This is a genomic window from Listeria aquatica FSL S10-1188, assembly GCF_000525795.1.
GTDB classification, from domain to species: domain Bacteria; phylum Bacillota; class Bacilli; order Lactobacillales; family Listeriaceae; genus Listeria; species Listeria aquatica.
In genome coordinates this window covers 1-115,343 of record NZ_AOCG01000003.1, presented here as the reverse complement: position 1 = coordinate 115,343, position 115,343 = coordinate 1, and the positions used below count along the sequence as shown (strand labels likewise).

The following is a 115,343-nucleotide window of genomic DNA, read 5'->3' as shown; positions in this document are numbered from 1 at the left end:
ATTTGTAAGTCATTTACACTTCGTTCTGCATCCCAAACTTGCTTGGCATGACGCATAATGGCATTAAAAAGATGATTGGGAATAAAAGCTTCCACAGTTCAACACCTCCATAACTTATTTTAAAGGAAGAAAAGTACAGTTGTACAGTACTGAAAACAATTCATAAGAGTTTTAAAGAAAGACCTGCTGAATTCAACAGGTCTTTTGATAGATAATATTCCTAATCGTATTTTCCGATAAAAAATAGTTTTCAGCTAGCTCTTTCATAGTAGTTCCTTCTTCGAAAGCTAGTTTAATGGCTTCATTTCGTTTTTTTAGTTTCGATCTGATTCCCGAATTTGCACCCCAAGCACGTTTTTTTTCTAGCGGGGATGTAAAGAGTTGTCCCAGAAGCATATTTTTGAATTTCCTCAATAAGAGACTCAGGAAGCACATCTTCAACAGATTGATATTTCATTTGGCTCGCTCCTTTATTATTTAATCAAATAATAAATCGGCAAAACCATTTTACTTGGCGATTTTAGACATTAACCATTCCAAACAAAGTATCGCCGCTAAAAAAGGCTTTGCCTGGAACGTTTTAGTAAGAGCTGTCATAAAGCTCGTCACCTCCCGTTTGATAAAGTTAATATAAGCCTTTTTTTTAAAATTTGTAAAGTAAATTTTAAAAAATTAGAAATGCGGAGTCGAAATCTACGCAAAGGATTGCTATAATAGAAAGGAGGAGAGGTGAGCGTTTTGAATTTCGGCGAAAAATTAATAAATTTGCGTAAGAAAAATCGGTTAACTCAAAAAGAATTAGCGAAAAAAATTGGCGTAACGCCGTCCACAATTAGCAAGTATGAAAATGGGACACATAAACCACCTATTTTCATGTTGGCTCTTTTAGCTGAAACGCTCGGCACGACAACAGATTTTTTACTTGATGACGTGGCTGCACTGCGGGAAAAAAACTCAGTTAATGCCTTTCCGCTTATCGGCAATCCAGAGCTTGAAAAGTGGTATCTCGAATTGCCATATTCCTTTTCAGAAAAAGATTTAAAATTAATAAAAGAAATTTCAGATGTGATTTTAAAACAAAGCAAATGAGTTTTCCTAGTATCTTAGGAAAACTCATTTTTCTATTTTTCAGAGTGATCGGTTGGTTGGGTATTATTTGGTAGTGCAGACCTGTATCCAAAGAAACTTTCTGCTACATAGTTGGAAGGCGGAAAAAACATAGAGTTTTGAGGAATTTGATTTTCGATCTTTCGCATTTTTTGAGAAAATTTCATGTGTAACATAGAAGTGCGAGCAATTTGATTATTAAAGGAAGAAATCGAAATATCTAAAACGATCGTTTCTAAATTAGCAAAGCGAATGAAAGTTTGGTTATTATCGGCAGCGTGGTAATCTTTAATATGTTGTGGGAATATCCAGACGCAGTGGGGGTTTTGCGGTGAAGTAGTTGGAAAAGCATACGTAAACGAAATGGGGTCAATAATGATAGGTGGCTTGTGAGTAATTCCTATCAGGTGCTTTGTCCCTTCTTTGCGTCCGTCATAATTGGCACCAAAATATTTGCAACTAGTTTTAATTAATTCAAAGGGGGTAAACTTTGATATAGAGTGAGAACCAAGTTCCATTACCTCTGAGTAAAGCGACCCACCTGCTTTATAGGGCAAAATAATCATCGTATGAGGATTCACCTCGTAAATTTGCTGATCTTGCATTTTCTTCATTTCAAGCATCTCCTTCTAAGATTGTCTTTAATATTTATGAAAAGAAGTTTGGAATAAGAAACTTCTAGCCATCTGTTTATGTCAGCTAGTTATTTGTTGGCTATTATAGCATACAAGTTTTCTTGCGTCAGTAGAATTTAGAAAAGTTGAATTTTTGAAGCTTTTGATGATTTTTGAAGCCGATTTAAGCATTTTTCAAGCGAACTTGGCCATGAAAATCCCGAAAAGGAGTGATTAGTCGTGGAAATGCGTGATTTTTCAAATTCATTAATGAATCAAGTCGGTCTATTAAAGGGCGAGAAAGAACTGACAAACGTTTTTATTGAATGCTACATGACAATGCTCCTAGAAAAACGGAAAGAAGAACAGCTAAGACTTGAAATAGATCAGGCGCTTGATGACGGAGATGCAGAACGTTTTGGAGAGCTTACTAATAAATTGCTAAAATTAAAGAAGGAAATGCTGGAATTTAAATGAGTTTTGTGAAAAACTAAGATAGTGTAGGCTATCTTAGTTTTTTTGCGTCATGAAAATTCAATTTTAGTAACTTTACGGAAGTCAGGAAATCCGTTACAATAAGAAATAAAAACATATGTTCGGTGGTGATGAGATGACGCTTCAATTTATACTCGGCAAAGCAGGGTCGGGAAAGACAACCAAGCTTATTCAAGAAATGAAAAAAAAATGGAGAACAACATCCGAATGAGCAACAGATTTTAATTGTGCCTGATCAAATGACGTACCAAATGGAACGCTTTCTTTTTAACGAAACAAAAGCTAAAGGTTTTATGAACATCCAAGTTTATAGTTTTAATCGAGTTGCTTGGCGAGTTTTATCTGAAACAGGCGGCCTTGGGAGAACTTTTCTAACAAGAACAGGCACAGAGATGCTGCTCCGCGAAGTTGTGAAAGAAGAAGCAGACAAGTTGCATGTCTTCCATAAATCGGCTAAAAAACACGGTTTTTATAAAGAATTGACGGAACTGTTCAAGGAATTTAAACAATATGAAGTTGAACAAGAGGCTTTTAAAACGGAAATTGAAAATCCAACAACGAAAGAAAAAATGTTGGATGTTTCTTTGCTGTTCGAAAAATATCAAGAAAAGCTATACGGGAAATTTTTAGAAAGCGAAGATTATCTCAAGCTCTTAATTGATAAAATGCCTTATAGCTCGTATATTCAAAATGCTTCTATCTACTTAGATGGTTTTGATAGCTTTTCAAAACAAGAACTTTCAGTGGTTGAGGCACTACTTAAACAGGCTAATCATGTGAAAATCGCCTTATCACTAGATCAGGCTTCACTAAGTGGGGGAGATAACTTATTTAGTATGTTTGATTTTAATTCGGAATCCTACCATACTGTTTCTCAAATTGCCGAAGTGGCAGGCATTGGCATCGAACCGGCCATTTTCCTGACTGGCTTTAAGCGTTCTGCTAAGGAAGGATTGCTTCGTTTAGAAAAAGCGTGGAGTGGAAATACGTTTGAGACATTTGAAGGGTCTCCAGATGGTGTAAACTTACATCAAGCTAATAATCGCCGTTCTGAGATTGAAGGCGTGGCTCGTGAAGTGGCTAAACTCGTTCGAACAAACGGATATCGCTATTCTGACATGGCTATTTTAATTCGCAATATGGCGGATTATGAAGAAATTGTGCATTCTGTAATGACGCGAGATGCTATTCCTTATTTTTGGGATAAAAAACGTGGCATGGCAAGGCATCCTCTTATCGAATTTATTCGATCAAGTTTGGAAGCTATTTCGCAAAATTGGCAATACGAACCGCTTTTTCAAGCTGTGCGAACGGAAATGCTTTTTCCGCCCGAAGAAAATCAAGAAGCTCTTCGTTTCAAAGTGGATCAATTTGAGAATTATCTCTTAGAAAACGGAATCTACAATAGGCAGCGTTTTCTTGCCAGTGAAAAATGGCACTATCGTAAAATACGTGGGTTAGCCACAAACATTGGCGTTCAAACGGATGCAGAGCTCAAGATGGAAGAGCGTATCAATGAAGTTCGGAATTTGATTACAGAACCATTACTGTTTTTAGAAGAACAAGTAGCGCCTAAAGCAACAGGAAAGTCGTTTGCAGCAGGTCTGTTTGCTTATTTGGAGTATGTACAGGCAGCTGAACGGATGGAGCTTTGGCGTGCACGAGCTGAAAGAGAAGGGTTTATTGAACTTGCACGTGAACATGGCCAAGCTTGGAAGGCGGTCATTTCTCTTTTGGATGAGTTTGTAGAAGTGCTCGGCGAAGAAGAACTAACACGTGAGGATTTCTTAGAAGTGATTCAAACAGGACTAGAAGCTTTGGAATTTTCGCTCCTTCCTCCTGCGCTTGATCAGTTGATAGTGACAGATATGGAACACGCGCGTTTACTGGAAGCAAAAGTTGTATTTGCTGTGGGTCTGAATGATGGTGTTTTACCGCGTCGAGTAAGTGACAAAGGGATTTTATCAGAAGAAGATCGAGCGATTTTGCAAGAACAGGGAATTTCGCTTAAGCCATCGAATCATCGTGCGCTGCTCCATGAGGAATTTATTGCGTACCGCGTCTTTACTTCTGCAAAAGATGCGCTTTATTTAAGCTATCCGGCAGCGGATGAAGAAGGAAAGTTGCTTGCTCCTTCGAACTATATTCGCAAAATAAAGGCGATTTTTAGTGAGCTTACGGAGGAAGTCTATTTAACGGATCCAAGTCTGCTTTCAGAAGAAGAACAAAAAACGTATGTTGAAACGCGAGAAGAAACGCTTGGACTTCTTACATCGGTTCTTGGTATGTATAAACGTGGATATCCGATTATGCCGCTCTGGTGGCAAGTGTATAATTATTTTGTCACTCAAAATGATAAGGGAGCAAGGCGGATTTTAAGCAGTTTAACCTATCAAAACAATACCGGCGTTCTTGCAGAAGAAACCGCTTCTGGGTTATTCGGCAAAGAAATTCATGCTAGTGTTTCACGGATGGAAAAATTTTTCAGTTGTGAGTTCCAACATTTTGCTCGTTACGGCTTGAGACTCGAAGAACGGGCGACTTATCAACTGGAAGCAGTAGATATGGGAGAAATTTTTCACGGTGCGATGGAATGGATTTCAGCTGAACTTAAAAGGCGCGGGACTGAGTGGGGCAATTTAACTGAAGAAGAATGCCTCGCGCTTTCTGAACAAGCAATGGATTATTTAGCGCCAAAATTACAACATGAAATCCTCTTAAGCTCAAAGCGAATGGCTTATATTAAATATAAACTTTTCCATATCATTGCTCGTGCGGCAGTGGTTTTGAACGAACAAGCGAAAGTGAGTGCTTTTCGGCCAGTTGGTTTAGAGGTGGATTTTGGCAGGAGCAGTCAAATCCCAGCGATGAAAATTCCACTTAAAGGTGGACACGAGCTGCTGCTACAAGGTCGAATCGACCGTGTAGATGAAGCGGAAAAAGAGGGACGGAGTTTTCTTCGCATTATCGACTATAAATCAAGCGCACATGACCTAAAGCTACCGGAGATTTATTACGGGATTGCACTACAAATGCTCACGTATTTAGATGTGGTGGTAAGTAATGCGGCTGAATTTATCGGAAAACAAGCGGAACCTGCAGGCGTTCTCTATTTCCATATGCACAATAAGTTGATTTCAGCTGATACGCCGCTTGATGAGGCTGAACTCTTAAAAGAAGTGAAGAAAAGCTACAAGATGAAGGGGCTTGTCTTACGAGACCCCGTCACGATTACGCTCATGGACGAAGAATTAGAAAACGGTGGTTCTTCGCTTATTATTCCAGCAGAAATTAAGAAAGATGGCTCTTTAAGCGCCCGTTCAAAAACGGCAAGTAAAGCAGAATTTGATGAAATGCGTCATTTTGTTCGTCACAAATATCAAGAAGCTGGGAATAAAATTTTAGATGGTGAAGTGGCGATTAATCCTTATAATATGCAAGACCGGACACCTTGCCAGTTTTGTCCTTTCCAATCAGTTTGCCAGTTTGACCCAGGCGCGGAAAGCGAAAAATATCGCTATTTGAAAAATGAAGATTCTAAGACGATTCTAGAAAAAATGAAAGAAGAGGGAGGTGAAACGGATGAGACCAATTCCTGAAAAACCAGAAAACGCAACTTGGACGGATGAGCAGTGGCAAGCTATCCATGCAGGTGGAGAAAATATTTTAGTTGCAGCGGCAGCAGGGTCTGGGAAAACGGCTGTACTTGTTAACCGAATTATTAGCCGCTTACTTGATGAGACAACTCCTTGTAATGTGGATGAGCTTTTAGTAGTTACCTTTACAAATGCAGCGGCGGCTGAAATGAAGCATCGGATTGGGCAAGCTCTTGAGGCGGAACTTGAGAAGAATCCGGATTCACTTCATTTGAAAAAACAAATTGCACTGCTTAACACGGCCACTATTTCTACGTTGCATGCTTTTTGTTTAGATTTGATTCGAAAATACTATTATCGTACAGAAGTCGATCCTGATTTTCGCTTGATGGATCAAGTGGAAAGCATGCTTTTGCGAGATGAAGTTTTGGATGCGTTTTTAGAGCGTGAGTTTGCCGAAGAAGGGAACGAAGCATTTTTCCATTTAGCAGACACGGTAACAGATGATCGTTCGGATCAAAATTTAGCTGATCTCATTTCGAAACTCTATGATTTCTCAGCAGCAAATCCTGATCCAGCTAAGTGGTTAGATGAGATGGTTTCGTTTTATCAGGAAACAGAAGGCAAGCAAATTAGCGATTTGCCTTACTATCCAGTGATTATTGAGACGATTCAAGCGGAAATTGAAAAAGCCAAAGATCAACTAGAACTTGCTAAGCATCTCAGTGAAGCCCCAGGAGGTCCAGCAGGCTATTTAGAAACATTTCAAGATGATCTTAGACAAGTGGAAGGCTTACAAGAGATAATGCAACAGGCGACGTTTGATGAGTTAGGAGAAGCCTTTCAAGCGGTCTCTTTTAAACGAATCGCAACGCTTAAAAATAAAGAGGAACTGGATCAAGCGTTAATTGAGCGAGCCAAAAAAGCTCGAGATACAGCTAAAAAGGCCGTTCAAGGCATTGCTGAAAGCTTGTTTAAGCGTAAAGAAAAAGAATATTTGAAAGATCTTGCTAGCATGCAGGGCGATGTGAAAACACTTGCTAAACTTGTAAAACGATTTTCGACTGAATTCTTTATAGCGAAGGAGCAAAAAGGCGTACTGGATTTCAGTGATCTGGAACACTTGGCTTTGGACATTTTACAGGAACAAGATGGGTCAAAATCCATCGTCGCACGCGAACTTACGAAGCGATTCCAAGAAGTGCTAGTCGATGAATATCAAGATACAAACCTTGTCCAAGAAATGATTATTTCGTTAGTGACGATTCCAGATGAGGCTTCTGGCGATTTATTCATGGTTGGTGATGTTAAACAGTCCATTTACCGTTTCAGGCTGGCGGAACCAACGTTGTTTATGGAGAAATATCGACGCTATTCGAAATCAGGCGCAAATGGAGGCATGAAGATCGACTTATCGAAAAATTTTCGCAGTCGAGCAGAGGTTTTAGAGGCCACTAATTTTATTTTTAGACAGATTATGGATCGAAACGTCGGGGGAAATTGATTATGATGCGGATGCTGAGCTTTATCTTGGAGCAAACTATGAAGCAGCTGATGGCATGGAAACAGAACTCTTAATTGTGGATCGTGATCAGGAAGAGAAAAGTGAGCAAGTCAGTGCAGCTGATGAAATGAAAAAAGATCAATTAGAAGCACGCGCCATTGCTTGCCGTGTTGAAGAACTCGTTCAATCGCGTTTTCAAATATTTGATAAAAGTTCAAGACAATTTCGTCCGGTTGAATATCGGGATATCGTCATTTTATCGCGTTCGATGACAAGTGCAACCGATATGGAAGAAGCTATGCGGGAACGGGATATTCCTTTTTATGTAAGCAGTCAAACCGGATATTTTGAAGCGATCGAAGTGGCTATCATGATTTCACTGCTTAAGCTTGTCGATAACCCGTACCAAGATATTCCGCTTGCATCTGTTTTGCGCTCGCCTATTTTTGGACTTACAGAAGAAGAACTTGCTCAAATTCGTTTGCAGAAAAAACAAGGCTACTTCTTTGCGGGGTTACAAGAATATGTGCAAGAAAATGGAGATGCCCTATCAGAAAAACTGAGCGAGTTTTTGACGATGCTGAAAAAATGGCGCGACTTGTCAATTCGTGAAAGCTTGACCGCGCTTATCAGCCAAATTTATGAAGATACACAGTTTTATGAATTCGTAGGTGGGCTGTCGGGTGGCAAAACGCGACAAGCTAATTTGCGGGCCCTTTACGAACGAGCTGGGCAGTATGAAAAAACAGCTTTTCGTGGACTTTTCCGCTTTATCCGTTTCATTGAGCGGCTAGAGCTTCGCGGTGAAGATCTAGGAACAGCCAAAACACTTGGCGAAAAAGAAGATGTTGTTCGGATGATGACAATTCACGCTAGTAAAGGTTTGGAATTTCCAGTTGTCATTTTGACAGGACTGAATCGCAAATTTAATCGCCGCGATATTACTGCAAAAACGTTGCTGGATAAAGATTTTGGCTTTGCGGCGAGCTATACGAACACTGAAAAGCGAATTACTTATCCAACAATTATGCAGCGTGCTGTGAAGGCAAAAAAGACTCGTGAGATGTTGGCAGAAGAAATGCGAGTTCTCTATGTGGCTTTAACACGTGCGGAAGAAAAACTCATTTTAGTAGGGACTGTTCCGAAGTGGGAAGAGACATTGGCGCACTTTCTTGCAGTGAAAGATACAGAGGAAACGCTTCTTCCTGCAAGTACGCGTTTGAGTGCTTCGACATATCTCGACTGGGTTGGATGCGCGTTTGTACGACATCCTGATTTTTTACGGCAAACTGTTTCAAGCGGCTCAGAGACCGTTTCGTCTCTTCCGACCGCTATGAAACTCAAGGTGGCTGTTTTGACGCAAGAAATGGTGATGCCTGCTACAGAAAAAGCAGAGTCCGATAATTTTATGAAGGAAGTGCAGGGCTTTCAAGCGGTTCCGATTGGGAAAGATACAGCAGAAATTGCAAAGATTCTCAAGTTTGTTTACCCGCATGAAACAGAAACTGGGATTTATTCGAAGCAATCGGTAACGGAGCTGAAACGGCAATTTCAAATTCAAGATAGCTTCAGCGATGACCGGTTTGTTCAAACTTTGAAGGGAGCGTCTCTTGAACGTCCTAAATTTTTGCAAGCAGAAAAAAAGCTGACGAGTACAGAAATCGGGACAGCGATGCACACTGTAATGCAAGCTATTCCACTTGATGCACCGCCGACAAAGGAAAGTTTAATACAGCTCTTAGCGAAGATGGTTGATGAAGAGAAACTGACGGAAATCGAGAAACAAGCGATTCAAGTTGAACAAATTCAGGCGTTTTTTGATACGAAACTAGGACAAGCTTTATTTGATCCCACCAGCCAAATTAAACGAGAAGTCCCATTTGTTTATCAAATTCCAGCTCGTGAAATTAATCCAGGAGCAAAAACTGATAGCCCAGTTCTTGTTCAAGGGGTTGTGGATTTGATTCTCGTTTATGCTGACCATGTGATACTCGTGGATTATAAAACAGACCGAATTCGTGAGAAGTATTCAAGCCGGGAAAGTGCCATGATGGAGATGAAAAAACGCTATGAGGTACAACTAAAATTGTACCGGCAGGCGTTAGAGTCGATTCTTGAGAAGCCTGTTACGGGAGCATATCTATATTTCTTTGATAGCCAGGATCTACTTGAACTTTGAGTTCCATTTCGCTACGTGATATGATAATGCTATTGAAGTTAAAGTGATAGAAAGAGGGACAAATTTATGTGGGAATATCTTCATTTGATTTCTTGGGTTGCCATCATTATTTTGACGATTGCTGCTTGGATCTGCTATCCAAAATCCGAGAAGAGTTTTACAATTTTTGCGATGATTGACCGAGTATTTTATATCGTGCTGATTTTGAGTGGAATCATGATGATTCAGTATAGCTTGGAAACAAGCTGGCTTGTTTCCATCTTCAAGATTTTGATGGGTGTTATAACAATTGGGGTAATCGAAATGCTACTTAGTTTTCGAAAGAAAAAACGACCAACTGGACTTTTCTTAGTCTTGTTTGTGGTCGCTGTGATTATCACAATTTCGCTTGGCTTTTATTTATCAGGCGGATCACCGCTATTTTAAAAACTGTTGGAGCTCTATAACGCTCCAACAGTTTTTTTTATAATAAGTTTTCTTCTAGATAAATAGCAATTCCATCTTCTTCATTGGATTTTGTCACGGTATTGGCTGCGTTTTTGGCCGCGTCTACAGCATTTCCCATTGCGACCCCAACACCGGCATAGTCTAGCATTTCAAGATCGTTTGCTTCATCGCCAAAAGCAATCACATTTTTAGTTTCAAAACCGAGTGTTTTAGCGGCTTTATCAACGCCGATCGCCTTATGGACACCGTGCTTTACTACTTCTACTGCTGGCCAGCTAGCTCCCCATGTGTGATAGGAAATAACATGCGATAAAGCATCGTCCAGATGGCGGCTGATTGTGTTTAGCTGTTCAGTTTGTCCAAAGAAAAGCACGGATGTAGGGTTCGCCGTAATTTGGGTTCTTAAATTACCAATGAAAACCTCGCCGGTTCCTGTTTTAAAATTTTCGGGTACGCTGTCGTCGCCACGAGCTAGAAAAACGCTATCTTCCACTTCTGCGGCTATGTTTGAAAGTGGGAATTGTTTTGTATAATCAAGCAGTTCGTGGACTATAGCAAGGTCGATAGCTTGGTGATAGCTTCCTGTATACGAAGCATCAAGTGGATGATGCAAAATAGCTCCGTTGAAATTAACAATGGGTGATTTTAAGTCTAATTCGCGATAATACTGGCTACTTAGACGAAACGGTCGTCCGGTTGCAATCATCACCTCGTGCCCTTTTTCACGTGCTCTGGTTAAAGCGCTTTTAGTACGCGCTGAAATGGTCTGATCTTCTTTTAAAGTTGTTCCATCAAGGTCCAATACAATTAATTTTTTATCCATCATTGACTCCTTTATTTATGAATTCATTTATTAGCGACGCTTTGTTTCTTCGTGCTAAAATGGAGGTATCTCTATGATAGACTGTAAAAGGTGCTTTGTAAATGGGCGAGGTTTTACAGTGAATTCGCAAAAATGTATAGAAATGAGGCTGTAAGAGTGATTCAAGTAACGAATGAGCAAGTCAAAAATATTCCACTACTTCATGTTGTGAGGCACGATTTACAAGGAGAAAAATTGCCGACGGTCTTTTTTTATCACGGATTTCAATCAGAAAAGGAACTTTATCTCCATTACGGATATTTTTTAGCGGAACGAGGATTCCGAGTCTTTTTGCCAGAAGCAAAATTTCACGGCGAGCGCAAGGGAACTATTACGTCTTCCGAACAAGCGATGTATTTTTGGGATACGGTTACAGCAAATATTGAAGAATTTAATGATTTGCGTCAAGAACTAGTAGCTAAAAGCTTAGTTGATGAAGAACGAATTGGCGTTGCTGGCGTTTCGATGGGAGCTATTACAACGCTTGGGATTTTAGCTCGTTTTGATGCTGTGAAAGTTGCCGTTAGTTTGATGGGAAGTGCTTATTACGAAGCGTTTGCAAGGGAGCTCGTTTCAGCAGCTGAAGCAGAGGGAATGACATTTCCTTATGACGTCGAAGCGCGAATTGCCGAACTTGAGCCTTATGATTTAAGCAAGCATTTGGAACGTTTGGGAAATCGGCCACTGCTTCTCTGGCATGGCAAAAAGGATGATGTTGTGCCCTTTAAATATAGTGAAAAACTAGTTGATACGCTTACTTTAGAAAATCGTGCGGAGAATGTGGAGTTCGTCACTGACGAACACGCTAAACATAAGGTGTCGATTGATGGTATCGATCGGACCACCGCGTTTTTCCAAAAGAATTTATAAGTGATGAAAATCACTGGAAGTTGTGTTACAATGTCTCTACAAACAGCCAAAAGGAGGTTCGCTCTTCATGGATGAGGAACTTAAAGAAAATATTATGGGTGCACTGGAGCAAGTAATTGACCCAGAACTTGGAATAGATATTGTGAATATCGGTCTTGTTTATGATGTTGATTTGGATGAGGACGGACTGTGTACGGTTACGATGACTCTTACAACAATGGGATGTCCACTTGCCGGTATTTTAACAGATCAAGTTCATGCGGCACTCGCTGATATTCCAGAAGTGAAAGATACACATGTCGATATCGTTTGGAATCCGCCTTGGACAAAGGAACGAATGTCACGTTATGCGAAGATCGCACTTGGAATTCGTTAAATAAATCTAAAGCGGCATGTCTCTCTTGCAGGAGACATGCCGCTTTTGCTTGTGGAAAATCAGCCTTAAGAAGGATTCTATCGAGACGTTGCTTAGCTATAATAAAAATAGATAGAAAAGGGAGGTTAGCAAAAATGGAAGAACGTCTTTATGAATTAGAGGATAAAGTGCAAGACTTAGAGTTAGAGGTTCTTGATTTAAAACAGCAAGTTTATGATCTCAAACATCAACCAAAACGTACAGGTTCTTTTTTAGGCGGACAGTTTTGGGTACTGATTCCAGTTGTTGCGATTTTAAGTTGGATGTTCATCGAAATCTTTGATTGATGACCTTTTATTGTGGACAAGTCTTTTTACTGGATTTTTATTAGACAATTAGGTAGAATGTTCTGGTGTACGATTATTCTTTTATTTTCGAAGTGTTTTTTGGATTGTCACAAAAAATCCACAAATTAGACACTTGATTTTTTTAAGAAGAATAGTACAATGAATATATAGAGTTTTATCCCGATGAAAGTTAAAAATTTTTTTTTGATTTTCATGGGGATAAGACCCTATCATGGTTATAGTGGCTTTCGGTGTATCCATCTTCCAATAGATTAACATTTTGTTAATCATCTGTTTTAACACCGAACCATTATTTGTTTTCATTCATCTCATTTGCCATGTAGTCTCTGTCTATGCCTCATCCCGTTATGCATAGACACTCGAGCATGATGGCGACGCTGGACATTTTGTCCAGCGTATTTTTTTTTGTTGTAAACAGATGATTTTTGTTCAGGATTGGCTCCTGTTATACTAAAACTAGGAGAAGGGGGCTGATAGAATGACTTTAACGGGTAAAAAAATTATTGCTCTTATAAGCGATGACTTCGAAGATCTAGAATTATGGTATCCGGTTTTGCGACTTAGAGAAGCGGGTGCAACAGTAGATCTTGTAGGGGAAGAAAAAGGACGTGTATTCCACGGAAAATACGGGGTACCTGCGACATCAGATTTTGCTTTTCAAGATATTAAAAAAGAAGAATACGATGCGATCATTGTTCCGGGCGGCTGGTCTCCAGATAAACTACGTCGTTTCGATGAAGTTTTAGATTTTGTTCGCTATTTTGATGAACAGAAAAAACCAATCGGACAAATTTGTCATGCGGGCTGGGTTCTTGCATCTGCGGGTATTTTAAAGGGTGTCAATGTAACGAGCACGCCAGGCATTAAAGATGATTTAACTAATGCGGGAGCAATTTGGCATGATAAGCCGGTTGTAACAGATGGACATATTGTTTCGAGTCGGCGTCCGCCGGATTTACCGGATTATTTAAAAGCTTTCATTGCTGCTTTTGATTAAAAAAGAAAAAGCCATTCTACTTTCATTCCGATTAGGATGAAAATAGAATGGCTTTATTTGTTTAGAGATAGTAGCTAACAATGAATCCAATAAAGTTGGGAACAGCCGCCAAGAAAAGCATGATGCTCCAGCGAAGCTGTTTGCTGCGTGCTTCACGGTTACTACGTCCGCCAAGTGAGACGAAGGCAGAACAAGCAATTGAAATAAAGATTAGCAGCATAGCTACAAAGGAGAACATCGTAGCGAGCGTATAATTGGGAAGTAAGAAGCTTGCAAGGAAAGTAAGCACAGCTATACCGATTCCTGCAAGAAATGATTTTAAGTACAAAGCGATGACATCCTTTTCTAGAGATTACTTTCTTTATAGCAAATGTGCCCAGCTTTGTCCAGCTAAAAGCGCCTGCAACTTTTACAGGCGCTTCAGGGTTAATGGGGCAAGAAAGCCACAAGAATAAAGAATAAAATAGCGATCAAAATGAGGAACCAGTTCAGTTCACGCCATTTACCAGTGAAGACTTTAAGAACTGGGTACGAGATAAAGCCGAAAGCAAGGCCAATCGCGATACTTGACGTAAGTGGCATCGCAAGGATGACAAGGAAAGCTGGGAAAGCTTCATCTAATGTGTCCCAGTCAATTTCTTTTACAGCGCCAATCATCATGCTTCCAACAATGATAAGTGCTGGGGCAGTAATAGCGGAAATACCAGAAACAGCGCCAACAAGCGGTGCAAAAAAAGCGGAGACAACAAACAAAATGGAAACTGTAAGTGTCGTAAGTCCTGTACGCCCACCAGTAGCTACACCAGCTGAGGATTCAACGTATGCACTTGTTGGTGTTGTACCAAAAACTGAACCGACAGTTGTTGCGATCGCATCCCCTAACAATGCTTGTTTGGCATTAGGTAGCGATTCGCCTTTCATCAAGCCTGCTTTTTTAGCAACCCCGATCATTGTTCCTGTGGTATCAAAAATTGTGATTAACAGGAACGAGAGAATGACGGCGTACAAACTATGTGAGATGACATCTGAAAAGGCATGAATCGGATTAGTGAAAACAAATTCTGGCATTGGTGGTAATTTGACAAAGCCATCTGTAAATTTAAGTTCGCCTGTGAAGAAAGAAATAATTCCTGTAGCGATCATTCCGATAAATAAAGCGCCTTTGACATTCAATGCAAGAAATATCAGTGTGATTAAAAGTCCTACTATAGCGAGTAATGCTTCAGGCGAATGTAGGTTGCCTAGTCCAACTAAGTTGGAATCGTTTTTGACGATGATTCCTGTCATACGAAAACCTAAAAATGCGATAAAAAGACCAATTCCGGCTGTAATCCCAGCTTTTAAATTGTGTGGAATCGCCGTAATGATTTTTTCGCGAAAAGGTGTTAGCGATAAGATAAGAAAAATGATACCAGCCACAAAAACTGCAGCAAAAGCAACAGAATAATCCATTTTTTGGGTGGTGACGACTGTCACGAAGTAAGCATTCATACCAAGACCTGGTGCGATGGCAATTGGATAGTTGGCAAAAAGGGCCATCCATAGCGTACCTACAACGGCAGAGATGATAGTTGCCATGAAGACAGTATTAAATGGAACACCTGCGGCAGAAAGGATAGCAGGGTTTACAACAATAATGTAAACCATCGTTAAGAACGTAGTAAAGCCTGAAACAATTTCTGTTTTCACATCCGTTCCGTTTTCTTTTAATCGAAACATAAGACTTGGACACTCCCTTTAATATCATTTACGAACAATTAATGATTACTATATTATAATATTCGTTTTTTGAGGAAATTGCAACCCTGATTTTTGGGTTTTTATAATGAAAGAAAAGTAATTAGGTCTATGTTATAATAAAAATGATTTCACCTGAAAAGGAGGAAGTGCGATTTGAAGGCAATTATTTTTGATTTTGACGGAACGATGATTGACACGGAGAATTTATGGCATGACGCGACAATGAAATATGTGAAAGAAACATATGGAATTGAAGTTCCAGCTGCGATATATGAGCAGATCATTGGAACGACAGAAGAGCCACTGCATCATTATTTAACGGAAGCTACAAATGGTCAGTTTGATGTGGAAGCTTTTACGTCACATGTTTCGGAGGAGCTTTCAAATGGGATTCTGCAGTTAGAGCTTCGACCAGGTTTTGAGCGAGTTTTTGATTATGCGGTTTCAGATGGCTTTAAGATTGGCCTTGCCACGAGTTCTGGGCGAGAATGGGTAGAACCAATTTTGAAGAAATTTCATTTGTTTTCACATTTTACAACCATCCAAACAGCTGATGATGTGAAACAAATAAAGCCAGACCCAGCGCTTTACCTTCAAGCAGCGGCAAAATTAGGCAGTAAACATATTTATGCCGTAGAAGATTCACTAAATGGCGTCATCGCAGCGCAAAAAGCTGGATTGAAAGTCTTGGCTGTTCCAAATGCCGCGACGGCGAACATCCAATTTCCAGAAGGAGTACCAGTTTTTCCAGATTTTGATTCCATTCCTTTGGAAGAAGTTTTTGCCAATTAAATAAAAATTTCGCTCTAAAAATTAAACACTAATTTTTAGAGCTTTTTTTATACCTTTGGATGAGAAATACGCAAAAAAAAAAATCTAATTTTATGTGCTTTTAAATGGTGTTATAAAGCCATTTTCAACTAAAGGAAGGTATTGCTTTATTGAATGAGGGCATGTATAATTCAAAACAATTGTGAGAGCTTAATCTAGATAATACATAACAATAATACCATCAGGAGGAGATGAAGCAACATGAAAAAAAATTAGATTATTAGTTATGCTAGGTCTTTTATTATTAGTTATTAGTGGCTCGATAACTGCTTTTGCTAAAGGAAATACAGCAGATACAAGATGGCATAATGAGTACAGATTTTGGAGTCCTTATGACCATTCTCCAGCAAGAATGAAGTTTAACACCAGTGCCTATTACAATAAAGTCACAGGGAGTAGTTTGAATACCTATGCTAAATTTTGGGCTGCACTTGGCGATGGGAAAGACGTATCAGATGGACATGTTTATAAACAACGATTGGGAAATCACTACATTTATACAATAAGGCGCTTGAATGGAATAACTATTATCCAATAAAAGTAAGAGTTGAATCTGCGAGATTTGAATCTTTTGCTATGTGGGGGGTATGGAGTCCAGATTCAAGACGATGATAAGCTACTAAGCACTCATCATTTGTTTTAATAATGTCCATTTAACACACCAAGAAACGAGGAAAACAATATCGATGACCCATTTTTTAAAGCTGAGATTACAGACAAATCAGCGACTGTTCGCCCTTTTGATAGGTTTAGCAATTGTTAGTGCTCACCTTTTAAAAGTTTACGGATTGTCTGTTAAAAAACATGTCACTTTTACTCCATATACTGCCTGGCTTTCAATGGACTTTTCAGGTACAAGCGCTTTTAATGCTCCTTTTTTATCTACTTTTGCCGATTATCGCTTCGCTTTCTGCCTCGACTATTTTTTTAGAAGATAAAAGAAACCATTTGATTTGCTATGTATTACTGACTTCCTCGCGAAAAAAATACTTTTCGATGCTGTTCTTGAAAACTTTTTTAACGGGTGCAGTTGTTGTTGCACTCCCACTGATTATAGATTTGATTGGTTGTTTTTTATTACTTCCAAACTTAAAACCAGATCCGCTTATCAATGTGAACCTTGGAATTTATGAAGGAAGTGGTGATTTATTTCCCCATTTATTTTATGCACATCCTCTTGTATATGCTCTTTTCAATATTGCCATTAGCTTTGTATTTGCAGGACTATTTGTGACTTTTGCGCTTGCAGCTTCCTTTTATATAAAAAATAAAATGGTGATTTTACTGCTTCCTTTTTGCTTACAACTTTTAAGTATTGCGGCGAACTCATTTGTCATGAAAAATATGGCTCTATCTCCTTTTGGCTTTTTGCCAGAAGCGATCACAACGTATGATAAAAGCTTTTTAGCGATCGTTCTTTATGGGGGAATCCTTTTTTTGGTCACACTATTTCTATACGTTCGTGGAGTTAAAAATAATGAAGCATTTTGAGAGCTTGAAATTTGCAAGAATCCGCTTGTCTCGTTTTTACGGAATTTATTTGGTTTTTGGTGGTCTCACCACTCTTTATTTCATTTTCACCTTTTTGCAGGCAGAGTCGAGTGCTGCTCTTATGGATGTGCAAGTTTTAATAGCCTTAAATCCTTTAGCCAGCATCCTGTTTGTTTTTATTCCTTGTTTACTCATCTTTCTAGCCATTTTGCCTGATGTGAGTGTTCTAGAAATGGCTATTTACAGGAAAAGGCAACTTTATTTAACTTTTCATTTTATCAAATTTGTCATAGCATTCGTAGTCATTTTACTACCGTGCATTTTGCAATATACATTTTATCTATATATACTTCTCCATTTACAAGGGCTTGATTTACTGGTAGTGGGCGGTTCATATGCTTTAATTTGGCTTGAAGCCTTTTTTACTGTTAGCACTTCTTTATTTATTTTTCCTTATCCTAATTAAAAACAAGGGAATGGCCTTGATACTCACTTATTCAATACTCGTTTGTGATGCTCTTTTTATATCAGGAAAACTTGGTTCAAGCTTTTTTTTGGAAAATAACATTTGCGAAAATCACGAATTTTGATCTCACCATTCAATTAACGGAACAACTTGAAATCATTGGGAAAGTGTGTCTGCTTCTTGCTTGTATTTTGGTGATTTTTTATAAGAAAGATGTGAAAAAATGATTTTCAAACTTTATAAGCAAGAAATAAGTGTTTATTTTTTACGGGAGAGATGGAAAATTGTATGCTCATTCATTTTGTTGCTTATGCTTATGTTTCTGCAGGCTACTGGCGCAGGTGAGAATGAAAATCTACTGGACAAATGGTTAAGCGGTCCTTCAAAAGTAGATTTAGATAATAACTTTTATCAATTTCCCATCCTCTGGTTTTGCTTTTTATTTTATCCAGTTTTTCCATCTTTATAATTATCTTGGTCGAGAAGAACAGCAAGATAAAGCCGTGTTTATTGCAAACGGGATGAATCGCCGAATAATCATCATCAGTAGGTTACTTACTGTTATGAGTTTTGCAGGGATATATTGGCTTGTATTTGTTAGTTTAAATGTCGTGTTTTCACTTTTTTAAAACTAGGCAGTATAGCTTAAATCAATTGGAAGAACTTGCTTTCTTGTTGCTTGCGCTCTTACTATGTAATGTTTTAGGAGTCGTTTTCCAGCTTGTTTTTAACACTATTTCAGCGCTTTTACTCACATGTATCATTCTGATTTTGTCCACAAGATTTTATCTGTTTTACTCTATTGTTAATGCTACGTTCAGTAGTCGATGGATAGATTATACGGAACTAACACGTATTAAAATGCTGTTTATGGCACTCTTTGTATTTTTATTACTTACTTATCTTGCTATTTTTATCTACAGGCAAAAAGACATCTTGAGAAAGTAGGAAAACATGGATTATATTAAGTTGTTTAATGTGACAAAAAAAAATAAGAGGACAAACGGTACTAGAAGGGATCACATTAACCTTGCAAAAAGGAGCGATATACGGATTAAGAGGGACAAATGGTTCGGGGAAAACAATGCTTTTACGGGCCATTCTAGGATTGATTCGGTTAAGCGATGGGAAAGTAGAAGTTTGCGGTGAGCCAATTTTGGCTGAAAAACGCTTTCCTGTTTCTACAGGACTATTGCTAGAAAACCCTTCACTTGTTTTTGAATTCAACGCCTATAAAAATCTTCAATTGATTGCGGCACTAAAAGAGGAACAGATAACGGATAAGGAGCTTAGCGCACTGCTAATAAAAGTCGGGCTTGACCCGAAAGATAAAAGGCGTGTGAAGCGGTTTTCACTTGGGATGAAGCAAAAAGTGGGACTTGCTCAAGCTTTGATAGGAAATCCAGAATTACTTATTCTAGACGAGCCTTCAAATGGATTAGATGAAGAGAGTGTTGAAAATCTAAAACACTTATTACTAGAAGCAAGGGGAGGTGGGGCGACATTAATTTTAACAAGTCATGATCGGTTCTTTTTGGAGGATATTTGTGATGAAGTGATTGAAATAAAAAATGGAAAACTGGTAAACAAACAAGACGAGGTATAAAAATGAGCAAAATCAAATTATTGGTAGCGATACCTGTAGTTCTAGTGCTAGGAGTTTTACTTATTTTGGGATATCAACATGCAAACCAACCATTTCGTGATTTTACGATGAGTGAGAAGAAGCTTGTGAAAGATAGGTGGGTAGAAACGGCTGATTACAAGCTAAAAGTGGTTGGTGTGAAAGAGGAGAAGCAAAAGAAAGCTGGAGAACTGGCTTGGTCGAATCTGATTGTTTCTGTTTTGATCGAAAACAAAAAGCATCAAAATATAAGAAGTCAATTGCTGGGAGAAATTTTTCTTTCGTCAGAAAAAGCAAGTTCGGGGCAAGCTCTAGATATTTTGAATGAAGATGGGCATTCTGCGGTTTTTAAACTTGGAAAAGCGATCCCTTGCCAAATTATTTTTGAGACGCCATTACGAGATGTTACGGATCTTACGAAGGTATGGATGACAGTGATGCAAAACAAGGAACATCAATATACAAAATATGTTTATCATTTTTAAAGAGGCTTAGACAAAATGAAAACATGAGGCCAACTAGCTAAAAGGAAAAGAACAGAAATCGTTCAATGAAGCCATTTGTGAAAATGGTATGTTTGACGATTCTGTTCTTTTTTGTTTTATGTCCCAAACACTTTTTGTTAATTGAATGTCAAGCGTTCCATGCGGTCAAACGCTTCTTTTAAGACGTTAAGATCCTGGGTGGCGGCGAGGCGAACATAATTGTCACCGCTATCTCCAAAAGCGCGTCCAGGGATTATGAGGACTTGTGTTTCTTGCAAAAGATATTCGCTAAAAGCAACTGAATCCATCCCAGTTCGGCTGATGTTTAAAAAAGCATAAATCGAACCTTTTACTGGATGAAGCGACAGATAAGGAATTTTCGCTACGCGTTTTTGGACGTATTCGAGTCGCTCTTTAAAAGTATTAGCTACTTTCGGAATAAGCGTTTCTGCGTGATTAAGGGCGTAAATTGCGGCCCGCTGTGAAGGCGTTGGCGCAGAATAGGTGATGCCTTCATTAAGAAGCTTAGCGGCTTCATTGATATAGGACGGGGAAATCATGTATCCGAGTCGCCATCCAGTCATCGCGAAATTTTTAGACATGCTGCCGAAAGTAATCGTGTGTTCCGGCGCAAGGGAAGCCATCGGTATGAAGTCTTCATAGAAACAAAAGCCATCATAAACTTCATCGGAAAGAATGTAGAAATTGTGCTTTTTCGCAAGTTCTGCAATCTTTTCAAGTGTTTCTTTTGAAAATACAGCTCCTGTTGGGTTGTTTGGTGAATTTAAAATGAGCGCCTTTGTCCGGTCTGTAATGGCAGCTTCTAAAATGTCCGTATTAATCATGAAATTATCTTTTTCATAGGTTGGGATAAATACGGGACTACCACCAGAATTTAAAACTTGGTCTTTATAAGGCGAAAAATAAGGCTCGTGAATAATGACCTCATCGCCTGGATCAAGAAGAACCTGGAGGGCTAAATACATGCCGTGAAGCGCGCCTACGGTTGCCCGGATTTGATTTTCAGCAAACTCAAGCTTGTATGTTCTTTTGAAAAACGCTTGGATGGCCCGGATCAATTCGATGTCACCGCCGGACTCTGTATACTTTGTCGCGCCGCGTGAAACGTCCGCAAAAGCTGCATTAATGATGGCTTCATCCGTGATTAAATCGGGATCGCCGATCGATAAATCTAGAATGTTAGATGTCTTTTTGGCCAGAGTACCGATATCCGCTAAAATGTTCACAGGCGTTTCTTGAAATTTCTTTGCCATGTTGTTTTTGTCCATCCGAGTTCCTCCTCATAAAGAAAAAAGAACGCAAGCTGCATTCCTTTTTCTTTTTATTTTAACATAAATTAAGAGAGTACTTTCCCTAAAAAATCTTTCGTACGTTCGTTTTTCGGATTGCCAAACACTTCATCAGGCGTTCCTTGCTCTTGGATGATGCCTGCATCCATGAAAACAACACGATCTGCTACTTCACGAGCAAAGCCCATTTCATGTGTGACAACAACCATTGTCATGCCTTCTTTTGCAAGTTCTTTCATAACATTTAACACTTCGCCAACCATTTCTGGGTCAAGTGCCGATGTGGGTTCATCAAACAGCATAACATCTGGGTTCATAGCGAGCGCACGTGCAATGGCGACACGCTGCTGTTGGCCGCCCGACAAATTGGCAGGGTAACTTGCGGCCTTTTCAGCAAGACCTACTTTTTTAAGCAACTCCATTGCTTTCTTGTTTGCATCTTTTTCGCTTTCGCCTTTTACTTTTGTTGGTGCAAGCGTCAAATTTTGGAGCACAGTTTTATGCGGGAAAAGGTTAAAAGCTTGAAAAACCATGCCCATACGTTGACGGAGTTGGTTGATATTTGTGCCTTTAGCAAGTAAATCATTGTCTTCAAAAATCACGTGTCCCTCTGAAGGTTTCTCGAGTAAATTGAGGCAACGAAGCAAGGTGCTTTTCCCGCTACCAGAAGGACCAATTACAACAACAACTTCTCCAGCATCAATCTCTAAATCAATTCCTTTTAAAATCTCGTTTTTTCCATAGTGTTTGTGTAGGTTTAGAACATTAATCACTAGTTTTGAATCTCCTTTCTGCAATGCCCAAAAGTCTGGAGAGACTGAATGTAAGGACAAAGTAAATGAGTGAAGTGATGATTAGTGGAACAAATGGTTTGAAACTTGTGCCTTGTACAACGCCAGTCATAAACATAAGTTCGCCCACACCGATAACTGAAACGATGGAAGATTCTTTGATGACTGTGACAAATTCGTTACCTAAAGCAGGCAAAATATTTTTAATCGCTTGCGGCAAAATGATGAAACGCATAGCTTGATTTTGCGTCATGCCGAGTGAACGTGCAGCTTCTGTTTGGCCTTTGTTAACAGCGGTGATTCCCGCACGGATAATTTCAGCAACATAAGCAGCACTGTTAAGCGAGAGGGCGATACAGCCTGAGATGAAGGCTGAAAGATTTAACCCAAAAACTTGTGTTCCAAAAAAGACGATGAAAATTTGAACAAGAAGCGGCGTGCCGCGAACGAATTCGATATACCACGTCGCAGGCCAGCGGAGCCATCTGGTTTTGGCAAGTTTCATAAGCGCTAGAAGAGCTCCAAAAATAGCGCCGCAGAAAACGCCGATGGCTGCTAAAACGATCGTATATAGTGTCCCTTTTAAGAAATAGCTTCCATACTGACTGAAGAAATTACTTTTTTGGAACATCAATTCGTTGGCTTCTTTTTGGTAATCTTTCAGCAGTTTTTTATCTTTGATTTCTTTGATGGAATGGTTCACTTGATCTTTTAAAGTCGTTGCTCCTTTTTCCATGGCAACGGAAGTTTCTTTTCCACCATTGATGAACTTTGCATCAGAAATGGTGAGTGTGTCATCTTGGCTAGCATATGCTTCGGCAACGGGTCCTTCAAGAACGACAGCATCAATCTTATTGTTTTTTAAGTTTAAAATTAAGTCAGGTACTTTTTGAAGTGAAGTGACGGTTGACCCGGTCAATTCTTTTTGAGCTAGTTCTTCTTGAGTTGTTTGTTTTTGTGCGCCAACTTTTGTCCCGCTGAAGTCGTTGGTGGATTTTAGTTTGTCTTTATCCGTTTTTCGGATGACTATTTCTTGTTCGACTGCCATATAGGGGTCAGAAAAGTCAACTTCTTTTAGTCGTTCGGGTGTGGGGGACATGCCTGAGATGATTAAATCGATTTTACCGGTTTTTAAAGCACCAAGCAGGCTGTCGAAACCCATTTCTTTGATGCTCAGTTTGACACCCATATCATCTGCGATTTTTTGAGCGATACTGATATCAAAGCCGACAATTTCATCTTTTCCTTTTACCGTTTGATGAAATTCGTAAGGCGGATAATCCGCCGACAAACCAACCACTAATTGTTTTTTATCTTTAATTTGTTGCAGTGAGTCGTCGCTTGCCGCTTTGGCAGAAAGAAACGGCATGCAAAGCGAAAAGATAAATATGACGATAAAACTGATGATGGCTAGTTTTTTTGAGTGTTTAACAGTAAGCATATCTGCAACTCCTTCTCTTTTTGGTAAGTTTAGTATGTAATAATAATACATTAAATTGATTAAATATTCAATAGCGGATTTAGAAAAGTTTTATTTAAAGGAAGGAATTGCCGTTTTCGTTGCATAAATGATGTATTTACAAACCGATTTTGCTTAAAATAACAATGAAATAACTCAGAAAGAAAAAACTGTCAGGAACATTTGTATTTTCATCAATGAGCTGTAAGAGAACTTGCTGATTTTGGATAATGATAAAAGCACTTTCTTGTCCATGGAAAAGTATAGTTATGCGATCAATTGTATTTTTTTGGATAATTTCAATGGGGAATTCTGATTCAGTTGTGAATAGATGAAGAAAGTTTCTAGAGGTTTCGTCTTCATAGAAGGCAAGTTGTTTGTCGTTCTCTAGGTCATGAAAGACAACGGCTGCATCATCGCCTTCGCGCCAAGCAATTTCAAATGTTAAAGCCGCAAGCTCTTGTTTTTCACGAGGTTCAGTTGAAAAAAGACTAGCATCACGAAAAAAAAGAAATTTTGGCTGGTGATTTCATGATTATACCGATAGTTTCCCCGTTTTCTTTGTGTACGTTAACGGGCTGTTTATTTACGAGTGCTGCTGGTTTTTTAAAATAATAGCGCATGTTTTTTACTCCTTTTTTGCTTTTATTCCCGCTTTTTCGTGGGTGAAACGGCGCAAATCGAATAAAAAAAGTCACAACCGCATTGGTCATGACTTGAGAGTCTGATTTATTTTATAAGAACAGATTTAAGATGAAGAACATGAGAGCGGCAACTGCAGCTGAAATTGGCAGTGTAATGATCCACGTAATAATCATTCGTTGTGCTGTATCCCATTTGACCCCTTTGATACGGTGAGCCGTTCCAACTCCGAGAATAGAAGAACTGATCACGTGTGTCGTACTAACAGGTAGATGAATAAAAGTAGCACCGAAAATGACAATAACAGAACCAAGGTCTGCTGCAACCCCATTAACCGGTTTGATTTTCATAATTTTGCCACCGACTGTCTTAATGATTTTCCAACCACCGATACTCGTTCCAATTGCCATTGCGAGCGCACAGGAAACTTGTACCCAAAGCTGAACATCATCACCCGACTGGAAGCCGTTTGCAATTAAAGCCATCGTAATGATCCCCATCGATTTTTGCGCATCATTTGTACCGTGTGTATAAGATTGAAGCGCAGCTGTTGCAACTTGAAGGAACCTGAAATTACGGTTTGTTGTCGATAAGTTCAAGTTCTTTAAGAAGACTTTAAACAGCGTATAGATGGTATAACCCGCAGCAAATGCAAGAAACGGAGAAGCGATTAAACCGATAATGATGGTTACAAATCCTCCGTATTCAATTGATGCAAACCCAGCAGAAGCAATGGCAGCTCCGGCGATTGAACCAATTAGCGCATGCGAAGAACTACTTGGAATTCCGAAATACCAAGTAAGTAGATTCCAAAATATCGCAGCAAGAAGTGCAGCTAAAATAACAATTTCACCATGTGGGATGCTGAACGGATCGACAATATCTTTTGTTATGGTTTTTGCTACACCAGTAAAAGAAATCGCACCAATAAAGTTCATAACTGCTGCTAGTAAAATAGCGTGCCTAGGCTTAAGGGCTTTTGTGGAAACACTTGTAGCGATCGCATTTGCTGTATCGTGAAATCCGTTGATCAAATCAAACGTGAGTGCAGCAAGTACAATGACCACTGTAATAAGAAATAATCCTTCCATGATCGGCTCCTTATGCGTTCTTCATGACAATTGACTCAAGTGTATTAGCAACACTTTGACAGTTGTCTGCAACTTCTTCTAGATCTTCATAAACTTGTTTTTTGCGAATAATTTTAATCGCATCTGTTTCTTCTTGGAATAATTTAATAAGTGATTCGCGGTAAACTTCATCGCATTGCGATTCATAATCTTTGATTTTTATGGCTAACTTACGCACATCTTTCAGTTTCTTATTGAAAACAAGATCAACTGCTTTTTCGATCTCAACAGTGCTTTCTTGGATCGCTTTAATAAATTTCAACATGTATTCGTCATAATGAGTAATCTGACAGATTTCAAGTGAAAAAGCAGTTTGTTCAAGACCGTCCATTACATCATCTAAACGGTTTGTAAGCTCAAGCATATCTTCACGCTCGATAGGTGTAATGAAGGCATCGTTTAATTCCATGATCATTTTGTGAACCATTGTATCACCGGTCGTTTCATATTCTTTCATTTTATCTGAAAAAGTATGTAAGTCCCCAAGTGAATCAATGTTGTAGGTAGCAAAAAAGTCAGCTCCCTCGTGAAGATTCACAGCAATGTCATGTAGTAAAGATGCAAAGCGGTCTTTCTTATTTTTAAAAGCCATTTTCTTAAATTCCCCCGATCCTTTAAGTAAGTAATTTTTGCAAATGAATTCCTTGTGTTTAAAAGGTTTTTCTTAACAATATGCTTACAAAAAATTAAAACGTATCAACTTGAAATTTACCACATGATAATACTAACATATCGAGCACTGAAATAGGAAACTTTTTTTGGGTTAAAATAAGGCGGAGAAAGACTGCAATCGTTTACAAATGGGATTGTTAGCGCAACATGCGTTTTTTTTTGTCATGAAAAATTAACTTATTATTAGGAAGGAAAGCGGAAATTCGGTATACTGAGAATAGAACTTTCTAAACAAGGAAGCGGGTTTGAAGGAGGCTTTCAGATGGTGAAAACCGTGCAAGATAAATACCAGCTACAAAATGGAAGTAAAATTCCTTACATTGGGCTTGGAATTTTTCAAATGAGTGAAGAAAAATATATCACACAAGCGGTTGTAGAGGCGATTAATGCAGGATATCGCTTATTTGATACGGCAGCTGTTTATAATAATGAACGTGAAGTTGGTGAAGCGATTCGCGCAGGAGGGGTTTTGCGAGAGGAACTTTTCATCAGTTCAAAAATTTGGAACGGTGACCAGGGCTACGATGAAACACTATTTGCCTTTGAGCGGACGCTTAAGAATTTAAACTTAAACGAACTCGATTTGTACTTAATTCACTGGCCACTCGCAGGAAAGTATCGAGACACTTGGCGTGCGATGGAGCGACTTTACGCTGAGGGAGCGGTGAAAGCAATTGGTGTCGCGAACTTTAAGGAACATCATCTAGAGGATTTGCTTGCCGTTGCGAATGAATTACCTGTACTTGACCAAGTAGAAACGCATCCACTTCTCCCTCAAAATGAACTACGAACGTTCTTGAAAAAACATGGGATTGCTCATGCGGCTTGGTCGCCTCTTGCAAAGGGTACGCTTATGCAAAACCCAGTGATTCAAGATATTGCGAAAAAACACGGGGCGCAAGTTGACCAAGTTATTTTACAATGGCATTTATTACGAGACACGATTATTATTCCAAAATCGATTGCTTCATCGCGGATTAAAGAAAATGCGAAGTTATCCTATTTTGAGCTAGATAGGGAAGATTTGTATAAGATTAGTAAACTAGAAACCGGAAAATATGTGGGACCTGATCCAGATGATTTAGCTTACTTTCTTGAAAGCATGAAGCGTGAAGAAGAGCAGCTTCAAAATGCACGCGACAATCGTTAAATAAACACCTCAAAACTTTGGCTTACTTAGTTTTGAGGTGTTTTTTAATCAATGATAAAGTCCTTAGGTGGACGAGCTTTGACCGATAAGGTTTGATTTAAAAATGGATGGAAAAATTCAAGTTGTTCTGCGTGTAATAAGGTTCGTTTTGCAAGTTTTGCACCACCATAGAGCTTGTCACCGATGATCGGGTGATGAATACTTGCCAGATGGACACGGATTTGGTGAGTGCGTCCGGTTTCAAGCTTTAACCTGACAAGGCTTGTAGCATTTGGATAGGTTTCAAGCCATTCCATATGCGTGATTGCATTTTTTCCGGTAGGGCTGATGCACATTTTGTTTGGATGATGCCGGTCAGTTCCAATTCGTTCTTTGATGGTAAGGGTTTCTGGTGTTTTGCCGCTAACTAGTGCTAGATAAATTCTATGGATGTTGCGGTTTTCAAGTTGCCAAGAAAAAGCAGCGAGGCTCAAGGGATTCTTAGCGAATAAAACCAAACCCGAAGTTTCTTGGTCAAGTCTATGAACGGCAAACGGGGAAGAAGTGGGATCGTGCTTTAAATACGCTGCGGCAAAATTCGCGAGTGTCCCGGTTTCATCAGGGCTATTTGGGTGTGTCTTAACGCCTGCAGGTTTATTTAAAACGAGAATAAAATCGTCTTCGTATGAAATGTCGAGTGAGCCTGACTCAATTTTTGCGGCATTTTCTTTTTGAAGGGGGACTGTTAAAATTTGTCCGGCAGAAAGCTCGCTTTCCCAGTTGGGTTTATTCGAACCGTCCAGTGTGAAGTCTTGTGACATCCGGAGTTCGTGCCGCGACTTTTTTCCTAAATGGAATGTATCCCGAAAGAGCTCCGTTAAAGTTTGGCTTTCCCATTCAGGGAGAATTTCAATTTTTAGCATAATTATAAGCCTCCTTGGCAGCAAAAAGCTGGAACTTTCTGCAAAGCTCCAGCTTTTTGCTTTTTAATCGTCATCTTCATCATCATTTTGTTCGGATTCAGGTTTTGCTATTTTGATGATTTCAAGGTATTCAATGTGATGCGGTTCTGCTTCTTTAACGCGGAAGATATAGCCGCCATATTCAATTTCATCGCCGACTTCGACTTCGTAGTTTTGTGTCAGGAACCAGCCGCCAATCGTATCAACTTCTTCTTCCTCAATATCTGTCCCAAGAATATTATTCACTTCATCAATCAAGAGTTTGGCATCTACAATATAATGCCCATCTTTGATTCGGCGAATTTCAGGAATCTCATCTGCATCAAATTCGTCTCGAATGTCCCCAACGATTTCCTCGATGATATCTTCGACTGTGACAAGTCCAGATGTGCCGCCATATTCATCAAGCAAGATCGCGATATGCGAACGCTCTTTTTGCATTCGGAATAAAAGTTCTTTGATCGGAATGGTTTCAATAACCCGAATAATGGGTTTGACATAAGGATCAATATTGAATTTTTTATCAGAACCATGTTCTACGTAGGCAGATAAAATTTCTTTTAGGTTTAATACCCCGATAATGTGGTCTTTATCGCCATCAATAACGGGATAACGAGTATAACGCTCGGTTTTCATAATATCAGATAGATCAGAAATATTCGATCCAGCATCGATTGTGACAATTTCCGTTCGTGGAATCATCACTTCTTTTGCCATTCGTTCGTCAAAATCAAAAATTTTATTAACGTAGCGGAATTCAGATTGGTTAATCTCACCGCTTTTGTAGCTTTCTCCAACGATAATGCGCAATTCTTCTTCTGTGTGCGCCACTTCATGTTCATTCGCGGGTTCTAGTCCAAATGCCTTCGAAATAAGGACGGAAGACTCATTCAACAACCAAATGAATGGAAACATGATTTTATAGAAATAATGAAGCGGTCTTGCAACGGTCAGCGCGACAGCTTCTGTTTTATCAATTGCAAGTGTCTTTGGAACCAGTTCTCCAACAACAACATGCAAGAATGTGATGAGAATGAAAGCAATCACAAAAGAAAGCAAGGTTACAATCGAATTTGGTACATGTAAGAGTTCAAAAAGCGGATGTAGCGCGGCTTCAACGGTCGATTCCCCGAGCCAACCTAATCCTAGTGAACTGATCGTAATCCCAAGCTGACAAGCTGATAAGTAAGCATTCAGATGGTTATAGATATAACGAGCCAGTTTTGCTCGCTTACTTCCTTCTGATATCAACTGATCGAGTCGACTTGGTCGCATTTTGACAATCGCGAATTCGGTCGCAACAAAAAAGGCCGAAACACCGATCAAAAGTGCGATGATTAAAAATTTAATGGTAAGTATCAATCGTAGGTCATTTACAGAATAACTCTATAAATGACTGCCACCTCCTAGGTAATCTTGATTTTTAGAAAGGAGTAGGCTGTCTGGCTTAGAGGAGAAAATTCTCAAAGCGAAGCGCCTACTGGATGGATAATGAATTAAATTTGAAATTAGTTGCACTGCCCCATTCGAAAATCCCCTCCTTCTCCGAATTGGTAAAGTTATCTAAATTATAATGGAGAATGAAAAAGAACACAATAATATTCTACTTTTCAAAAAAAGGTTCAATGTGAACGAGTGTATAAGCGGTTGGAAATTTTGAACGAATTGCTTGTTCGATTTGTTCAGTAATTTCATGACTACGTATGACATTTAAATTTGGATCAACGGATACTGTCAAGTCAATCCAGATCCGGTTTCCATTAAAGCGAGCTTTGATATCCTTTATTTCTTTCACTTCTGGCACGTCGTGAACAAGGTTGTGGATGATTTCAAGTTTAGAGACATCAAATCCATCTGTTAAGCTATGTGCGGCATCAAAGAAAATTTTTACGGCGGTATAACCGATCAAAATACCAACAAGTAGCGCAGTTACAGCATCCACCCAAGGGAAACCAAGCACGGCAAAAATAATGCCGATAAATGCACCAAAGCTCACTAATGCATCGGAGCGATTATCGAGTGCGGCAGCTTTTACTGCTTGGCTATCGATTTTTTTCGCAAGACGGTTATTATAAAGATAAATCCCAAACATGAAAATGCCGGAGAAGAAAGCGACAATGGCTGTTAAGGTATTTGGTGCGGCAAAGTTTCCTTTAAATAAGTTGGATATCGAGCTAAAGATAACTTCGAGACCGACGAGTAGCATGATAAAAGATGCAACGAGTGAACTAATCGTTTCAGTTCTACGGTGCCCGTAAGCGTGATCGGCATCAGGTGGGATGCGTGATATCCGGAGCCCGATTAGTAAAGCGACAGAAGCGATGACATCGGTTGTGTTATTCAAACCGTCGGCAAACAGTGCGTCAGAATGTCCAAGTAAACCGACAATAACTTTGACGACAGCAAGAAAAAGATAAGCTAAAATACTCAGTAAGGCTGCTTTTTCTCCTTTTTTTATATCTTGATAGCCATCCAATTTAAACGCCCTCCATTACAAAAATCTCTCCGAAAGATTTCGGAGAGACAAAGTTAAATTTCAATAAACTGTTTCTTTAAACTCATGACAAGAACGGCGATTTGCTCGCAAATTTCCTGATATATGGCCCACTTTGATTGTGTGCTTTTGGCATGCTCTGGATCTTTGATATCCCAGTAGACGATTTTTTTTCTGGAGTGTTTCTGGATAGTGCGGCGCGATTTCATAAGTCGAATCATAAATCGTGACAATTAAGTCGGCCTTTTCTAGAAGTTTTTGACTAGGGACATAAGACAAACTACTCGGAGTATCGATTGCAAACTCTTGAAGCGCCTCAGACACGAAATGTGTTTTGCGAGCCTTGAGCCAAGAACCGCTGATGAAGGTCACATCAGAAAGTTTGAGTTTCTTCGCCCACGCTTCCGCGATCAAGCTGCGAATATGCGATTGTGACAAGAAATAAATCAATTTTTTTTGGCATTTTTAATTCCTTTCCGTGTTGTCTTTCTGAAGATCTTTCTAAAAAGTCCTTCTGTCCATACTTGTTGTCTACCCAGTTTCGTTTTTTGGGAAACATCTTTTTTTATTTTCAGCTATTTTGGCATAGGCAAATGGGAAGAGAAAAAAATAAGGCTTAGGGCGGTAGAAAAAATTCCTCATTTAGCGTAAAATAGTCGTAGTTCAGTGTGCAATTTATCAACGGTGAACTAAATTTAAAGGAAAGTTAGGAGATAAGTTTGGAAAATTTTAAACAGCTGATTTTAAAATCAATCAAACAATTTTTCAGCTTTATCTGGAAATGGCTTGGAATTTTTTGGAATAAATTGCGCCGTTTTATGAAGAATAAACATATTATTAAATGGATTATTTTATTTGTACTACTTGCGATACTTGGGTTTATTATTTATTTAACGGTTGTGGCCAAATCTGCAGATATCGATGCGCTCAAAAAAGGATTAGAAACGGCTACGATTGTCTATGACAAAGATGGCGATAAAGCAGGCGAGCTTTCGTCAACGGATGCGACTTTTGTTAAAATCGATAAGATATCTAAAAACGCGCAAAATGCGGTTGTCTCAGTCGAGGACCGAAAATTTTATCAGCATAATGGGTTTGACTTAAAGGGGATTTTCCGGTCAGCGTTTGGTTTGGTTAAAACCGGTGGAATTACTGGTGGTGGTAGTACGATCACGCAGCAACTTGCGAAAAATGCCTTGCTTAGTCAGGAGCAAACATTCACGCGAAAAGCTAAAGAATTGTTTATGGCGCGTGAAATTGAACGGACGTATTCAAAAGATGAAATTTTAGAGATGTACTTAAATCGTTCTTACTTTGGAAATGGTGAATGGGGCATTGAAAATGCTTCGAAAAAATATTTTGGAAAAAGTGCTTCTGAGCTTACAGTTCCTGAAGCGGCGATGATTGCGGGGTTGTTACAAGCGCCTAGTGCCTATGACCCGTATAAACATTTGGAACGAGCAACGGAGCGACGCAACGTCGTTTTAAAAACGATGCTCGAAAATAAAAAAATTAGCAAGAGCGAATATAATACCTATCGAAATACGAAGGTGGCGCTAAATAATAAAGCGTCTGATCCACTGGCTAATAAGTATCCGTGGTATGTGGACGCGGTTATCAATGAAGCCGTAAATAAAGCAGACGTTTCACAAGACGAAATCATGCGTAAAGGATATAAGATTTATACGCAGCTTGATCAAAATTATCAAACTTCATTAGAGAGTATTTATGATAATAACTATTATTTCCCACAAGGTACCAGTGATGGAACGCTGGTTCAGTCTGGTGCGGTCTTAATGGATCCAGCAACCGGGGGGATTAGAGCCTTGATTGGAGGCCGTGGGGAGCATACTTTCCGTGGCTTTAACCGGGCAACGCAAATGCGCGCACAACCAGGTTCAACGATGAAACCTCTCGCAGCTTACGTGCCGGCGCTTGAAAAAGGCTGGAATGTCGACACTATGCTAAAAGATGAAAAGAAAACTTACAAAGGCAATTATACGCCAACAAACGTAAGTGGAACGTATCAAGGGGAGGTTCCAATGTACGAAGCGGTAGCGCAATCGATTAATGCGCCAGCTGTTTGGACCTTGAATGAAATTGGTATCAAGCGTGGCATGAAGTCTGTTGAGCGATTTGGAATTCCGCTTGAAGAAAGTGATGATACGCTTGGACTCGCACTTGGTGGGTTGAGTAAGGGAGCGACGCCAGTTGAAATGGCCGCAGCTTATGCAACTTTTGCAAATAAAGGCGTAAAACCAACTGAAGGCTACGTTATTAGTAAGATTGTCGATCCATCTGGGAATACGATTTATGAACACGAACCAGAGACGAAACGAATTATTTCGGAAGATGTTTCAGATGAAATGACTTCGATGTTGCTTGATGTTGTGAATAATGGAACGGGACAAAATGCAGCTGTAGCTGGTTATGAAATGGCCGGAAAAACTGGTTCAACGCAAGTTCCGTTTGATGATAAGAGCGGCACTAAAGATCAGTGGTTTGTGGGTTATACGCCAAACCTTGTCGGGGCTGTCTGGATGGGATATGACAAAACGGATGAAAGTCATTATCTAAAAACGAATAGCTCGAGCGGTGTAGCAAACTTAGCACATTATGTCATGAAGAGTGGTCTCAGATACTTGAAACCTGAAGACTTCGCAACGAAGAGTGCCGCTCAAATTACGCAGAAGAAAAAAGCGGATGAAGCGAAAAAAGAAGAAGAAAATAATGATTTCTGGAACTCGGTGAAAGAAAAAGCGGGTGAAGCAGGCGACGCGATCAAAAAAGGTGCTGGCAAAGTCAAAGAATTTGGCGGCAAAGTAACAGACGAGATTGGCGGCTGGCTCGGCGGAAATTAAAGAAAAGCGTGCGACACTTCGTCGCGCGCTTTTTTAATCGGTAGTTGACCACTAGACGCCTTCTGTTATACAATATATATAACAGGATGTTGAGGAGGAAACGTGGTTGGAAATTGCAGGCATTGATTTAACGTTATTATTACCTATTTTTATTTTATATTTGATTTTGCTCGTTACGGCGCTTGTTGATCTTATTCGACACTGGCAGGTGAGGAAAAATCCGGTTGTTTGGCTTGTTGTGATTCTTGTAATAAGTTCATTTGGTGCGATTGCTTACTTTATTTTTGGAAGGAAAGAACAATGACGACACTTAAAATCAATCAATTATCAAAACAATTTGAAAGTAAAAAAAGCTGTCAAGGAAGTGTCTTTTTCGGTTCAAGATGGGGAATGTCTGGCGTTAATTGGTCCGAATGGTGCGGGGAAAACAACGCTTATTAATATGCTAGTGCAAATTTTAAAGCCGGATCAAGGAACGATTTTACTGGATGGGGAGCAAATTAGCGGAGCTCGTGAAAAAATAGGATTTTTACCGCAATATCCTGCTTTTTATGGTTTTATGACGGCGGTCGAGACACTTCGGTTTATGGGAAGATTATCTAAAATGAGCGGAAGGGAGCTTGAAGCGCGCATTGATGAGGTGCTCCGGCAAGTTGGGTTAGCCGAGGAAGGCAAGAAAAAGGTAAGTGGCTTTTCAGGGGGGATGCGGCAACGGCTAGGTATCGCCCAAGCAATTTTGCATAAGCCTAAACTGCTGGTTCTTGATGAACCGGTTTCTGCACTTGATCCGATTGGCAGGCGGGAAGTGATTACGCTGATTGAAGCGCTGAAAAAGGAAACGACGATTTTGTTTTCAACGCATATTTTGCAAGATGCCGAGGAAATTTGTGATCGTATTGCGATGATGCGTCGGGGTGAAATTGTGCTTGATAAGCCGCTTTCTGAAATTAAAAGGGAGGCAAGTACGTCTGTTTTTGAAGTGGAGTTTGCTCGCGATCCGGAGTCGTGGTTTGAAGCGATTAGAAAAAGTGATCGCTGGATTCGGGCAGAACGCATTGGAACAGTTTGTCGCTTTGAAGCGAAAAATCGGCGCGAGGACGGAGAATGGCTGTTTATAGAGGCAGGAAAAGCAGGGCTCGATATTCAACGTTTTGAAAATATCCGCGAAAGTCTAGAACAAATTTTCATGAAGAAGGTGAGCGAATGAAAGCCTTGTTGGCAAAAGAGTGGCTTGAGAAAAAGCGCAATTTGAAATGGATTTGGCTTCCGGTCGTCTTTGCGATTCTAGGTTTAACGCAACCCCTCATGGTGAAATTTTTACCGGAAATCTTAAAAGCTGTAGGTGGAATTGAGAATCCGGATGCATTGTTACAAATGATGGGGGAACAAACGTCAGGAACCATTCTAGGGCAGACTCTAGCTTCACAATTTGATCAAATCGGTGTTATTATTTTTGCTGTTGCTGCGATGGGATGTGTTTCATCGGACCGCACAAGCGGCATGCTTGCTTTCATGATGACAAAACCGCTACGAATTTCAAGCTATTTAAATGCGAAATGGATCAGTGAAGGCGTAACGGCTTTTTGTGTGCTCTTAATTGGCTATCTTTTTTCCGTTTATTACACGGTTGCGCTGTTTGGAGAAATGGAATGGGAACGTGTTGTTGTAGCCTTTTTGATTTATATCATTTGGTTTGTGTTTTTAGTTGGTCTACTTATTTTATGTAGCGCAAGTTTTAACAGTGGGGCCGCTTCGGCAAGTATTACTGTAGTCGTTGCTATTTTGCTAATGAGCATAACGACTGTGGGTACAAAATGGCAAATGTTTAATCCGGCTTATCTAAGCCAAAATGCGGTCGCTTTTCTTGCAAATGGAAAAGGTCTTGAGCATTTTGTGGTTTGCTTGTTTTGGACATTTGGGCTGATTGTTTTGCTTTATTTTGCGACTTTTTGGGTGATGAAGAAAAAACCACTTCAAACTGAAAATCACTGAAAAAACATGCTATACTGGACAAAAAGGAGTGTGGCGTGTGGAAAGAATCGAAAAAGATACGTTTGGTGAGATTTCTGTTGACGCTTCTAAGTTTTGGGGCGCACAAACGGAGCGGAGTTTACGGAATTTTAAAATTGGCACGGATAAGATGCCGCTTGAAGTTATCGATGCGTTTGCGTTTTTAAAGAAGGCTTGTGCGACGGTGAATGTTTCGATGGGAAAACTTTCTGAAGCGAAAGGTGTAGCGATTAAACGGGCGTGTGATGAGATTTTAAGCGGCAAGTTAGATGAACATTTTCCGCTAGTTGTCTATCAAACAGGTAGTGGAACGCAAACGAATATGAATGTGAATGAAGTTGTGGCCCATGTTGCAAGCGAAAGAAGCGGTGAAATGATTCATCCAAATGATGATGTGAATATGTCGCAAAGCTCGAATGATACGTTTCCGGCAGCGATGCATATTGCGGCTTACCAAAAGTTACAGCAAGAGCTTCTTCCTGAGCTGGACAAATTTGAACGGGTGTTGAAAGAGAAAAAGGAAGCGTTTATGGAGATTGTTAAAATTGGCCGAACGCACCTTCAAGATGCGACGCCGCTCACACTTGGACAGGAAATTAGTGGTTATGAGGCGATGGTAAGCCGGGCGAAGCGCTTCATTGAGGAGAGCGGTAAGGAACTTCTTCCACTTGCAATCGGAGGAACAGCAGTTGGTACGGGCGTGAACGCACCAGATGGTTTTGGTGATGAAGTGGCACGCGAGCTTGTGAAGCTAACAGGATCGTCTTTTGTTTCGGATAAAAACAAATTTTTTGCGCTTTCTAGTCATAGTCCGCTTAATTTTGTTCACGGAGCACTGAGAAGTTTGGCAGCTGATTTGATGAAAATTGCTAACGATATTCGTTTTCTTGCGAGTGGACCGCGAAGTGGAATCGGGGAGATTTCAATTCCAGCGAATGAGCCGGGGAGCTCAATTATGCCAGGGAAAGTTAATCCAACGCAATGTGAGGCGTTAACGATGGTTGCTGCGCAAGTGATGGGAAATGATACGACGATTGAAGTGGCAAGCAGTCAGGGGCATCTCGAGCTAAATGTATATAAGCCTGTTATTATTTTCAATTTCTTGCAGTCGGTGAAGTTGCTTAGTGAGGGGGTGCGTTCGTTTCGGATGCATACTTTGGATGGGCTTCAGGCGAACGAGCAAGCGATTCAAGAAAAACTTGAAAATTCGTTGATGCTTGTTACGGCACTTAATCCACATATTGGTTATGAGAAGGCAGCGCAAATTGCAAAGGCTGCCCACGAAAAGGGTACGACACTACGAGCGGAAGCTGTGAATTCTGGATTTTTAACTGCAGATGAATTTGATGAATGGGTCGATCCACTTAAAATGACAAATTTGTGAACCAAGAATTTTTCTTGGTTTTTTTGTCATACTTTAGAATGAATTTTTGATGTAAAAGTTGTCGTATGCCTGCTTGTAGCTTATAATGGTAACACTTGAAAAAGGCGGTGCAGGCATGAACATTTGGATTTCGATACTAGTTATGATGATAATTGGTGGCTTTATTGGGATGATGACGAATTTTATTGCAATTCGGATGCTTTTTAGGCCCTATAAAGCTATTTTTATTGGGAAATGGCGGTTACCTTTTACGCCGGGATTAATTCCTAAACGACGTGATGAACTGGCTCAGAAAATTGGGCAGGTTGTAACGGAACATTTGCTTACAGGTGATATGATCCAAAAAAAAATTGCAAGATGAAGGACTGCAAGCAGGTCTCGTGCAGACGGCACAGGAATTTTTTAAGGAGAAGATGGCGCTAGAAACAACCCCTGCTGAGCTTGCGGAACTTGCTGGGTTTCAAAATGGTAAGGAACGCTTGGTAGAATGGGTTTCAAATAAAGCGGTAAGCGAAACGGAACGATTTTTGAATGAAAAAGAAGCAACAAAACTTGAAAATCTAATTCCTGATGCGGCAGATGCTTTTTTAACGAAGAATCTTGCTGGTTTTTCCGAGCTGGGAATAACGCGTGCATCAGATTATTTGCAAAGTGATGCGGGGAAAAAGCAACTTCATTTGATGCTTGAAACTTTTTTTGAAGAGCATGGGAAAATGGGAAGTTTTGCGAAAATGTTTTTAAATGTGGACTCCCTTACGGAAAAGGCACAGCGAGAGCTAGAAAAGTTATTAAAACGTCCTGAAATGAAAGAAGCGCTGGAAAATTTACTTATCACAGAGTGGCGTCAATTGCTTGAAAAAAAATTTAGGCGAGCTTGTCTCTTCCGAGAAGAAAGAAGCATTTTTACAACAAGTTGGGCATGAAGCGCGGGGGTTTCTAGAAAATGAGAAATGGTTAAATCGACCGCTTCAAGAGAATTCAGCGAAATATGAGCAGCAAATTGTGGAGTATCTTATTCCTTACGGGGTAGAAAGATTGCTCGCGTTTGCCTCAGATCATAGTGGGGACTTGCTGAACCGGCTAGAAATTGCAGCGCTGATCGAGTCACAGATTGCAACTTTTTCGCTACACGAGATGGAACAGATTGTAATCAGTATTTCTGGAAAAGAACTTAAAATGATTACTTATCTTGGAGGGATTCTTGGGGGCGTGATCGGAATCGTGCAGGGAATTCTGGCGTTATGGATCTAAAGGTGGCATCTCTGCCTCAGTTTTGTTATAGTTAGGAAAGAATAAATTTTAACTTGTGGAGGATTTTATTAATGAGCGAAAATATTTATGATTTAGCGCACGGCTTAGAACGTGGGATTCGTGAAACAGATGAATTCAAGAGCTTAGAAGAAGCTTATAAAAAAGTAACAGAAGATGCAGAAGCAAAGGAAAAATTCGATCGTTTTCGTGAAATTCAAATTACGATTCAAGAAAAACAAATGACAGGTCAAGATATTGATGATGAAACGGTTGATCGTGCGCAAAAAGTAGCAGAAGAAGTTCAACAAAATGAACTAATTCTTGGCTTGATGGAAAAAGAGCAAGCGATGAGCACAATTATTAATGATTTGAATCGCATCATCATGATGCCGCTTCAATCGTTGTATGAAGTGAAAGAATAAAGGAAAAAGATACTCGCTTACAAGCGGGTATCTTTTTTTGTGCCAAATTATATCTTGGAATTCGAGTGGGAAAGGTGGAGACCTAAAGGGAATAGAATGTATAAATTCACAAATTAGACACAGACAAATTTTTTTTGTTTGTGCTATTGTATACATATTGTACATGTTGAGCGAGAGCCAGTGAGAACACGATTTAACTGCTTTGGGAGGATACTTGAAAATAAATGGGAAATGTTAATCGAATATTACGTATAGCACAGATTGTTTTGATGGTTTTCACAATTTTTATGGTATTTGGGGGGATTTATCTTTTATTAAAATTTATCCCAGTAACTTTGATGGGGATTTTATACTGGGGCGTTATAGCGTTGTTTTATTTGAGCTTAGTCATTGGGCGATTGACAGGAATGGGAAATGGAATTGGTGGCATTCTAGTTATTTGCGGAGCACTTTGGAATGCGATGGCAAGTTTAAATGGGTATGAATTCATGATGATGCCAGAGTGGTTTTTTAAAGTTCCATGGGTGCTTGTTTTGGGTGGTTTGATTATTCTTAGTATGGATATGTATTTGAAACGTGAAGTTGTAAATTCTAACAAGTTGTTGACCAAAAGAAATTTTGGGGTGCTCCTTATGAATGTCCTCGTGATGATTGGCATATATTTTCTCATCCATGCACCACGCGTTACTTTAGCAAATGTGGATCAAGGTATTTCTATTTCCTACTTTACAGGAATTTATTTATATCTTTCGCTAGCTGCTATTTGGCTGACAGTTCTTGCTTTAGGTTTAGTAGTTGTAAATATTAAGCGAGCTTTTAAAATAGGAACTAGCGTTGTCAGTTTCCTGAGCATACTAATTTTGGATAGTATCTATTTTATGATTCCAGCGTGTTTTTGGTTTGGACTTAACCCGATCTTGTTAAGTTTGTATATGGTGACTTCTATAGCCGTGTTACCAGTAGCAAAAAGAGTAAGTGCTTAATCACTTACTCCTTTTGCTTATTTATACCATTTATAAACGGTTAACCTTCCTCATGTTTATGAAAACGAGGATTCTTGTCTGATAACAAGAGAACAGGGAATAAAAAATAGCTAGTATAAAGCGTGTGATCAAGCTTGCGAATTTGAAGACTCCTCGTTATAATAAGAACATATATTCGTTTTTTGGAGGGCTTCAAAATGACTAAGGTACGTTTTTTACATATCGCCGATTTACATTTGGATAGTCCCTTCACCGGGCTAAGCGCACTTTCAGATGTGGTTTACAAGGAGCTGAAAGATGCTGCTTATAAGTCGCTAACACGAATCGTTACGCGAGCTATTGCAGAACAAGTGGACTTTGTTTTGATTGCTGGAGATATTTATGATAAAGAAGATCGCAGTATTAAAGCGCAAGTTCAATTTTATAAAGAAATGAAACGGCTGCAAGAAGCTGAAATTGACGTTTTTTTTAATTCACGGGAATCACGATTTTCTTGAAAAAGATCGAGATGTTTTAGAGCTTCCAGAGAATGTCTTTACATTCGGAGAAACTGTCCAGTGTGTGACTTGGAAAGGAAAGTTTGGAGAAACAGTTCGTCTTTACGGGTTTAGTTATACGGAACGCCATGTGCGAGAAAAACGCCTAAATGAATTTCAAAAACAGGGAGAAGCAGACTTTCATATAGCGCTTTTGCACGGGTCTGAGGAAACGAAATCAAGTGAGCATGATGTTTATGCACCATTTAATTTGAGTGAATTGAAACAAAAAGGGTTTGATTACTGGGCGCTTGGCCATATTCATAAGCGTGAGATTCTCTCGGAACAGCCTGGTGTTTATTATCCAGGGAATATTCAAGGACGAAATCGCAAAGAAGTTGGTGCAAAAGGGGGGACGATTGTTGAACTCTCTCCGAAAGGTGCTTCTTTTGAATTTTTTGAAACGGCTCCTGTTGTTTGGGATAAACTGCAAATTGAGCTTGAGGGGAAAGTGGATCAAACGACGCTTTTCCGGAAATTAGAGAAGTCTTTACAAAGCCACCGTGAGAAGAGCCGGTCCTATATTTTAGAACTAGAAGTTTTGGCGGAGAATCCAGATGGAGTTAGTTCAGCTGACTGGTTGCAAATGTTTGAAGATGAAGTTTCTGCTGCACCGTTTGTATGGGTGAATGCGCTTAAATTTACCTCTAAACAGTCGCAATCAAATGATAGCTGGCAACAAGATCTTTTGCTAGCTGATGAGCTGAAAGCCGCTATTCAGGAATTGCGGGAAGAAGAAACTTTTTTCGAGACGATCGAATCGCTTTACCTGCATCCCGGAGTGCGCCAGTATCTGACTGAGCTTGATGAAGAAAAACAAGAGCAGCTTCTTTCAGCGGCGCTTATGAAACTAAATGAAACTTATGCAGAAATCGAGGATGGTAAAAAATGAAGATCACCTCAATGGAAATCGTTGGTTTTGGAAAATGGGAAAATACGACATTTGATAATTTTGGAGATTTCCAGATGGTTTATGGCGAAAATGAAGCTGGAAAATCTACGATCATGGCGTTTATTCATAGTATCTTATTTGGCTTTCCTGGAAAGCAAAGTTCACATTTGCGAATGGAACCGAAAAATAAAGGGGCTTATGGCGGTAAACTTACGCTTAGTGGGACTAAATTTGGTACGGTTGTAGTGGAGCGTTTGCGCGGGAAAGCGGCTGGTGATGTCACGGTCCATATGGAAGATGGTTCACAGCAAGGTGAAGCTATTTTGAACGAAATTTTAAATGGCATGGACCGGCACACGTATGAAGCTATTTTTTCTTTTGATATTCATGGTTTACAACAAATTGGACAAATGAAACAAGAAGAGTTTGAAAAGTACTTGCTTGCAACGGGAACGGCTGGCTCAGATCGCTTGCTTTTGATGAATGATTCGCTTAAAAAGCAGCTAAATGCGTTATTTAAACCAAGTGGCAAAAATCCAGAAATCAATCAGGCAGTGGAGTCGGCTCGAAAAAGTCGCGATGCTTATCTTGATTCGAAGGAACAAAATGAAAAATATGCTGGTCTTGTTGCAGAGCTCGAACGCTTAGAGCAAAAGGAAGCCGCACGGATGGAAAATAAACGTGCGCTTCAAATTGAGTTAGCGGATTTGGAACGATTAAAAGAAAAGTGGCCAATTTATTCGGAAAAGGAAGTTTTGGCGGAGCAGATTTCGAGACAAATCGATTTTCCGCCAGATGGATTGGCTCGGTTTGATCAACTGGAAACACGTTTTAATGAGCGAAATCATGAAAAGATGCAACTTGAAGAACGGAAAAAAGCTCTTGCTGAGCGGAATTTAGCGGAAAATGAGCTGGATGCCCATACGGCGGGGGCGATTCAAGATCTCTTGGAAAGTTTTCGAGTGTATCAGGAGCGCTCGCAGCAGCTGAGTGAACAAGAAACAGAATGTGACTTGCTACTAAGACAAATGGGAATGGATTTTTCTTTAAAGGAGTTAGATGCAGACTTCGATGAGGAAATAGGACAAATTAGTTTGGCGGAGCGAGAATTAGATCCGAGTGAACAGGAAAATAAATTTATGCTTGAAGCGGAACGTAAGGAAGAAAATCGCATCCAGCAAGAAGTGGATGAGCTAGAAAGCCTTTTATGGTCGAGTGAAAAGTTTCAAGAGAAAGAAGTGCAATTAAAGCATGTGAAGAAACAATCGCCATACCTACTTGGCGGCGCTGTTATTTTATTATTACTTGGCATTTCTTTGGCTCTTTTCGTTCCTAGCTTTCTCGGATATACATTGCTTGTGATGGCGCTAGTGCTATTTTTGTCTGGCTTTTTTAGGAAAGCAGGAAGTACGGATGAAGTGGCTCGGCTTGAACTTGAAGAACAACAGCGCTACCGGACAAAATGGAAAGAGTTGCTCGGGAAGCTGGATGATGTTTTGATGCGGATGGCTTCGCTTGAGGAAACGAAAGCGAAGCTCGCTCAGGAAAGAGAGCGGATTGAAGCGGAGAAAGCAAAGCTTTATGAGCAACTAGATTTGAAGCAAGGCGCTTCGTTTGAGGCGGATATGGCGTTTGTGAAGGAAAACTATATCAAGTGGTTGCGCCTTAAGGATTTGGAGGGAAGAAGGGATGCAGGGCGAGCTTTCTTGAAAGAGTGGGAAATGAAGTTGCAACAATTTCCAGCTGAAGGAGATACGCCTGAGGAGAAGGTTGCGAGTTTGCGGCATAAATTGCGGATTTATCGTGAAAATACAGCGAGTACGGCGAAAAATGAAGAAAAAATGGAGCAATTAGACGGGCAACTGGATCTGGCGCAACGGGATTTAAGGAAGTTGCGTGAGGAAATGGATAACTTACTAGTAGCGGCACAGACAAAGTCGGAGCTAGAGTTTCGCGAACTTGGGCTGCGTGATAAGGAGCTAAGTGCGGCGCGAGAACGTTACACTTTGTTAGCGGCTCAGTTGCCGGCAGCGCTCGATTTTTCGGCTTATCCCGACTTTGCAGCGCTCAAAGAAGCGGAACTAATGCGAAAGGAAGAGCTCGCGGAACTGGAAGCGGCACAAGCAGAATTTGAGCGGATGCGTGCGGAAAAACGACACGAAATTGCTTTGCTTGAAGAAGGCGGTACTTTTTCGTATTTAACACAGGAATATTATTTGAAACGCGACCGAGTTCGAGAATTGGCAGATGAGTGGATGACCTTAAAGCTTGCACAGGAGCTCACAAACCGAACAGTCGCTCATTTGCAGGAAACAAAATTCCCGAAAGCACTTGAACTTGCAACATTTTACTTTGAAAAATTAACGGGTAGCCGCTATACGAAGGTTTCGTTTAATGAAGCGAAACGAATTGAAGTAAAACGATCAGACCTTGTTGTTTTTTAAACCAGAGGAATTGAGTCAGGCGACAAAGGAACAATTATATCTTGCAATTCGACTGGCTTTGATTGAAATGATCGCGGAAGATTTTCCACTCCCCATTTTGATTGATGATGGCTTTGTGAATTTTGATGCGGAACGGCTGGATCTGTTGATGCAACTTTTGAAGTATCGTAAATACGAGAATCAAGTCATTTTTTTTCTCGTGTCACAAGGAAACTAGCAAATATTTTTCCGATAATCGAGTACTCGTGCTATACTAGGGGTAAAGTATTTTCAAGCAGAGAAGGCAGGCGATAAAATGGATAAAAAATTGTTGCTCCACGATGTTGGTGAGAGTGTAGACTTATTCTTATTGATTAAATCAAGTACAAAAGGAATAGCTAGTAATGGAAAGCCATTCTTAACTCTGATGTTGCAAGATAAGTCTGGCGAAATCGAAGCAAAATTGTGGGATGTCTCTGAAGAAGACGAATCAGCCTATGCGGCTGAACAAATTGTGCATATTGCAGGCGACATTCAAAACTACCGCGGGAGAAAACAACTTAAAATTCGACAAATTCGACTTGCGACCCCACTTGATAATGTGAGTGCCGCTGATTTGATGGAGACGGCCCCGCTTGATAAGGAAAAAATCGCAGATGAAATCACGCAATACATTTTTGAAATGAAAAACGCGAACTTGCAACGGATTACGCGTTCGCTGATAAAAAAATATCAAGGTGATTTTTATGAATATCCAGCGGCGATGCGTCATCATCACGAATTTGTGTCTGGATTAAGTTTCCATGTGGTTTCGATGCTAAGACTGGCCAAAGCTATTGCGGATCAGTATCCAAGTGTGAATCGAGATCTGCTTTATGCCGGTGTGATTTTGCATGATCTTGGTAAAGTGATTGAACTTTCAGGTCCAGTTTCGACTTCTTATACGCTTGAAGGAAATTTGATCGGACATATTTCGATTGTCGTAGAAGAAGTTAGCAAGATGGCTGAAGAGCTGAAAATTGAAGGAGAAGAAGTCGTGGTATTGAAGCATGTGCTTCTTGCCCATCACGGTAAAGGGGAATGGGGTAGCCCTAAACCACCACTTGTTCGCGAAGCTGAGATTTTACATCAAATCGATTTGATGGATGCGACGATGAATATGATGGATAAGGCATTACGCCATACTAAACCAGGCGAGTTTTCAGAGCGTATTTTCGGTCTTGAAAATAGATCGTTCTATCGTCCAAGTTTCGATACAGAATGAAGAAATTGAAATGCGTGGGTACTTTGGTATCCACGTATTTTTTTATGTCAACTTGGAAGCGCTTTACAAATTTATCGGGAACGTGTATGATAGAAAAGTAAATAAGTTAGTTTGTTAAACCAACCAACTAAAAAGAATTGATTTTGAAGGAGGAAGTGGCACATGAGTTATTTTCCACAAGTAGAAAAAATCCAATTTGAAGGGAAAGAGACACGTAATCCATTTGCATTTCGTCATTATAATGCGGAGGAAGTCGTTTTAGGAAAAACCATGAAGGAACATCTACGATTTGCGGTGGCATACTGGCATACGATGACACAAGATGGAAGTGATCCATTCGGAATGGCAATAAACGAACGTTCTTGGTTTGGTAAGTCAGAAATGGAAACAGCCAAAAATCGCGTTGAAGCTTTCTTTGAGATTCTTGAAAAATTAGGGGTCGAGTATTTCTGTTTTCATGATGTGGACATTGCACCAGCTGGGGAATCCATTGAAGAGTTCATGGCGAATCTAGATGAAATCACGGATTTAATAAAGGTGAAAATGGATGAAACGGGAATCAAATTGTTGTGGAACACGGCAAACATGTTTTCTCATCCTCGTTTTAATAACGGTGCTGGATCAACGAATGACCCAGAAGTCTATGCTTATGCGGCTGCACAAGTGAAAAAGGGCTTGGATATTTCTAAGAAGCTAAACGGACAGAACTATGTCTTTTGGGGCGGTCGTGAAGGCTATGAGACGCTTCTGAATACAGATATGAAATTTGAACAAGACAATATCGCACGGCTTTTCAAAATGGTGATCCGGTATGCTGGAAAAATCGGTCATAAACCACAGTTTTTGATTGAGCCAAAACCAAAAGAACCTTCGAAACATCAATACGACTTTGATGCGGCGACAACGATGGCGTTCATTAAAACTTACGGCCTTGAAGGTGATTTTAAACTGAATTTGGAAGCAAATCACGCAACACTTGCAGGGCATACGTTTGAACATGAATTACGCGTTGCTCGTGAATATGGGGCTCTTGGGTCGATTGATGCTAATCAGGGAGATATGCTTCTTGGATGGGACACGGATGAGTTTCCGACGAATGTGTTAGATGTGACGCTTGCGATGTATGAAATTTTAGAAAATGGCGGGATTGCTCCTGGCGGAATCAATTTTGATGCGAAGGTACGCCGTTCTTCGTTTGAAATGGAAGATCTGTTGCTAGCTCATATTGCAGGAATGGATACTTTTGCGCGCGGGCTTCAGGCGGCAGCGAAATTAAAAGAGGATGGTTTCTTTAATGAATTGATTTCGGATCGGTACGCGAAATGGAACGGGACGGAGATTGGAAAATCTATTCTTTCAGATCAGGAAGACTTGGAGTCACTTACGCGCTATGCTTATGCTCACGGGGATGGGGTTAAGTTGAAGTCAAGCCACATTGAGCATGTGAAATCTCGCCTGAACGATTACTTGGTTTGATGGATACAGAGGTTTGAAAGGAGTTTGACAGATGGGATACGTACTGGGGATTGATCTTGGCACGAGTTCGCTTAAGGGGATTGTTATGAATCAGCAAGGAGGCGTTGTTGCGGAAGCATCTAGTGCATATGAGATTGATTCGCGAGCGCCGGGTTTTTCGGAACAACATCCGGAATACTGGAAGGATGCTTGTGAGGAAGTACTAACAAGGCTTAGTCGAGAAGTGCCAAGCTTTGGAGCAGAACTTGAAGCGATTAGTTTTTCTGGGCAGATGCATTCGCTTGTCGTGCTAGACGAGGCATTTCGCCCAGTTTATCCGGCTATTTTATGGAACGACGTACGAACAACTAGGCAGTGCCAAGAGATTACGGAGCGATTTGGTAAACAAATTCTTGAAATTACCAAAAATCGTGTTCTTGAAGGGTTTACACTTCCTAAAATCTTGTGGTTGCAGGAAAATGAGGCAGAGATTTGGAACAAAGTTCGCCATATTATGCTACCGAAAGATTATTTGGCTTTTGTTTTGACGGGCGAACTGCACACGGACTTTTCTGATGCTGCTGGAACGTTGTTATTTGATGTTAGGAAAGCGGACTGGTCTGATGAGATTTGCGATGAATTCGGAGTTGATCGGGCTTTGCTACCACCTGCTTGTTCGTCACTTGAGCAGGTAGGCGTTTTGAAGGAAAGCTACCGGGAACGTTTTGGGTTGAAGCAGGCTGTAAGGGTTTTTGCTGGTGGTGCGGATAACGCTTGCGCAGCATTTGGAGCAGGACTTGTCAATGATGAAGAGGCGCTTGTTTCTTTGGGGACAAGTGGTGTTTTTAGCTCTTTTGAGCAAGGGCTATCAAATTATCAAGGAAAACTCCACTTTTTCAACCATGTACTTCCTGGAGTAAACTACTCAATGGGTGTGACACTTGCGGCGGGCAATTCGCTAAACTGGTTTAAAAAAGCATTTGGGCAAGGCGCGACGTTTGAGGAGCTGCTCCGTGATGTGGGGGAAGTAGCGCCAGGGAGCGATGGATTACTTTTCACGCCTTATATTGTGGGTGAACGAACGCCTTATTTTGATTCGGAAATTCGGGGGAGTTTTATTGGAATTGACACACACCACGAGTTAAAGCACTTTGCCCGAGCTGTTCTTGAAGGAATAACGTTTAGTTTGAAAGATTCTCAAGTTTTGATGGAACAAGCCAAAAATAAGCGATTTGAACGGATTATTAGTGTTGGCGGTGGGGCAAAAAATGCGGATTGGATGCAGATTCAAGCGGATGTCTTTAATGCAGAGATGATACAGCTTGAAGTGGAACAGGGTCCGGGAGTCGGTGCATGTATGATTGCTGCTGTCGGCTGCGGCTGGTTCGATTCTGCAGAAGCTTGTCGTGAGGTTTTTGTTCACTACAAAAAAAGAAAAAATTTACGCCTAGTCCCAAAAATGTAGAACGCTATGCACGTTTTTATAAACTTTATCGTGAGGTTTATCCGGCTACAAAAGAGCTGTCTAAAGATCTACTTAGCTCATTATAAGGTTTTTTGAAGCAATCAGTTGTGTCTCTCTACAATTGATTGCTTTTTTGATAAAAGGGTAAAGTAACTTTACGCTAAGATAGGAATTCATTAATGAAGAAATGAGGGGGCAAGATGGCAAAATTTTATCCGTATTTGAGCTATACAAATGCGAAGGAGGCTTTAGCTTATTATGAAGAGGTTTTTGGAGCAACGAAGATTATGCGCTTACCTGTCGGAGAAGAACAGGCGGAGCCATTTGGGATAAAGAAAGAACACCTTGAAGATACAACGATCCATGCAAGTTTTACTATTCTTGGAGCAGAGTTATTTTGTTCCGATAATTTTAAAGGGGTCCCGGTCAGCGGAAACCAAATTTGGTTGATGCTCGATGTGAACAGTGAAGATGAACAAGCTGCTCGTGAAGCTGACGCGTTTTTTAAGCGGGTCCAAGAGTCTGGAACGGTAGATGTAAGAATGCCTTATGCAAAACAATTCTGGGAAGGTAAAATGGGACAGTTTGTTGATAAATATGGGATCGGTTGGATGCTTCATTCGCAACCTTATTCGAAATTAGAAGGCTGAAGATATCAAGCAGAAATAAGCAAGCAGTGATGGTGAGAGTTAATCTCTTTTAGACTGTTGACAAAGTTAATACTACTTTGTTAACAGTCTTTTTTAGAGATACTTATGACAGAATATAGATATAACTTGGGGAGAAAAACACGTTATTAAATGAATTCAATAACGCGTTTGTTATTGAAAAAATCATAACTTCTTTCAATAGGCAGGATAATCAAATTTTAATCACTTTTATAGAAATATCAAATGGCAACATTGTTTCTTTATCCATGTCTATGAAAAAAGATTTTTCGCGAAATGAAGGTTTATGTATAACGAATAGTTCTACGACTTTCGCTGTCCAAATAATCAGCTGTTCATCCTAATCATGAAGTATTAGCTATATAGTTCGGACGTTATTTTGATATTTTTTTGTGGTCAAAAAGTTTAATCTTACTCCAGTGGTTAGGAATAGGTACTTTCGACAGTCTAAAGCCCCAGCTCAAGCGAGCTGGGGCTTTTTAAACGTCTATTATTTGCTTGAAGATGAGCTATTACTTGAAGAATATTGACTGAAAGCGTCTTTCAAGTCTTTATCTTCTACTTTGATGCCTGCATCTTTATAAACTTTTTTCAATGCTTTTTGCATGTTTTCTTGTGTAACTTGCGATGCGATATAAGCTTTTTTCACAGCTTTTTTATCTTTTTCAAATGATGTTTTGTCAGCAGGTTTTACCATTTCAATCACATGGTAGCCATATTGTGATTTAACTGGGGCACTGATGTCACCTTTTTTCTTGAGTGCATAAGCAGCTTTTTCAAATGCAGCATCCATTTTTCCTGGACCGAAGGCAGGAAGTAGACCGCCATTGTTTTTTGTGCTTGTGTCAGTTGAATATTCCTTAGCTAGATCTTCAAACTTCGCACCAGCTTTAAGTTTTTTCTCAACTTCTTTAGCTGTGTCTTCTTTTTCAACTAAGATATGGCGAACGGTGATATCAGGTTTCCATGTTTTGTAATAAGCTTTAAGTTTTTTGTCTGTTACTTTGACATTGTCTTCTGTCGCTTTTTCAACTAGTAAATTATACTTGATGTTTTCTTTAAAGCTGTCTTCTGTTAATCCGCTTTGAGCAAGAACACTAGCGAATTGATCGCCATATTGATCTTTATAGGTTTTAACCTTCGCATTTACAGCTTTATCAGTAACCTTGTATTTCTTTTCAAGGACTTTTTCAAAAGTAAGCTGTTGAACCGTTTGGCTACCGTACTTATCTTTCATTGCATCATATAGTTCGTCTTTTGTAACATCGCCGTCATCCGTTTTAACGACAGCTCCGCCGCCTCCGCATGCTGTAAGTCCAACAACTGCAAGCGCAGAAACGATTCCAAGCGCTGCTTTCTTTTTAATATTCATTTTAAAACATACACACTCCTTAAGTTGATCGAATAAATTCTCTATATCCAAGTAATATCATACCACAAAATATTGGAAAAATAAGCAGAAAACAAAAATCTAATAGTTTTTTAATTTTATTCCCATCTACTTAATCAGAAATTAAAACGGAATAACCACGTTTCGCTTCTTCAATAAAACAGCTTTTAGGCAAGTTTCTAATATTGTTTGCAAGAACAAAGGCGGGATAGCTAATCCCAAAATGAACCGCCATTAAAATTAAAAAAAACAGGCGAATTCCAAACTGGAACCATCATCATCCAAACAATCAGTAGAAATAAAATCGCAAAAAATGGAAATAGTAATGAAAACAGGTAATCTCTTTTTGGCATCATATGCTTCACTTTAATTTGAATACAAGGTAAAACGTAAAATCGACGAACGAATTGAATGCTGATGTTAGACCTATATTTGAATGAAGCTAAGATATAAAGAGCCTTATGAAGCGGATAGATGAAGATAAGTGCTAAAAAAGCAACTCCATTATATTCCGGAGAAAAATTACCCGGAACGAGAAAATTGTGAACAAGAAATAAAAGGCAAAGAATAACAAACCAACTTAATACACCTTTTAGAATAGTGCGATGATAGTTATCACGGCGCACAGTGTTCACAGATTTTAAACAGCGCATTACTTCGTTCCTCCCATAACGTTCAAGATTGTATAAGTATTGTAGTCCCTATAGCTAGTGAATTCAACCCCTTTTTTTAAAAATATTTTTCACGAGCTAAGAATAGTTTACAAATCATGAATGAAGGCAATAAAAAAACCTAGTTTCTATTGGACTAAGAAACTAGGTAATGAATTACTTACTTATCTTTTTTTAAAGTTTTTTTCAAGATCAGCGATGGTTCGTTGCATATCCTTGATTTCATCCTTTAAGCGTTTTTTTTTCAGGTTCCATTTCTTCGTTCCATTTAGAAACAGAGTCGATGATATCACTTGATACATCCTTGATTAAAGTAGAACCTTCAGTTCCAAGAACTTGAACGGACTGTAGTAATTCATTGGCGTTATAAGCTAATTCTTTCAAGACAACAGAAGCCTCACCAGATTTTTCAACAATATCAGATCGAAGTTCTCGACCAGATTTTGGTGCGAATAAGATAGAAGTTACAGCTCCGGCAGCCGCACCAATAACAGCACCTAAAAATAGCGATTTTTTATTCATCATGACCAGCTCCTTCAATTGATAACAAACTTTTATTTAAGTAAGGAAACAAACGACAGCTTATGTGTATTTAAGCTGCTCGCGTATTGCCTCTGCTCGCTTTTTAAATTCCTCTTCATCATAAGTGTCTGAATTATCTTTCCAAATCAATCCAAAATCATCTTTTTTTGAGTAGCGAGGGATAAGATGGATATGACAATGAAAAACCGTTTGAGAAGCGATTTCTTCATTGTTATTTAAGATATTCATTCCCTCAAGTGGAAAGGCAGTTTTTAACGCATTAGCAATTTTCGGAATGCGTCGGAACAGTTCTGCAGCGGTTTCAGGCGGCAAATCAAAAACATTACGCGCGTGTTTTTTTGGAATAACCAGTGTATGCCCTTTTGTAACTTGACTTAAATCAAGAAAAGCCAATACTTGGTCATCTTCATAAACTTTCTCAGAAGGAATTTCTCCTCGAACAATCTTACAGAAAATACAATCATCCACTAGGAACGCCACCTTTCATTAATTCAGAATCCTCTATTCTTAATTTACCATAAAAAAATGGGAAAAGCATGTAATAGCGATAAATAATTATGAGAAGTTTATGCGTAAATATGCTATTATTAAACTAATCTAATTATAAATAAAAAAGGAGGCTGTAACAGAATGCCTTTACTGGAAGTAGAACATTTGACAGGTGGCTACACCAAGCGACCTGTCTTAAAAGATATTTCTTTCGATATCGATGAAAAACAAATTATCGGTCTTATTGGCTTGAACGGTGCAGGAAAAAGTACAACGATTAAACATATTACGGGACTTATGCAGCCAAAGGAAGGACATATTCGAATTAACGGGCATGAACTGACTGATGACGTTGAAGAGTACCGGTCGCAGTTTTCTTATATTCCCGAAACACCTATCCTTTATGAAGAGTTGACATTATACGAGCATTTAGAACTCACTGCAATGGCTTATGGCCTTTCGAGTGACGAATTTGAAACAAGAATGCTGCCACTTTTAAAAGAATTTCGTCTTGAGAAAAAACTAAATTGGTTCCCAGCACACTTTTCAAAAGGAATGAAGCAAAAAGTGATGATCATGTCAGCCTTTTTGGTGGAGCCAAAGCTTTATATCATTGATGAACCTTTTGTAGGACTTGATCCGCTAGGAATTCAGTCGCTTCTTGGCTGGATTCGTGAAATGCGAGATAAAGGTTCAAGTATTTTAATGTCGACTCACATTTTAGCAACAGCAGAAAAATATTGCGATGCTTTCATCATTCTTCATCAAGGTGAAATCAGAGCGCGTGGAACACTCGAAGAACTTCAAGCTCAATTCGGGATGGACGGAGCATCTCTTGATGAGATTTATATCCAGTTGACGAAAGAAGAAGCTGAAGATGAAGAAATTTGATAGTGTTGAACTTTTTAAAAAGAGATTCAGTGCGTATACCGATGAACTAAATAAATATCTCCGTTATATGTTCAATGATCATTTACTTTTTGTATTGATCATCGGTATAGGAGCCGGCATATTTTACTATGCAGACTGGGTAAAACACATCAAGCCCAGTTTTCCAGCTATCCCACTGATGGTAGTCTTATTAACCGCGTCGCTTTGCTTTGCTTCAATGGTGTCGCTTTTAAAGCGTCCCGATACGGTCTATTTAACAGTGAAAGAAACTGAGATGTTGCGCTATTTTGAACGTGCAAAGCGTGTCACTACACTTTTGCAAAGCTATGTATTTGCCATTGTCTTGCTTGTCGCAATGCCGATGTATACAGCCGTTACTGGATACTCTTATGGTCGCTTTATTGGACTTATCATTATGCTTTTTCTCCTCAAAGCTTGGAATGTATATGTTGGCTTTGAGACTGCAAAATTAGATAACAATGATAGCACATGGCTATTTTTCCGAGTTCTTGCAACAGCTGTAATGGTATATTTGTTGCTCGCATTTTCATTTTTGTGGACAATTCCAGTGGTTCTGCTTGCTTTATTCGCTTCATACTATTTACTTCACGAACAAGCCAAAGGAAAAGTGCTGCGATTTGAATATCTAGTTGATAAAGAAGAAGCAAGAATGAACCGGTTTTATCGGCTAGTAAATTTGTTTACAGATGTTCCCCATCTGAAAGGGACTGTTCGGAGAAGGAGCTATCTTGATTTTCTTTACAAACCGATTCCTTATGCAAAAAGAAAAACTTTTGCTTACTTGTTTAGTCGGACTTTTGTACGAACGAATGAATATATTGGGTTGTACATAAGGCTCACTATCATTGCACTCATTTTGCTGATTTTTGTTCAAGGTTTTTATTTAAATATTATTTTTTCACTCTTGTTTATCTATTTAACAGGATTTCAATTTATCCCGATGTTACGGCATTTTGATGGACAAATGATGTTACAGCTTTATCCGATTCAAGATGCGATTAGAAACCGAAGCTTTATCCATTTTATTCGAATTCTACTCGTCTTTCAGGCGCTACTGTTTGGTATCGTTGGCATTGCACAAAACGGTTCAATCGGTGGGCTTGCGATTCTCGGAATAAACCTAGTTTTTGTTATTGCGTTTTCATTTTTATATATTCCGTTTCGCGTAAAAAGAATTTATCAATAGAAATCTTGAGTTTTCTTACAACAAAAGACGCTGGCATATCGATTTCTCAAATCTACCAGCGTCTTTTGTTCGGTTAAAAACCATATATTAAGCATCTCCGTAAGAAGCCCCAAATAAAATAGTCCCACTAATGCTTTTAAGGAAAAGACCTAGTTCTGTAGCACCCTTTAGAGGTTCTGGCTCTATTCGAGCTTCTTTAATTGCATACAGCTCATATTCAAGCTGAGCAAGGTTTTTCTTTTTTCGAGCTTTCCGTTTTCTTTTTTTCAGGAACATAAACATTCTGCTTTTCCGAAAATTTGTCAGTATCCGATCCGTATTCAAGTGTTGCAGAATTGGAATTGATAACAATTGGGTCCTCTCGATGGGTCATTTTTTTATACTGATCATGAACTTGATCAGCTAAAAGAAAAGAAGAACCACCGCCGATCAAAATAAACCCAAGCAACAAATAGGTCTTCTTCATTTAACTTCACTACTCCTTCGAATTTTAACAAGCAAGTCACCTAGAAGCTGCCAATCTGCATGAGATGGCGGCTCTTTCCATACAACTGTCTCACACTGTAAATTAGGCATTAAGAAGTCTGAAATAAATAATTGAGTATCTTCAGTAAGAGTGGTTTGAATGATGATATTCATTGATTTGAAACGTAGAACATTGTTCTTGATATACTCTGAATAGTTTGCTCCCCTAGAAAAGTCAACGCAGATATAGATTTTTGAGCTGATTTCCCCAATTGGAAAGGAGGTGATAAATGCAAACAGATAATCGTACATTAATGCAATTTTATTGATCAAGTCTATACTTTTGATGTTTTTTTCAAAGTAATTGGTCAGGAATTGATAGTACTCAGGGTAAACCTCTGAAAAGTAGGAAAGCTGATTTTCAGAGATAAAAGAATTAACAGGAGTAGGGAAAATTTCCCATTTCAGGTTAATTCGATAAATTTCTGTCTCTGTTTTTGCAAAGTAATGCTCTTCAAGTTGGACTTGATATTTATCGTTAAAAAAGAAATTAAAGTGCTTCATTAGTTGAGTAGTATTCTTTTTTACATTTTTTAAGTTTGCATGTGGAAGTTCTGCTGGTAGTTGATCCGTCATTTTTTCAGCATAAAAGAATAGGTTTGCATAATTAATTTCTTGAAAAGAATTTTCATCAGACAAATCAAACAGAGTGAAAAAATTATTAATGGTTTCTTCGGGAACCGTTTCAGAAACAAGAACTGTTTGCGATGAAATAAAGTCAACTAAGGTTTCTTCTGCTTGGATTCGGAAAAAATTCACAAATAGGAAGAAAAAAAATTTTCAAGCGTTGTGTGACGGGTAAATTGGAAGACAACTCGGTTTTTAATTTTGAAAAATATTGCTTTGCCCTATCATCCATATGTTCAATAAGAGGCTCTTTTATACCGTGATAAAAATTATAGTAGATATTGTATAAAAGATTACGAATGATAATTTCATCACCAACTAATTTCCCACCTTTTATTGTCAAATTAAATGCAGCCAAAATTTGAATCAATTCTTGCTGTACATTGTAAGCCTTCGTTTTACTGATATAAAAGTTATCGGAAAAGCTATAAATGCTTGTTGGCTGAATCATAAGCTCCTGTAGTAAAAGGAAAAGATAGGATTTCTCTAAATAAGCAAGTTTGAGATAAGAAATATCTTTTTCAGTTAAATTAGGACAGTGAATGAAATGTTTATTTTCTATCTTTATTTGCAACTTTGTCGTCTCAGGATGTTCTTGAAAGTCTTCGTTGATTTCATCAATTAATCGCTGTAGTTTGAAGTTCGAAATGGATAAAAAATCCATGATCTTCTGTGAAGGAAGGTACTCCGCATGATGGCTTTCTAGAAACCTTAACAGATACGTCTTTTGTTGTTCTGAATGATCCAAGAATTGGTAGATATTCACAAAATATTCCTCCTGCATCACTAGTCAAAAATATTTCGACTGTTTATTGTTCACATGTCCATTTTTTTTCGAGATTTTTTTGAAAAAAAAATGAACTGCTTTTTCCGATTCTGTCTTGTATGATTTGCATTAGAGATAATTAATTTTTTATGTTTTTAGTTTTTATCATCAAATGTAAAAAATTAAAATAAAGGATGGATAGGCATGGATTTTTTAGAGTTTCAAAGCTTTGTCGAAACAGATGATCTGCTAGTGTCGCACATAAGGAGGCATTTTTCGTCACCGATACAAAGAGAAAGGAAAGGAGGTAGGATCTGCAGTAATCAAGGAAAAGTACTTCTCATCAAAAAAGGTACCTTAGCACTTCGATATAATAATAGGCATCGAGATGTCATTTGTCAATTATACAGTAAAGATGCTTTTGTCTATTCGACTATTTTAAATGATGAACGATTTTATCTTGAAGCACTAGAAAATATCGAGTATGTGGAATTTTCCCTTGATGAGTTCTCGCTTCAACTTGAAGAAGACCAACTATTTTCTCACTTTCTTGCAACCATTTTATCCAGTGAAGAACAAGCGATGAAAAATAGGCTTATATTAGAAACGGAAAAACTTGAAAATCGACTATTTTATGCCATCGAAATGATATTCGAAAATTTATATGGACACAAAATGGAAGAAGCAGAAGAAACTATTTATGTTCTTCCTGCATGGTTAAAAATAAAGACATTGGCCAGTTTTGCTAATGCAAGTGTTGTCGCAGTATCACGAAATTTACAAGGATTTTCGAAAAAAAGGGCTTATCGAAACAAAAACAACTATCTGGAAGGTTAACATAAAAAAGTGGATGGAGGAAAGTCCTTTTAGTAATTCGACATAAAATCGTCAAAAAGTGCAAAAAAAACACAAACTAGTTATATTTTTTGGTTCTTTTATGTGGCATTTTATTTTGTCATACTTGAAATTGAGCGTTGATAAGTTAGTTTTTCATGATGATGTCAATGTGTTAAAAGCTTTCTTAGAGATTTCATAAAGGTGTTGGTTTTATTTGGAGAGGAGATTGGAAATGAAAGTTTTGAAGAAAGAAATAAGAAGAATTTCAACAGGGGGATTAGCTCTTTTAATAGTATTAGCAAGCCTGTTTTCTAACTTAGGATTGGGTCCAGAAAAAGTTCAAGCAGCGGACCCTAGCGATGGTAATATTCATGTAACGGCGGACAACTTTTTAGATTATTTTGAACTGAATGGATCGGCAACTTATGAACAAAGCTCGGGAATTATAACTCTAACGGAAAATGTGAGAAATCAAAGTGGGAATTTTGCACTACAGAAAAAAATTGATACTACAAAAGATTTCACGTTAACAGGTAAAATTAACTTGGGAGATAAATCGAACATTCAAGGTGGGGCCGATGGTATTGGTTTTGCTTTTCATTCAGGTAATACATCGGATATTGGAACAAACGGAGGAGCGCTTGGTGTAGGAGGATTAACTGGTGGATTTGGTTGGAAAGCTGATTCGCATTATAATTTTGAAGGTGGATCAAATTACGTTAAAGATCCTGACAAATTTGCCACACCAATTCCACCTGATACAAGTACTCCTTCATTTGGTGGTTTTGTTTACAATGACAATAGTGGTATTGCACATACTTATGAAGGAGCAGATGCCCCTGCTTCTGTAATTGAACAACCGACAAGCAATCAATTCAAAGACATCCAGTTTTCTTATGATGGCGATACAAGAACAATGACTGTCACTTATGAAGGAAAGACTTGGTCGAAAAACATTACTGAATGGAACAGTGAAAATTCACTAGCCTTTATCGTTTCAGCCTCAACAGGGAATAAATACAACTTACAACAATTTCAAATCGTTTCGTTTGATTATGTGACAACAGGTTCGGTTGTGCTTACGAAAACTGATGCAAAGGATAGCTCGCAAAAACTCCCAGGTGCTGAGTTTAGTATTCAAGACAATTCTGGAACTGTTATAAAATCAGGACTGACAACGGATGCAAATGGACAAATTTCTGTAGATGGGTTGCCTTTTGGAGATTATCAATTTGTAGAAACAAAAGCACCAATTGGCTATGTATTAGATGCTACGCCTATTCCATTTACCATTACTTCAGACAACACAGATGTACCACTTGAAGTAAGTGCAACTAATACGCAACAACCGGGAGATGTTACTTTAACAAAAGTAGATTCTGCTGACAATAGCAAAACGCTTTCAGGCGTGGAATTCAGCTTGCAAAATGCCGCAGGAGTTGACCTGCAAACTGGTCTTGTTACGAATGAAAGTGGACAAATCACAGTCCAAGACTTGGAACCAGGAAATTATCAATTTGTTGAAACTAAAACATTACCAGGTTATGTTTTAGATACTACCCCGCACAAATTTACGATTACAAATACACAAACAAGTGCCACTCAAATAATGATCGAGAATACGCAACAACCTGGAGATGTAGTTTTAACAAAAGTAGATAAAGATGATGCAACCAAAACATTGTCAGGTGCAGAATTTAGTTTGCAAGATAGTACAGGAGCAGTTGTTCAAACAGGTTTAACGACAGATGCAAATGGACAACTTACAGTAAAAGATCTGGCACCTGGAAATTATCAATTTGTAGAAACAAAAGCACCAACAGGTTATGTACTAGATGCCACTCCTCATGAGTTTACGATTACAAATACGCAAACGGAAGCTGTCAAAGTAACAGCTGAAAACACACAGCAACCAGGAGATGTAGTTCTAACAAAAGTGGATAAAGCAGACACTTCGAAAACTTTAGCAGGCGCAGAGTTCAGTTTGAAAAATAGTACGGGAATCACTATTCAATCAGATCTGAAAACAAATGAAATAGGTCAGCTTACAGTAAAAGATTTAGCTCCAGGAGACTATCAATTTGTAGAAACAAAAGCACCAACAGGTTATGTGTTAGATGCTACCCCAATTGATTTCACCATTACAAATACGCAAACGAGTGCAGTTCAAGTGAAGGCTGAAAACACTGAACGTACTGGGGATGTTGTTTTGAAAAAAGTGGACTCAAAGGATTCGAGTAAGAGTTTAGAAAGTGCAGAATTTAGTTTGCAAGATGCTACTGGGAAAACTATTGAAAAAGGCCTTGTCACAAATGCTGCTGGTGAAATTTCGGTGAAAGATTTAAAAGCTGGTGATTATCAATTTGTGGAAACAAAAGCACCAACAGGTTATGTACTGGATACTACCCCACACAAATTTACTATTGTCAATACGCAAACAGAGCCAGTGCAAGTGGTAGCGAAAAACACACAACAACCCGGCGATGTCGTTTTGACAAAAGTAGATAAAGATGATGTAACAAAAGCGTTAGCAGGTGCAGAATTCAGTCTGCAAGACCATGCAGGAACAACCTTGCAAACTGGTTTGGTGACGAATGAAACGGGTCAAATTGCGGTAGAAGATTTAGAGCCAGGCGACTATCAATTTGTAGAAACGAAAGCGCCAGTTGGCTATGTCCTTGACAGTACACCGCATAAATTTACAATTACAAATACGCAAACTGAGGCTGTTAGTGTGGTGATCGAAAATACGCAACAACCTGGTGATGTGGAACTTACGAAAGTAGATTCTGCTGATAGTAGTAAAACGTTAGCAGATGCAGAGTTTGAATTACAAGATAATAGTGGGAAAACGATACAAGCAAAACTTAAAACAGATGATAATGGAAAACTTCTAGTAAAAGATTTAGCTCCAGGAGACTATCAATTTGTAGAAACAAAAGCACCTAAAGGTTATGTACTGGATAATACCCCACACAAATTTACGATTACGAATACACAAGCAGAACCAGTACAAATAGTAGCTAAGAATGAGGTCAAAGTAGCCCCATCGATTCATAAAGATGTTGAAGGTGAACAGCAATATACCTTGAAAAATAAAGATGAATCATTTGATTGGCACATTGCTACTTCGTTTGGAAATGATACGGCAAACTGGAAACGGGCCGCGATCAAAGACGATGTTAATCCAATTCTTGATATCGAAGCGATTAAAGTAGTGGATGAAAATGGAAAAGATGTAACAAATGAAGGTGTATTGACAAAAGACGGCAATCATATAGTCTTTAAAATAGCTAAAAAAGATGGCAGCTACGCTTTTCTTGCTGGTCATACCTACACGATGACGATTACTACAAAAATCAAGCCAGATGCGACAGATAAACAAATCATTGCTTTTATTAAACAAGGGGGAATTCCGAACCGAGGAAATTTCGATTTTGGAACAGATGACACCATTCAGACACATGAGATCCCAACTGTGATCCCACCTGATCCGAAAGACCCTAAAGATCCAATAAGTAACAAAGGAGCGCTTCCGCATACAGGCGATACAAATGACCCAATGTTCTTATTTGCTGGGCTTCTACTAGTAGCAGGACTTTGCGTAAGTACTTTGAAAAGAAGACGCCAAAGCAAATAATAAAGCGCTCTAAAAGAAAAATAAAATAGATTTAATTAAGTGAAAGATAGTTTGAAAACGAGTGGAAACACTCAGTTGATCAAGCTATCTTTTTTTTATTTAAAAAATAGATGAACTTAGAAAATGACTTTTAACTAGCCAGTACTTGAGGTACTTGTTTTTAAAAATTTTAACAAAAAAAAATGAACTGCTTTTAAGAGGTTACCGACTTATAATTAATCTTACCAAATAGTTTTTTTGAAGGAGGTGATCCAAACTTCAGATCGTGTAGTAAAGATAGATGATGAAGACAAACCTATATATCATTTGCATAAAAATAGAGAATATATGGAACTATGGTGGAGGACCGATGTCTTTCCCAATATAAGAAGTTAAAGGAGTACTGATAGAAATGAAATTGTTGAAAAAGGGTATTATTTCTTTATTTATTGCTTTTCTGACGGTTGCGCCTGTCTTAAATGTTGCTGGACCGTGGGAGCAAAAAGCGAAAGCAGCAGATACATCAACCTCTGATGTACCAGCTCCACCAGAAGAAATTGAAGATTTAACAAAGACTTTTGAACCAGGTAATGGAAATGCATCAATTAGTAGTGATGGGAAAGCGGTTAGCCTCGCTACAGGGTATTATCAAGCAGGATCCATATTTGCAAACTATAAACTGAATTTATCTAAAGACTTTACACTTGGAGCTTACTTGTATTTTGGTAAAACTGATCCAGATTCGAAGTTTGCAGATGGAATCACCTTTACAATGCACAACGACAGCAGAGGGATAACTGCACTTGGAGATGATGGACAAGCGCTTGGTGCTTATTCTTGGGATGGTTCATATATTCAAAACGCTTTATCTTTTGAATATGATTCTTACTTTAATAATTCGGACCTAGATGCTTATGATCAGAATTTAATTGAAAACACATATGGTCATACCGCTTTTGTGACTCCACAAAATCTTGGAAAACTTGAAGCTCAGCCACATAATGCAGTCAGTTATATGACAGAGCAAATCGCAGATGGCTCGTGGAAGAAACTTAGCATCCACTGGGATGCAACAAATCATAAGTTTACTTATACATTTAATGGTGTAAGTAATTCTTACGTAATTGACCCAAATACAACTTTTGGATCGAATGAAGTTTACTGGGGATTCACAGGCTCAACTGGACATCGCACGGGAGCACATGATTTTCTAATTGGAATCAATGAATTGCCTCAGCAACACAAGGTAACTGCTCATTATGTCGATAAAAAGACAGGTCAAAAATTAAAAGATGATTACTCTGTTAATGTGACTGAAGGAAATACGTATTCTATTCCTAATGATGAAATTGCGGATTATACGTATGACTCTTCTTCAGATCCGTTGACTGGAACAATGGGTATGCAAGATCGTGAAGTAACGCTTTATTATAATAAAAAAGAAAATCATAAATTGACAGTTCATTATGTGGATAAAGACACTGGTGAAACAGTTCATACAGATTATGTAGCTAATGTGAAAGAAGGAGATGCTTATACTGCGCCTAAAGAAACTATTGCAGATTATACGTATGACTCTTCTTCAGATAGCTTAACTGGAACAATGGGAAGCGTCGACAAAGAAATTACACTTTACTATACAAAAAATATTGCTGAGCATAAGTTAACTGCACACTATGTCGATAAAGAAACGGGTAAGCAAATTCATGCTGATTATACAGCTACTGTAAAAGAAGGAGATAGTTACAGCGTTCCTAAGGAAACCATTACAGATTATACGTATAACTCATCTTCAGAGAGTTTAACTGGAACGATGGGAACAGGCGATAAAGACATTACAGTTTATTACGATCGGGTTCTTAAAGGAACAGTTACAGCAGATGATTTCATCATTGGTGAAGACTGGACTGTAACAGGAACTTATACGGGAGATGTTCATAAACTTGTCATCATGATCGATGGTAAAATGTCTGGTCAAAAATTCCCAACTTCAAGCCCATACAGTCTTTATGTAGGGTCAACTAAGATTTTAGATACGAATCAAAATGTAGAAGTCGTTGCTTATGACATTAATGGAAAAGAGCTCGATCGTGCTAAAGTTAATTTGATTAAAAGCGGTGGCGTTCTGAGTCCGAATACTTTCAAAGTAGGAACGGATTCCTACATTACAGGAACTTATACAGGTACCATTACGAAAGTTCAGTTATATGTTGATGGTGTTTATACAGGAAAAACCATTCCTGTGAAAGATGGAAAAATTAATTATTATGCACGCGATGTGGTGACAAGTATCGATCAAAATGTTGAACTTGTCGGGTTAAGTAAAAATGGCGTGGAATTAGATCGTAAACCTGTCCAACTTGTTGCTGGTTCGGGAACCATTACAGCAGATGAATATAAAGTTGGAAGTAGCTATATCACGGGGACAAGTACGGGAGATGTGGCTAAAGTACGTATTTCCGTTGATGGAGTAGAAAAAACGTCGATTGTCGTGGTAAATCCGGATGGAACTTTTAAATACTATGTGGGCGGTTTAAATTTAACTGCAGATAGTAAAGTAGAAGTGATTGGTTATAGTTCTAATTATGAAGAATTAGATCGCGATGCAGTTCCGATCATTGGTGCATCGGGTACAATTTCAGCTGACACGTTTAACGTAGGAGACTACTATGTGACGGGTACAGCCACTGGAGACGTAACCAAAGTGACCATATCAGTTGATGGTAAAGCTTATCCGAATGCACTAACTCTTGTTAAAAGTGATGGCACATACAGCTACTTTGTTAATGACAAAAATATTAAAGCAGGGAGTCAGGTAGAGGTTATTGGGCTAAGTGCAAGAGGCGAAGAGTTGAGTCGGGCAACGGTAAAAGTTGTCGATTTGACAGGAACCATTACACCAGATAGCTATAAAGTGGGAACGAGCTATATTACAGGTAAAGTAACTGGCAACGTGAAACGTGTTGGACTTAAAGTGGACGGCACAACACTTACCTCATTTACAGTAGTAAATGCGGATGGCACTTTCCGTTACTACGCAAAGGATAAAGGGATTACGGAAGCTAGTAAAGTAGAAGTTATCGGTATGGATGATTCTAACACAGTATTTGCACAAGCAAATGTCGTTCTTACCAAATAAAAATTGATATAAAGGACTGTTAAGTCAAGCAGTCCTTTATATTACTATGAAGAATAAGGTGAATTTGAAAAATGAAAAAAAGAAAAGTTTTTTTAAGTATGCTAGTTGCTGTTATTGTGATGATTGTAGCAACGGGATGTAGTTCTACTTCAAATAGTCAGTCAGATAGTAAAAGTGACAAAACAGAAACGGCAAAAACATCTAAAGAAGAAATGTATGTTACAAAAACGGTAAATAAGATTGATATGAAAATAGTAAACGTTAAGACGACCGAAAACGGTAAAGGTGATAAGAATCTTGTCACACTAGAAATGAAATTTACAAATAATGATGTTGCAGAAGTTGGGGTAGGGGCTTATGACTTTACTATGAAGGCAAAGGGTAAAACTTACAAAGTATCGGCTAATGGAAGTACCTTCGGGGATGCTTTTCAACCAGGAAAAACATTAGAAGGGAAAGTTTCGTTTGAAATACCTAAGAGTATAAAAAATGCTAAATTATCCTATACGCCAGAGAAAAAAGAATTGGCAGAATGGAATATCGTGATTCCAGAAGCTAAATAAATACGGGAAAGAAGGATATACATTGAAAATTACAGTTGTCGGGTTAGGCTATATTGGCTTACCCACTGCACTTATGTTTGCGAATCATGGACAGCAGGTATGTGGCGTGGATGTCAATGATTCGGTTATAAATAAATTGACCAGTGGACACATTCATATTGAAGAACCAGGGCTACAAGAAGAATTAGATAAGGCACTTAGGAGTGGGAAGTTTCATGCTGGAAAAGAAATAGAACCCGCTGATGCATTTATTATCTCTGTTCCAACTCCTAATCATGAGGATGCTTATAAGTCTTGTAATTTAGATTATGTGAAGAGTGCAGTGACATCGGTACTTCCGGTTCTTGAAAAAGGAAACACGATCATTATTGAGTCAACCATTGCCCCGCGTTCCATGATGGATCATATTTGTCCAATGGTAGAAGCAAGTGGATTTACAGTTGGGAAAGATGTTTTTCTCGTACATTGCCCAGAGCGAGTTTTGCCAGGACAAGTGATGCATGAGTTAATTCATAACAATCGTATTATTGGTGGAGTTACAGAAGCTTGTACAGAGGCAGGGAAAAAAGTATACAAAACATTTGTGCAAGGTGAACTCTTAGAAACGACAGCCTCCGCTGCAGAAATGTCGAAGTTGATGGAAAATACGTATCGCGATGTTAATATTGCGCTAGCTAATGAACTCGTTAAGGTTTGTGATGAACTTGATATTGATGCACTGGAAGTTATTGAATTAGCCAATAAGCATCCACGTGTAAATCTACACTCACCAGGTCCAGGTGTTGGGGGGCATTGTTTAGCAGTGGATCCCTATTTCATTATTGAAAAAGCACCAGAAAAAAACCCCTTTGATACAAGCAGCTCGTGCAATTAACTCGCAAATGCCAAGTTTTATCGTTCAAAAAGTGGAAGAAACTGTCCAAGACATCACTAATCCTAAAATTGCTGTTCTAGGGCTAACATACAAAGGAAATATTGATGATATACGAGAAAGTCCTGCAGTGGAGATTTTCGACCAACTTGCTTTTCATGCAAATTATCAAGTTGTTGCCTTCGATCCTCATGTCCAGGTTGATTTTGCAAGTAAAGATTTCCAACAAACGATTGACCAAGCTAATTTTGTATTAATTTTAGCAGATCACAATGAATTTAAAAAATTTAACAGTAGAAGACTTCGATACGGTAGCTTCTGAAGCAATTATTCTTGATACAAAAAATATTGCAACACAACTTGCCGAGAATCCTAATTATTGCAACTTGGGAAACATATCGGAATTAAATAAAAAAGGGGCCCATGCTTTGTAGCATTTCTTGAGGCAAAATTGTGAAGGAGCAGAGAAACGAGATGAAAAAGAAAGTTTTGGTGATAACGCAGAATTTTGCTCCGGAAATTGGAAGTGCGGCCAATCGGATGGAACGGATTTGTGAAATCTTAAATGAAGCTGAAGCTGTAACTGTGTTTACGACAGAACCGCAATATCCGCAAAGGGCCATTTATTCCAAAGATAAATTTAGAACTTCTTCTTCATCGACTGGATTTATAATTAAGCGGGTAAAAACACGTAGATATGCAACGGAAAAGAATTTATTTTTTCGTTTTTTACTTTATTTAGAAGTATTTATTAAATTGTTACTTGCTATTCGACGGGAAAAGCAAAATTTTGACATTGTTCTTGCTACAACACCACCTCTTTCGATCCCGTTAGTTGCGCTTTTTGCCAAAAGAAAATTCAAAGCGGAATTGGTCCTAGATGTTCGTGATTTATGGCCAGAGTCAATGCAAATATTTAATCACTTTATTGCTACAATTGCTCGACGATCAAGTTACTGGATAGAAAGAGTTATTTATCAAAAGGCAGATAGAATCATTGTCAATAGCGAAGGATTTATCCCCTTTATACGAGAAAAGGTGGGCGAGAGTAAAGAAATCCTTTTTTTGCCTAATGCACTGATGCCAAAAGAATTTTATTCCAAAAGAAAATTTAACACTAAGGAGTTTTTCAAAGTCGTTTATGTAGGAAACATGGGGGCTGCACAGGATCTGGATAGTTTTATTTTACTCGCTAAGAGTTTGCAGGATCATCCCCATATTCGATTTCAAATGATTGGATACGGTGCAGATTATGCTCGAATCCGAAAACGAATTAATGATGAAAGACTTTGGAATATTGAAATACGTTCTCCTGAGCCGAGGCAAAAAATCATTGAACATTTGAAAAGTGCTGATATCGCATATGTGGGTTTAGAAAACATTCCCATTTTGCATACGGTGATCCCAGGGAAAATTATTGACTACATGGGCTCAGCGCTTCCTATTATTGGCGTTGCTTCTGGATATTCTAAAAAAATCATTGAACAGGCTCGTGCTGGTATTGTGTTTGAAGAAAAACAAATTATGGCGATTAAAAAGGTGTTGCTTGACTGGGCAAGTCATCCAGAAATACGTTTTTACCATGGAGAAAATGGCAGGGCGTATGCTGAAAAACATTTCAGTTGGGAATTGAATCAGTCATTATTGAATAAATTTGTAGTTGGAGACGATGATGAAGAAAAAAGTCACGATGTTTGTTTGGAACGAGTTTACAAATGATGCACGTGTTTTACGAGAATGTACAGCCCTCCATAATGCAGGATATCAGGTAGTTTTGATTGCTTTAAGAGGCAATCAAAACAAGTTAGAGAAGCCACTTGATTATTTTTATGTACGTCGAATCCGTTTTGACTGGCCAGCACCAAGAAATTTTTGGACGAAGTTACTCATTCTTTTTGGATGGGGAATTGTAGCCTTTTTCTGGCCTCTCATAGGAATAATTCTTGTCATGGCTTGGTTTCTTATCTATCAAACAAAATGTGGGAGTTTGTTGAAGAAGCTTATTCAGATTTTAGAAATGACTTATTGGGGAGCCGTCACTCAGACGGATATTTATCATGCGAATGACTTAAATACGCTTTTTCAAGCAGTTATTTGTGCAAAATGGCTGAAAAGAAAGCCACTTATTTTTGACTCACACGAAGTGAATTTGAGTCGAACAGGTTATAACGCGGCTTATTATGGAATAGCTGAAAAATGGTTGTTACGATTCGTGGATGAGTGTATTCATGAAAATCATACAAGGGCTAAATTTATTCGACGGGTTTACGGATTTTATCCATCTGTTATATATAACTATCCTTTTTTATCCGATGAATCCACAGTTCCTTATGATCTACATGAAAAATTAAATATTGATAAAAGTGAGCCGATTTTACTTTATCAAGGTGGTCTGCAGAGCGGACGGGGATTAGAAAAGTTAATTGATGCTGTTCCATTAATTAAACGCGGTGTCGTTGTTTTTCTTGGAGATGGTAGGCTTGAAAATGAGTTAAAGGAACAAGTGAAGAAACTTGAATTGCAAAAGCGAATTAAATTTTTGCCCAAGGTACCTGTAACAGAGCTTCCACGATATACGAAAAGTGCGTATCTTGGGATTCAATTGCTAAATAACACTTGTTTTAATCATTTTTCTGCCGCTTCAAATAAGCTATTTGAATACATGATGGCAGGGGTGCCTATCGTGGCTTGTTCTTTTCCAGAGATTAGAAAAGTTGTTATGAAAGAAAAAATTGGAATCGTTGTCCAATCGGATAATGTCACTTCCATCGCGGAAGGAATTAACGAAATGCTGGATCACCCTGAACTTCGCGATGAAATGAGCAAAAATGCCTTAAGAGTCCGAAATCATTATTCTTGGGAGAAAGAGCAAGAGCGGTTTCTGCAAATTTACCAAGGATTAGTGAAGGAGTGAGAAAAATGAAGTTAGAGACAGTAACTACAGGAAAACAGTTTTTTGAGAGGCAACTTAAAGAGAAGGAGCTTCAGTTAGAACAATCCATTCATAAAGAAATATCATTGAAAGCTGAAAATGAGCAATTAAAGCAAAAAATGAAGGAATTACAAGAACAATTTGAAGAAAGTATTGTAGAAAAACAAGTCTTTACTAAAAAAAATGGAAGAACTAGAAATAACGAAAAGAACAGCAGAGAAAGCAACTAGGATGGAAGAAAAATTAATAAAAGAATTGAAAGAATCGAAGGCGGAATTAAGTGAGTATAAACAAAAGACCTTTAGTTTATTAGAAGAATTACGTCACGTTTTACAAGAACTAGTGAAAAAAAAGCGAAGAGCTGGAAAGCACAAATTTTAAATTGGACAGACAATTTAAGCAAAAGGAACAGGCATATAAAACATTAAATGAGCGCTATCAAAAGGTGCTAAATACAAAAATAATGAAATGGACTGGAACGTATTGGAAACTAAGAAGGAAAATTCTTTTAAAGAGCAAGTAAATCAAATTTATAAATCCATAAATTATTTTCAGACAAAAATTATTTCTGAGATCCAACCTAAGTTAGTTTCAGAAGAAATTCTCTTAGATAGTAAAAATTGGTGGCATATTGAAGAAGAAGGACTGCATATTTATTCTGTAGAAAACGACCTTTTCTTCGCTAACAGCATGGAAAGATCCAATTATGCTTCCTTTATGGAAAAAAATGTCGCATTTACAAGACTTCCCGAGTATATGATCCGCGTCTTACCAGAAGAAAAACTACGAATTCATTTTGAAGTTGAGCAGTCAGAAGGCATTCAAGCTAAATTAGCGATTGCTGAATATGATGGATACGAAAAGGAACAAACGACATTGATTTCTGTGGAAGAGGAGCAATTTATAACGTTGGGTAAAAATACGGAATTTCTCCGACTTGCTTTGAAAGTATCAGGAAAAGGTATAGTTCGGATTAAAAATATTATTTTAGAGCGAATCTTTCAACCTAGTGTTAAAGGATCGGCAAGTCTAACAACTCTTAAGAACCCGATCGAAGCCATTAAAGAGTTTCGAGATTTAAAAGTAGCTTGTATTTTCGATGAATTTACAATGACGAATTATTCATCAGAAGTGGACTTGATTACTTTTACGCCAGAAAATTGGCAAACTGTCTTGACTGAAAATAAACCGCATATTTTGTTCGTTGAGTCTGCTTGGCATGGAAATTTTGATTCTTGGCAATATAAAATTGGGAAATACGCCAATGTTCACCGCGATGAACTATTTGCACTACTAAAATGGTGTAAGGAACAGGGGATTCCAACGCTTTTTTGGAATAAAGAAGACCCGATTCACTTTGAAAAATTCATTGATTCAGCGAAAAGATTTGATTACATTTTCACTTCGGATGCTAACAAAATAGAGGATTATAAAAAACAGGCAAAGCATGAGCATGTATATGCACTGCCATTCGCTGCTAATCCTACTTTGCATAATCCTATCCAATTGAGTGAGCCTAGAAAAGATGCTATTTGTTTTGCGGGTTCCTATTATGCGAATCGTCATCAAGAAAGACGGCAGATTATGGATGAAATGTTAGAAATTAGTAAAGAATTTGGACTTGTCATCTATGACCGCAATTTTGAGAGAACAGAACCAGAGTTTCGTTTTCCTAAACAGTTTTCGGAGAATGTTGTAGGGAGTCTCCCCTACAATGAAATCGATAAGGCTTATAAAGGCTATCGTTTTATGCTCAATGTCAATAGCGTTATCCATTCTCCGACAATGTTCTCACGACGAGTATTTGAAGGGATGGCATGCGGAACGCCGATCATTAGTAGCTATTCAGAAGGAATTGATCGGTTGTTTGGAAATTTAGTCATGATTTCGCAAAAGCCTGAGGAATTACGCAAACAATTACAAGGCATGAAAAAAAAATGAAACTTTATATCGCCGTAAATCATTAGAGGGAATTCGCGAAATTTATGAAAAACATACGTATAAGCATCGATTACAATTTATCTTGGGCAAATTAGGTGTTCAAACTGAAATAAAAGTAAAGCAGAATTCAGTAACGGTTATCTATTTTGCAGCATCAGAAAACGATATCAGACAGGCAATAAATGAATTCGAAAAACAAAGTTATCCAGAAAAACAATTAGCGATTTTTATTCAGGATATCGAAAACTTTTCAGATATTAACCATATTTATAATGATTATCAAAGTGAAAAAGTTGCAATTTATTTAGTTGATTATCTAGATCACTATTCGGATTTCTTCACATTATTTTCGACAGATTTTATGACGATGTGGAATGATAAGCATTTTTACGGAAGAAATTATTTGAAAGACTTGATGCTTGCGTCCATATATACGGATGCAGATTTTATTGGAAAATCTAGTTATTTCTTATTTGAACATGAGGAACTTGCTTCAGTAAATCAACTTAGTGAGTATATTTATACAAGCGAATTATTACCTTCAAGATCAATTATTCGTACAGATTTTTCCTTTAAGAAAGGTTTAAATGTTGTGCTTGAAGAGTTTCGTCAAGACCATAATTTGGCTCCTTATATGAGTCAAGGCGCTAAATTTTTCAGTAGTGATAAGTTTAACTTCATTGAAAATGGAGGAAGAGCTACGAAGAGTCTAAGTGATCAAGTCGAAATTTAGAAAGGAAGTGAATAAAATGAGTAAACTACGAATCTTACTTTATGGAGACATCGACTTGAACTTTATGGATGGATCGGCAGTATGGCTGACTTCAATTGCTCCAGTATTAAGTTCAAACTCGCGAATTCAAGTAGATTTACTACTGAAAGCTAAGGAGCAAAATAACCATTTAACTAGTGCGCTAGAGGGCTATGACAATTTACGTGTTATTCAACCTTTTCAGGAATTTTCAAAAATGCTTTCCACCAAAAATACACGTTTAACAGTAGAAGAAGCTGTTCAGATTATGGCCCGCCTGCAAGCAGAAAGCCCCTATGATCTTGTGATTGTTCGTGGATTTAATCTTGTACGGGAAATCATGAATTATGACGTATTTCAAGCGATCACAGTTCCATATCTAACAGATTTTAAACACGATAATCGCTCAACACGAGAGGAGAGAGCAGACTTAAAACGAGTATATAATCATTTTGATTATCTTTTTCTACAGACAAAAGAAACAAAAGAAGCATTTAAAAGACTCGTTGAGGTTGATGGCGAAAAAATTCAACTCCTCTATCCAATGATTCCTGATTTTGAGAATGAGTTACCGCGATTTCAAAATCGGCATTCGCGCTTGATTTACAGTGGAAAATTCCATGAAGACTGGTATACAGAAGAGATTATTGAAGCTACAAAAAAAACTTGCAGAGGAAAATTCTCAGATCCATACACAAATTGTAGGGGATAAATTTCAAGAGCGTTTGCGAGAACCAAAAAACCAACTGCGTATAAAAAAGGCCTTTCAAGAAACAGCAGCTATTGATTGGATGGGGGCCGTATCGAGGGAAGAATGCCAAGCGCTGATTGCAGAAGCTGATGTTGGAATAAGCTGGAGAAGCGAGAGCCTTGATAATGACGAGAGTGTTGAACTTTCAAGTAAGTTACTTGAATATGGTAGATTAGGGAAACCTGCACTTGTGAGACGGACGAAAATGCACGAGGATTTACTAGGTAAAGATTATCCACTTTTTGTTGATGATGAAACTGACTTTGTTGAGAAAACTTTGGCGGTTCTATCAGATGATGCTCTTTATTTCGAGACAGCTCAAAAAATTTATCAAGCGAGCAAAGCTTTTACCTTTTCTGCCGCATATGACCGATTGAAAAAATTTTTATTTGGTCTTTTAAAAAAGAAAAAAAATAAATTTACTATTTGCTGGGCATGATTTGAAATTTGCAACGATGCTAATCGAACATTTTGAACAACATCCTGATTTTGAGGTGCGAGAAGATCTATTTACATCACATGAAAAGCATGATGAAAAGCATAGCCAAGAATGTCTAAAATGGGCGGATGTTATTTTTTGTGAATGGGGACTTGGAAATGCTGTATGGTATTCCAAGCATAAAAGAGGAGATCAAGTGTTAATCACTCGAATGCATTTTCAGGAAAAAGATTTAAATTATCCGAGGCAAATGGTACAAGAAAAAATCGATAAAATTATTGTGATCACACCTTACATGTTAGAAGAATTTCATCGTCTTTTTGAAATTCCAAGACATAAGATGGTTTATTTAGATAATTTGATTGATAGCACAAAACTAGATTTACCTAAAACAGATGATCATCAGTTTCATTTAGGTATTTGCGGAATTTTACCAGCGCGAAAGCGATTTGATCTAGCACTCGACTTGCTTGAAAAGCTGTGGGAAAAAGATCCGCGCTATAAACTTTTTATTAAAAGTAAGCGACCGGAAGAGTTGCCTTGGCTAATGGCAAGAGAAAAGGAAAGAAAGTACTACACGGATCTATTCGAACGAATTGATCGGGCTCCGTGGAAAGAAAACGTCATCTTTGACCCCCACGGGAATGATGTAGATAAATGGTTACAAAAAATTGGGTATTTACTATCCCCAAGTGATTTTGAAGGATCGCATGTATCTGTTTCAGAGGCAATGGCAAGTGGTGCCGTACCAATTATTCGTAATTGGAAAGGTGCTGATACAGTATATCCGAAACGCTATATTGTATCAGACTTGGAAGAGGCAGAAGGTCTCATTTATGATGCACAGTGGGAGAAAGAAGCCACTATAAGCCGAAAAAAAATATTCAAGCGAAAAAATTTTCACGTGACAAAATTGTGATTCAGATAGAACAGCTCATAAAAGACATGATTACAAAAGCACAATGAGGAGCAATTAAAATGAAGAAAAGATTGAGGAAAAAAATGAAGAAACAAGAAGAATTGATTCAAGGACTAGATGTTTTTATTTCAGATGATTATTTACAAGTAAAATGTCATATATCACGTAAAGTAACTCCTAGTGATTATGAATTTGCTTTTTACACTTATCAGACGGGGATTCCAGAAGCTGTGGATAAATCGAAATATACCAAATTTGATACTCATCAAGTTTTACTTAAAAGCGGTGGTGAATATCGGGTAAAGGTTTTTGTACGTCATTTGAAAAGTAATGAAGTAGTAACTAAAATAAGCCAGCCAATTCGAAAAACTCGAATTGTTAAATTGTGAGGAGAGAATCTCAATGACAGTGCTACATGGGATGCACCTTCAAAATGGCAGTGATATCCTTGTCCTTGTCTTCCAGAATGCTGCAAAACCTTTAAATGATGCTATTCATGGAGTGTTTTTGAATGAAATTAATCAGGAGCAAATAGCAGAAATGCATGAGCGATATACTTGGATGAAATTTTCCAAACGAGTTCAAACAGTGGATTATCTTTTTATAAAAGATCACTTTTCAAGTGTTTATGGTTGGTATTTTGTTGATCACGGTAAAATGATTCACGAAAAATTAAACCAAGAGCTAACGGAGTTTATTCAAAAACATGGTTATAAAAAAGTGATTGCTTTTGGTTCCAGTAAAGGGGGAACAGGGGCGTTACTTTACGGACTTTTGAATCCATACATTACAGATGTTTTTTCACTTGTCCCACAAATTTATGTAGCAGACTTTATTAACACACTTTGTCCTAAAGAAAAAAGTCTGTTTTTTGCAGAAGACGAGCGGTTTGAAAATCAGGTAAATCAAATTTTTTATTCCCCTTCGATTTATCAAGCTAACTTGAAGTGTAATTTGAATTTTTATACAGGATTAAATGACATTCAATTCGATGCTTTAGTGCAGTATCGCTTTTTTTTTGCAGGAACAAGGAGTTAAGAGTCAACTATTTATAAATCGTAGTGAAGAAAGACATACAAGACTTGTCAATCAGTATACCCCTTTTATTTTTGCGGTCTTAGAAGATTTAATAAAAGGGGAAGAAAGACGTACAGAAAAAACAAGTATTCAAGTAGGAACTGACGTGTATTTATTAAGGCAGATATGAAGAAAGAGGCAATATTATGAAAGTAAACATGAAAGAATTAAAATTTCAAAATAAAGCATTGGTATTTGAGTTTGATTTGTACCCATCGTTTCGTCAAAATTATGAATTTGCTTATTATCTTTATCAAAATGGTCGTATCATTCAGCGAGTCTGGTATCAAAAATGTCAAAAACATAATGAGCTATTCATTACACCAACTTATAGTGGGACTTATCAGATTCGACTTTTTATTCGAAGTGAAGAAAAAGTTATGCAGTGGAATGAGCTTTCGAATTTAATTCATTTAAATTTGTCTAATAAGCAGTTGCTTGAAACAACGTTAGAGCAAGAACAAATATTTTACAGTGATGTACCTGTAAAATATTTGTTTCAAAAAGCCAAAGGGGGATCCAAGCAACTAGTCATCTCCTTTTCAGGACTTTATTCTACTGAATTTAAGGGCGGCGCACCAGTCTATAATCATATTCGCACGCTTGATCCTGTTGATACTAACAAGTTATTCATTTTAGATTCCTATAAAAATCAATTTTGTTATTATGTAGGTTTTGGGGGAGCATATGATTATGAGAGAAGTGTGATCGCACTTATTACAACAATTGCCAATAAAGAAGGAATCTCACCAGAAAATATTATTGCAACTGGATCGAGCAAAGGCGGAACAGCAGCTCTTTATTACAGTTTAAAATATTATTTTGGCAAGGCCATTATTGGTGCTCCGCAAATTTATATTGCAGATTATTTAAATAGGAGAGCAACTTCCCCTTCCATGCGAGAACGTTTTAACCAGCTAATGGGTCCAGATGAAAAGTATGGTTTTTCATTTTGGAATCAGCTGATTTTTAATCAAGTGGAACTGACAGAAAAATTTCCAGAGCTGTATTTCCATGTCGGAGAGGGCGACTTCCATTATCCGGAGCATTTGAAACCACTTTTGACACGTTTTTCAGAAAAAAGTGTCACTTATCAGTTGGATTTAGGAGATTATGATAATCACAGTGAAACGGGCACATACTTTACTCCATTTTTACTTAAACAAGTTGAAGAAATTATAGAAAGAAACACGGATGGAGGGATAAAGTGAAAACTTTAGTTGCATGGGGCAAAGTGCATTTGCTTAATTGGCATAAAGTATTTCGCTTAGCAGAATTTGATAAAAAGGCAATGCATCAAAATCATTTTTTTGGTCTGTTTTGGGAATTTTTGAGCCCTGCTCTCCAAATTATCATTTATTATTTGGTTTTTGGATTACGACTTGGCGGACATGCAGCACTTCCTTCAGGTGTTCCTTATTTATATTGGATGCTTATCGGTATTATTCCTTGGTTTTACATGAGCTCAAGTATTGTTTCAGGTGCCGCTTCCATCTATTCCAATTTAGGTTTACTTTCTAAGACAGCTTTCCCAGTTGAGATATTACCTACAATTGCTGTTATAAAAGGATTGAATAGCTTTTTTTACAATGCTAGGTTTATTTCTTATTGTATATATTGGATCAGGCTTTTATCCAACACTAGAATGGTTACAACTTGTTTATTACTTTTTTTTTAACCGTTTTATTTTTGATGACGATTTCACTTTTCACCTCTGTTTTAACTGTTATTTTTCGAGATTTTCAGCTTATTATTAATTCAGCAATGCGGTTACTGTTTTTTGTTTCAGGAGCAGTTATTGATGTAACCGCAAATGAAAATTCCATTTTAACGAAATTATTTAAACTAAATCCTTTTGTTTATTTAGTTGAGGGATTCCGAGATGCTTTGCTTTCTAGAGAATGGTTTTTTGAAAAAACATGGTGGACGATTTATTTTTTTTAGTGTCATGTTACTTATCTTATTGTTAGGGATTTACTTAATGAGTCGTTATAAATCCGAATTTACGGAATATATGTGAGAAGGGATGAAAAATGAGATTAAAACTTCAAAAAAAGCAAAGAACAGTCTACATCTATGCCAATGGAAGAAGCTGTTTCACTAAAAAATATTACTAAAACATTCCAACTAAAAAAGAAAAAAAATTTAGCGATTTTTTTTCGGTTTCGTCATGAATCAGTAGCTTATTTTCAAGCGCTTGAAGACATTTCGTTTCAAGTCAAACAAGGTAGTTGCATTGGTTTTATTGGTCTGAATGGATCAGGAAAATCAACCCTATCAAGTCTAATTGCTGATCACCTTGTCCCGAGCAAGGGTGAAATTAAACGAAATGGCAAAGTTTCACTTCTCGCTATTAGTTCAGGACTGAAGCCAAACTTAACTGGAACAGAGAATATTGAATTGAAGTTGTTACTCATGGGCTTTAAATCATCAGAGATAGAATCAAGAATAGAAAACATTGTTCGTTTTACAGAACTTCATGATTTTATTCACCAACCAATTAAGCAGTACTCAAGTGGAATGAAAGCTAGATTAGGTTTTGGCATAGCGATTCAAACGGATCCAGATATCCTTATTATTGATGAAGCATTAGCCGTTGGAGATCTTACATTTTATGAGAAGTGTCTAAATGAAATTGAACGTTTTAAACAGGCTGGAAAAACAATTTTTTTTTGTTAGCCATGCGATCAGCCAGATTAGAGAAATTTGTGATCAAGTGGCTTGGCTACATTATGGTGAGTTAAAACTTTTTGGTGAAAGTGAAGAAGTTTGCCTTGAATATAGTAAATTTATACATCACTTTAATAAAAAAACGAAAGAGGAGCGAGAAGCCTACCAAAGCGAGATGATGGCTAAGCAATATGTTGCAAAAAAAAACAAAAGAGAAGCATAGGGCTTTAAATTTTTCTCAATTTTTTTTTCCCAGCTTTACTTGTCATACTATTAATTTGCGCTATAGGATTTAGCGCTTTTAAAATGTTTTCAGGTTAAAAAACTTTTAATTATTAGAAAGATAGGGGGCATTATAAATAATGAACAAAAAAAATTTGGTTTCAAGCGGTTCTTGCTATTTTATTAGTCTCTTCTTTACTTTTCCAGTCAGGACAAGTAAAAGCAGCAGACGTACCATCAGAAGAGACAGAACCTTCCTTTACGTTAACTGTTGAATATTTAGACAAAGATACGGGTGAAGCGTTACAGGAAGCAAAGCAATTGAATCTAAAAGAAGGGGATCCCTACCAAATTTCGGCACCAGAATTTGAGCACTACACCTTTGTCGATGCATCGAAAAGTTTGACAGGAACTATGGATCAAGAAGATCAAACCATAGTCCTTTATTATCAGAAAAAAGAACACACGCTAACAGTTCAATATATTGATAAAGATACTATGACAAAGATTCATTCAGACTATTCCACTTCATTAGAGTACGGTGAAAAGTATAGTATACCTGAATATGCAATTGACAATTATGTTTTTCAATCAGCAACAGGAGCGCCGAACGGAGTTATGCCAGATGAAGATTTGAATATAACTTTTTACTATATAAAAAACGGTTCAGGTACCCTTGATGTTAATTTGTTTACTATCAATAAAGATCAATTTGTGACGGGAAATTATAGTGGAGATGTAAGTCAAATCAGCTTAGTCATAAATAATAAATTTTATCCGTTTGTGAGTGTTTCGGGTTCTGATAATCATTTCCAATATGAGGCAAGTAAGTTGATAACAAGCCTTGCTCAAGATGTGTGGTTGTATGCATATGATAAGCATGGTAAAGAACTAGACCGAAAAAAAAGTTTCGCTAGATAGAATGCCTATTGGAATGATTACAACCAATCAATTTACGTTAGGACAATCGAGTTATGTAACAGGAAGTTATACAGGCGATACAACAAAAGTAGCGTTAGAAATCAACGGGGAGAAAAAACAAACAATCAATGTTCCAAAAGGTGGAACATATCAATATTATGCTGCTAATTTCATTCACTCGGATACTGATACGGTTTATATGATTGCTTACGATGAAACAGGCGTTGAGCTTGATCGGAAAAAAGTAAATGTTTATAGCACAACAGGGGATCTTACAGTAAATCCATTTGTTTTGGAAAAAGACCATTATATCACTGGAAGCTACACAGGTGATGTTAAGAAAGTTGCTGTTTTGTTAGACAGTGAGAAAGGACAGACAATTACAGTTCAAGAAGATGGAAGCTATAGCTATTACATCGGAAATAAGCTACAAAGTGGCCTCCATACAGCTTGGATGATTGCCTATGATGAAGTAGGAAAAGAACTGAACCGAAAACAAATAGAACTTGTCCATTACGTTACAACTGGTAGTATCAGTACAACTCCGTTTGTTCTAGAAAAAGACAGTTATGTAACAGGAACCTATGAAGGGGATGTGGCAAAAATTGCCTTAGAAGTAGATGGTGAAATGAGACAAAGCATTGCCGTTCCAAAGAATAGTCCTAACTATCGTTATTATCTTGACAAGCGAAATGAGCTTCAAACCGGAGAGCATGAAGTGAACATCGTCGCTTATGATGCAGCAGGGAAAGAACTGGACCGAAAACCGGTTGAATTAACACACTATATAACAACAGGTAGTATCAGCACGACACCGTTTGTTCTCGAAAAAGATAGCTATGTAACAGGAACCTATGAAGGGGATGTAGCAAAAATTGCCTTAGAAGTAGATGGTGAAATGAGACAAAGCATTGCCGTTCCAAAGAATAGTCCTAACTATCGTTATTATCTTGACAAGCGAAATGAACTTCAAACTGGAGAGCATGAAGTGAACATCATCGCTTATGATACAGCAGGGAAAGAACTAGACAGAAAACCGGTTGAGTTAACGCATTATATAACAAGCGGCAGTCTGAGTGTAAATCCATTTGTATTAGGAAAAGATAGTTACGTGACCGGAAGTTATACGGGAGACGTTAAAAAGGTTGCAATAGAAATTAACGGGGAGCGTGGACAAGTCATCACTGTTCCAGCGGATGGAAATTATAAGTATTATATTCGTGGGCTTCAGGCTACTGATGAAAAAATCTTTATGGTTGCTTATGACTTGTCAGGTAAAGAATTAGACCGAATAGAGCTTCCACTTAGTGTTACAGAATAAAAAAAAGAAAAAAGGAGAGGCGCCGCGCCTCTCCTTTTTCCTATTTTGCATCATGATCAAACTCAGGAAAGTGATAAGTATCGATATGTGAAAAGCCGATTTGCGTATTATTTTTTTCCATCATTTCAACGATTCGCGCATGATAAGGACTCGTTTTAAAAGTTTGATAATACATTTCTGAATCCCAAAAAGTTAAAATTAAGAATTTGTTTTGCGTAAGCGACTGTCCTAGTTGAACACACTGTAGGCCGGTAGTCTCATGAAGTGGACGTATCATTTGTTCATAGTTTTGTAGGAAGATGGGAACTTCTTCATCGCGTTGCATCATCACATATTCAAGCGTGACAAAGCCATATCCTTTCATCGTACCAGAAGATTGCAACTTGCGATATGTATTCTCTTCTTTAAAAACACTAGCTCCAGCAGTTTCGTGAAGTAAAATCGAATGCTCGTAATTTTGTAAAAGCATAATGCCTTCACCGGGATGCTCCGCTAAAATTTGACGTAAATAATGTTCCGTTCCAGAAGTAATGTAAATATATTCCATGATTTTGACCTGCTTTCTGTGAAATTATTAACCTTTACAGCTCCTTATTTTCCCATTAATACCAACTGTTAAACGTATCGAAAAGCATTCTGTTTGGTTTTAAGGTGTATTTTTAGTATCCTTAAAAGTGTGAAAAAATTAGCATTCAAGAAAGAGAGGCACCTGATGAGTAAAATAACAAACGACTTATTTCTAAAAGCCGCAAAAAGTGAGCCGGTTTCGCGAATTCCCGTCTGGTATATGCGTCAGGCAGGACGCTCCCAGCCTGAATACCGTAAACTAAAAGAAAAATATTCACTCTTTGAGATCACGCATAATCCAGAGCTATGCGCCTATGTAACTCGTTTACCGGTAGAAAACTATGGCGTAGATGCTGCGATTTTATACAAAGATATCATGACCCCGCTTGTTGGACTTGGCGTTGAAGTTGAAATTAAAAGCAACATTGGACCAGTGATCCAAAACCCAATTGAAACCATCACAGACGTTGAAAACCTCTCAGAACTTCGTCCAAAACAAGATGTTCCCTATATTTTAGACACGATCAAGCTTTTAACAGAAGAACAACTTAAAGTTCCACTCATTGGTTTTGCAGGAGCGCCTTTTACCCTTGCAAGCTATATGCTAGAAGGCGGTCCCTCAAAAAACTACTATAAAACAAAAGCGATGATGTACCGGGACCCAGCAACTTGGTATCTCTTAATGGAGAAGCTTGGCAAAATGACTTCCGACTATTTAAATGCGCAAATTGAAGCAGGCGCTAGCGCCGTTCAGTTATTTGATTCATGGGTGGGCGCTCTTAGCCGTGAAGATTACGCCGAATACATCAAACCCATCATGCGAAAAATCATCAATAGCATCAAAGTCGATCATCCAGAAGTCCCAATCGTGATGCAAGCAGTGGCATCCAGTCACTTACTGGAAGAATTTGCAGACTTAAAAGTAGATGTTGTTGGAATTGACTGGCGCATCCAAATTGATAAAGCTAGAACTTTCCTTCCAGGCAAAGCTTTGCAAGGTAATCTCGATCCGAGTTTGCTTCTTGCACCTGAAAAGTGTCTTGAAAAAACGCAAACGATTTTACGAGAAGGAAGTAAGCAACCCGGCTTTATTTTTAACCTCGGACATGGGGTGTTCCCAGAAGTAAAACCGGAAATGTTAAAACAACTAACTGAATTTGTTCATGAAAGCAGTGAAAAATTTCTAAAAAGAAGGAGAATAGAATAATGAAAACTGTAGGATTACTTGTTATGGCATACGGAACGCCATATAAAGATGAAGATATTGAACGTTACTATACAGATATTAGACACGGCAAAAAGCCGACAGAAGAAATGATAGCGGACTTGCGTAGTCGTTATCATGCGATTGGTGGACTTTCCCCGCTTGCAAAAATTACAGAAGAACAAGCTTACGGACTCGAACGCACATTAAATGAAGCTCAAAGCGATGTGAAATTTAAAGCTTACATAGGCCTAAAACACATCGAGCCGTTCATTGAAGATGCGGTGAAGGAAATGTATCAAGACGGAATTGAAGAAGCCGTATCCATCGTTCTTGCCCCTCATTATTCGAGCTTCAGCGTAGCTTCTTATAATAAGCGAGCACAAGAAGAGAGTGAAGCAATCGGTGGACCAAAAATTATTTCCATTAATGATTGGTATAAAAATCCACTCTTTATCAAAATGTGGGCGGATCGAATTGATCAAACAGCAGAAGAAATTCCAGAAAATGAACTAGAGGATACAGTACTTGTTGTATCAGCGCACAGCTTGCCAGAGAAAATCAAACAATTCGGTGATCCGTATCCCGATCAACTAAAAGAAACAGCGGAACTGATTTTTAAAGAAGTGAAAGTTCCGCATTACGCGCTTGGATGGCAAAGCGAAGGGAAAACAGGAGAACCTTGGCTTGGGCCAGATGTTCAAGATTTAACTCGAGACCTTTATGACAAGCATCACTACAAGCATTTTATCTACGCACCAGTCGGTTTTGTCGCAGAACACCTAGAAGTTCTTTACGATAATGACTATGAATGTAAAGTAGTCACAGACGAAATTGGAGCAAGCTATCATCGGCCCAAAATGCCAAATGCCGATCCGGAATTTTTAAACGTCTTGAAATCGGTCGTTTTGGATGCATATTCTGAAAATCATTAAAAAAGAGCCATTTGGCTCTTTTTTAATGCAATTACGTGAAAACGATTTCTTATTTTTTAGTAGAATACTATTCTACTTTAATCAGATTCTCATTTTTGTTGGGCATAATGAACAAGTACAATAAATCAGCGAGGAGGATAAACAAATGGAAACGCTGAATGAAATAAAACAAATGATGGAAAACATGACAATTTACATGTCAATAAATGGATATACAAAGAGAAGCTTCGCGAAAGCAACGGGAATCTCTCAAAATACATTCACGGCAATGACAAGTGGAAAAATCAAAAATGAAAAAAAAAGCAGAGCGCTACATAGAGCAAGCGACTGAGAAATTAAATCTTGAACGAGATTATTTTAAAAAATCACGTGAAGAAATTATGCAAGCTCCGATTAATTATTTAGATGAAGAAAAATTGCATACAGGTAATGAGAAATTTAATGCCCTTAGTTTACTTCTTAAAATTGGTGAAATCCATTACAAATGGGAATAAAGCAACGGACGTGAAACGAAACATTTCGCGTCCGTTTTTTTTGTTGTTGACTAATTAGGTGATTTCAACTAAAATAGAACCAATTTTGAGGCTAGTTATTTTGGATTGGGAGTGAAGTACTTGATTAAAAAGCTGACGGCGTCAGATGACCAGAAACTGAAAGCACTGCTTAAACCGAAAGCTCTATTGAATATTTTTATTCTTGGAGATATCGAAAATTTTGGTTATGATCATGAGTTTATTGACATCTGGGGGGATTACGATGCAGAAGGAGAGCTTCGAGCTTGCTTGCTTCGGTTTGACCGGAATTTTCTACCTTACACGAAAACAGACGATTTTGACGCAGCAGGATTTGCAGAACTTATTCAAGAATATGACAATACAATGATAAGTGGAATGCCACGTGCGACGGCTCCGCTTGAAAAGCTTATTCCAGAGTTAAGTGAAAAAAGTCACAAATCACACTTCTGCAAATGCGAGAACGCCAGTATGATGGATGCTAATGGAGAAGTTATTATTCGTTCGGCTATAAAAGAAGAAGTTAGTGAAATCATCGAACTGAGGAAAAAAATCAAGGAATTTGGCGAGCGAAATGAAAATGAAGAATTAATCACAGCACAACTAGAACAAGGCTCAAAACGAATTTATTACATTGAACAAGACGGGAAAATCGTATCCGTTGCCGAATCCACTGCAGAAAATTCTCTTTCGGCAATGATTGTTGGCGTAGCGACACTTGCGGAATATCGTGGACAAGGTTTTGCTAGCACCATTATGAAGCGACTTTGTTGTGATTTGCTAGCAGAAGGGAAGACTCCTTGCTTGTTTTACGATAACCCGGTAGCTGGAAAAATGTACCGCAAAATCGGCTTTACAGACGTAGGGGACTACACCCTATATCGTTAAAGCAAGAAACAAAAGACGTGGCCTTTTCATATCGAAGAGGCTATTTTTTATAAAACTGGACTGTAGTTGTATAGAAATTTGAGCGATATTTGCTATACTAGAAGAAATAGCGAACGAGGAGAGATGGAAATGAATGAAGTGAAAGCACATCAAGTTGAAGCAAGTAGAACAGCATCCAAACAAGTGATTATGCAAAAAGTTTTAAACTGGTTTGTTATTTCACTGTTAGTTGCGACAATTGGAGCAGCAGTTGGGAACTCACTCGATCCAAGTTGGTTTATCCCACTTGTGATTTTAGAATTTGTTTTTCTTATTGCAGCTATCTTAGTACGCCGGAGTAAAACAGCAAACCGAACATGGGGCTTCCCACTTTTGCTCGGCTTCGCATTTGTAACAGGTTTAATGACCGGTCCAACGCTTACCTACTTCTTTACAGCTGGAGCAGGAATGGCTGTTTTACTTGCATTCGTGACAGCATCCGTAACCTTTACAGTTTTAGGCTTTGTAGGGGCAAAAATGAAAAAAGATTTACAATTTCTTAGTTCGGCTTTATTTGCCGCACTGATTATTTTAGTTTTGTTTTCTTTATTTGGTTTATTTGTTCCGATCGGTGGAATGACAACGATCATTGCTGGATTCGGTACCTTGCTGTTTTCTGTTTACATTTTATTTGATTTTAACCAAATTATGAAGCGAGATGTCTCACTTGATGATGTGCCGATGCTCTCATTAAGTTTGTATCTGGATTTTCTTAATCTGTTTTTATATCTACTTCAACTTTTCGCAGGTTCACGGGACTAATTAAAGTCACTAGGGGATTTTCCTCTAGTGATTTTTTTACAAAATAAGTGGGTATACTATTAGACAAAGTAGATAATATCTTTTATAATTAACTTAAAGGTCAAAAAAGGTCAAACTTATTTTCCAAAAGGAGGACCAAGAATGGAAATGCAAAAATTTACCCAGCAAGTTCAAGAAACCATCGCAGAAGCGCAAAAACTTGCTGTAGAAAAAGAGCATCAAGCGATCGATGTTGCACATGTTTTTAAAATACTTTTACAAGAAAGCGACTTTGCCAAACGGGTATATGAAGTGGCAGAAGTTGATACTGAAAAATTAAATCAAAAAGTTAATGAAGAACTAGATAAAATCCCAGCGGTAATGGGAACTAGTGTTAAATACGGAGAATCGATGAGTAATGAATTATACCAACTGATTATCCGTGCTGAAGAAGAAGAAAAAGAATTGCAAGATGAATTTATATCGACAGAACACTTACTTCTTGCAGTAATGGAACAAAAAGAAAATCCTGTCACGAAAGAAATTTTAGCAGAAGGTAAAACAAAGAAAACAATTTTAGACGCTGTTCAAGCAATTAGAGGAGGAAAAAGAGTGACTAGCCAGAATGCAGAAGAAAACTATGAAGCACTATCTAAATATGGTCGCGATCTTGTAGCTGAAGTTCGGAGTGGCAAGCTTGATCCGGTAATTGGTCGTGATACTGAAATTCGAAATGTAATCCGAATTTTGTCACGTAAAACTAAAAATAATCCAGTACTAATCGGAGAACCAGGTGTTGGTAAAACAGCAATTGTAGAAGGACTTGCGCAACGTATTGTACGTAAAGACGTGCCAGAAGGATTGAAAGATAAAACGATTATTTCACTGGACTTAGGATCGCTCATCGCAGGAGCAAAATACCGTGGTGAATTTGAAGAACGACTGAAAGCAGTCTTGCAAGAAGTAAAAGAATCTGACGGTCAAATACTTCTATTCATTGACGAAATCCATACGATCGTTGGCGCAGGAAAGACTGAGGGAGCTATGGATGCCGGCAATATGCTTAAACCAATGCTTGCTCGTGGCGAACTTCACTGTATTGGAGCAACAACACTTGATGAATATCGCCAGTATATTGAAAAAGATGCCGCACTAGAGCGCCGTTTCCAAAAAGTGCTAGTTCCAGAACCAACCGTAGAAGATACAGTATCCATTTTACGTGGTTTAAAAGAACGCTTTGAAATCCATCACGGCGTTAATATCCATGATAATGCACTTGTCGCAGCAGCAACACTTTCAAACCGTTATATCACCGATCGCTTTTTGCCAGATAAAGCCATTGACTTAATTGATGAAGCTTGTGCAACGATTCGTGTGGAAATTGATTCAATGCCAAGTGAGCTTGACGAAGTCACGCGTAAAGTGATGCAGCTAGAAATCGAAGAAGCAGCATTAAAAGAAGAAAAAGATCCAGCAAGCGAACGTCGGCTTGAAATGCTTCAACGTGAACTAGCCGATTATAAAGAAGAAGCCAACAAAATGAAATCAAAATGGGAAAACGAGAAAGGCGAAATCGGTAAAATCCGTGAAATGCGCGAACAAATTGATGCGATGCGTCATGAACTAGAAGAAGCAGAAAATAACTATGACTTGACACGTGCCGCGGAATTGCGACATGGTAAAATTCCAGCAGCAGAAAAAGAACTAGCAGAGCTCGAAAAACAAAATCGTGAAAAGACACAAAATGAAGACCGATTGTTGCAAGAAGCGGTGACAGAAAACGAAATCGCCGAGATTATTGGACGCTGGACTGGGATTCCCGTTACGAAATTAGTTGAAGGTGAACGCGAAAAACTGCTTAAATTGAGCGATGCCCTTCATGAAAAGGTAATCGGACAAGATCAAGCGGTTGATCTTGTAAGTGATGCGGTGCTCCGGGCACGCGCCGGAATCAAAGATCCAAAGCGCCCAATTGGTTCCTTTATTTTCCTTGGTCCAACAGGTGTTGGGAAAACAGAACTCGCCAAAGCACTCGCCTATAATATGTTCGATTCAGAAGACCATATGATTCGAATCGACATGTCTGAGTACATGGAAAAGCATTCCGTTTCTCGTCTTGTTGGGGCACCTCCAGGCTATGTTGGCTATGAAGAAGGCGGTCAGCTAACAGAAGCCGTACGTCGTAACCCGTATTCCATCATTTTGCTGGATGAAATTGAAAAGGCTCATCCAGATGTGTTTAACATTCTTTTGCAAGTTTTGGATGACGGTCGAATTACGGATTCGCAAGGCCGGATGGTTGATTTTAAGAATACAGTCATTATCATGACGAGTAATATTGGCTCAACAATGCTTCTCGAACGAGCTGAAAGCGGAGAAATTTCGGATGAGCTTGAGCAAGATGTTCTAGCTACTCTCGAAGCTTCTTTTAAACCTGAATTTTTGAATCGGGTAGATGATATTATCTTATTCAAACCATTGACACTTGAAAATATTAAGGGAATCGTGGAAAAACTTGTAGATGAACTTCAAGATAGACTTGAAGCACAAGAAATCCACATTGCCATTTCCGATGAAGCGAAGAGCTTTATTGCAGAAGAAGCCTATGATCCTGTTTACGGGGCGCGCCCGCTTAAACGGTATTTGGTTCGCCACGTTGAGACACCACTTGCACGTGCGATTGTGTCGGGAGAGGTAATGCCGCATTCTACCGTTGAAATTGGCTTAGACAATGGAGCGTTCACTTTTAATACAAAATAAATTGCTGAAAAGAGAGTCTCTTGTTTTTTTTTGCAAGAGGCTTTTTTATGTTTGAAATCTGAAAACAAGGGAATTTTAAGGAGGAAAAGGTTAAGTTCGAAAGGATGAGGAAAAATGAAACTGGTTTTAATTCGCCACGGACAAAGTGAATGGAATAAACTCAACTTGTTTACCGGCTGGCATGATGTTGATTTGTCGGAGCAAGGGGTAGAAGAAGCTAAAACAGCGGGAAAACGCATTAAAGCAGCAGGACTTGAATTTGATGTTGCTTTCACATCCGTTTTAACGCGTGCAATTAAAACACTTGATTATGCACTTGAAGAATCAGGCCAACTCTGGGTGCCGGTACATAAGTCTTGGCGACTCAATGAACGGCATTACGGTGCGCTTCAAGGCTTAAATAAAAAAGAAACGGCGGAAAAATATGGTGCCGATCAAGTCCAACTTTGGCGTCGTAGCTATGATACACTTCCTCCATTATTAGAGGAAAACGATGAGCGCCAAGCAAAAAATGATCGTCGTTATCAACTTTTAGATACACATGCAATTCCTTCGGGTGAAAATCTAAAGGTAACACTTGAGCGTGTAATCCCATATTGGATGGATACGATTGCGCCAGAAATCAAATCAGGTAAACGTGTGATTATTGCTGCACACGGGAATAGCTTGCGGGCACTTGTGAAGTTCTTAGAAGGAATCAGTGATGATGCAATTATGGAACTTGAAATCCCGACAGGTGTACCACTGGTTTATGAATTAGATGAAGATTTAAAACCAACAAATAAATATTATCTAGATAAATAAAAAAGCGCTCCGTTTTTACGGAGTGCTTTTTTATTTGATGTCGTAAATTTCACTGTCCTTAGGCATGAGGGCAGGAATAATTAGAACGAATACAGAAATTCCAACCGTTAGAATTAATCCGGTTGTGAAACTAAACGGTACAGAAAGCATTGATGAAAGAACGAATTCAGCCATCATTGATAGGAAAAATACCCAAACAACTGTAACGATATAGCGCATGAGAAACACCTCATTTCACATCATTCAATACAATCATTCTAGCACAAAATAAGCATGATTGACAACATATGAGAAAGCTAGTAATATCTTTTTGGATAAAGAAATATCTAACTATTTATCTTTTATTTGTATTCAATTTGACATGAAACTGTCATTAGATACTTACTAAACTAACATAAATGTTTGGTACAATGTATCAAGGCTTATTAGTCAAAAAAGAAACTAAAACACTCGAAGAACAGGATGTGCTCGAAGTAGAATGAAAAAATGGAAATTAGCGCTTGCGGCTTTTATTACAGCAGCAGGAATAAGCGCACCACTTGCAGCAACACAAGCGGAGGCAGCAGATAAAGTAGCTATTCAGGCGTCTCTGCAGAAAATGACGTTAACACAAAGACAATTTATTCAAGATATCGCGCCAAAAGCGCAGGAATTGCAAAAGAAATATCAAGTATTGAGTAGTGTCTCGCTTGCTCAAGCGATTGTCGAATCAAATTGGGGAAACAGCGGGCTTTCAACAGAAGCCAATAATTTGTTCGGTATCAAAGGCTCTTACAATGGTTCATCTGTCACAATGTCGACAAAAGAATATAGCGGTGATGAGGTACAACAAATTGATGCCGCTTTTCGCGCTTATCCAGACCGAGAAGCGTCTCTCGAAGATCATACCTTACTGTTTGTAAATGGAACAAGCGGAAATCCATCTTTATATCATGCTGTCATAGGAGAAAATGACTATAAAAAAGCAGCGCTAGCGATCCAAGAAGCTGGTTATGCTACAGATCCAAACTATGCAGCAGTTTTGACGGAAACCGTTGAAATGTTTGGATTAACTGCATATGATGACATTTATGATCACATGAAAAAGGAAGAGAATATGCTCGCGTATGGCACTGTTCAAGAACCAAAAGACTATGACGTTTGGAGTTTGCCAAGTGGGATGAAAGATGCGGAAAAAGTGGCTTCTACGGCCTCTATAAAAGAAAAACAACTTCGTGTAGGGAAAAAAGCAGAAATGCAAAACGGTAGTCACTGGTTTGAAATTTACGACGAACAAGATAACCGGATCGGCTGGCTAGAAGAAAACGCGATGGATATTTTCTACACAACTAAAAGTGAAAAAGAGTTTGACTTAAAGAAGTATATCATCGATTCTGATCAAAAAATTTATCGCTATCCAGTAGAGGATTCCAAACGCGTGGTTGGTGAAATGAAGACCTATCAAGGTGAGAAGTTAGAAATTGATCGCCGAGCAGATGTTAAAAATGAATACTGGTATCGTTTTAAAGACAAAGACGGCCAAGTTGTTGGCTGGTCAAAAGCGCCAGGATTCTCTGATAACAATCCAAATAAAAAGAAATAAACGCATTTGATGCCCTTTAGTTGTACGCTTTTATGCAAAGTGAAGCACTAGAGGGCTTTTATGATGTCAAAAGAAAGAATGGTTGCCAAAAAAACGGCGTTCTGTTAAAATTAGTACCAGGTCATAAAAACAGCTTTTTAAATTCGTTCAAATATGGGGGAATCGTAATGAATGCAGGAATTCTAGGAGTAGGGAAATACACACCCGAAAGAATCTTAACAAATTTTGATTTAGAAAAAATGATGGACACATCAGATGAATGGATTAAAACAAGAACTGGAATTGAAGAAAGACGCATTGCTCGCGATGATGAATATACACATGATATGGCATACGAAGCAGCTAAAGAGGCAATTGAAAATGCAGGTTTAACTCCAGAGGATATTGATTTAATTATTGTCGCAACAGTTACTCAGGAAGCTAACTTCCCTTCTGTTGGAAATATCATCCAAGATCGTTTAGGCGCAAAGCATGCGGCTGCAATGGATCTTGAAGCGGCTTGTTCTGGTTTCACTTACGGAATTGTAACAGGAGCACAGTTCATTCAAACAGGCGCTTATAAACATGTTGTCGTAGTGGGGGCGGATAAGCTTTCCAAAATTACTGATTGGGATGATCGAAGTACCGCTGTCTTGTTTGGAGACGGAGCAGGTGCTGTTGTGATGGGGCCGGTTTCAGAAGACAAGGGACTTCTTTCCTTTGTGCTTGGATCAGATGGTTCAGGTGGTAAGTACCTCAACTTGAAAGAAGAAAACGACAAACTTTATATGAATGGACGCGAAGTTTTCCGCTTTGCTGTTCGAAAAATGGGGGATGCTTCACTTGAAGTTCTTGAAAAAGCTGGACTTCAAAAAGAAGATTTAGATTTATTGATTCCTCACCAAGCAAATATTCGAATCATGGAAGCTTCAAGAGAGCGCCTAGGCCTGCCAGAAGAAAAAATGATCAAGACGGTTCAAAAATACGGAAACACTTCTGCCTCTTCTATTGCGCTTGCGCTTGTGGATGCGGTTCAAGAAGGCCGTGTGAAAGATGGCGATAATCTGCTACTTGTTGGTTTTGGTGGGGGGTTAACTTGGGGAGCGCTTGTGATTCGCTTTGGTAAATAAATTAAAATAGGGGTGCGCAAAACGATTATGAATTATGTCGAAGTAGGCGCATCCTTTCTTTTTTTATGATATAATAATAGCGGCTTTATGGTCGCTTCAATAGAAATTGAAATTTTATTTTGTTCTTTTATTTTGTTTTTTTCTATGATTGAGGCAACCGTTTCAAAAAATGACTCCTGATTAACAGAAGTTATTTTTTCATGAGCTCAAAAACAAGGAGATGAGAAAATGGAGAAAAGAAGAGTCGTTGTTACTGGAGTTGGAGCTGTTACGCCAATTGGGAATGACGCGGAAACAGCATGGGATAATGCCAAGAAAGGTGTAAACGGTGTGGCTCCACTTACTCGTTTAAACCCAGAAGATTTTCCAGTCAAAATCGCAGCTGAACTAAAAGACTTTGATGTCGAAAAATATATTGACAAAAAAGAAGCGCGCAAAATGGACCGTTTCACTCATTATGCGATTGCAGGTGCAGAGATGGCGCTCCAAGATGCAAACTTTACGGTAGATGACACAAATGCGGAACGTGTGGGTGTTTGGATTGGTTCTGGAATTGGCGGAATGGAAACCTTTGAGACCCAATATGAAACTTATAGAACACGCGGCCTTCGTCGTGTGAGTCCGTTTTTTGTGCCAATGATGATTCCGGATATGGCATCTGGACAAGTTTCAATTCGGTTTGGAACAAAAGGGATCAATACGGCAACTGTAACAGCCTGCGCAACAGGAACCAATTCAATTGGAGATGCGTTCAAGGTGATTGAGCGCGGTGATGCAGACGTGATGATTAGCGGTGGAACTGAAGCACCAATTACGAAGATGTCGCTTGCTGGATTCTGCGCGAACAAAGCTTTATCGCTTAACCCAGATCCTGAAACTGCATGTCGACCGTTTGATAAAGACCGGGATGGATTTATTATCGGTGAGGGTGCAGGGATTGTTATCCTGGAAGAATACGAACATGCCAAAGCACGTGGGGCTAAAATTTACGCCGAAATTATTGGTTATGGTGCAACAAGTGATGCTTACCATATTACAGCTCCAGCACCAAATGGAGAAGGCGCTGCCCGTGCGATGAAACAGGCACTAGAAGATGCCGATGTGAAACCAGAAGAAGTGGATTATATCAATGCACACGGAACAAGTACTGGCTACAATGATAAGTATGAAACGGCAGCAGTAAAAACTATTTTCAAAGACTATGCTAAAGACTTGCTTATCAGTTCTACAAAATCAATGACTGGCCATACGTTAGGAGCGTCTGGCGGAATTGAAGCAATCTTCTCGGTTCTTGCTATTCGTGACAGTGTTGTGCCACCAACGATTCATTTGAAAAACCCAGATCCTGAATGTGATCTAGATTATGTGGCAAATGAATCACGGGAAAAAGATGTGACAATAGCAATGTCGAATTCATTCGGCTTTGGTGGTCATAATGCAACGCTTGTCTTTAAAAAGGTAACAGATTAATCATGTTAAAAAAGTCGGCTAGATGCAAAAACATCTAGCCGACTTCTTTTTTTATTTTATTAGCGACGTTTGCGCCCAAGTCCCATAGCATTTTCCATTTTGCGTAACGTTTTATTCGCTTTTATTCTAGCTTTTTCTGCACCTTCGTCTAAGAGGCGGTCAAGCTCCTCAGAATTGAGAAAGTATTCATAGCGCTCCTGGATAGGGGCTAATTCAGCGACAACCGCTTCTGCTAAATCATTCTTGAAATCGCCATATCCTTTATCTGCATATTGAGCCTCTAAGTCCTTGATCGCTTTCCCAGTGAGTGAAGAATAAATTGCTAATAAGTTCGAGACTCCCGGTTTGTTTTCTTTATCATAGGCAATAACGCCAGAGGAATCAGTTACAGCACTTTTTAATTTTTTTTCGTTATCACATTTGGTGGATCTAATAAATAAATCGCTCCCTTAGTATTTTCATCTGATTTGCTCATTTTTTTAGTGGGTTCCTGAAGCGACATGACACGGGCGCCTTGTTTAGGCACATACATTTCGGGAACTGTGAAGATATCATTGTGCTTGTTATTAAAACGAATAGCAAGATCGCGTGTAAGCTCGATATGCTGCTTTTGGTCTTCGCCAACTGGCACAAGGTTGGTTTGATAAAGTAAAATATCTGCTGCCATAAGCGGTGGATAAGTAAGAAGACCAGCGCTAACACCAGCTTTTCCAGCCGATTTGTCTTTAAATTGAGTCATGCGTTCTAATTCACCAATGTAGACATTACATTGTAAGATCCAAGCCGCTTGTGCGTGAGCAGGAACCTCAGATTGAACAAAAAGAGTAGATTTTTCTGGGTCTAGTCCAACAGCCAAATAAAGTGCAGCAAGACTACGAATTTGCTTACGTAGCTTTAACCGATCTTGTGGAACAGTAATTGCGTGTTCATCGACGATACAATAATAACAATCAAATTCATCTTGAAACTGACCAAATTGTTTTAACGCGCCGATGTAATTTCCAAGTGTTAAGTCACCACTTGGTTGAATGCCTGAAAAGATGATCTTTTTCATTGTTTTTCCTCCTTAACGATACCTAACATTTCATGAAATAAAAAAATCGCCTCTAGCTAGAATTTTTAGTTCTAGCTAGGGACGAATTTATTTTCCGCGGTGCCACCCTGTTACTTCTTGCCATTGCAAAAAGCACTTAAAAAAAAGATAACGGCTTTATGCCGCTGACGGCTACTTTTCGTGTTCACAGTCAGTCCTCAGGAAGCCCATTCGACTCAGCCCATTTATCTGTTTTCACCATCCACAGACTCTCTAGAAAAAGAAACTGAATGTACTTTTCTTCCGTGTTAACGCATCGTATATAATGACTTAAGTCTATCAATTTAATGAGCAACTGTCAAACTACAAATAGTATAAAACAAGGGATAACATACTACTTAAAAATACAATAATACTACTCAAAATCATGTCTGCATAGGGTAATCCCACAAGTTCAGAAAGCATCATGTCAGAGAATTCATTCTCTTCATCGCCACGGATTTTCCGCGCTACTTTTCGAAAACCATAATGTACACGGTCAAGAAAGCCGCTGCGCATAATGTAAACGAGTAGTCCTATAAGAAAAGCAATAAAACTAACATAAAAAGAGATATTGATGTAATGGAGAAGAGAAATCCCTGTGCCAAAAAGAAGAATGGCGAAAATAATTAATTCTTGAATTAGTAAATAAATAAATGTCCGCTTAAGCAATATCGTCACCTCGAAATTGGAATCGTACTAACTTTAGCATAAAATGAATGAAAACTCTAATTGTTCGTGAGCAATTAGAGTTTTTTGAAAAAAAGCTCAATCGACTTCGATTAGAAATACTCTTAGAAAAAAAAATTAAAAAAAATAATTGTACTCATTTTGGGTTGTACCAAGGGTTTTCTCGGTTTTGAACAAAACAATTGAAATTTTTATATAGACAAGTGTTAAAAAAAAGTATATAAATAAAGATAATCCTATTTTAATTCGGGATTAATCAAATTTTCACTTTGCTCTAAAAATGACGATTGTAAATTTAAATGTTGGTAAGGGAATAAAGTTGTTTGATTAAACTAATCTTATTTTCTGAAAACTTAATCAATGTAAAATTATTAACAAAAAACAAGGCGTAGAGCGTTCTTTTGAATTGATTCAATTGTCTAACTTTTTCGTTATAATAAATTTTTTAACAAATTGAAACTTTCATCCTGTTTCGTTTAATTGATTAAAAATAATTTACAAATCTTTAATTATTAGAGTATAATTATAAGTGAAACAATTTTTCAGAAAAATAAAAAAGGGAGGTATATTTAGTGAAGAAATCTAAATTATTTTTAGCACTTGGATTTACACTAACGCTGAGCTTAGGTCTTGCAGCTTGTGGAGGAGGAAGTTCTTCAAGTTCAGATAGCAAGAGCACTAACTCTGGCAAAGCTTCTGGAGAGCAAGTACTTAATTTAGCAGAGAGCGCATTAATTCCATCGGCAGATAGTTCAAAAGCGGATGATCAGGTGGGGTTAAACGTACTTAACCAAACAAATGAAGGGCTTTATGCACTTGATAAGGATGGTAAACCAGCCATTGCCGGCGCTGCTGAAGATCCAAAAATTAGTGACGATAAGACAGTTTATACCTTCAAATTGCGTAGTGACGCAAAATGGTCTAATGGGGATCCTGTAACAGCAAATGACTATGTGTTTGCTTGGAAACGTGCCGTTAATCCAGATACTGCTGCAACCTATTCCTATCTATTTGATGCCATTAAAAATGGTAGCGATATTGTAGCTGGTAAGAAGAAACCTGAAGAATTAGGAGTTAAAGCAGTTGATGATACAACGCTTGAAGTAACGCTTTCGAAACCGACAGCCTACATCAATTCTCTTTTTGCATTCCCAACTTTCTTCCCGCTTAATGAAAAATTTGTAACTGAAAAAGGCGATAAATTCGCTCAAAACAGTGATAACATTTTATATAACGGTCCTTTCCAATTAAAAGATTGGACAGGAACAAACAAAAAATGGACATATGTGAAAAATGATAAGTACTGGGATAAGAAAAACGTGAAATTGAAACAAATCAATGTTCAAGTTGTTCAAGATGCTGGTACTGGTGTTAACCTTTATAATACAGGGAAGATCGATCGAACTGTATTAAGTGCTGAATATGCCGCTCAAAATAAGAGCAATAAAGACTATGTAGTTGTGAATGACTCATCCACTTTCTACATCAAATTTAACCAAGAACGCAAAGGTGAAAAAACACCACTTGCAAATAAAAACATCCGTAAGGCACTTGCCCTTTCAATTGACAAGAAATCTTACGTAGATACTGTACTTCAAAACGGTTCTAAACCTGCTAATAACTTGGTGCCACCTGAATTCACTTTCGATCCGAAAAATGATGAGGATTATGTGAAAGAATCCGGTGCACACTTGAAATATGATAAAGCCGAAGCTAAAAAAGCTTGGAAACAAGGCTTGAAAGAACTTGGAACAGATAAAATTTCACTTGAATTTACAAGTGATGACACAGAAAATGCGAAAAAATCTTCTGAGTTTATCCAAAACCAACTTGAAAAAAATCTTGATGGTTTAACAGTTAAACTTAAAAACGTTCCATTTAAAGTTCGTTTGCAAAATGACCAAAATCAAGACTATGATTTCTCAATGAGTGGGTGGGGTCCTGACTATCAAGATCCATCGACATTCTTGGATCTATTCAAAACAGGTGGTTCGCAAAACAGAATGAGTTATTCGAACTCTGATTATGATAAGATTCTTCAAGATGCGGCTGTTACTTATGCTGCTGAACCGCAAAAACGTTGGGATGAAATGGTTAAAGCTGAAAACATCTTGCTTACAGATGATGTAGCGATCCAACCGCTTTATCACCGCGCTAATGCATACTTGCAAAAAGAATTACATCAAAAACTTACAAAAAAATCCATTTGGTCCAGACTATACGTACAAAAATACGTATTTGACTAAATAAAGTATATCTGTAAGAAATACTTGATTGAAACGAGAGAGTATATTTCGGTATACTCTCTCCTTTTTGATGATAATTGTAGTCGTGCGATAAGAAATCTTTACTTAGAAAAAACAGGCGAAGTGAATTGTGTCTTATCCTTTAAGGTGGGCTTGATTTAAACTAGCTTATCAAATATAAATAAAAAATTTGGGAGGTGTAGAGAAAGGATGGCAAAATATACACTAAAGCGCATTTTTTATATGTTAATTACGCTTTTCATCATTGCTTCGGTTACATTCTTCCTAATGAAGCTTTTACCTGGTACACCTTACCGGAATCAGGAAAAACTTTCTGATGAACAAATTCACATCATGAATGAAAAATATGGGTTGAATGATCCGGTTCCTGTTCAGTATTTTAATTACATGACAGGACTTGTAAAAGGGGATTTAGGAGTATCTTTCCAACTTGATAACCGTCCGGTGTCAGAAATTTTAGGTGCACTTATCGGACCATCAGTGACTCTAGCACTAGAAGCAATGGTTTTTGGACTATTATTTGGGGTTATACTCGGGGTGATTGCTGCGATGTATCAAAATAGGTGGCCGGATTATACCAGTACCTTCATCGCAATACTCGGGAAATCCATCCCTTCTTTCGTTTTTGCAACGGTGTTACAATACTGGATTGGGGCAAAATTACAGTGGCTTCCGGTAGCTGGATGGGGGACTTTTGCTGACTCCATTTTGCCGGCATTTGCACTTGCTATGTTCCCACTTGCGACAGCAGCCAGGTTTATGAGAACAGAACTTATTGATGTGTTTGCTTCAGATTATATTTTACTGGCTAAGGCAAAAGGAAATAGCCGTACAGAAATTGCGGTTAAGCATGCGATTCGAAATGCTCTAATCCCACTTATTACGGTTTTAGGGCCACTTTCAGTATCGCTTATGACAGGTTCACTTGTTATTGAAAATATTTATGGAATTCCAGGAATCGGTAGTCAATTCGTTTCATCTATTCAAACTAACGACTATCCGGTTATTATGGGAACAACCATTTTATTTGCTGTGATGTTAATTTTTATCATTCTAGTCGTAGATATTCTATACGGCTTGATTGATCCTCGAATTCGTGTGTCGGGAGGTAAGAAATAATGGCAGAAAAAATTGCAAAAGAAATGTTTCAGCCAGCGCATGTTCAAGATGCAGAAGCAGAAAAAATTTCGCGCCCCAGTCTCACCTTCCTACAAGATTCGTGGCTTCGGGTAAGAAAGAATAAAGCTGCACTTGTTTCACTTATTGTGCTCGGTGTAATTATTATTATGGCTATTTTTGGGCAGTATTTTTCTCCCAACTTAGGACCAAATCGTAGTGTAAACTATCAAGATACACCTTATGCAAGTTTACCGCCAAAAGTTCCGGGATTTGATAATATGCCATTTTGGAATGGGCATCAGAACATCGGTGGACAAGATGTAGATGTGTATAAGCAGAAGAATGTTAAAGAAGGTACTTATTACTGGCTCGGAAGTGATACACTTGGACGAGACCAATTTGCACGTATCTGGGCAGGAACACGAGTTTCACTTATTATTGCTGTAGTAGCCGCACTGTGTGACCTTGTTATTGGTGTTGCTTATGGAATGATCTCTGGTTTTGTTGGAGGGCGTACAGATAATATTATGCAACGCATACTTGAAGTTATTTCTGCAATTCCAAACCTTGTAGTTGTAATTTTAATGCTTCTTATATTAGATCCGGGGATTATGTCTATTATCATTGCTATTGCGATGACGAGTTGGATAACCATGGCGCGGGTTGTCAGGGGACAAGTTTTAAAACTAAAAGATCAGGAATTTGTCCTAGCTTCTCTAACCCTTGGGGAGTCAATGCCCAAAATTCTTGTAAAACATTTACTTCCTAATGTATCAGGTGTCATTATCATCAATGTTATGTTCAGTATTCCGAGTGCGATTTTCTTTGAAGCTTTTCTAAGTTTTATCGGATTAGGTCTTCCAGCACCAACTGCCTCGCTTGGAACGCTAATAAACGACGGTTATAAGACCTTGCAGGTGCTTCCTTATATGGTTCTTTATCCATCGGTTGTACTTTGTGTTATCATGATAGCATTTAACTTAATCGCTGACGGGCTTCGCGATGCGTTTGATCCGAAAATGCGCGACTAAAGGAAAGGTGAGGAATAATGGAAAAACTGTTAGAAGTAAAAGATTTGCACATTTCCTTCCACACTTATGCCGGTGAAGTTCAAGCGATTCGTGGAGTGAGCTTCGATCTTCATAAAGGAGAAACACTTGCTATCGTGGGAGAATCTGGTTCAGGGAAGTCTGTTACAACGAAAGCTGTAATGCGACTTCTTCCTGAAAGCAACTCTAAAATAAAATCTGGTCAAATTCTTTTCGGTGGAAAGGATTTGGCCACTGCTAGTGAAAAACAAATGCAAAAGATTCGCGGGAAAGACATTGCGATGATTTTTCAAGATCCAATGACTTCTTTAAATCCGACTATGACAATTGGTAAACAAATTTCTGAGCCACTAATTAAGCACCAAAAAATTGGTAAATCAGAAGCGCATAAAACAGCGCTACGTTTGTTACAACTTGTTGGGATTCCAAATGCGGAAGAGCGAATTAAACAGTATCCGCACCAGTTTTCCGGTGGGATGCGACAACGTGTTGTTATTGCGATTTCACTTGCTTGTAACCCGCAAGTTTTGATCGCAGATGAACCAACTACAGCGCTCGATGTAACGATTCAGGCGCAGATTCTTGATTTAATGAAAGATTTGCAAAAGAAGATTGATACATCCATCATCTTCATCACGCATGACCTTGGGGTTGTAGCGAATGTTGCTGATCGTGTTGCCGTTATGTATGCTGGGAAAATTGTGGAAATTGGAACGGTTGATGAGATTTTTTATAACCCGCAACACCCATACACATGGGGATTAATTAGTTCTATGCCAACGCTTGATACAGATGATGAAGAACTTTATGTGATTCCTGGTACACCACCAGATCTTTTGAAACCGCCAAAAGGTGATGCTTTTGCGGCACGTAATCAATATGCGATGCAAATCGATCTGGAGGAACAGCCACCAATGTTTAAAGTGTCGGATACGCATTACGCGGCAACTTGGCTACTTCATCCAGATGCGCCAGAAGTGACGCCTCCAGATGCTGTTCTTAGACGTCAAGAGCAGTTTGCAAAAGAACACCCAGGTATGCAGGCTGTTCATGCGAAGGGAGTTGAAGAGGAATGAGTGAAAAAGAAAAGTTGCTCGAAATTCATAATCTGAAACAGTACTTTAACAAAGGTAAAGCCAACGAAGTGCGTGCTGTTGATGATATTTCCTTCGATATTTATAAAGGTGAGACGCTTGGACTTGTTGGGGAATCTGGCTGTGGTAAATCAACAACAGGAAGAACGATTATTCGTTTGTACGATGCAACAGGCGGTGAAGTACTCTACAAAGGAAAAAATGTGCATGCCAAAAAAAAGTCGTAAGGAAATGCATGAATTCCGTAGAAAAATGCAAATGATTTTCCAAGATCCATATGCATCACTTAATCCTCGTATGAAAGTACGCGATATTATTGCGGAAGGAATTAAGATTCATGGCCTTGCGAAGACGCCTGAGGAAGCGACACAACAGGTTTATCACTTGCTGGAAACTGTAGGATTAAGTAAAGAGCATGCTGGACGCTATCCTCATGAATTTTCTGGTGGTCAACGTCAAAGAATCGGGATTGCAAGAGCGCTAGCTGTGCAGCCTGAATTTATTATCGCGGATGAACCTATTTCTGCTTTGGATGTTTCAATTCAAGCGCAGGTAGTTAACCTTTTGCGTGATTTGCAAAAAGAAAAAGAACTTACGTATTTATTTATTGCGCATGACCTTTCAATGGTGAAATACATCAGCGACCGAATTGGCGTTATGTATTTTGGTAAGTTAGTAGAACTTGCGCCAGCTGACGATTTATATCGTGCGCCGCTTCATCCTTATACGGAGTCGCTACTTTCTGCAATTCCACTTCCCGATCCTAATTATGAACGTACGCGTGTTCGTAAACTATATGATCCGAGTTCGCATGGATATAAAGACGGAGAAGAAATAAAAATGCGTGAAATTGCACCTGGACATTATGTTTATTGTTCGGAAACAGAAGAAGAGATGTATAAAGAAAAGCATGCTAAGCTAACGAGCGTAGCAACAAAATGAAAATGAGGAGCCCTGAAAAGCAGGGCTCCTTTTTTGTTTGTGAAAAGAAATTAATAAAATTCTCATCAAATTTTAATTTTCTTATCTTTTTTTTCATGCTGATTTAGTTTAAAGGTTGTATAGTAAGGGTAAGATACATTTGACGACATACTACATCCTTTTTCTAGTCAAATAAAAAAAATTAAAAATAGCCCTATAGAATTTCACAATTTTAGTGTATAATGAGAATGTAGGTTCTTGATTGCTATTTTCAAAAAGAGAATGGATTAGCAATTCGTTTTTTTGAATGAAACAAAAAAAATTAACCGATTAAGGAGTGTGAATGTCTAATGGTAACGTTATACACTTCACCTAGTTGCACATCTTGTCGCAAAGCACGAGCTTGGTTGGAAAACCATGAAATTCCATACAAAGAAAGAAATATTTTTTCTGAACCGTTAAGTTTAGATGAAATAAAAGAAATCCTTCGTATGACGGAAGATGGGACCGATGAAATTATTTCAACTCGTTCAAAAACATTTCAGAAGCTAAATGTTGATTTAGACAGTTTGCCTCTGCAAGAGCTTTTTGAATTGATTCAGAAAAACCCTGGGCTTTTAAGACGTCCAATTATTATCGACGAAAAGCGTCTCCAAGTAGGATATAACGAAGACGAAATCCGTCGTTTCTTGCCAAGAAAAGTAAGAACTTATCAATTGCGTGAAGCTCAAAAAATGGTTAACTAATTGAAAGCTGTTGGAAATCTAAAAAGGTTTTCGGCAGCTTTTTTGTTCAGTTCGGAAACTTGCGCAAAATTTAATTTTGAGGTAAGATAAGAGCCCAAAAGAATAAAAGGTGGTATAATCATCTATTATAAGATAAAATATAAGTATGAAGTTTACCCTTCGTTGTCAATGACTAAATTGGAAGGGAGAGTGTGACGATGGAAATTGAACGAATTAATGAGGATACAATTAAATTTTACATTTCTTATCTGGATCTCGAAGAGCGCGGCTTCAATCAGGAAGATGTCTGGTATGATCGCGAAAAGAGTGAAGAGCTTTTTTGGGAAATGATGGATGAGCTGAAGTATGAAGAAGAGTTCACTCCTGAAGGTCCGCTCTGGATACAAGTCCAAGCTTTAAAACATGGTCTAGAAGTATTTGTAACGAAGGCGAATTTGTCGAAACAAGGCGAAGAAAACTTTGAACTTAGTTCAGCTAGTCAAGATGAACTGGCTACTGAGGAACGAATTGAGAAAATGTTAGAAGAAAACTTTAATCCAGTTAATAAGGATTCAGAAGATGATGAGGACACGTTAGAGTTTGTCTTGGCATTTAACGACTTTGAAGATTTAGTTCAAATGAGTGGTGCTTCTGGACTCCAAGATGTGAATACGAAACTCTATGCTTATCAAGATAGATACTTCCTTTATGTGGAATTTCCTGAAACTCAATATAATGAGTCAAACATTGACAATACGGTCAGTATATTGCTTGAATATGGCACGGAGTCGAATTTAACAGGCTATATGCTAGACGAATATGGTAAACTGATTTTTGATAATCCCGCATTAGAACAAGTAAAACAGTATTTTATGGATTAAGAAATAAAAAAGACTCGTTTCTAAAATATAGAAACGGGTCTTTTTTTTGCGATTTTAAAATAAATAAAGGAATTTGCATCTAGACTGTCGAAGTGAATAAATAAAACTAGTAAAGGATGTTGGAAATGTTTACAGCAAAGAATAGACAAGGCGATTATTTCACAGCTACACAAGCAAACATTTCACATTTAAAAGCGAAGACGGATCCGTTTTTTTGCCCGGCGTGTGGAGAAGAACTCATTCTAAAATGTGGAGATATTAAGTTGCCACACTTTGCGCATAAACGAGGAACGAGATGTCGCTTTTCTTCAGAAGGAGAGACAAAAAAGCATTTACTTGGAAAGAAGGAACTAAGTCGTTGGCTACTCTATCAAGGATTTGAGGTGCAATTAGAGAGTTTTCTTCAAACCATTAACCGTCAAGCGGATCTTCTCGTTAACGGGAAATATGCCGTTGAATTTCAGTGCTCAACTGTTCCTCCTTCTCAGTTATTGGAACGGACAAATGACTATTTGTCAAAGAAGCTTATTCCGATTTGGTTGCTAGGTCAGGATATCGTAAAAAACAAATTTAGTTATGCTTTTTCAAATTTTCAACTATGTTTTATAAGGAAAAGTGAGGAGCTTGGTTATTATTTGCTATTTTTTCAGCCAGAAAAACGCAGAATAGAATGTATTCATCACCTTGCACATGCGGGAAGTAAATATTTTTTTGGTGAGCGTTTAGTGCTTCCACTGGCAATTTCAATAAAGGAAATGCAACTAAAAATAAAGGCGGTTAAAGGGCATAGAAGAAAGAGGTATCAGCCACATCGAGAAATTGAACGAGAGCGACTTTGCTACTATTATGCAAAATATAAATCACGCAGTCATTTTATGCAAGAACTCTACCATGCGGGATTTTCACTTTATCATTTACCACTTCAAGTTGGGGTGCAGCTCGATAAACAGTTTCTTGTTCATACAGCTCCTGTAGAGTGGCAGTTTTCACTTTGGATTCATTTTTTTGACCGACTTGAAGTAGGAGAGCATTTTGCGTATAGAGCGATTGCAGAACGATTTAGAGCTTGTGTAGTCCCATTAAAAGTGCTCACCTTCCAAGATTACGAGGCAGAAGAATTGCTAAAGGAATATCTTCTTTATCTAGAAGAAAAAGAGATACTCGTTGAAATTTCGAGTTGTAACTACCGTTTGAAAAGAAAAATGAAGTGGAGACAACATTCACAAATTTTTTCCTAATTTATGATTTTTGCATTTTTATGATTTTTAGATCATAATGAAAAGGAAGATTGATTTGGGGAGGTTTTAAGATGGCAGAGAGCAAAATAGGGGCATTGCCCGCAAGAAATGAAGTGCCAGAAGAACTGACTTGGGATCTCACAACTATTTTCCCGTCAGATGAAGCTTTTGAAAAAGAATTTAAGGATATTCAAGAATTAAGCAACCAAAGCGAACAATTTAAAGGAACACTCGGAAATAGTGCAGATACGCTTTTAAATGCTTTGAGATTTCGCGATACACTTTTTGATCGGTTGGAAAAGCTGTATGTATATGCACATTTAAAACTGGATCAGGACACAGCGAATGCAACTTATCAAGGAATGAATAGCCGAGCAGGAAGCTTGATCACGCAAGTTATTACCGGGTTGAGCTATTTTGACCCTGAAATTCTATCTATCGAAGAAGCACGTCTTGAGACATTTTTAAATGAAAATACAGAGCTCGGATTATACAAGCATGTTCTTGAAGAGTTAAATTTAAGTCGACCCTACGTTTTATCCGAAAAAGAAGAAGCAATTTTAGCGAGTGCTGGAGAAGTACTTGGCAGTTCCTCGAATACATTTAGCACATTGAATAATGCTGATTTGAAGTTTCCGGTAATCCGTGATGAAGCTGGAAATGAAGTTGAAATTACGCATGGACGTTATGGAAAGCTACTTGAAAGTAGCGACCGGCGTGTTCGTGAAGAAGCATTTAAAGGACTTTATTCCGTTTATGAAAGTTTAAAAAATACTCTTGCCCAAACCTTGAATGGGCAGGTGAAAAAATCTAACTTTTATGCATCGGTAAGAGGCTATAAGTCAGCTCGAGAAGCGGCACTTTCCGGAAATCATATTCCTGAAACAGTATATGATTCTTTAGTACAAACGGTTAACGAGCATTTGCCATTGCTACATCGTTATGTTGAAATGCGCAAGAAAATTTTAGGATTGAATGACTTGCATATGTATGATATGTACACACCGCTTTCAAGTGAAGTGAAACTGGAGTTTACTTATGAAGAAGCGCAAGAAGTTGTTTTAGAAGCTTTAAAACCATTAGGTGAAGAATACCAAGCGATACTGAAAAAAGCCTTTGCCAACAGGTGGATTGATGTCGTTGAAAATAAAGGAAAACGAAGCGGTGCTTATTCATCGGGTGCATATAGTACAAACCCGTATATTTTGTTAAACTGGCAAAATAATATTGATAATGTGTTCACACTAGCTCATGAACTCGGTCACAGTGTGCATAGCTATTACACGCGGACAAATCAACCATATGTTTATGGGGATTATTCGATATTCCTTGCAGAAGTTGCTTCTACTACTAATGAAAATCTTTTGACGGATCATTTGCTTAAAAAATATAATGATCCAAAAGTTCGTGCTTATTTACTAAACCATTATTTAGATGGGTTTAAAGGTACTGTTTTCCGGCAAACTCAATTTGCTGAATTCGAGCACTTCATTCACCAAGCTGACCAAAATGGTGAAGCCTTAACCGCGGAGTTCTTGACTGAACAATATTTTAAGATTAATAAAAATTATTATGGCGATGCCGTTCAATATGATCCGGAAATTGGTTATGAGTGGTCACGGATTCCGCATTTTTATATGAACTACTATGTATACCAATATGCAACTGGTTTTTCTGCTGCTTCTGCATTGAGTGCAAAAATTTTGAAGGGAGGAACTCCAGCTGTTGAGGCTTATTTGGATTATTTAAAAGCAGGAAGTTCAGATTTTCCGATTGAAGTTTTGAAACGTGCGGGTGTCGATATGACAAGCAGTCAAGTCGTTGAAGATGCACTGAAAGTTTTTGAAGAACGATTAATAGAACTTGAGAAACTGGAAAACTAACTTTGTGAAATTATAAATTTACAAAAAAAAGTTTTGTGGGGAAGCTTAGCTAATTGAGAAAGCTTCCTCTTTTTTTGTTGCATTTGAGATACTGTATTATTTATTTATATGGAAAGAAATCGTTTAAACAAAGCGAGCTTGGCAAACTGTTTTTATCTCTGCTTGTGAATAGTGGGACAGAAATTAAAAACTAGATTTTCATTATTATAAATAAAAGGAAAAGATGAAAAAAATTTATTCAAAAAAAGTTTGTGAAGCATTGAATTATGTTTTTAGATATGGTATATTAATACCGTGAAATAAATCACAAACAAATACCCCCTTTATTTGATTGTGTGAATTTCTCCTTTTGATTGCGCTGAAAGAAGCTGTACCCCTTGTGGTACAGCTTTTTTCGTTGTTTTGATTTTTTTCTTCATCTAATCCATATAAGAAGCAGAATTATTCACTTCATTGAAGGGTACAGTAATAATTATTGCGTTTAACCTAGAAATTAACTTCTTATCCGAGACTAGACAAAACACTTAAAATGTTTGAATTTACTTTTCTAGAGGTAAAAATACAGGGAGGTGAATGTGATGTTTCATTTTATTTGGGTGCTTATTGTTGGTGCAGTTATTGGTGCAGTTGTTGGTATTATTGCAGGGGTTTTGACAAGTCGGAAAATGCCGCTAGGATGGATTGGAAATATTTTAGCCGGTTTAATTGGTTCTTGGCTTGGAGAAAAGCTTTTAGGAAGTTGGGGGCCCCATGTAGCTGGAATGGCAATTTTCCCTTCAATTATCGGTGCTATTATTTTGGTAGCTATCGTATCATTTTTGACCGGAACACAAAAAAGGGAATAGCACTTGTTCGATACAAATTATTTGAAGCTGTACCAAAAGGGGTACAGCTTTTTCTATATTTAGAAGTCAAATCGAGTAGTATTTTATGCTAAAATAGAAGCAAATACTATTTTTGGAGGCACTACCTTCAAGAGGGAGCAGTGAGGTTACAGATGATTAAACTAGTAGCAGTGGATATGGATGGAACTTTTTTGGATGATCAGAAACATTATGATAAAGACAGATTTGCCAAGATATTTGGCGAAATGCAAAAAAAAGCAAGCTGAGTTTGTTGTTGCAAGTGGAAATCAGTATGTTCAGCTTGTGCAATTTTTTGAACCTATCAAAGAAAAAATCACCTTTATTTCAGATAATGGCGCTATGGTCACAAAACATGGAGAAGAAATTTTTTTCAAGCTCATTTGAAAAAACAGATGTAAAGAAAATTTTAGAAGTGTTAAGTTTTAAAACGAATTTTCGAGTTGTTGTATGCGGCAAAAAAAGGGGCTTATATTCTGGATACCGTGCCAGATGATTTTATCAAAACGATTGAGTTCTATTGTCCAGTAATGTTTAAGGTTGAAAATTATGACCAAATTGACGATGAAGTATTGAAAATCGCTCTTTCTTGTTCTGAAGAAGAGACCGAATATCTTTTGGAAGAGCTACATGGCGAAATTAGTCACATTGCAATTCCAGTAAGCAGTGGTCATGGTAGCATCGATTTAATTCAGCCAAACATGCATAAAGGAAATGCCATCCAGTTTGTGCTGGACTATTTTGACTTTACGCAGGAAGAAGCTGCTGCATTTGGTGACGGTGGGAATGATGTAGAGATGTTGAAACTTGTTGGAACGAGCTTTGCAATGAGTAATGCACCAGATGCTGTAAAGCAGGTAGCTAAACATGTTGCGCCAAGTAATAATGAAGCAGGTGTTCTTGCTCAAATGGAAAAAATCTTTTTTTTAAGTTTGGCCTTGCCAAAAGCATATTTTTAAATTGACGCAGCCATTTTCTTTGAAGGGAACTTGTTCTTTTTTGAGCAGCCGAATTTGATCATCCCAACCGGGGACAGTCCGTCCTGATGAATTCACAACACGGTGACAAGGCATGTCAAGCGAGCGATCTGTATGCTTTAAAACGTTACCGACTAATCGAGCATTTTTAGGATGACCAGTCATATAAGCAATTTGCCCGTAAGTGGTTACTTTTCCTTCGGGAATTTGCAAAATGATATCGTAAACAGCTTGAATAAATTCTGGTTTTGCCAAATCAATCGACTCCTTTTGATTTTAAGTATAGCAAAACCTCGTTATTTTTGGAAAAAATGGAGGAGAAACTTTTGGATTTTACTTATGCTAAAATAAAAAAATTGGCGATTCATTTCGTTGGAAACCAGGCACAAGAAGAGGGCTATGAAGTCGCACAAAATATATTGACTGACTTTCCTGAAGAACTAAACATGACATTGCTCAACATTTTTCTTGAAAATTTTAAAGCAGATGATTATTTCCACTTTGCTCATGAAACCAGTTTAGATTTTAATGAAGTGTATACATATAGTCAAAATATATTCGCTGACCCGAGTCACTTTTTAGAAGACACACTCAATATTTTAAAGCACCTCTACAGTGTTTCTACACATCCCAATATTAAGAGTGGAGATTTATGGATTTTCGAAATTGAAGGCTTGGTGATTGATGGGGAGATGTGTAGCGGATTAGGGATTTTTAAAGTAGAAAATAAAGAAGTTTATTTAAAAAAATAATTTTAACGGGAAAGAATTTGCCATTAGTTATGAGAAAGGGATTACAGGGGCTGATCTTGATAAAGGGTGCTTGATTTTAAATGCTGAAGCTGAAAAAGGCGGAAAAGTCCTCGTTTTGAGCAAGTTAACAAAAAATGATTCGATTTATTGGAAAGATCGATTTTTAAGTGTTGAGCGAACAGCAGATAATAAATTTCTAACGGAAAACTTTGTTGAACTTTGCACCGATTATATTAAACAAAAAGAAGAATCACTTCTTGAAAAATCGGAATTTGTAAAAGCAGCCAACGAGTATTTACAAGAAGAAGCGAATATTCAAATGGATTCTTTTACAGAAAAAGCTCTACAAGACCCGATTAAACAAGCGGAATTCAAAACGGTGGTCGAAAATTTTGAACAAGAAAATAACCTACATTTTCCTGCAGAATTTGAAGTGGATGAGGAGCGGGCTGAAAAATTAAATAAGAAAGTCCGAAAAACGTTGAAACTTGGAAAAAACATCACACTAACCATAAAAGACTTAGAGAACCTCGATGAAGCCGATTTTGTTCAAGGCTATGATAATGATCGTGGCAGAAATTATATGATTATCTATTATGATGAATAAAAGCTGCGCCAAAATGGCGCAGCTTTTATTATAACGTATGATTTTGAATGACTTCCGTTTTATACCCATCAGGATCAGTAATAAAGTAATAGTTAGGTTCGCTACCTGGAAGTCCTTTAAGGTCAGTTACAGTGTAACCTTTTTCAAGATGAAGTGCGTGAGAAGCTTTTAGATCGTCAACGCCAACAGCTAGGTGGCCATAGCCATCTCCTAATTCGTAAGGCTCTTTTTTATCGTAATTATAAGTTAGCTCTAATTCAAAGCCACCTTCAGAAAAAGCAAGATAAACAAGTGTGAATTCATATTCTGGGAAATCTTTTCTGCGAACTTCTTTTAAACCAAAAGCCGTTTCATAAAATTCAAGGGATTTTTCAAGATCTTGAACGCGAATACATGTATGTAACATTTTAGTCATTTTATTTCCTCCTTTAAAACAATAACCTTCCACATCATTTTAGTATACCGCTGACAGAAAAACAAATTTCGAGAATGATTATTTCCTTTTCTAGCCTAGGGTTGTTATAATTTGTATAGAAATTCGCAGAAGTGAGGTAATTTTATGTTGAATGTTGAACATATTGTAACAGGTATTGCAGAAGAAAATACCTATGTCGTTCATGATGGGAAGTCGCTTCTTGTCATTGATCCGGGCAGCGAACCAGGACGAATTGAAGCTATGATCGAGAAGACAGGTGCAACTCCAGTTGCTATTTTGCTCACTCACACGCACTATGACCATATTGGAGCTTTGGATACGATTCGAGAAAAATATCAGATTCCTGTTTATGTTAGCCCTAAAGAAGCGGAGTGGTTAGGCAATCCTGAACTTAATTTATCTATTTCATTACCAAACCGTGGCTTGCAGGTCATTGAAGCGAAACCCGCTGATTTTACTTTTGAATTAAAAACATATGATTTTAATGGGATGCGCTTTAAAGTTGTGGAAACGCCAGGGCACTCAATCGGGAGCGTCAACTTTATTTTTGACGATTTTGCTATTGTTGGTGATGCACTTTTTAACGGTAGCATAGGACGTACAGATCTTTATACAGGTGATCAGGAAATGTTACTTGAAAGTATTCAGCGTGAACTTTTCACCTTATCCGATGAAACAGTGATTTACCCGGGACATCGCGGGAAAAGCACGATTGGACATGAAAAAGAGACAAATCCATTTTTTAATTAAGAAACGGAGGAAGGCTTAAATGACTGAAGAAGAGTTGCTTGAAAAAGGATATCGTAAATACTACGGGGAAGAAGTAGATGTTTACTTTAACACTCATATTTGTGAGCATTCAGGAAACTGCGTGCGAGGAAATGGAGAAATCTTTAATTTGGACAGAAAACCCTGGATACTCCCAGATAACGCTTCAAAAGAAGAAGTCATGCGAGTCATTGATACATGTCCGAGTGGAGCACTTCAATATGTTCAGAAAGAGGGCCTAGCAAAATGATTGAATATAAAAATGATGAAAATCGTATCTACGCAGTTAATGAATCGGGGAAAGAAGTGGGTGAAATCACCTTTTCAAATGCTGGTGAAACGATGTTTATCATCGACCATACTGGTGTAATCGATGAGGCGAGAGGACAAGGTATTGCACAAGAACTTGTAAAGCGTGCCGTTCAAAAAGCCAAAAATGAAAATAAAAAAGTAATTCCGCTTTGTCCGTTCGCAAAATCTGAATTCCAGAAAAAAGTGGAGTACCAAGAAGTGGAAGCGAACCGCTAATGATAAAAAAAACAAATTTTTGAAGAGCGAAAAGTCTCCTGGCTTGAGCTCTTTTTTGATTTAATTTTCGTCACTGCTGTCTCATCGACCACCCACCTTCTTGTTACGATAGATCATCACCCTGAACACACGCTGTTATACTTTGGCGAATATTTACTAATGGTGACACCGATGTTTTGGGCATGGGTAGGACAAACGATGTTTTACAACCGTTTTGGCAAGAAAATAAGCCGCCCGGAAGTTTTCATGCTTAGCCAGATGTTCTTTCTCATTTTGATGACCGCAAGTTTCGATCTAGAATTTGCAGACACATTCTATACTTTTATTATCGGCTATGCTGGCATTCGTCTGTTCACCGTTATCCAGTATTTTGTAGCAACCAAAAAACTCCATGGTGAGCAAAAACAAGTGGCCAATCTGTTAGGCTCATTGTTCCTAGTAGGCATCCTAATCTCTCTTAGCTCGATTTTCTTTAACGGTAATATCCGATTTTTCATCATGTATGCCGGCATTTTCCTAGATATTTTGTTACCGCTCCTAAACGGGGGGAAATTACAAAAAGTTCCTGTCCATTTCCCGCATTTAGCAGAGCGCTTCGGACTTTTCGTTATCATTACTTTCGGAGAAACCATTGTCGCAATAACAAGCATCCTTGCTGAAAAAGTGACAGATCCCTATACGCAGCTTTATGTCTTTCTAAGCTTTGTGATTATCGCTGTTTTATGGGCATCTTACTTCCATAGTTTTGAACATATTGTTGATCAAAACAGAGCGACAAACGGTCAGATTTTCTTATATGGCCATTATTTTATTATTATTGCTGTTATGATGCTTGCTGCGAATATTCATTTACTGTTTTTAGGGCATTTGAATAAAAGTTTACTCTTTTTGTTTTTATATGGATCAGTCGCGTTATTTTTTGTAGCTAAACAAATTGTTTTCGGTCTTCATAAAAAAGAAGAAATTGAATTCTCGATTTGGAAAGAGGCAGCTCTTATTGGACTTTTAATCTGCTTTTATTTACTTAGTCAATTAACAAGCTTGCCACTTATGACGAGTTTGCTCGCTATTTTAATTTGTGCTTTATTTGACTTAACAATTCGTTTCCAGTCCAGCAAGCCTGTTAGAAAAAGAAGCTGAAATCAGATGATTTCAGCTTCTTTTTTATAAGCCATCGAAAGATAGCCGAGGCTTTTTTACTTTCCTCTTGACAAAAAAGTTTCCCTGATGCAAAATAAGGGTAGTTAAAAGAGAAAGAAGGATTGGCTATGGAGCAAGAAGAACTTACACTAAACAAAAAAACAAAAAAAAGAAGCATGGGTTTCAAAAACACATAATGTGAGCTTAGAAGAAGTAAACAGCTCCATTGCAATTCCCAAAAATGCCGGCTTCTTTAGAAAATTACTTGCTTTTATGGGACCTGGTTCCCTTGTAGCAGTTGGATACGTCGATCCTGGTAACTGGGCAACATCGATTGCTGGGGGAGCACGTTTTGGATACACCCTTTTGAGTGTTATATTACTTTCAAATTTAATTGCGATGTTTTTGCAGTCGCTTTCTGCTAAACTTGGGATCGCAACAGGGAAAGACTTAGCTCAAGCTACTCGAGCTTCTGTTGGAAAAAAGGCGTCTTTTGTTTTATGGATATTAACTGAATTAGCAATTATTGCCACTGACATTGCAGAAGTCATTGGTTCAGCAATTGCACTGAATCTGTTGTTCGGGATACCGCTTCTCGGCGGGGTAGCGATTACGACATTAGACGTGCTACTTTTATTGATGCTACAAAGGAAGGGATTCCGAATCATTGAATCGATTGTTATCGTCTTAATGGCAACTATTTTTGTAATCTTTGCCTTTGAAATGGTCGCTTCACATCCACAAATGGGTCCTTTACTAGAAGGCTATCTGCCACATGCCGAAGTCGTTACAAACCCTGCTATGCTTTTTATTGCTCTTGGGATTTTAGGGGCAACAGTTATGCCTCATAATCTATATTTACACTCGTCACTCGTACAAACAAGAAAGTATGATCGGACTGCGGAAGGAAAACGTGAAGCTGTTCGATTTGCTAAGATCGATTCCACGTTTTCATTAACGATTGCTTTTATTATTAATTCCATGATTTTGATCCTTGGTGCAGCAGCTTTTCATGGTACTGGGCTTGCGGTGTCTGAAATTGAAGGAGCTTATAAGCTTTTGGGACCTACTCTTGGTGTTGGTCTCGCTAGTACACTTTTCGCCGTTGCTCTCCTTGCATCTGGACAAAATTCAACGATCACGGGAACGCTTAGCGGCCAAATTGTTATGGAAGGCTTTATTCATCTGCGGATTAAACCATGGCTCAGACGGGTTATTACGAGACTCCTTGCAGTTATTCCTGTTTTCATTGTGACGCTGATTTCTGGTGCTAAAGGAACAGGATCGCTTCTCTTGTGGAGCCAAGTTATTCTTAGCTTGCAACTACCATTTGCTGTAGTCCCACTCGTTCTTTTCACGAGTAGCAAGAAAAAAATGGGAGAATTTGCCAATTCGATTCCCGTCCAAATTATTGCTTGGATTGTCACAGCGGTTATTGTGGCATTAAATATTTTCCTTTTAGGTTATATCTTTATTACAGGTCAAGACTTAGGATAAAAGAGATAGAAAAACACATAAACTGATTGAAGGGGTCTTCATGAGGTTTGTGTGTTTTTTATTTGCAATTTTTTTCTTAAAAAAAAATTAATTTTTAAAAACAGCGCTTTCAAGCTGAAGGATATGCGAAGTAAATCGTTTTCAAATAAATAAATTATGACTTGATAAATTATTGGAGAGAGGTATAATGAACTTAATCGTGCGCTTTTTAACAGTTTGCAACTTGATTTGCTTTTAAATTTCACAGCATAGAAAGTTTTGCGTGGTTCAAAAGAAGCGTTTCGTATATTTTTGTGAAATTTGTAGCAAATGGAGGAGTTTGGATGGATTACACGCTTATGACGCGGCTACTCGCTGAATTTTTTGGTACAGCACTTTTAATTATTTTAGGGAACGGTGCAGTAGCTAACGTTGATCTTAAAGGAACGAAAGGATTTGGAAGTGACTGGATGCTGATCGCAGTTGGTTACGGCTGTGGGGTTATGATTCCAGCTATGATGTTTGGTGGAATTAGCGGGAACCACATTAATCCAGCATTTACAATCGGACTTGCTGTAGCAGGGCTTTTCCCTTGGGGAGAAGTTGTTCCTTATATCATTGCTCAGTTTGCAGGTGCAATGGTTGGCCAATTAATTGTAGTTGCTTGTTACAAACCTTATTATGACCGGACAACGACACCGGATCACATTCTTGGAACTTTTTCAACAATCAATGCTGTTCGAAGCAAAACAAATGGTTTCGTTAATGAATTTGTAGGTTCTTTTGTTTTATTCTTTGGTGCTCTAGGCATCACCAAGGCGCCGTTTTTCGCAGATAATTTAGGAACGGCACATTTAGCTTTAGGTTTCTTAGTTTGGACGCTAGTGGCTTCACTAGGTGGACCGACTGGACCAGGGCTTAACCCAGCACGGGACCTTGGACCGCGTATTTTACATGCCCTTCTTCCGTTAAAACATAAAGGAAGTTCGGAATGGAACTACGCATGGATTCCTGTTGCTGCCCCAATCCTTGCAGCTATCTTAGCTATCTTACTTTATAAAGTCGTTTTCCTATAATCAAAAGTTAAAGCTGATGAAATGAATTTTTCATCAGCTTTTTTGTTGTTTGCAGATAAAGAGAATTTTTGGTTGTGAACGATTGTGCAAGCATATATTTTGTAAACGTTTACATGAATTTGTATACTCAAATTGTAGTATTTGTAATAGAAAAGGGGGAATTTTAAATGGGACGTTTAGATGGTAAGGTAGCATTAATTACAGGAGCAGCACGTGGACAAGGAGCAACCGAAGCAGAATTATTTGCAAAAGAAGGTGCCAAAGTCATTATTACTGATTTGCAAGAAGAAGGAATTAATGAGCTTGCAAATAAAATTAAGGGAAATGGTGGAACTGTATTAGCGCTGAAACAAGACGTTTCAAGTGAGGAAGATTGGCAAAAAACGGTGGACGAAGGAATTAAGGCATTTGGAAAAATTGATATTCTAGTAAACAATGCCGGAATCTTGAGTTTTAAAACTGTAACAGAAATTAGTAAAGCAGAATTTGAAAAGATTTTGTCTATTAATACTACAGGAACATTTCTGGGAATGAAATACGTTATTCCAAATATGCAAGAAAATGGTGGGGGATCTATTGTGAATATTTCCTCTCTAGCCGGCATTTATGGTGTTGGTGGAGCTGCTTATAACGCTAGTAAAGGAGCTGTACGTACGCTAACTAAGAACGCAGCACTTACGTACGGTAAAGAATCTATCCGAGTTAATTCTGTACATCCTGGAACGATTGATACCCCAATGCTTAAGGATGTGCTACAAACAGAGGAAAGTAGAGAACACGCAGCATCAACAGGTGCGCTTCCGTATATTGGCCAGCCAATTGATGTCGCTTACTGTGTTTTGTTCTTAGCATCTGATGAGGCACGCTTCATCACTGGCGGAGAGTACTTAATAGACGGTGGGGCACTTACCATGTAAGATGATAGTTATGCTGAAAAACTTCTTGGAGAAAATCCAAGAAGTTTTTTTGTGTTTTAAATAGCACCAAAAGAAAGGATGAAAAACAAAGAAAAATGGAAACTTATACATAAAAAGCAATTTAGTAACAAATTTTTAACAAAAATCACAATAAATATGTTTATTTACAACTTAAAAAACATTTATAAGTGATATTTTAAAAAAAGAGGTGGAAATATGTACAGAAAAGAAATAAAAAAAGAGGTAACTATTGAAGATATCATTCAAGAGTTAGAGCAGAATTCACTAAATAGAGAACAGGTGCAACGTAAGGAGTATCACAAAAATGAACAAATCGCGGAAGACTATGGACGCGTTATTCTTTTGAAGCAAGGGTATATTGTGAAATTTATGCATGTGAAAAAGCAAGAAAGGGCTATTGGTTTTTATGCAGGAGAGGCTCTAGTTGATTTTGACAGAGTATTTGTTTCAAAAGAAGAAAATCAATTTGTACTTAAAAGCGCTTGATAAATGTGAACTTATTTCAGTTGAAAAACAATATTTTTTGGACTATCTATCAATTCGTCCCGTCTTTACAGAATTCATTTTAAAAAAATTGACCGGACAATTACATCAGTTTGTTGTGAAGATGGGGATAAACGGAAAATACCAAAGAGATCGCGTTTTAATTGGTTTAATTAATGCTGCTTATTCGTTAGGTGCTGAAAGAGAAGAAGACTTTTACCAATTTCCAACGGTGATCAATCATTATTTTCTTGCAGATTATTGTGATCTTGATGCTACAGCCTTCTCAAAAATTTGTAAAAGGCTAGTAGACGAACGGTTAATTTTCTTGAAGAAACGACAAATTGTCATTCATCTCAGGAAGCTAAGACAAGCTGTAAAGGAAAGTCAGGGGATTTACTTATAGTAGTTGATGCTTTGAGGGGGTGATAAAGGATTAGACATAAGCAAACTAGAAAGCGAATTGAGATAGGGTGGATTGCATATAAGAGAAGGAGGAAAAAATGAATTACATGAAAAAGTTTTTACACCAAATTTCCAAGCACACATTGATGACAACTATGCTTACGTTTGCTTTAGTAATGAGTCCTGCAGGAGTTACATTAGCGGCAGAAGCCCCCAATTCAAAATCAGTTTCTAAGACTGTGAGTGAACAAGCAGGGAAAGAAAGTAACACGATTGATCCAGCCTTTGATATTGCACATGGCTGGGATGTACTAGAGTATACGGATAATATGGATATTCCGGTTACAAGTACATTCTTAGAAGGGCGAAAAACGCAGATGCCGAATGGCGATCAGTATAATACGGCTTATATTAATTTCGCTAATATTGGGAACTCTCTTTTCAAAGCGCAAAGAGTCTTTAATTTAGAAAAGGGAAAAACGTATAATTTCACTTGGTACTATCAAGCCCATGTGCTTGGAGGTTCTCAAGCTTCAATCAGTTTTAATGGAGATGTGAAGACTGCCACTCCTATCGACACTAACAATATGGACGATTTATTACCCAAACCGTATAAAAAAAACGATTGTAGCTAAGGAAGATCAAAATTATACGGTGACATTAGAATATAATGCGCCGAAATATAGCAATGTATTAATGTCTGTGGGCTATAAAATAGGGGATCCTAACAATGGTGTAATCACAGAAGAAGTTCCAGCGCCTAAGCTAAGCACACTTGAAGCTGGTCAAAAACAAGTTCAAGGTACAGGTGTAGCGGGAAATCGTGTGGTTATAAAAGATGGTTCTGGTCAAGAAATGGGTTCTGGAATTGTTGGGCAAGATGGTCGATTTTTGATTGGCTTAAACCGATCTCTTATTTATGATGAAACCATTACAGCTATTCAAATTGATTCAAGTGGGATGGCTAGTACGCCTGTTTCTGCGAAGGTTGAAGATCATGTAGCTCCTGAGAAACCAGTTGTTAAAAA

Annotated in this window: 108 protein-coding genes, 13 pseudogenes and 1 other annotated feature (1 of these 122 running past the window's edge); of the genes and pseudogenes, 92 read left to right on the top strand and 29 right to left on the bottom strand. The window is 38.2% G+C overall.

Annotated features, from left to right (window positions below; translation table 11 throughout):
• Both MAQA_RS03080 and MAQA_RS03075 read right to left on the bottom strand, forming a co-directional pair.
• Positions 1 to 95, bottom strand: the 5' portion of a protein-coding gene (locus MAQA_RS03080) for an elongation factor G-binding protein (protein WP_036071263.1). 265 nt of this gene lie to the left of the window's left edge; only the first 95 of its 360 coding nucleotides appear in the window; it begins with the start codon at positions 93 to 95; its stop codon lies beyond the left edge, outside the window.
• Between the two features lie 97 nt (positions 96 to 192).
• A pseudogene (locus MAQA_RS03075) lies at positions 193 to 457 on the bottom strand (CD3324 family protein).
• A 281-nt stretch (positions 458 to 738) separates the two neighbouring features.
• Between MAQA_RS03075 and MAQA_RS03070 the strand changes: the two are divergent.
• Positions 739 to 1,089 carry a helix-turn-helix domain-containing protein gene (locus tag MAQA_RS03070; RefSeq protein WP_036071350.1) on the top strand — a complete coding sequence of 117 codons (351 nt, stop codon included), beginning with the start codon at positions 739 to 741 and terminating at the stop codon, positions 1,087 to 1,089.
• Positions 1,090 to 1,121: 32 nt separating this feature from the next.
• Here the strand turns inward: MAQA_RS03070 and MAQA_RS03065 are convergent, their stop codons facing one another.
• The gene (locus MAQA_RS03065; protein WP_036071261.1) at positions 1,122 to 1,721 is read right to left on the bottom strand and encodes a competence protein ComK; all 600 of its coding nucleotides are present in this window, start codon (positions 1,719 to 1,721) and stop codon (positions 1,122 to 1,124) included.
• Between the two features lie 240 nt (positions 1,722 to 1,961).
• Between MAQA_RS03065 and MAQA_RS03060 the strand changes: the two genes are divergently transcribed.
• From MAQA_RS03060 to MAQA_RS03045, 4 genes and pseudogenes are all read left to right on the top strand, one after another.
• Positions 1,962 to 2,198: an IDEAL domain-containing protein gene (locus MAQA_RS03060; RefSeq protein ID WP_036071259.1), complete on the top strand. Its 237-nt coding sequence runs from the start codon at positions 1,962 to 1,964 to the stop codon at positions 2,196 to 2,198.
• A 133-nt stretch (positions 2,199 to 2,331) separates the two neighbouring features.
• A pseudogene (addB, locus tag MAQA_RS03055) lies at positions 2,332 to 5,815 on the top strand (helicase-exonuclease AddAB subunit AddB).
• Positions 5,799 to 9,495, top strand: a pseudogene (gene addA, locus MAQA_RS03050) (helicase-exonuclease AddAB subunit AddA). Before addB ends, addA begins: the two co-directional pseudogenes overlap by 17 nt.
• Before the next feature lie 66 nt (positions 9,496 to 9,561).
• Positions 9,562 to 9,921: a YisL family protein gene (locus tag MAQA_RS03045; protein ID WP_036071256.1), complete on the top strand. Its 360-nt coding sequence runs from the start codon at positions 9,562 to 9,564 to the stop codon at positions 9,919 to 9,921.
• A gap of 37 nt (positions 9,922 to 9,958) precedes the next feature.
• On the opposite strand, the gene MAQA_RS03040 is transcribed toward MAQA_RS03045, so the two are convergent.
• On the bottom strand, positions 9,959 to 10,765 hold the full coding sequence (locus MAQA_RS03040; RefSeq protein WP_036071254.1) for a Cof-type HAD-IIB family hydrolase: 807 nt from the start codon (positions 10,763 to 10,765) through the stop codon (positions 9,959 to 9,961).
• A gap of 156 nt (positions 10,766 to 10,921) precedes the next feature.
• Here MAQA_RS03040 and yjfP point away from each other — a divergent pair, with 156 nt between their 5' ends.
• The 4 genes from yjfP (at position 10,922) to MAQA_RS03015 (ending at position 13,394) form a co-directional block, all read left to right on the top strand.
• Positions 10,922 to 11,674, top strand: a complete 753-nt coding sequence (gene yjfP / locus MAQA_RS03035) for an esterase (protein WP_036071252.1) — start codon at positions 10,922 to 10,924, stop codon at positions 11,672 to 11,674.
• 67 nt (positions 11,675 to 11,741) lie between these two features.
• Positions 11,742 to 12,050, top strand: coding sequence for a metal-sulfur cluster assembly factor (locus MAQA_RS03030; protein ID WP_036071250.1), 309 nt, complete (start codon positions 11,742 to 11,744; stop codon positions 12,048 to 12,050).
• A gap of 134 nt (positions 12,051 to 12,184) precedes the next feature.
• Complete coding sequence (locus MAQA_RS03025) at positions 12,185 to 12,376, top strand: hypothetical protein (protein WP_036071248.1); 192 nt, start codon at positions 12,185 to 12,187, stop codon at positions 12,374 to 12,376.
• 499 nt (positions 12,377 to 12,875) lie between these two features.
• Positions 12,876 to 13,394, top strand: a complete 519-nt coding sequence (locus MAQA_RS03015; protein WP_036071242.1) for a type 1 glutamine amidotransferase domain-containing protein — start codon at positions 12,876 to 12,878, stop codon at positions 13,392 to 13,394.
• Positions 13,395 to 13,455: 61 nt separating this feature from the next.
• On the opposite strand, the gene MAQA_RS03010 is transcribed toward MAQA_RS03015, so the two are convergent.
• Together MAQA_RS03010 and MAQA_RS03005 are read right to left on the bottom strand one after the other, a co-directional pair.
• A complete protein-coding gene (locus MAQA_RS03010) occupies positions 13,456 to 13,722 on the bottom strand; it encodes a hypothetical protein (RefSeq protein ID WP_036071239.1) in 267 nt (88 codons plus the stop codon).
• Between the two features lie 98 nt (positions 13,723 to 13,820).
• The gene (locus tag MAQA_RS03005; protein ID WP_036071236.1) at positions 13,821 to 15,113 is read right to left on the bottom strand and encodes an NCS2 family permease; all 1,293 of its coding nucleotides are present in this window, start codon (positions 15,111 to 15,113) and stop codon (positions 13,821 to 13,823) included.
• Positions 15,114 to 15,287: 174 nt separating this feature from the next.
• On the opposite strand from MAQA_RS03005, the gene MAQA_RS03000 reads away from it, so the two are divergent.
• The 5 genes from MAQA_RS03000 to MAQA_RS02965 all read left to right on the top strand — a co-directional run bounded on the left by MAQA_RS03000 (position 15,288) and on the right by MAQA_RS02965 (position 20,031).
• Entirely contained in the window at positions 15,288 to 15,926 is a 639-nt protein-coding gene (locus tag MAQA_RS03000; RefSeq protein ID WP_036071233.1) for an HAD family hydrolase, read from the top strand.
• Positions 15,927 to 16,970: 1,044 nt separating this feature from the next.
• Positions 16,971 to 17,456 (top strand): hypothetical protein, encoded by a 486-nt coding sequence (locus tag MAQA_RS02990; RefSeq protein WP_149023290.1) that lies wholly within the window; start codon positions 16,971 to 16,973, stop codon positions 17,454 to 17,456.
• A complete protein-coding gene (locus MAQA_RS02985) occupies positions 17,443 to 17,922 on the top strand; it encodes a hypothetical protein (RefSeq protein WP_036071229.1) in 480 nt (159 codons plus the stop codon). Before MAQA_RS02990 ends, MAQA_RS02985 begins: the two co-directional genes overlap by 14 nt.
• Positions 17,923 to 18,913: 991 nt before the next feature.
• Positions 18,914 to 19,528 carry an ABC transporter ATP-binding protein gene (locus tag MAQA_RS02970; protein WP_036071221.1) on the top strand — a complete coding sequence of 205 codons (615 nt, stop codon included), beginning with the start codon at positions 18,914 to 18,916 and terminating at the stop codon, positions 19,526 to 19,528.
• Between the two features lie 2 nt (positions 19,529 to 19,530).
• Entirely contained in the window at positions 19,531 to 20,031 is a 501-nt protein-coding gene (locus MAQA_RS02965; RefSeq protein WP_036071218.1) for a hypothetical protein, read from the top strand.
• Positions 20,032 to 20,168: 137 nt separating this feature from the next.
• Here the strand turns inward: MAQA_RS02965 and MAQA_RS02960 are convergent, their stop codons facing one another.
• The 6 genes from MAQA_RS02960 to MAQA_RS02935 form a co-directional block, all read right to left on the bottom strand.
• On the bottom strand, positions 20,169 to 21,320 hold the full coding sequence (locus MAQA_RS02960) for a pyridoxal phosphate-dependent aminotransferase (RefSeq protein ID WP_036071216.1): 1,152 nt from the start codon (positions 21,318 to 21,320) through the stop codon (positions 20,169 to 20,171).
• A 68-nt stretch (positions 21,321 to 21,388) separates the two neighbouring features.
• Complete coding sequence (locus tag MAQA_RS02955) at positions 21,389 to 22,114, bottom strand: amino acid ABC transporter ATP-binding protein (RefSeq protein ID WP_036071214.1); 726 nt, start codon at positions 22,112 to 22,114, stop codon at positions 21,389 to 21,391.
• Positions 22,107 to 23,573 carry an ABC transporter substrate-binding protein/permease gene (locus MAQA_RS02950; protein ID WP_036071212.1) on the bottom strand — a complete coding sequence of 489 codons (1,467 nt, stop codon included), beginning with the start codon at positions 23,571 to 23,573 and terminating at the stop codon, positions 22,107 to 22,109. The genes MAQA_RS02955 and MAQA_RS02950 overlap by 8 nt, the downstream gene beginning before the upstream one ends.
• Before the next feature lie 515 nt (positions 23,574 to 24,088).
• Positions 24,089 to 24,214, bottom strand: coding sequence for a hypothetical protein (locus tag MAQA_RS16005; protein WP_277619928.1), 126 nt, complete (start codon positions 24,212 to 24,214; stop codon positions 24,089 to 24,091).
• Between the two features lie 111 nt (positions 24,215 to 24,325).
• The gene (locus MAQA_RS02940) at positions 24,326 to 25,324 is read right to left on the bottom strand and encodes an inorganic phosphate transporter (protein WP_036071207.1); all 999 of its coding nucleotides are present in this window, start codon (positions 25,322 to 25,324) and stop codon (positions 24,326 to 24,328) included.
• Positions 25,325 to 25,334: 10 nt separating this feature from the next.
• The gene (locus tag MAQA_RS02935; RefSeq protein ID WP_036071203.1) at positions 25,335 to 25,955 is read right to left on the bottom strand and encodes a DUF47 domain-containing protein; all 621 of its coding nucleotides are present in this window, start codon (positions 25,953 to 25,955) and stop codon (positions 25,335 to 25,337) included.
• Between the two features lie 342 nt (positions 25,956 to 26,297).
• On the opposite strand from MAQA_RS02935, the gene MAQA_RS02930 reads away from it, so the two are divergent.
• Complete coding sequence (locus MAQA_RS02930; RefSeq protein WP_036071200.1) at positions 26,298 to 27,185, top strand: aldo/keto reductase; 888 nt, start codon at positions 26,298 to 26,300, stop codon at positions 27,183 to 27,185.
• A gap of 44 nt (positions 27,186 to 27,229) precedes the next feature.
• Here MAQA_RS02930 and MAQA_RS02925 read toward each other — a convergent pair whose 3' ends face one another.
• From MAQA_RS02925 to MAQA_RS02910, 4 genes and pseudogenes are all read right to left on the bottom strand, one after another.
• A complete protein-coding gene (locus MAQA_RS02925; protein ID WP_036071198.1) occupies positions 27,230 to 28,087 on the bottom strand; it encodes an RluA family pseudouridine synthase in 858 nt (285 codons plus the stop codon).
• A 63-nt stretch (positions 28,088 to 28,150) separates the two neighbouring features.
• Positions 28,151 to 29,488, bottom strand: coding sequence for a hemolysin family protein (locus MAQA_RS02920; protein WP_036071195.1), 1,338 nt, complete (start codon positions 29,486 to 29,488; stop codon positions 28,151 to 28,153).
• 241 nt (positions 29,489 to 29,729) lie between these two features.
• Positions 29,730 to 30,602, bottom strand: coding sequence for a cation diffusion facilitator family transporter (locus MAQA_RS02915; RefSeq protein WP_036071192.1), 873 nt, complete (start codon positions 30,600 to 30,602; stop codon positions 29,730 to 29,732).
• Positions 30,603 to 30,655: 53 nt separating this feature from the next.
• Positions 30,656 to 31,070 (bottom strand): annotated as a pseudogene (locus MAQA_RS02910) (arsenate reductase/protein-tyrosine-phosphatase family protein).
• A gap of 269 nt (positions 31,071 to 31,339) precedes the next feature.
• Between MAQA_RS02910 and MAQA_RS02905 the strand changes: the two are divergent.
• The 17 genes and pseudogenes from MAQA_RS02905 (at position 31,340) to MAQA_RS02835 (ending at position 48,216) form a co-directional block, all read left to right on the top strand.
• Positions 31,340 to 33,481: a transglycosylase domain-containing protein gene (locus MAQA_RS02905; protein ID WP_036071190.1), complete on the top strand. Its 2,142-nt coding sequence runs from the start codon at positions 31,340 to 31,342 to the stop codon at positions 33,479 to 33,481.
• 106 nt (positions 33,482 to 33,587) lie between these two features.
• Positions 33,588 to 33,785 (top strand): PLDc N-terminal domain-containing protein, encoded by a 198-nt coding sequence (locus MAQA_RS02900; protein WP_036071187.1) that lies wholly within the window; start codon positions 33,588 to 33,590, stop codon positions 33,783 to 33,785.
• Positions 33,782 to 34,688: pseudogene (locus MAQA_RS02895) on the top strand (ABC transporter ATP-binding protein). The gene MAQA_RS02900 and the pseudogene MAQA_RS02895 overlap by 4 nt, the downstream one beginning before the upstream one ends.
• On the top strand, positions 34,685 to 35,473 hold the full coding sequence (locus tag MAQA_RS02890) for an ABC transporter permease (protein WP_036071182.1): 789 nt from the start codon (positions 34,685 to 34,687) through the stop codon (positions 35,471 to 35,473). Before MAQA_RS02895 ends, MAQA_RS02890 begins: the two are co-directional and overlap by 4 nt.
• Positions 35,474 to 35,510: 37 nt before the next feature.
• The gene (gene fumC / locus MAQA_RS02885) at positions 35,511 to 36,875 is read left to right on the top strand and encodes a class II fumarate hydratase (protein WP_036071180.1); all 1,365 of its coding nucleotides are present in this window, start codon (positions 35,511 to 35,513) and stop codon (positions 36,873 to 36,875) included.
• Positions 36,876 to 36,990: 115 nt separating this feature from the next.
• Positions 36,991 to 37,236: a DUF445 domain-containing protein gene (locus MAQA_RS15220; protein ID WP_241463051.1), complete on the top strand. Its 246-nt coding sequence runs from the start codon at positions 36,991 to 36,993 to the stop codon at positions 37,234 to 37,236.
• Positions 37,226 to 37,798 carry a DUF445 family protein gene (locus MAQA_RS15215; RefSeq protein ID WP_241463050.1) on the top strand — a complete coding sequence of 191 codons (573 nt, stop codon included), beginning with the start codon at positions 37,226 to 37,228 and terminating at the stop codon, positions 37,796 to 37,798. The genes MAQA_RS15220 and MAQA_RS15215 overlap by 11 nt, the downstream gene beginning before the upstream one ends.
• Entirely contained in the window at positions 37,728 to 38,126 is a 399-nt protein-coding gene (locus MAQA_RS15210) for a DUF445 family protein (protein ID WP_159099953.1), read from the top strand. Before MAQA_RS15215 ends, MAQA_RS15210 begins: the two co-directional genes overlap by 71 nt.
• A 71-nt stretch (positions 38,127 to 38,197) precedes the next feature.
• Complete coding sequence (locus MAQA_RS02875; protein WP_036071178.1) at positions 38,198 to 38,548, top strand: YlbF/YmcA family competence regulator; 351 nt, start codon at positions 38,198 to 38,200, stop codon at positions 38,546 to 38,548.
• A 224-nt stretch (positions 38,549 to 38,772) separates the two neighbouring features.
• Complete coding sequence (locus tag MAQA_RS02870; RefSeq protein WP_036071176.1) at positions 38,773 to 39,531, top strand: hypothetical protein; 759 nt, start codon at positions 38,773 to 38,775, stop codon at positions 39,529 to 39,531.
• Positions 39,532 to 39,728: 197 nt separating this feature from the next.
• A pseudogene (locus tag MAQA_RS02865) lies at positions 39,729 to 40,959 on the top strand (metallophosphoesterase family protein).
• Positions 40,956 to 43,403 carry an ATP-binding protein gene (locus tag MAQA_RS02860; protein WP_036071174.1) on the top strand — a complete coding sequence of 816 codons (2,448 nt, stop codon included), beginning with the start codon at positions 40,956 to 40,958 and terminating at the stop codon, positions 43,401 to 43,403. The pseudogene MAQA_RS02865 and the gene MAQA_RS02860 overlap by 4 nt, the downstream one beginning before the upstream one ends.
• A gap of 10 nt (positions 43,404 to 43,413) precedes the next feature.
• On the top strand, positions 43,414 to 43,620 hold the full coding sequence (locus tag MAQA_RS02855; protein ID WP_149023288.1) for an ATP-binding protein: 207 nt from the start codon (positions 43,414 to 43,416) through the stop codon (positions 43,618 to 43,620).
• Between the two features lie 78 nt (positions 43,621 to 43,698).
• Positions 43,699 to 44,646, top strand: coding sequence for a 3'-5' exoribonuclease YhaM (gene yhaM, locus MAQA_RS02850; protein ID WP_036071172.1), 948 nt, complete (start codon positions 43,699 to 43,701; stop codon positions 44,644 to 44,646).
• Between the two features lie 162 nt (positions 44,647 to 44,808).
• Complete coding sequence (xylA, locus tag MAQA_RS02845; protein WP_036071170.1) at positions 44,809 to 46,122, top strand: xylose isomerase; 1,314 nt, start codon at positions 44,809 to 44,811, stop codon at positions 46,120 to 46,122.
• Positions 46,123 to 46,153: 31 nt separating this feature from the next.
• Positions 46,154 to 47,652, top strand: a pseudogene (gene xylB / locus MAQA_RS02840) (xylulokinase).
• Positions 47,653 to 47,766: 114 nt separating this feature from the next.
• Entirely contained in the window at positions 47,767 to 48,216 is a 450-nt protein-coding gene (locus tag MAQA_RS02835) for a VOC family protein (RefSeq protein WP_036071168.1), read from the top strand.
• A gap of 508 nt (positions 48,217 to 48,724) precedes the next feature.
• Here MAQA_RS02835 and MAQA_RS02830 read toward each other — a convergent pair.
• The 4 genes and pseudogenes from MAQA_RS02830 to MAQA_RS02815 all read right to left on the bottom strand — a co-directional run bounded on the left by MAQA_RS02830 (position 48,725) and on the right by MAQA_RS02815 (position 51,306).
• Complete coding sequence (locus MAQA_RS02830) at positions 48,725 to 49,600, bottom strand: peptidylprolyl isomerase (RefSeq protein ID WP_036071347.1); 876 nt, start codon at positions 49,598 to 49,600, stop codon at positions 48,725 to 48,727.
• Positions 49,601 to 49,836: 236 nt separating this feature from the next.
• Positions 49,837 to 50,277 (bottom strand): metalloprotease family protein, encoded by a 441-nt coding sequence (locus MAQA_RS02825; RefSeq protein WP_241463049.1) that lies wholly within the window; start codon positions 50,275 to 50,277, stop codon positions 49,837 to 49,839.
• Between the two features lie 182 nt (positions 50,278 to 50,459).
• Positions 50,460 to 50,817: pseudogene (locus tag MAQA_RS02820) on the bottom strand (YtxH domain-containing protein).
• 60 nt (positions 50,818 to 50,877) lie between these two features.
• Positions 50,878 to 51,306 carry an HIT family protein gene (locus MAQA_RS02815; protein ID WP_036071166.1) on the bottom strand — a complete coding sequence of 143 codons (429 nt, stop codon included), beginning with the start codon at positions 51,304 to 51,306 and terminating at the stop codon, positions 50,878 to 50,880.
• A 162-nt stretch (positions 51,307 to 51,468) separates the two neighbouring features.
• On the opposite strand from MAQA_RS02815, the gene MAQA_RS02810 reads away from it, so the two are divergent.
• Entirely contained in the window at positions 51,469 to 52,218 is a 750-nt protein-coding gene (locus MAQA_RS02810) for an ABC transporter ATP-binding protein (protein ID WP_036071163.1), read from the top strand.
• Positions 52,205 to 53,425: an ABC transporter permease gene (locus tag MAQA_RS02805; RefSeq protein WP_036071160.1), complete on the top strand. Its 1,221-nt coding sequence runs from the start codon at positions 52,205 to 52,207 to the stop codon at positions 53,423 to 53,425. The genes MAQA_RS02810 and MAQA_RS02805 overlap by 14 nt, the downstream gene beginning before the upstream one ends.
• Positions 53,426 to 53,642: 217 nt before the next feature.
• On the opposite strand, the gene MAQA_RS02800 is transcribed toward MAQA_RS02805, so the two are convergent.
• From MAQA_RS02800 to MAQA_RS02790, 3 genes are read right to left on the bottom strand one after another with little or no spacing between them, the layout of a single operon-like run.
• The gene (locus MAQA_RS02800; protein ID WP_036071157.1) at positions 53,643 to 53,891 is read right to left on the bottom strand and encodes a hypothetical protein; all 249 of its coding nucleotides are present in this window, start codon (positions 53,889 to 53,891) and stop codon (positions 53,643 to 53,645) included.
• Positions 53,888 to 54,709 carry a hypothetical protein gene (locus MAQA_RS02795; RefSeq protein ID WP_036071154.1) on the bottom strand — a complete coding sequence of 274 codons (822 nt, stop codon included), beginning with the start codon at positions 54,707 to 54,709 and terminating at the stop codon, positions 53,888 to 53,890. The genes MAQA_RS02800 and MAQA_RS02795 overlap by 4 nt, the downstream gene beginning before the upstream one ends.
• Positions 54,669 to 55,343, bottom strand: a complete 675-nt coding sequence (locus tag MAQA_RS02790) for a helix-turn-helix domain-containing protein (protein ID WP_036071151.1) — start codon at positions 55,341 to 55,343, stop codon at positions 54,669 to 54,671. Before MAQA_RS02790 ends, MAQA_RS02795 begins: the two co-directional genes overlap by 41 nt.
• A gap of 204 nt (positions 55,344 to 55,547) precedes the next feature.
• Here MAQA_RS02790 and MAQA_RS02785 point away from each other — a divergent pair, with 204 nt between their 5' ends.
• The 23 genes and pseudogenes from MAQA_RS02785 to MAQA_RS02695 all read left to right on the top strand — a co-directional run bounded on the left by MAQA_RS02785 (position 55,548) and on the right by MAQA_RS02695 (position 78,316).
• A complete protein-coding gene (locus MAQA_RS02785; RefSeq protein WP_036071149.1) occupies positions 55,548 to 56,180 on the top strand; it encodes a cyclic nucleotide-binding domain-containing protein in 633 nt (210 codons plus the stop codon).
• A 232-nt stretch (positions 56,181 to 56,412) separates the two neighbouring features.
• Entirely contained in the window at positions 56,413 to 59,820 is a 3,408-nt protein-coding gene (locus MAQA_RS13465; RefSeq protein ID WP_052008426.1) for a SpaA isopeptide-forming pilin-related protein, read from the top strand.
• A gap of 391 nt (positions 59,821 to 60,211) precedes the next feature.
• Positions 60,212 to 62,938, top strand: a complete 2,727-nt coding sequence (locus MAQA_RS02775; protein ID WP_036071146.1) for an immunoglobulin-like domain-containing protein — start codon at positions 60,212 to 60,214, stop codon at positions 62,936 to 62,938.
• 71 nt (positions 62,939 to 63,009) lie between these two features.
• A complete protein-coding gene (locus MAQA_RS02770) occupies positions 63,010 to 63,501 on the top strand; it encodes a DUF4352 domain-containing protein (protein ID WP_036071143.1) in 492 nt (163 codons plus the stop codon).
• 22 nt (positions 63,502 to 63,523) lie between these two features.
• Positions 63,524 to 64,806: pseudogene (locus MAQA_RS02765) on the top strand (nucleotide sugar dehydrogenase).
• Between the two features lie 40 nt (positions 64,807 to 64,846).
• Complete coding sequence (locus MAQA_RS02760; RefSeq protein ID WP_052008425.1) at positions 64,847 to 66,091, top strand: glycosyltransferase family 4 protein; 1,245 nt, start codon at positions 64,847 to 64,849, stop codon at positions 66,089 to 66,091.
• Entirely contained in the window at positions 66,042 to 67,286 is a 1,245-nt protein-coding gene (locus MAQA_RS02755) for a glycosyltransferase (RefSeq protein ID WP_036071140.1), read from the top strand. Before MAQA_RS02760 ends, MAQA_RS02755 begins: the two co-directional genes overlap by 50 nt.
• A 5-nt stretch (positions 67,287 to 67,291) precedes the next feature.
• The gene (locus tag MAQA_RS02750; RefSeq protein ID WP_036071138.1) at positions 67,292 to 67,534 is read left to right on the top strand and encodes a hypothetical protein; all 243 of its coding nucleotides are present in this window, start codon (positions 67,292 to 67,294) and stop codon (positions 67,532 to 67,534) included.
• A 1-nt stretch (position 67,535) separates the two neighbouring features.
• Positions 67,536 to 67,685, top strand: coding sequence for a hypothetical protein (locus MAQA_RS14525; protein WP_159099952.1), 150 nt, complete (start codon positions 67,536 to 67,538; stop codon positions 67,683 to 67,685).
• 102 nt (positions 67,686 to 67,787) lie between these two features.
• Complete coding sequence (locus tag MAQA_RS02745; protein ID WP_241463048.1) at positions 67,788 to 69,245, top strand: CgeB family protein; 1,458 nt, start codon at positions 67,788 to 67,790, stop codon at positions 69,243 to 69,245.
• Positions 69,246 to 69,327: 82 nt separating this feature from the next.
• Entirely contained in the window at positions 69,328 to 69,978 is a 651-nt protein-coding gene (locus MAQA_RS15205) for a hypothetical protein (protein ID WP_241463047.1), read from the top strand.
• Positions 69,979 to 69,994: 16 nt separating this feature from the next.
• Complete coding sequence (locus tag MAQA_RS15200; protein ID WP_036071135.1) at positions 69,995 to 70,708, top strand: hypothetical protein; 714 nt, start codon at positions 69,995 to 69,997, stop codon at positions 70,706 to 70,708.
• On the top strand, positions 70,644 to 71,186 hold the full coding sequence (locus tag MAQA_RS15195) for a glycosyltransferase family protein (RefSeq protein ID WP_036071132.1): 543 nt from the start codon (positions 70,644 to 70,646) through the stop codon (positions 71,184 to 71,186). Before MAQA_RS15200 ends, MAQA_RS15195 begins: the two co-directional genes overlap by 65 nt.
• Position 71,187: 1 nt before the next feature.
• The gene (locus MAQA_RS15190) at positions 71,188 to 72,105 is read left to right on the top strand and encodes a glycosyltransferase (RefSeq protein WP_052008424.1); all 918 of its coding nucleotides are present in this window, start codon (positions 71,188 to 71,190) and stop codon (positions 72,103 to 72,105) included.
• Between the two features lie 59 nt (positions 72,106 to 72,164).
• Entirely contained in the window at positions 72,165 to 72,494 is a 330-nt protein-coding gene (locus tag MAQA_RS02725) for a hypothetical protein (protein ID WP_036071130.1), read from the top strand.
• Positions 72,495 to 72,507: 13 nt separating this feature from the next.
• Entirely contained in the window at positions 72,508 to 73,143 is a 636-nt protein-coding gene (locus MAQA_RS02720) for a hypothetical protein (RefSeq protein ID WP_241463046.1), read from the top strand.
• A gap of 185 nt (positions 73,144 to 73,328) precedes the next feature.
• Complete coding sequence (locus tag MAQA_RS02715; protein ID WP_036071128.1) at positions 73,329 to 74,393, top strand: hypothetical protein; 1,065 nt, start codon at positions 73,329 to 73,331, stop codon at positions 74,391 to 74,393.
• Positions 74,390 to 74,860 carry an ABC transporter permease gene (locus MAQA_RS15185; RefSeq protein ID WP_241463045.1) on the top strand — a complete coding sequence of 157 codons (471 nt, stop codon included), beginning with the start codon at positions 74,390 to 74,392 and terminating at the stop codon, positions 74,858 to 74,860. The genes MAQA_RS02715 and MAQA_RS15185 overlap by 4 nt, the downstream gene beginning before the upstream one ends.
• Positions 74,839 to 75,126: an ABC transporter permease gene (locus tag MAQA_RS15180; protein WP_241463044.1), complete on the top strand. Its 288-nt coding sequence runs from the start codon at positions 74,839 to 74,841 to the stop codon at positions 75,124 to 75,126. Before MAQA_RS15185 ends, MAQA_RS15180 begins: the two co-directional genes overlap by 22 nt.
• A 132-nt stretch (positions 75,127 to 75,258) precedes the next feature.
• Positions 75,259 to 75,861 carry an ABC transporter ATP-binding protein gene (locus MAQA_RS02705; RefSeq protein ID WP_241463043.1) on the top strand — a complete coding sequence of 201 codons (603 nt, stop codon included), beginning with the start codon at positions 75,259 to 75,261 and terminating at the stop codon, positions 75,859 to 75,861.
• Positions 75,812 to 76,075, top strand: a complete 264-nt coding sequence (locus tag MAQA_RS15175) for a hypothetical protein (RefSeq protein ID WP_241463042.1) — start codon at positions 75,812 to 75,814, stop codon at positions 76,073 to 76,075. The genes MAQA_RS02705 and MAQA_RS15175 overlap by 50 nt, the downstream gene beginning before the upstream one ends.
• Before the next feature lie 152 nt (positions 76,076 to 76,227).
• Positions 76,228 to 76,995, top strand: coding sequence for a MucBP domain-containing protein (locus MAQA_RS02700; protein ID WP_338151607.1), 768 nt, complete (start codon positions 76,228 to 76,230; stop codon positions 76,993 to 76,995).
• Between the two features lie 13 nt (positions 76,996 to 77,008).
• On the top strand, positions 77,009 to 78,316 hold the full coding sequence (locus MAQA_RS02695; RefSeq protein ID WP_149023286.1) for an immunoglobulin-like domain-containing protein: 1,308 nt from the start codon (positions 77,009 to 77,011) through the stop codon (positions 78,314 to 78,316).
• Between the two features lie 40 nt (positions 78,317 to 78,356).
• Here the strand turns inward: MAQA_RS02695 and MAQA_RS02690 are convergent, their stop codons facing one another.
• A complete protein-coding gene (locus tag MAQA_RS02690) occupies positions 78,357 to 78,863 on the bottom strand; it encodes an antibiotic biosynthesis monooxygenase (RefSeq protein WP_036071120.1) in 507 nt (168 codons plus the stop codon).
• A 165-nt stretch (positions 78,864 to 79,028) separates the two neighbouring features.
• Between MAQA_RS02690 and hemE the strand changes: the two genes are divergently transcribed.
• The 8 genes from hemE to gpmA all read left to right on the top strand — a co-directional run bounded on the left by hemE (position 79,029) and on the right by gpmA (position 86,766).
• Positions 79,029 to 80,090, top strand: a complete 1,062-nt coding sequence (hemE, locus tag MAQA_RS02685; protein ID WP_036071117.1) for a uroporphyrinogen decarboxylase — start codon at positions 79,029 to 79,031, stop codon at positions 80,088 to 80,090.
• Positions 80,087 to 81,022 (top strand): ferrochelatase, encoded by a 936-nt coding sequence (hemH, locus tag MAQA_RS02680; RefSeq protein ID WP_149023285.1) that lies wholly within the window; start codon positions 80,087 to 80,089, stop codon positions 81,020 to 81,022. Before hemE ends, hemH begins: the two co-directional genes overlap by 4 nt.
• Before the next feature lie 145 nt (positions 81,023 to 81,167).
• A complete protein-coding gene (locus tag MAQA_RS15170) occupies positions 81,168 to 81,353 on the top strand; it encodes a hypothetical protein (RefSeq protein WP_241463041.1) in 186 nt (61 codons plus the stop codon).
• Complete coding sequence (locus MAQA_RS15165; RefSeq protein ID WP_241463040.1) at positions 81,313 to 81,516, top strand: hypothetical protein; 204 nt, start codon at positions 81,313 to 81,315, stop codon at positions 81,514 to 81,516. The genes MAQA_RS15170 and MAQA_RS15165 overlap by 41 nt, the downstream gene beginning before the upstream one ends.
• Before the next feature lie 120 nt (positions 81,517 to 81,636).
• A complete protein-coding gene (locus MAQA_RS02670; RefSeq protein WP_036071112.1) occupies positions 81,637 to 82,422 on the top strand; it encodes a GNAT family N-acetyltransferase in 786 nt (261 codons plus the stop codon).
• 129 nt (positions 82,423 to 82,551) lie between these two features.
• Positions 82,552 to 83,223: a Bax inhibitor-1/YccA family protein gene (locus tag MAQA_RS02665; protein WP_036071110.1), complete on the top strand. Its 672-nt coding sequence runs from the start codon at positions 82,552 to 82,554 to the stop codon at positions 83,221 to 83,223.
• Positions 83,224 to 83,364: 141 nt separating this feature from the next.
• Entirely contained in the window at positions 83,365 to 85,962 is a 2,598-nt protein-coding gene (gene clpB, locus MAQA_RS02660) for an ATP-dependent chaperone ClpB (RefSeq protein ID WP_036071108.1), read from the top strand.
• A 114-nt stretch (positions 85,963 to 86,076) separates the two neighbouring features.
• Positions 86,077 to 86,766 carry a 2,3-diphosphoglycerate-dependent phosphoglycerate mutase gene (gene gpmA / locus MAQA_RS02655; protein WP_036071106.1) on the top strand — a complete coding sequence of 230 codons (690 nt, stop codon included), beginning with the start codon at positions 86,077 to 86,079 and terminating at the stop codon, positions 86,764 to 86,766.
• 30 nt (positions 86,767 to 86,796) lie between these two features.
• Here gpmA and MAQA_RS02650 read toward each other — a convergent pair whose 3' ends face one another.
• Positions 86,797 to 86,985 (bottom strand): YjzD family protein, encoded by a 189-nt coding sequence (locus tag MAQA_RS02650; RefSeq protein WP_036071105.1) that lies wholly within the window; start codon positions 86,983 to 86,985, stop codon positions 86,797 to 86,799.
• A 259-nt stretch (positions 86,986 to 87,244) separates the two neighbouring features.
• On the opposite strand from MAQA_RS02650, the gene MAQA_RS02645 reads away from it, so the two are divergent.
• The 3 genes from MAQA_RS02645 (at position 87,245) to fabF (ending at position 90,927) form a co-directional block, all read left to right on the top strand.
• The gene (locus tag MAQA_RS02645) at positions 87,245 to 88,348 is read left to right on the top strand and encodes a glucosaminidase domain-containing protein (protein WP_036071104.1); all 1,104 of its coding nucleotides are present in this window, start codon (positions 87,245 to 87,247) and stop codon (positions 88,346 to 88,348) included.
• Positions 88,349 to 88,515: 167 nt separating this feature from the next.
• Entirely contained in the window at positions 88,516 to 89,457 is a 942-nt protein-coding gene (locus MAQA_RS02640; RefSeq protein ID WP_036071339.1) for a beta-ketoacyl-ACP synthase III, read from the top strand.
• A 228-nt stretch (positions 89,458 to 89,685) separates the two neighbouring features.
• Positions 89,686 to 90,927, top strand: a complete 1,242-nt coding sequence (fabF, locus tag MAQA_RS02635) for a beta-ketoacyl-ACP synthase II (RefSeq protein ID WP_036071103.1) — start codon at positions 89,686 to 89,688, stop codon at positions 90,925 to 90,927.
• A gap of 59 nt (positions 90,928 to 90,986) precedes the next feature.
• Here fabF and trpS read toward each other — a convergent pair.
• Positions 90,987 to 91,981: pseudogene (gene trpS, locus MAQA_RS02630) on the bottom strand (tryptophan--tRNA ligase).
• Between the two features lie 74 nt (positions 91,982 to 92,055).
• Positions 92,056 to 92,273: a binding site (T-box leader), on the bottom strand.
• Positions 92,274 to 92,323: 50 nt separating this feature from the next.
• Complete coding sequence (locus MAQA_RS02625; RefSeq protein WP_036071099.1) at positions 92,324 to 92,671, bottom strand: DUF3899 domain-containing protein; 348 nt, start codon at positions 92,669 to 92,671, stop codon at positions 92,324 to 92,326.
• Between the two features lie 590 nt (positions 92,672 to 93,261).
• Here MAQA_RS02625 and MAQA_RS02620 point away from each other — a divergent pair.
• The 12 genes and pseudogenes from MAQA_RS02620 (at position 93,262) to MAQA_RS13455 (ending at position 105,688) form a co-directional block, all read left to right on the top strand.
• Positions 93,262 to 94,939, top strand: a pseudogene (locus tag MAQA_RS02620) (peptide ABC transporter substrate-binding protein).
• A gap of 206 nt (positions 94,940 to 95,145) precedes the next feature.
• Positions 95,146 to 96,075: an oligopeptide ABC transporter permease gene (opp3b, locus tag MAQA_RS02615; RefSeq protein WP_036071097.1), complete on the top strand. Its 930-nt coding sequence runs from the start codon at positions 95,146 to 95,148 to the stop codon at positions 96,073 to 96,075.
• The gene (gene opp3C, locus MAQA_RS02610) at positions 96,075 to 97,106 is read left to right on the top strand and encodes an oligopeptide ABC transporter permease (RefSeq protein WP_036071095.1); all 1,032 of its coding nucleotides are present in this window, start codon (positions 96,075 to 96,077) and stop codon (positions 97,104 to 97,106) included. Before opp3b ends, opp3C begins: the two co-directional genes overlap by 1 nt.
• A gap of 17 nt (positions 97,107 to 97,123) precedes the next feature.
• A complete protein-coding gene (locus MAQA_RS02605) occupies positions 97,124 to 98,200 on the top strand; it encodes an ABC transporter ATP-binding protein (protein ID WP_036071093.1) in 1,077 nt (358 codons plus the stop codon).
• A pseudogene (locus MAQA_RS02600) lies at positions 98,197 to 99,160 on the top strand (ABC transporter ATP-binding protein). Before MAQA_RS02605 ends, MAQA_RS02600 begins: the two are co-directional and overlap by 4 nt.
• 329 nt (positions 99,161 to 99,489) lie before the next feature.
• Positions 99,490 to 99,885: a transcriptional regulator SpxA gene (spxA, locus tag MAQA_RS02595; RefSeq protein WP_036071091.1), complete on the top strand. Its 396-nt coding sequence runs from the start codon at positions 99,490 to 99,492 to the stop codon at positions 99,883 to 99,885.
• A gap of 197 nt (positions 99,886 to 100,082) precedes the next feature.
• Positions 100,083 to 100,745: an adaptor protein MecA gene (gene mecA, locus MAQA_RS02590; RefSeq protein WP_036071089.1), complete on the top strand. Its 663-nt coding sequence runs from the start codon at positions 100,083 to 100,085 to the stop codon at positions 100,743 to 100,745.
• Positions 100,746 to 100,870: 125 nt separating this feature from the next.
• The gene (locus tag MAQA_RS02585; protein WP_052008423.1) at positions 100,871 to 101,983 is read left to right on the top strand and encodes a competence protein CoiA family protein; all 1,113 of its coding nucleotides are present in this window, start codon (positions 100,871 to 100,873) and stop codon (positions 101,981 to 101,983) included.
• Between the two features lie 71 nt (positions 101,984 to 102,054).
• Positions 102,055 to 103,866, top strand: a complete 1,812-nt coding sequence (gene pepF / locus MAQA_RS02580) for an oligoendopeptidase F (protein ID WP_036071085.1) — start codon at positions 102,055 to 102,057, stop codon at positions 103,864 to 103,866.
• 578 nt (positions 103,867 to 104,444) lie between these two features.
• On the top strand, positions 104,445 to 104,711 hold the full coding sequence (locus MAQA_RS02575) for a GlsB/YeaQ/YmgE family stress response membrane protein (protein ID WP_036071083.1): 267 nt from the start codon (positions 104,445 to 104,447) through the stop codon (positions 104,709 to 104,711).
• A 180-nt stretch (positions 104,712 to 104,891) separates the two neighbouring features.
• Positions 104,892 to 105,116, top strand: a complete 225-nt coding sequence (locus tag MAQA_RS15995; protein WP_052008422.1) for an HAD hydrolase family protein — start codon at positions 104,892 to 104,894, stop codon at positions 105,114 to 105,116.
• Between the two features lie 59 nt (positions 105,117 to 105,175).
• On the top strand, positions 105,176 to 105,688 hold the full coding sequence (locus MAQA_RS13455) for an HAD-IIB family hydrolase (RefSeq protein WP_052008421.1): 513 nt from the start codon (positions 105,176 to 105,178) through the stop codon (positions 105,686 to 105,688).
• Here the strand turns inward: MAQA_RS13455 and MAQA_RS02565 are convergent.
• Positions 105,656 to 105,961 carry an MGMT family protein gene (locus MAQA_RS02565; protein ID WP_036071081.1) on the bottom strand — a complete coding sequence of 102 codons (306 nt, stop codon included), beginning with the start codon at positions 105,959 to 105,961 and terminating at the stop codon, positions 105,656 to 105,658. The genes MAQA_RS13455 and MAQA_RS02565 overlap by 33 nt on opposite strands.
• 56 nt (positions 105,962 to 106,017) lie before the next feature.
• Between MAQA_RS02565 and MAQA_RS16335 the strand changes: the two are divergent.
• Positions 106,018 to 107,065, top strand: a pseudogene (locus MAQA_RS16335) (nucleoid-associated protein).
• Between the two features lie 28 nt (positions 107,066 to 107,093).
• Here the strand turns inward: MAQA_RS16335 and gloA are convergent.
• Complete coding sequence (gloA, locus tag MAQA_RS02555) at positions 107,094 to 107,480, bottom strand: lactoylglutathione lyase (protein WP_036071079.1); 387 nt, start codon at positions 107,478 to 107,480, stop codon at positions 107,094 to 107,096.
• Positions 107,481 to 107,624: 144 nt separating this feature from the next.
• Here gloA and MAQA_RS02550 point away from each other — a divergent pair, with 144 nt between their 5' ends.
• The 11 genes from MAQA_RS02550 to MAQA_RS02500 all read left to right on the top strand — a co-directional run.
• Positions 107,625 to 108,251, top strand: coding sequence for an MBL fold metallo-hydrolase (locus MAQA_RS02550; RefSeq protein WP_036071077.1), 627 nt, complete (start codon positions 107,625 to 107,627; stop codon positions 108,249 to 108,251).
• A 19-nt stretch (positions 108,252 to 108,270) separates the two neighbouring features.
• Positions 108,271 to 108,519 (top strand): (4Fe-4S)-binding protein, encoded by a 249-nt coding sequence (locus MAQA_RS02545; protein WP_036071074.1) that lies wholly within the window; start codon positions 108,271 to 108,273, stop codon positions 108,517 to 108,519.
• The gene (locus MAQA_RS02540) at positions 108,519 to 108,797 is read left to right on the top strand and encodes a GNAT family N-acetyltransferase (RefSeq protein WP_036071337.1); all 279 of its coding nucleotides are present in this window, start codon (positions 108,519 to 108,521) and stop codon (positions 108,795 to 108,797) included. Before MAQA_RS02545 ends, MAQA_RS02540 begins: the two co-directional genes overlap by 1 nt.
• Positions 108,798 to 108,812: 15 nt before the next feature.
• Positions 108,813 to 109,937 (top strand): low temperature requirement protein A, encoded by a 1,125-nt coding sequence (locus MAQA_RS02535; RefSeq protein ID WP_036071072.1) that lies wholly within the window; start codon positions 108,813 to 108,815, stop codon positions 109,935 to 109,937.
• 198 nt (positions 109,938 to 110,135) lie between these two features.
• The gene (locus MAQA_RS02530) at positions 110,136 to 111,434 is read left to right on the top strand and encodes an Nramp family divalent metal transporter (protein WP_052008420.1); all 1,299 of its coding nucleotides are present in this window, start codon (positions 110,136 to 110,138) and stop codon (positions 111,432 to 111,434) included.
• A gap of 323 nt (positions 111,435 to 111,757) precedes the next feature.
• The gene (locus MAQA_RS02525; RefSeq protein WP_036071070.1) at positions 111,758 to 112,489 is read left to right on the top strand and encodes an MIP/aquaporin family protein; all 732 of its coding nucleotides are present in this window, start codon (positions 111,758 to 111,760) and stop codon (positions 112,487 to 112,489) included.
• A gap of 167 nt (positions 112,490 to 112,656) precedes the next feature.
• Entirely contained in the window at positions 112,657 to 113,406 is a 750-nt protein-coding gene (locus MAQA_RS02520; RefSeq protein ID WP_036071068.1) for an SDR family NAD(P)-dependent oxidoreductase, read from the top strand.
• Between the two features lie 216 nt (positions 113,407 to 113,622).
• Positions 113,623 to 113,913 carry a hypothetical protein gene (locus MAQA_RS02515; RefSeq protein WP_036071066.1) on the top strand — a complete coding sequence of 97 codons (291 nt, stop codon included), beginning with the start codon at positions 113,623 to 113,625 and terminating at the stop codon, positions 113,911 to 113,913.
• The gene (locus MAQA_RS02510; protein WP_159099951.1) at positions 113,852 to 114,316 is read left to right on the top strand and encodes a cyclic nucleotide-binding domain-containing protein; all 465 of its coding nucleotides are present in this window, start codon (positions 113,852 to 113,854) and stop codon (positions 114,314 to 114,316) included. The genes MAQA_RS02515 and MAQA_RS02510 overlap by 62 nt, the downstream gene beginning before the upstream one ends.
• Before the next feature lie 106 nt (positions 114,317 to 114,422).
• Entirely contained in the window at positions 114,423 to 114,950 is a 528-nt protein-coding gene (locus MAQA_RS02505) for a hypothetical protein (protein ID WP_149023284.1), read from the top strand.
• A gap of 19 nt (positions 114,951 to 114,969) precedes the next feature.
• Positions 114,970 to 115,343, top strand: a 374-nt coding sequence (locus MAQA_RS02500) for an Ig-like domain-containing protein (RefSeq protein WP_036071059.1), incomplete at its 3' end; no start/stop codon positions are given.

Bases quoted from the DNA above. Each gene is read 5' to 3' on its own strand.
- MAQA_RS03065 (WP_036071261.1), bottom strand. From the start codon at position 1,721: ATGAAGAAAATGCAAGATCAGCAAATTTACGAGGTGAATCCTCATACG.
- MAQA_RS03045 (WP_036071256.1), top strand. From the start codon at position 9,562: ATGTGGGAATATCTTCATTTGATTTCTTGGGTTGCCATCATTATTTTG.
- MAQA_RS03040 (WP_036071254.1), bottom strand. From the start codon at position 10,765: ATGGATAAAAAATTAATTGTATTGGACCTTGATGGAACAACTTTAAAA.
- MAQA_RS03030 (WP_036071250.1), top strand. From the start codon at position 11,742: ATGGATGAGGAACTTAAAGAAAATATTATGGGTGCACTGGAGCAAGTA.
- MAQA_RS03025 (WP_036071248.1), top strand. From the start codon at position 12,185: ATGGAAGAACGTCTTTATGAATTAGAGGATAAAGTGCAAGACTTAGAG.
- MAQA_RS03015 (WP_036071242.1), top strand. From the start codon at position 12,876: ATGACTTTAACGGGTAAAAAAATTATTGCTCTTATAAGCGATGACTTC.
- MAQA_RS03005 (WP_036071236.1), bottom strand. From the start codon at position 15,113: ATGTTTCGATTAAAAGAAAACGGAACGGATGTGAAAACAGAAATTGTT.
- MAQA_RS02985 (WP_036071229.1), top strand. From the start codon at position 17,443: ATGAAGCATTTTGAGAGCTTGAAATTTGCAAGAATCCGCTTGTCTCGT.
- MAQA_RS02965 (WP_036071218.1), top strand. From the start codon at position 19,531: ATGAGCAAAATCAAATTATTGGTAGCGATACCTGTAGTTCTAGTGCTA.
- MAQA_RS02960 (WP_036071216.1), bottom strand. From the start codon at position 21,320: ATGGACAAAAACAACATGGCAAAGAAATTTCAAGAAACGCCTGTGAAC.
- MAQA_RS02950 (WP_036071212.1), bottom strand. From the start codon at position 23,573: ATGCTTACTGTTAAACACTCAAAAAAACTAGCCATCATCAGTTTTATC.
- MAQA_RS16005 (WP_277619928.1), bottom strand. From the start codon at position 24,214: ATGCGCTATTATTTTAAAAAACCAGCAGCACTCGTAAATAAACAGCCC.
- MAQA_RS02940 (WP_036071207.1), bottom strand. From the start codon at position 25,324: ATGGAAGGATTATTTCTTATTACAGTGGTCATTGTACTTGCTGCACTC.
- MAQA_RS02935 (WP_036071203.1), bottom strand. From the start codon at position 25,955: ATGGCTTTTAAAAATAAGAAAGACCGCTTTGCATCTTTACTACATGAC.
- MAQA_RS02930 (WP_036071200.1), top strand. From the start codon at position 26,298: ATGGTGAAAACCGTGCAAGATAAATACCAGCTACAAAATGGAAGTAAA.
- MAQA_RS02925 (WP_036071198.1), bottom strand. From the start codon at position 28,087: ATGCTAAAAATTGAAATTCTCCCTGAATGGGAAAGCCAAACTTTAACG.
- MAQA_RS02890 (WP_036071182.1), top strand. From the start codon at position 34,685: ATGAAAGCCTTGTTGGCAAAAGAGTGGCTTGAGAAAAAGCGCAATTTG.
- MAQA_RS15220 (WP_241463051.1), top strand. From the start codon at position 36,991: ATGAACATTTGGATTTCGATACTAGTTATGATGATAATTGGTGGCTTT.
- MAQA_RS02875 (WP_036071178.1), top strand. From the start codon at position 38,198: ATGAGCGAAAATATTTATGATTTAGCGCACGGCTTAGAACGTGGGATT.
- MAQA_RS02870 (WP_036071176.1), top strand. From the start codon at position 38,773: ATGGGAAATGTTAATCGAATATTACGTATAGCACAGATTGTTTTGATG.
- MAQA_RS02860 (WP_036071174.1), top strand. From the start codon at position 40,956: ATGAAGATCACCTCAATGGAAATCGTTGGTTTTGGAAAATGGGAAAAT.
- yhaM (WP_036071172.1), top strand. From the start codon at position 43,699: ATGGATAAAAAATTGTTGCTCCACGATGTTGGTGAGAGTGTAGACTTA.
- xylA (WP_036071170.1), top strand. From the start codon at position 44,809: ATGAGTTATTTTCCACAAGTAGAAAAAATCCAATTTGAAGGGAAAGAG.
- MAQA_RS02835 (WP_036071168.1), top strand. From the start codon at position 47,767: ATGGCAAAATTTTATCCGTATTTGAGCTATACAAATGCGAAGGAGGCT.
- MAQA_RS02825 (WP_241463049.1), bottom strand. From the start codon at position 50,277: ATGCGCTGTTTAAAATCTGTGAACACTGTGCGCCGTGATAACTATCAT.
- MAQA_RS02810 (WP_036071163.1), top strand. From the start codon at position 51,469: ATGCCTTTACTGGAAGTAGAACATTTGACAGGTGGCTACACCAAGCGA.
- MAQA_RS02805 (WP_036071160.1), top strand. From the start codon at position 52,205: ATGAAGAAATTTGATAGTGTTGAACTTTTTAAAAAGAGATTCAGTGCG.
- MAQA_RS02800 (WP_036071157.1), bottom strand. From the start codon at position 53,891: ATGAAGAAGACCTATTTGTTGCTTGGGTTTATTTTGATCGGCGGTGGT.
- MAQA_RS02785 (WP_036071149.1), top strand. From the start codon at position 55,548: ATGGATTTTTTAGAGTTTCAAAGCTTTGTCGAAACAGATGATCTGCTA.
- MAQA_RS13465 (WP_052008426.1), top strand. From the start codon at position 56,413: ATGAAAGTTTTGAAGAAAGAAATAAGAAGAATTTCAACAGGGGGATTA.
- MAQA_RS02775 (WP_036071146.1), top strand. From the start codon at position 60,212: ATGAAATTGTTGAAAAAGGGTATTATTTCTTTATTTATTGCTTTTCTG.
- MAQA_RS02770 (WP_036071143.1), top strand. From the start codon at position 63,010: ATGAAAAAAAGAAAAGTTTTTTTAAGTATGCTAGTTGCTGTTATTGTG.
- MAQA_RS02760 (WP_052008425.1), top strand. From the start codon at position 64,847: ATGAAAAAGAAAGTTTTGGTGATAACGCAGAATTTTGCTCCGGAAATT.
- MAQA_RS02755 (WP_036071140.1), top strand. From the start codon at position 66,042: ATGATGAAGAAAAAAGTCACGATGTTTGTTTGGAACGAGTTTACAAAT.
- MAQA_RS02750 (WP_036071138.1), top strand. From the start codon at position 67,292: ATGAAGTTAGAGACAGTAACTACAGGAAAACAGTTTTTTGAGAGGCAA.
- MAQA_RS14525 (WP_159099952.1), top strand. From the start codon at position 67,536: ATGGAAGAAAAATTAATAAAAGAATTGAAAGAATCGAAGGCGGAATTA.
- MAQA_RS15200 (WP_036071135.1), top strand. From the start codon at position 69,995: ATGAGTAAACTACGAATCTTACTTTATGGAGACATCGACTTGAACTTT.
- MAQA_RS02725 (WP_036071130.1), top strand. From the start codon at position 72,165: ATGAAGAAAAGATTGAGGAAAAAAATGAAGAAACAAGAAGAATTGATT.
- MAQA_RS02720 (WP_241463046.1), top strand. From the start codon at position 72,508: ATGACAGTGCTACATGGGATGCACCTTCAAAATGGCAGTGATATCCTT.
- MAQA_RS02715 (WP_036071128.1), top strand. From the start codon at position 73,329: ATGAAAGTAAACATGAAAGAATTAAAATTTCAAAATAAAGCATTGGTA.
- MAQA_RS02705 (WP_241463043.1), top strand. From the start codon at position 75,259: ATGCCAATGGAAGAAGCTGTTTCACTAAAAAATATTACTAAAACATTC.
- MAQA_RS15175 (WP_241463042.1), top strand. From the start codon at position 75,812: ATGAAATTGAACGTTTTAAACAGGCTGGAAAAACAATTTTTTTTTGTT.
- MAQA_RS02695 (WP_149023286.1), top strand. From the start codon at position 77,009: ATGATTACAACCAATCAATTTACGTTAGGACAATCGAGTTATGTAACA.
- MAQA_RS02690 (WP_036071120.1), bottom strand. From the start codon at position 78,863: ATGGAATATATTTACATTACTTCTGGAACGGAACATTATTTACGTCAA.
- hemE (WP_036071117.1), top strand. From the start codon at position 79,029: ATGAGTAAAATAACAAACGACTTATTTCTAAAAGCCGCAAAAAGTGAG.
- MAQA_RS15170 (WP_241463041.1), top strand. From the start codon at position 81,168: ATGGAAACGCTGAATGAAATAAAACAAATGATGGAAAACATGACAATT.
- MAQA_RS15165 (WP_241463040.1), top strand. From the start codon at position 81,313: ATGAAAAAAAAAGCAGAGCGCTACATAGAGCAAGCGACTGAGAAATTA.
- MAQA_RS02665 (WP_036071110.1), top strand. From the start codon at position 82,552: ATGAATGAAGTGAAAGCACATCAAGTTGAAGCAAGTAGAACAGCATCC.
- clpB (WP_036071108.1), top strand. From the start codon at position 83,365: ATGGAAATGCAAAAATTTACCCAGCAAGTTCAAGAAACCATCGCAGAA.
- gpmA (WP_036071106.1), top strand. From the start codon at position 86,077: ATGAAACTGGTTTTAATTCGCCACGGACAAAGTGAATGGAATAAACTC.
- MAQA_RS02650 (WP_036071105.1), bottom strand. From the start codon at position 86,985: ATGCGCTATATCGTTACAGTTGTTTGGGTATTTTTCCTATCAATGATG.
- MAQA_RS02645 (WP_036071104.1), top strand. From the start codon at position 87,245: ATGAAAAAATGGAAATTAGCGCTTGCGGCTTTTATTACAGCAGCAGGA.
- MAQA_RS02640 (WP_036071339.1), top strand. From the start codon at position 88,516: ATGAATGCAGGAATTCTAGGAGTAGGGAAATACACACCCGAAAGAATC.
- fabF (WP_036071103.1), top strand. From the start codon at position 89,686: ATGGAGAAAAGAAGAGTCGTTGTTACTGGAGTTGGAGCTGTTACGCCA.
- opp3b (WP_036071097.1), top strand. From the start codon at position 95,146: ATGGCAAAATATACACTAAAGCGCATTTTTTATATGTTAATTACGCTT.
- opp3C (WP_036071095.1), top strand. From the start codon at position 96,075: ATGGCAGAAAAAATTGCAAAAGAAATGTTTCAGCCAGCGCATGTTCAA.
- MAQA_RS02605 (WP_036071093.1), top strand. From the start codon at position 97,124: ATGGAAAAACTGTTAGAAGTAAAAGATTTGCACATTTCCTTCCACACT.
- spxA (WP_036071091.1), top strand. From the start codon at position 99,490: ATGGTAACGTTATACACTTCACCTAGTTGCACATCTTGTCGCAAAGCA.
- mecA (WP_036071089.1), top strand. From the start codon at position 100,083: ATGGAAATTGAACGAATTAATGAGGATACAATTAAATTTTACATTTCT.
- MAQA_RS02585 (WP_052008423.1), top strand. From the start codon at position 100,871: ATGTTTACAGCAAAGAATAGACAAGGCGATTATTTCACAGCTACACAA.
- pepF (WP_036071085.1), top strand. From the start codon at position 102,055: ATGGCAGAGAGCAAAATAGGGGCATTGCCCGCAAGAAATGAAGTGCCA.
- MAQA_RS02575 (WP_036071083.1), top strand. From the start codon at position 104,445: ATGTTTCATTTTATTTGGGTGCTTATTGTTGGTGCAGTTATTGGTGCA.
- MAQA_RS15995 (WP_052008422.1), top strand. From the start codon at position 104,892: ATGGAACTTTTTTGGATGATCAGAAACATTATGATAAAGACAGATTTG.
- gloA (WP_036071079.1), bottom strand. From the start codon at position 107,480: ATGACTAAAATGTTACATACATGTATTCGCGTTCAAGATCTTGAAAAA.
- MAQA_RS02550 (WP_036071077.1), top strand. From the start codon at position 107,625: ATGTTGAATGTTGAACATATTGTAACAGGTATTGCAGAAGAAAATACC.
- MAQA_RS02545 (WP_036071074.1), top strand. From the start codon at position 108,271: ATGACTGAAGAAGAGTTGCTTGAAAAAGGATATCGTAAATACTACGGG.
- MAQA_RS02525 (WP_036071070.1), top strand. From the start codon at position 111,758: ATGGATTACACGCTTATGACGCGGCTACTCGCTGAATTTTTTGGTACA.
- MAQA_RS02520 (WP_036071068.1), top strand. From the start codon at position 112,657: ATGGGACGTTTAGATGGTAAGGTAGCATTAATTACAGGAGCAGCACGT.
- MAQA_RS02515 (WP_036071066.1), top strand. From the start codon at position 113,623: ATGTACAGAAAAGAAATAAAAAAAGAGGTAACTATTGAAGATATCATT.
- MAQA_RS02505 (WP_149023284.1), top strand. From the start codon at position 114,423: ATGAAAAAGTTTTTACACCAAATTTCCAAGCACACATTGATGACAACT.